Genomic DNA, 115,343 nt, shown 5'->3' with positions numbered 1-115,343 from the left:
CCTTTATTTAAGAATGAAAGTTCGCGCAGGCGGCCGGCAAGGGTATCGTATTTATACTCGGTTGTAAGGGTAAAAATGGTAGCATCGGGTTTAAATATAATGGTAGTACCTCTTTTATCCGTGTCGCCAATAGTTTTAACCTCAAACAAAGGTTTGCCCTCAGAGTATTCCTGTGTCCACACCTTACCTTCGCGATAAACTAAAGCGGTAAGGTGAATAGATAACGCGTTAACGCAACTAACACCCACACCGTGCAAACCGCCGGATACCTTGTAAGTATCCTTATCAAATTTACCACCGGCGTGTAACACGGTCATTACCACCTCTAAAGCCGATTTTTTCTCTTTAGTGTGCATAGCGGTTGGGATACCGCGACCATTATCTTCAACCCTTATCGAGTTATCTTTTAGTATAAAAACCTTAATTGTGTCGCAGTGGCCGGCAAGGGCTTCGTCGATAGAGTTATCAACAACCTCATATACCAAATGGTGCAAACCTTTAACGCCTGTATCACCAATGTACATGGACGGACGCTTACGTACCGCCTCTAAACCTTCTAATACCTGTATATTATCTGCTGAATAATTGGATTTGTCCTGATTTTCTTCGCTCATATTTATTTAGTACAACAACCTTCAAAAGTACGAAATTTTGATGGTAATGACGAATGAATGTGGATAAAAAAGGAGGTGTGGATAGATGTGCGGTTAATCTGTAATATTCCCCATCTGTGTTTAAAAACTATTGCAAGCCGTGCCCATATCAACCTTTAAATTATAACCGGATTGATTGATTTGCTGGGTTGTAGTATAGTTTTTGCCGCCATAGGTGAGTTGAAAATCGTAAGTTTTGCCCTTGGCAAGCGCTGTTGTCGTAATATCGCCTTTATCCATATACCCCAGGTATCGATAGTCGTCTCCCGATGCGTTTTCACGATAAAATACATACATGCTCGGCCTAATCTCCAGGTCTTGCTTGTTTGCGCAGGTTCCTGTAAAGGTCAGGCTGACAGCATCATAAACAGGCAGCGGTTTTATTGTTGGTGTGCCGGTAGCTGTACTGCCGGTTTTAACCAGGTATACATTTATTACCTGCTGTTTTTTATCTGCTGTAAAGGTGATGGTTTGCGCGGCGGCATTATAGCCGGGGGCGGTAACTTGTATTGTACAGCTTGCAGGTTTATCGGCAGTTGGCATAGCGGCCGGGCCGGGGCCTATTGTTATAATACCGTTGATAAGCTTAAACTGCTTTTTGCCCGATATTTCATATATATCGGCGGCGTTGGTGCCACCAATGGTTAAAGTTGCGTTGGCGGGTGTTGTTGAGCCGTTAACTGCATCGGTAACCTGTATCAGGGCGGTGTATTTAATAATATTGGTATCAACTACTATTTTTAAATTTTCGGTTGGTTTTTTACAGGCCGCAATTGCCATTATCAATATCAGGAATGTTATTTTTACGTTGTTCATAATCAATCAAATTAAAGTTTGAAATTGAAGTTTAGCTGTACTACCGGTAAAAATCTGTAGTTTTTTAAGTTTTCTTTTAACTGGGCAGATTGTGATGAGTTACCTTCTAATAAACCTGTGCCGGTAATTTTGGCATCTGGCCGCCTTAAATAATAGCTGCCAAGGTCAAGGTTGATATTAAAGGCGCGTTGGGGGAAAGCTTTTAGCAAACCAATACCTAAATAAGGCGCAAACCCTTTCCAGGTTACATTCATGTTCAGATTGCCGGCTTCGTCTTTATTCAGCACAATATCGCCGTATTTATAACCGTCGGCAGATTGTACCTGCATGTTGCCGTTGGCATTCATAAAATAAGCCGCGCCACCCACCAGCCTGAAACCGGTTGCTTTTTTAAATGGCGAATAGTCGGTTAGTAAATGAATGTTTGAAAACGAGGCCGAAAATTTTGAAGTGGAGTTAAACCCCGAGATACTGAACACATTGTTGGCCGATACCGGGATAACGTTTATGCCCAGCCGTAAGGCTGTTTTTTGAGAAATGCCGTAAGCAAATTCGGCACCAGCGCCTTGCGTGCCTGCGTTAATATGTATCGATTTTTGGTTTAAAATAGCCCCCTGCAACGGGGGGATTTGTGCCAGGGTGCTTGCAATAAATACAAACAATAGCAATGAGGAAAGAAGCAGTACTTTTTTCATGCAGCAAATTTTAAATTAATTAGAGGGATTATTACTTCGGGTAGAATTTGTGTTTTGAATGTCAACGGCATATATCAATAGCTAAAAGCTCGGTAACGGAAATTATTGATGAATGTTATTTATTCACAGGAAAATAATTAAATTAATAGATAATGATTGATTTTTACGAAACAGGGATAAAAAGGTTTCCACGATTTGTACATAAATGCATTTGCACCACTTTTAATTCGCAAAGGCATTCAAAAGGCCGTGCTGTTTATTGAATACTGGTTTGTTTCAGTACCACAATGCGGCTTAGTTTATCTTGGGCCGTTAATGGGCGTCCAAATTTTTACGGTCAATACGGAACCTCCGCGAAAAGCATCAGCATATACGGAATCAAAAACAGCGAAGCCCTCATCGAAGTTAATATACACATCCATTAGGATACTTGCAATGAAAGTTTATCTTTGTCAAACTTTTTTAAATTTTTACGTGAGATAATGAAAACTACTGTTTCAACTTTAACAAAATTCACCTTCGGGATATTAATTGCGGGCAGCATTGCTGCTTGTAACCAAAATAAAACTGGTGATAAACCAGTCACAGCCGCTACTACTGTAGGTGATAGCAAAGAAGCAATTGTTTATATCAATTCTGATACCTTATTAAGTAAATATGAGTATACAAAAGATATGAACAAACGCCTGGAAGAAAAAGGCAAAGCCTCGCAAGGCGATTTACAAAACAAAGGCCAGGCATTTCAGCGTGAAGTTGCCGAATATCAAAAAAGCCAGGCTACACTATCAGCCGACCAGCGCCAGGCTACCGAGCAACGCTTACAACGTAAACAACAAGAGTTACAAGGTTACCAGCAAAATGCTACTGCCGAGTTCCAAAACCTGCAGTCTACTGAAGCCACTAAGCAATACGATAAAATTGCAGACTTTGCTAAAGCTTACGCCAAAGAAAAAGGGTACAAACTGGTGTTGCTATACTCAAAAGCAAATCCAACTGTATTATATGGCGATCCATCGTTAGATGTAACCACCGACGTAGTAAAAAGACTTAACGACGCTTACGCGAAAGAGAAAAAATAAAATCGATTTGAAAATTCGAGAATTTGAAGATTTGAAAATGAAAAGCATCTTCAAATTTTTCAAATTGCAGAATTCTCAAATTTCAAATAAAACCTCAACTCCGGCTGAGGTTTTTTAATTTAGAGGACTATGGAAAATACGGCACACGAAAAATTCATGCGGATAGCAATTGAACTATCCGAGTATAATGTAAAGCAGGGGATGGGTGGCCCCTTTGGAGCCGTTATAACAAAGGATGGCATGATCCTGGCCCGTAGCGCCAACCGGGTTGTGCCTACCAATGATCCAACCGCACATGCCGAAGTATCGGTTATCCGCCTGGCCTGCCAGGAGTTGGGGACATATGACTTATCCGGGTGCGAAATTTATACCAGTTGCGAACCCTGCCCTATGTGTCTTGGCGCCATATACTGGGCCCGCATTGATAAAGTTTACTATGCCAATACCAAAGCCGATGCCGCAGCTATTGGTTTTGACGACCATGATATATATGATGAACTGGAAAGCCCCATGGCTGGCAGGAAATTGCCCTTCGTCCAATTACTCCGCGATGAAGCGATGGCTGTTTTTAAGCTGTGGGAAATAGAGGAGAATAAGACGAAATATTAATTTGAGAATTTGAAGATTTGAGAATTTGAAAATGCTTGTCTGGCCAGGCTCATTTGACTTATTTTTAGATTGGTTTTTTTAAATTCTCAAATTGTCTTTTTCATTTTCAAATTTTCAAATCATTCCTCCTCCTCCGTTTCAAAAAAATTATCTTTTAAATCGTCTATCTCGCGGCGATCAAGTTTAGTGGGACGGCCGGTGCCTCTATCACGTTTGAGGATAGGGGCGTGGAACATGGATTTAAAGGCCTGGGTTTGTTCAACCGGGGTTATATCCAGATAATAATCAACCGCTTTTTTTGCATCAACCCTGTTCTCCAGCAAGCCGGTTACCCGAATCACCTTCCGGTCGGGACCTTTTGCTACCTGGTAGGTATCTCCAATTTTTACCTCGTATGAAGGTTTTATGTTTTTGCCGTCAAGCTTTACGCGTCCGGCTTTACAGGCATCAGATGCCTGTGTACGGGTTTTAAAAACGCGGATAGCCCACAGGTATTTATCAATTCTTAGTTTTTCTTTTTCGGCCATTGTTTATTCAATTATGCAACTATCGTGTAATCGATAAATTGACGGATAGTCTTTAGCCAAAAGTCTTAAGTTCTAAGCCAAAAAAGAAAAAATTTAACTTTTAACTTACGACTTAGTACTGTTGACTTAATACTAAAATAGTTTAGCCAGCCTGGCTGCTAAATCGTCTATATCTTTTTCCCGGGCAAGTTTAAGCACCCAATCTTGGGGTATTGTTTCAAAACCATAGTATAGGGCCGCCAGCCCGCCGGTTACAGCACCGGTTGTATCGGTATCAAGGCCCAAATTTACAGCTTTAAGTACAGCTTCTTTATAGTTTGTTGTAGTTAAAAGGCACCAGATACTTGCCTCCAGCGTATGCAATACATAGCCACTGCTATTTATTTCACTTTCTGCCAATTCATAAATATTGCCGGCTAAAAGGCGGTCAAACATTTTTATCTCGTCTTTATTGATGCTTGTTGTATCCAGAAACGCTGTTACTTCTTGTTTTACTTCGTGATAGATAGTTTGCAAATCGTTACCTTTTAGCAGTTTGGCAGCAAATTCCAGGTAATAAAAACAGGCAATTGCCGACCGGATATGGCCGTGGGTAATGGAGGATACATCTTTGGTTATAGCAAAACGCTCTGCTATCGGTAAACCCTTAATGTAAATCAATAGTGGCAAAATCCGCATCAGTGAACCATTTCCGTTCGACCATGAATCAAATCCGCCGGCAAGGTTTGGTTGCACACCCCTTACTATTCTTTCAATAGCTTCATGGGTAGTAATACCAACATCAAAAACTTTGCCCCGGGCCGTCCAATAATTGTCGCAACGCCATCTTACAAAATTGTTGGCAATATCATGTATATCGTAACCATTGGTTAACGATTCGGCAAGGCAAAAAGTAAGTGAGCTATCGTCAGACCATGTGCCCGGCAATTGGTCATAAGTGCCAAACCCGACCATGTCGATAACCGGTTTTTTTGCAATTTCTTCTCGTGATTTAAACTCAACAGGAACGCCTATGGCATCGCCGACAGCAACGCCAAACAGTATATCTTTACAAAAATTGAGATGATGGGACATTAATTTACACTGGTCCGGTTATTATAGTTTTGGCCGGCACTTGCGCAAAATTAAGCAATCCAACTAATAATGCTACTGGTTGTTTTGCCAGGCCTCCAGGTCCTTTTTAATGAATTTGTGATACAGATATTCGGCATAACCAACGCTAATATAATCCGGGAATTTCCAGTTTGGATAATAAGTCTTTTTGATCCACTTTAAGAAGCTAAAAAATGCGATTCCGGCAATCATAAGGAAAGAGATTGTCAGCAAAGCGATGCAAAAGAAAGCCATAATGTTCATAATCAGGGGGGAGATTAGGTTGGTGTATTTGTGTTTTATAATGGCAATGATAAATTTAATTTATCATAATTATATAACTTATGTTATTAAAAATCAGTGCATTTAACTTTGGTTGTAATAGTTAATATATTTTTGCCTTAAGGTTTATTTTTTAATAATTGAAGATAGGTTTACTGGCCTGGTGCAAAAGCAATGGGATAACAAGTTATTGAAGCTAATCCTGTATTTTTCCCTAAAAATCCTTTAATTTGCCAAAAGTTAATTTTACCGATGCAAGATCTTAAAAAAATGATTGAAGATGCCTGGGAAGACAGGAATCTGCTGAATTATAACGAATATATCACAGCTATTGAAACCGTAGTTGAACGGTTAGATAAAGGCGAGATCCGCGTGGCCGAAATGATTGGTACCCGCTGGCATGTGAACGAGTGGATAAAAAAGGCTGTTATCCTTTATTTCCCTACCCGCAGCATGAAAGAAATTAAGGTTGGTCCTTTTGTTTTTCATGACAAAATGGATTTGAAAACCGATTATAAGGCAAACGGTGTTCGCGTAGTTCCGCACGGTATTGCCCGTTATGGCGCATACCTTGCAAAAGGTGTTATCATGATGCCATCGTACGTAAACATTGGCGCATACGTTGATGAAGGGACCATGGTTGATACCTGGGCTACAGTGGGCTCGTGCGCGCAAATTGGTAAGCATGTACACTTAAGTGGCGGCGTAGGTATTGGCGGCGTTTTGGAGCCTTTACAAGCTGCTCCTGTTATCATTGAAGACAACTGCTTCCTTGGCTCAAGGGCTATTGTTGTTGAGGGTGTACACGTGGAGCATGAAGCCGTGTTGGGCGCCAACGTTGTGTTAACCGCCTCAACCAAAATTATTGATGTAACCCAATCGACCCCGGTTGAATATAAAGGCCGTGTGCCTGCCCGTTCGGTAGTTATACCAGGTTCATATACCAAGAAATTTCCTGCCGGCGATTACCAGGTGCCTTGCGCACTTATCATCGGCACCCGCAAGGAGTCGACAGATAAAAAAACTTCTCTAAACGATGCGTTGAGAGAAAATAATGTAGCGGTTTAAAGATTAGATATGAGATGTTAGATATGAGATTTGAGATAGCTTCAAACGCGGCTGTTTTCATCTCATATCTCATATCTCACATCTCACATCTACAACATGAAAATAGGATACGATGCCAAGCGGGCTTTTTTTAATAACACGGGCCTGGGCAACTACAGCCGCTGGCTTATTAAAACGCTGGCATATTTCCATCCCGAAAACACCTATTTTTTATATACACCAAAAGCTAAACCAAATGTAAGACTTAAGTTTTTGGGTGATCATGGCAATGTTTTTACTTTAACGCCTGCCAGCAAATTTTTTACTTCCTGGTGGCGTAGCAAAGGTATTGTAAAGGATTTATTGCGCGATGGTATCCAATTGTATCATGGCCTTAGCCATGAGTTGCCTTCGGGTATTGCCGGTAGTGGCATACGGTCGGTTGTTACCATACATGATTTGATCTTTATGCGCTACCCTAAACAATTTGGCTGGTTTAATTACCGTATTTACCTGGCCAAAGTAAAATACGCCTGCAAGGTAGCTGATAAAATCATCGCCATAAGTGCGAAAACCAAGGCCGATTTGGTAGAGTTGCTTGATATCGATCCCCGGAAAATAGAAATAGTTTACCAAGGTTGCGACGTTATATTTGACGTTACAAAAACGCCCGATCAAAAAGCCGCAGTAAAGCTAAAATACAACCTGCCCGATAAGTTTTTGTTGAGCGTAGGCACTATAGAAGAACGCAAAAACCTGTTACTAACGGTAGTAGCTTTAAAAAACATTGAGGGCGAGATCCCTTTAGTGGTAATTGGTAAGCCAACAAAATACGCAGACGAAGTAAACGCCTACATTGCTGCCGGTAATTTAGCCAGCCGTGTGATTTTTTTAAGGGATATTCCGTTTGATGAACTGCCGGTCATTTATCAGTTAGCATCGGTATTTATTTATCCGTCGAGGTATGAAGGTTTTGGCATCCCGGTATTGGAAGCTTTAAACTCCGGTACCCCTGTTGTAGCTGCGACAGGCTCATGCCTGGAAGAGGCCGGCGGGCCGGGCAGCCGATATGTCGGTCCTGATGATGCGGTTGGCCTGGCTAAAGAGGTGAACCAGATACTTGGCGATGATATTTTAAGGCATACAATGATTAACCGTGGCATCGAGCATGCCGCCAACTTTAACGATGATAAACTGGCGCTGCAATTGCAGCAGCTGTACACTAATATATTGAACAATGCTTAGAGACGAAGTTGCCAACGCATTTAAAGTACTGCAGGAGGGAGGCATTATCCTGTACCCAACAGATACTATTTGGGGGATAGGTTGCGATGCCACCAATACCGAAGCCATCAAAAAAATTTTTCGCCTGAAACAACGCGATGAGGCCAAAAGTATGGTGATATTGGTTGATACCGAAAATAAGCTGGAAAGCTATGTACAGGAAGTTAACCCCTTGGCTTATGATCTGATTGAATATGCCGAAAATCCACTAACGCTGGTGATGCCCGGTGCAAAAAACTTATCGCCAGCGGTAATAGCTGCCGATGGGAGCGTAGCTATCCGGGTAAGCAATCATGAATTTTGCAAGCAACTCATACAGCGGCTGCGCAAGCCCCTGGTATCTACATCGGCCAACATCAGCGGTAAGCCATCGCCTCAATATTTTTCGCAGATTGACCAGGAAATCATCGATGGGGTAGACTACGTAGTTGACCTGGAACAACACAGTAAAGAAATCCGCAATCCATCAACCATCATGAAGCTGGCACCCGACGGGAGTTTTGAGTTTATACGCAGGTAGGGGGGATAGTATCAAGTAATCAGTATCAGGTATCAAGATTTTAGAAAAGACTTTTGAAAAATAATCAAACCAAAGATTCCCAAAAGTATTTCCCACTAATGACTAATGACTAATGACTAATGACTAATGACTAATGACTAATGACTAATTCCCCGCTCTTTCGCTGCTTTCGCTTAGGCGTTTAATCAGCTCGTCATTAAACTCCTGCTCGCTTTTGTAAAGCATGCTCACCTTTTCGGGGGGCAGAATTTTGGCAAAGGCATCTCTGTAACGTTTGCGGATAGCTACCAGTTGACTTTCGTAATAAATTTCCTTGTCTATCTGTTCGGTACCGTTTGATGCTGCTTTGGAGTTATTTAGGCGTTTTAAGATGCGTACAGCTGTCAATTCCTGCTGATACGAGCGGTATAGTGGCCAAAATTTTCGGCCTTCCTCGTCGCTTAAATCAAGCTGCCTGCTAATGTAGTTGTTACGGGCTGCCTCAAGCTTGGCACCTGTTCCTTTTTTAAGCTTTGTATTAGGGGTAACCCGTCCGCCCGGCACCAGTTGTGCCTGCGCATGCGATTGATAGCCCACCGCTATAAAAAAGAGTACTATAAAAATATGCCTGATCAATTTAACCATTAAAACTCCTTATTAATTAGCATCTATATAATCCGACAGATTTTCGTCCACGTTTGAACTGTTACTTTTTTGGTTGGCATCTATCAATGTGCGGGTGTCACTTGCGTCGCTGTGCAATTCCAGGTAGCTTTTTATTTCATCTACAGGCACAGAAGAAACCTGCTCATGTAAAAACGAGTGGTTATGATCTGGCACAGAATTGCCTTTAAGCAAAACAGTAATGCTTATTAAAACCGCGAAACAAGCAGCGGTAGCATACCTGAAAGTGCCCGATGCCAGCATCTTGCGCACAATACTGCGTTTGTCAACAGTTTGTTTAAAGCTGATAACATTGTCGGTTTCTTCAATCTCAACCGTTATAACCTCGTTAACTGTTTTATCTAAAATGTTTTGGCTTAGCTGCTCAAAATAATTTGCCGGCACGGTAAAGGTTTCGGCATCATTATTCATCAGCTCCTCTACCGCTATGCGGCTTTGGATGTTGCTGCTTAACTCGTCGAAATAATTTTCAGGTATAGCAAAACCTTCATCCTGGCCATCCATGTATTCTTCGATGGCCACCCTGCTTTGGATGTTATTATTCAATTCCTCGAAATAATTTTCGGGAACGCTAAAGCTTTCAGCTTCATTATTCACGTACTGCTCAATGGCAATTCTGCTTTGGATTTGGCCGGCTTGTTCGTCAAAAAAATTTTCGGGCGTAGTAAAACCGGTCTCTTCCGTACCTAAAGCTGCCTGGATATTAATGCGGCTTTGTATGTTGCTGTTTAATTGTTCAAAGTAATTTTCAGGAATAGTAAACCCTTCGGATGAGCTTTTAAGCTCTTCCAGCCTGATGCGTGATGTTATGTGCTGCGCTAATTCATCGAAATAGCCAGCAGGCACTAAAAACGGGTTGCTTGTATCAACCTGCTTTAGTGACTCAAAGTCATCCAGCCATTCCCTATTGTCCATATCGCTTTTCATACATAACTATAGATGAACAAAGTGCTAAAAGGTTTAACGTAATTCTGAATTAATTCTGAATTTAATCTTTCGAGATTAAATATGCTTCTATCTTCTTGACTGCCAGATGAAAAGAGGCTTTTAAAGCACCTACGCTTGTACCCAATACTGCCGAAATTTCTTCATACTTCATATCCTCATAATATTTCATATTGAATACAAGCTTCTGCTTTTCGGGCAGGGTAAGCAATGCCTCCTGCAATTTACGCTGTGCCGCATCTCCGTTAAAATAGGTTGAATCGGCCAGCGTATCGGCAAGTTCATAAGCAACATCATCCAACGAAACATTATTTTTAAGTTTTTTCTTATTCAAAAAAGTAATGCATTCGTTGGATGCTATGCGGTACATCCAGGTATACAGCTGAGCGTCATTTCTGAAGCCCAGCAGGTTTTTCCAAACTTTTACAAAAACATCCTGGGTAAGGTCGTCTGCATCGTCGTGGTCAATAACCATACGCCTTACGTGCCAGTAAATTTTTTGCTGGTATTTTTTAAGCAACAGGTTAAACGCTTCGTTACGCGTTTTTTCGTCCTGGAATTTGCTTAAAATCTCTGAATCTTCTACCTGCACCGACATTTTATAATTTTTATAGTTAAATGCTATTTAAGCATTTTTGTTTTTTCTTTCGATCACCTTTTTGGCCGCCAGCACAATATGTTCTGCATCTAAACCATATTTAGTCATCAATTGCGCAGGTGTGCCGCTTTCGCCAAAGCTATCGTTCACCGCTACAAATTCTTGTGGGGTAGGGTTGTTAACAGCCAGCAATTGCGCTATGCTATCGCCCAAACCACCAAGGCGGTTATGTTCTTCGGCAGTAACCACGCAGCCTGTTTTAGCTACCGATTTTAATACAGCTTCGGCATCCAAAGGCTTGATGGTGTGAATGTTAATAATCTCGGCATCAATACCCTCTTCTGCCAGTTTTTCGCCGGCTAAAATAGCTTCCCAAACCAGGTGACCGGTAGCAAATATAGTAACATCTGCGCCTTCGTTCACCATCCACGCTTTGCCAATCTCGAATTTTTGATCTGGATCGGTAAAAATAGGAACAACCGGACGGCCAAAACGCAGGTAAACCGGACCTTCATATTCGGCAATAGCCATGGTAGCCGCTTTGGTTTGGTTATAATCGCAAGGGTTAATTACGGTCATTCCAGGCAGCATTTTCATCATGCCTATGTCTTCCAGTATTTGGTGGGTGGCACCGTCTTCACCTAAAGTCAAGCCGGCGTGTGATGCGCAAATTTTAACGTTTTTGTTTGAGTAAGCTATCGACTGGCGAATTTGATCATAAACCCTGCCTGTTGAAAAATTGGCAAAAGTACCGGTAAAAGGTATTTTACCGCCAATGGTCATACCTGCGGCAATACACATCATGTTTGCTTCGGCAATACCAACCTGAACAAAACGCTCAGGGAATTCCTTTATAAAATCATTCATTTTTAACGATCCGATAAGGTCGGCACAAAGTGCAACCACCTGGTCGTTTTTTCTGCCGGCTTCCAGCAGCCCGGCGCCAAAGCCCGAGCGGGTATCTTTTTTATCTGTATAAGTATACTTTTTCATTTTAGTTGAGATAGGGTTTTACGTGGTACGTTTTACGTTCTGCGTGTTATTTTGAATGGTGTGCTTCTGATGTGCTTATTTCCTGGAAAACGTAGAACGTAAAACGTCCAACGTACAACCTAAAAAAGCATGCACGGCCTAATAGTCGCCCAAAGTTTCTTCCAATTGTGCTAAAGCTAATTTAAGCTGTTCATCATTTGGTGCGATACCGTGCCATTTGTGGCTGCCTGCCATAAAATCTACGCCGTAACCCATTTCGGTGTGCATCAATATCATAATAGGTTTACCCTGGCCTGTGCGACTTTTAGCCAATTCCAATGTTTTAACAACATCGGCCATATCGTTACCTTTCATTTCCAAAACGTCCCATCCAAAAGCTACCCATTTGGCATGCAGATCGCCTAACGACAACACTAAGTTGGTTGGCCCATCAATTTGCTGTCCGTTAACATCAATGGTCGAAATTAAATTATCAACCTTGTTGTGCGGCGCAAACATGGCTGCTTCCCAAATTTGTCCTTCCTGTAATTCGCCATCACCATGTAAGGTATATACAAGCGATTTATCTCCATTCAGTTTCTTGGCCAAGGCCGCGCCGATGGCAACAGATAAACCCTGGCCTAATGAACCCGATGCAATGCGTACTCCCGGTAAGTGCTCGTGGGTGGTAGGGTGGCCTTGTAAGCGTGTATTTAGCTTACGGAAAGTTGCCAGTTCTGCCTTACCATAATAACCGGCATGTGCCAGGGTGCTGTAAAACACCGGCGAAATATGGCCGTTTGATAAAAAGAAAAGATCTTCGCCAATACCATCCATGTTGAATTTAGGATCGTGGTTCATCGCCTCAAAGTATAGGGCGGTAAAAAAATCTGTGCAACCTAATGATCCACCAGGGTGGCCCGATTGACAACCATGTACCATACGTACAATGTCGCGCCTGATTTGCGACGCGGTTTTTTCTAAGTCTTGAATTGTTGATTTCATTATAAATTTAGGAAACTGAACGGCTAAAGTAAAAATAATTATTGTTCTTTTAACACTTATTTTACTAAGTCGAGTACTTGTTGTGATGAGTTCTTGGTGTCTACCTTGCTGATAACGTGGCTAATATTGCCATCGCTGTCAATAATGAAGGTAGTGCGGGCGGTGCCCATATATTGCTTGCCGTACATGTTCTTCTCTACCCAAACCCCGTAGGCTTCTACAATAGATTTTTCTTCATCGGCAATAAGGGTAAAGGGAAGGCTATACTTGGTTTCGAATTTTTTATGCGATTTTTCGTCGTCGGTGCTTACGCCAATCACTTCGTAACCCTTGCTAAGTAATGATTGGTAGTTATCCCTGAAATCGCATGATTCTGCCGTGCAGCCAGGGGTATCATCTTTAGGGTAGAAATATAGGATCACATTTTTGCCCTTATAATCAGATAACGATACGGTATTTCCGTTTTGATCTTTTGCTGTAAAATCCGGGGCTTTATCGCCTTCTTTTAATGTTGACATAAGTTTTTGAAGTGTTATCGGTAAAAATTCGCGGTAAAATCTGTAAAATTATTTTTGTTATCTACCAGCACCAATTTAAATGTATGCTTACCCGGTGCGATATCGCCGCCAAAGGTATAATTTAGAATTTTAGTTTTATAATCCAATTCCATTAAAACCCACTTATTATCAATGGTTCCGGTGTAAGTTTTGATGCCCGAAAGGTTATCACTCATCCTGAAGCTGATGGTACGGGCAGCTTTCATATTGCTGCCATCGCGGATGTTAAGCGGGTGGATAACCGGTGGCACGGTATCCAGTTTAATAAAATAATCGCCAAAGGTGCTGGTCTGGCTTTTTACCCAGCCGTCCTGGTAGTAACCGCCTACGCAGCCCATGGTAGTGCTTACAATAACGGCTTTATCAGCATACTTGCCCAGGTCGGCTTCTGGTTTTATCCACAACTCATAATTTTCATGAATAGGGGTAAGGCGGTTATGGATATGATGTAATGACGAGTAGGCGCCCATTGGCTTTGCCGAAATGGAGTAGATAAAATCAAGGTCGTCATACAAATTGCCGGGCATTACAATAACCTTTACCTTATCGGTACCAAATTCGCTTTTTGTATCATAGTGAAAAAGCGTCCCTGTTATTTTATTGGCAACTGCATTAAAAGGGCTTGCCTGTACTTTTAACTTTAAGGTTGATGTGTTGCCGGCAACATCTTTAACAATGTATTCAACCTCGTGCAGTGCATTATCATTGAAGGTGATGATGCCCCTGTTAACAGATTGCGGATAAAGCGAAATATGGCTGCCCGGCATTATGAAGCATTTTTGCATCCATCGTCGCTCCAGCGTATATGATGGATAATCGATATAAGCGTTAATGGCATGTGTTTGATCGAACGCGAAACGCTCGACCGCGAAGGTGTACACCGTTTGGCCATCCAGCTTTAATTCCAGTGAATAGATGCCGTTGTGGTTGGCCGATGTACTGTTCATGTCGGTTGCATTGATGCCAAAACCTACGTTGCCGCTTAAATGGAGCACTTGTGGTTTAGCCAGGTGGTAATTACCGGCAGCGCCACTTACCGCCATAAACTCGCGCGGTGTTTTTTCGCTGAACGGATTGCCATTTAAGTGATAAATGCCGATGGAGCTAATGGTAGGCGGTACCTGGTCTGGAATGGTCAATCCAAACAATTGTGGGTTGATAGTTTCTTCCGTTTGGGTATCCCTGATTTCGAAATGCACATGCGGGCCGGCAGATGCACCCGCGTTGCCTGAGATAGCCACTACATCATTTTTGCAAACTGTAACCTGGGCAGGGGGCAATTTAAAATCGGCCTCGTAAGTTTGATGCTCGTATTGATAGGCTTTAACCAGCGTCGCTACGGCAGGCGTAAAAGCTTGTAAGTGACCGTATACTGTTGTATACCCATTAGGGTGCGTAATGTAAATAGCCCGCCCGAAGCCGCCAAATTGAACCCGCACCCGCGAGATATACCCATCGTTTACAGCATATACCGGGTAGCCCGTACGCTGGTTGGTTTTAAAATCGAGCCCGGAGTGGAAGTGCGCCGGCCGTAATTCGCCAAAAGAACCAGCGGTAGTGTGCGGCAATAAATCGAGCGGGTAGCGGAAATAATTTTGAGGATAAGTTCTGCTTTGAATGGTGGCTGTTTGCGCCGGTAGCTGTGTGTATATGCCTAAAAATAATATCGAGAGGAGGACAATTGTTTTTTTTACCATGCTTGATAGCGGAATAATTTTAATTTGATAATGTTATTATTTCCTAACGTAGAGACGCATAATTGCGTCTCCCGGCAGACGAGCGGGTTTGCACGGCATTGTTAATTTGCGTGTGTGATTTGCATGCGGGAGACGCAATTATGCGTCTCTACAATAGCAACTTGCTTACTTCACCCAAAAATCCAGCATTTTTTCATCCCCGATATATCCTTCCAGCCTGTCGCCAACCTTTACCCGGCCTACGCCTGCAGGTGTACCGGTAAATATCAGGTCGCCCTTTTTTAGGGTGATGTAGCGGGACACAAAGGCGATGATGCTCTCGAAGCTGAAAAGCAGCATGTTGGTATTACCCTGCTGGCGGGTTTCGCCGTTGATATTCAGCTTGAAATTAATATTATAAATATCGGCAAATTTTGATTTGGGCACAAAGTTGCTGATAGGCGCCGAGCCATCAAAAGCCTTGGCCAGTTCCCATGGTAAGCCTTTTTCCTTATGGCGGGCCTGGATATCGCGGGCGGTAAAATCAACTCCCAGGCCTATCTCGTCATAATAACCGGCGGCAAATTTTTCGCCTATGTGCTTGCCTTCCTTGCTCACTTTAAGCACCAATTCAATCTCGTGGTGAATATCCTCCGAAAAATCGGGATGATAAAATGGCTTGTTATCTTTTAAAAGCGCGGTGTCGGGTTTCATGAAAATAACCGGGGTAGTTGGCACCGGGTTATTTAACTCTTTGGCATGTTCGGCATAGTTGCGGCCTATGGCAATAATTTTCATATATACGATATGCTTAAACGCCAAAGCTAAAAAAAAAGGTTGAGTTCGGTTGCTTCGCGTGTAGATGAGGGCGCCGGCACGCGGGTTTTAGCCACCCGGGCAATAAACGGTTTTACTCAAAAAACAAACTAAACATCACCGTATGTAACGACAACTTACTGATAGGCGCCGAAAACGGGTGATTTTCGGGCACCAGGATATTGCCAAAGGAGTTGGATACTTTGATTTGTGGCGACAGCTTAAAAAATTCGAAATAGATATCGCAGCCCAGGCCGGCTTCGTAGGAGCTAAAACCGCCAACATTTTTTACCATCTTATCTAAAGGGTCAAGATTGGTTTCATCCTTTTTGGTGCCGATGGCCTTGGTGTATTTTACTCCCCCCAAAATATAAGCGCGAAAATCGCCCAATCTGTCGGATTTTAGCTTGAAAGAAAGGGGCACTTCAACCGAAGTCGTTTGAATTTGCTTTACCTGGTTTTGGTCAGGATTGGAGTAAGTATAACTCAGGTTCCGGTCGGCAAAAACCAGTGATGGGGTTACACGTACTTCAAAATGTTCGGTTAAGGTGTAGCGGGTTAAAAAGCCGATGGCAAAGCCGGGCTGGCTTTTTGAGCCTATGCTGTTTACCGAGTCGGTAATGTTTTTGTTGGTGGCGGCGTCAAAAAAGGGTTTGCGCCAGTCGGGCTTTTTAACTATCCGCAGGTCGCTGCTTACATAACTAAAGCTAAAACCAAAGCTCAGGTCTTGCTGATCGGCCCCTCCGCCCCATGCCGGTACATATTGTGCCAGCGAAATTTTGCTGCAAAATAAAAGGCATAAAAGTAAGAGGTACCGGTTTTTGATCATTTAACGCCTGTGTATATCGAACAAATTCCAAACGCCAACGGCCTGTGTTTGGTATTTTTAAAACCTACTTTATCCATTAAAGCCACAAAATTTTTGCCATCGGGGAAAGCGGCAACCGACTCGGGCAGGTAGCTATACGCGCGGGAGTCTTTACTGAATAACTTGCCGATACCCGGCGTTATATAGTTAAAGTAAAAATTGTACAACTGTTTTATAGGGAATGCTTTAGGTTTTGAAAACTCCAACACCACAGCTTTGCCACCAGGTTTTAAAACCCGTTGAATATCGGCCAGGCCAACTTCCAGGTTCTCAAAATTGCGTACACCGTATGCCACCGTAACGGCGTCAAATTCATTATTGGCAAAAGGCAGCTTCTCCGAATCGCCAAGCTTTACTCCAAATTTATCGCCCAGGCCACGTTTAGCAATTTTTTGCTCAGCAATGTCAAGCATTCCCCGTGAAATATCTACACCAACAATTTTTTCGGGCTTCAGTATTTTCAAAGCTTCAAAGGCAAAATCGCCGGTGCCGGTAGCCACGTCGAGGATCAGTTTGGGCCGATCTTTTTTTAATTCGTTGATAGCTTTTTTGCGCCAGATGATATCGATGCCTAAAGACATGAAATGGTTCAAAAAATCGTATGTTTTTGATATATTATTGAACATATCGGCCACCTGTTCTTTCTTGGTGGCCTGCTCATTATTGTACGGAGTTATGGTTTTGCTCATTTTATAATGTGCGCAAAGATAATGATTGTATGTTGATTGATTTTATCTGGTTGGATTAAGTTGACAGGCTTGTGTAAATGTTAAGTCAATTCGCTAATTTTAAAAACCAATTTAAGGTTAAGCAAATGCAGCAAGGCTATCCTTTAAAAGGAGAACAATTTTTCAGGCTTTCTTTAAATTAAAATTATACATCAATTGATTGTCCCTTATCTATGAAAGAAAAACAAGAATCCTCGCGCCGGAGTTTTATTAGAAAATTAACCACAACCACTGCCGCCGTTGCGGTTGGCAACAGCCTGTTTGCATCGCAAAGTACCGTTAAACCCTTCGCCATATTAAAAAGGCAATTGGGTTATGAGCTTAACGATCAGATTAACATTGCCTTGATAGGTGCTGGTGGTATGGGCAACAGCGATACTGATACAGCGCTAAAAGTTCCCGGCGTAAAGCTGGTAGCTGTTTGCGATTTGTATGATGGCCGCCTTAAAGATGCCAAAGCCAAATATGGTGCCGATATTTTTACCACCAGGGTTTATAAAGAAATCCTGAACCGTAAAGACATTGATGCCGTAATAATTGCCACGCCCGATCATTGGCATCAGCAAATATCTGTTGATGCCATGCACGCGGGCAAACATGTGTACTGCGAAAAACCCATGGTACATGCCATTACCGAAGGCCCGGCAGTGATAAAAGCCCAACAGGAAACCGGGAAAATTTTCCAGGTGGGCAGCCAGGGCGTATCATCGTTAGGTAACGAGAAAGCGCATGAACTGTTAAAAAGCGGTGCTATCGGTCAGCTGAATTATGCAGAAGGATTTTGGGCGCGCCGCGAACCGCTGGAGGTTTGGCAATACCCCATCCCGGTAGATGCATCGCCCCAAACGCTGGATTGGGAAACCTACATCAGCAATACCAAAAAACGCCCCTTTGATGAAAAAAGGTTTTTCCGCTGGAGAAACTATACCGACTACGGCACCGGCATGGCCGGCGATTTATTTGTGCACCTGTTTTCGAGCCTGCACTTTATAACCGACTCGATGGGGCCGAATAAAATTTATGCATCGGGCGGGCTACGTTTCTGGAATGATGGCCGCGAAGTGCCCGATGTATTGTTGGGCACTTTTGATTACGGCAAAACCCAGGCGCACCCGGCATTCAACCTTTCGCTGAGGTGTAATTTTGTGGATGGCACCAGCGGCACTACCTATTTAAAACTTGTAGGCAGCGAAGGATCTATGGATATTACGTGGGATAAAGTCACCCTTAAACGCAACAAAACTTTTGCATCCGACGATCCCTTTTATTTAGATAAATTGAAGAAAGCCGGTGTTGGCTATGCCGAACGTAAAAAGATGTTGCCGCCTGAAGAAATTACGTATGATGCCGATAAGGGTTATATGGGCGGTCCTTATGATCACATGGTCAACTTTTTTACTGCCATCCGTAATAATGGCAAGGTAACCGAAGATGCCGTATTTGGTTATCGCGCTGCCGCACCTGCCCTGTTATGCAACGATAGCTATTATAATAATAGCCCTATGTTTTGGGATCCGGAGAAAATGCAGGTTTCGAAGAAGAGTTAAGAATTAAGAGTCAAGACAGAAGAAAATTCAATCAAATCTAATGAAACAACAATTGAAAAAACTGGGGTTGGTAATGGCTGCGGCGGCTTTGGTTTGTGTGCAAACATCGGCGGTTAGTGTAAAAGTACCGCCGCACGTAAAAAAAGCGGCTGTTAAAAGGGGCCCATGGGTAAACCTTTTTGATGGTAAAACTTTAAATGGCTGGCATAGCTTCAACAAAAAAGGCGAGGTTAAAAACTGGACCATTGTTAATGGTGCCCTGGTTTGCCTGGGCGCGGCCGAAGGCGATACCGGCGGCGACATTGTAACTGATAAAGCTTATACCAACTTTGAGTTGGAGTGGGAATGGAAAATTGATAAGGGCAGTAACAGCGGCGTACTATACCACGTAATTGAAGATCCGAAATACCATGCCACTTATAACACTGGCCCCGAATACCAGATCATAGACGATGAAGGCTGGCCCGACAAACTGGAAGAGTGGCAAAAAACGGGCTGCGATTATGCCATGCACCTGCCCAACACCCTTAAAAAGCTGGAGCCGGTTGGTAAATGGAACATCAGCAAAATAGTATTCAACAATGGGCATGTAGAACACTGGCTAAACGGATCGAAAATAATTGCTTTTGAGGCCTGGACCGACGAATGGAACAAGAAAAAAGCCGAAGGTAAATGGAAAGACTATCCCGACTACGGCACCGCTAAAACCGGTTTAATTGCCCTGCAGGACCACGGGCATAAGGCGTATTTCCGGAACATCAGGATAAAAGAGTTGTAAAACGTTTTAGCAATTTGCAATATTGATAGGATTTTTTCTGAACCTGGATTAAGCAGATTTTTCAGATTTTAACAAAAGACTTGATTGAAGATTTATTTAAAAATCCGCGTAATCTGAAAAATCTGCTTAATCCAGGTTCAGATAATTACTTAACTAAAGCCAAAAGCCCTTCAATATCCAGCCTCCTGGTAAACATGGTCAGATCGCCATTTTCATCAAGTGGCCAGTTTTCTTTTGGCCTGTCCCAGTAAAGTTCAACACCGTTTTGGTCGGGATCATTCAGGTAGATGGCTTCGGATACGCCATGATCTGATGCACCGGTGATAGGGTATTTGGCATCAATCAGCCGCTGCAAAATTGCAGCAAGATCCTTACGTTCGGGGTAAAGTATAGCAGTATGGTATAAACCGGGTGCATATTCCGGCGCGGGCGAAGCGCCTTTACTGTGCCAGGTATTTAAACCAATATGGTGGTGATACCCCCCGGCAGATATAAAAGCTGCCTGATCGCCGTAAAGCATCATTCTATCAAAACCAAGCAAACCGCAATAAAAATCAAGGGATTTTTGCAGGTCGCTTACCTTTAAATGTACATGGCCAATGCGGGTTTGGGCTGGTATTTTATAATTGCTCATTTTTTTACATGTTTAAACATCAAATTTAAGTATTATTGCATTTACATTTGTTTACCTATTGTAAACAAGCTAAGGCACATTGGTTCATCAAGCCTAAGGCTGCCACGTGCTTGCAGTTAAAAATAATTACCTTTGCAGCATGATTGTTAAAACGGCCGAATTTATTTGCAGCAATACCCAAATTTCGAAGCTACCGCCGCCCATTAAGGCCGAGTATGCTTTTATAGGGCGCTCAAACGTAGGCAAATCTTCGCTGATCAATATGCTCACGCAAAAAAAGGGATTAGCCAAAACATCGCAAACACCAGGCAAAACCCAGTTGATAAACCACTTTTTTATTAACGACAACTGGTATATTGTTGATTTACCCGGCTACGGATATGCCCGGGCTTCAAAAACAAATAAAGCCAACTGGAATAAATTTATCCATAACTACCTTGATAAGCGCGAAAGCCTGCAATGCGTTATGGTATTGATAGATAGCCGCCTGGAACCACAAAAAATAGATATCGAATTTTGTAACTGGCTGGGCGAAAAAGGCTTGTCGTTTGTACTGGTTTTCACCAAGGCAGACAAGCAATCGAGCGTAAAAACCGACCAAAACATAGCCAAATTTAAAAAAGCCCTGCTGGAAACTTTTGAAGAAGCCCCACAATACTTCATCACCTCGGCCGAGCTGCAATTGGGCCGGGACGAGATTTTGGATTTTATAGATAATATTAATAAGAGTTTTGTGGTACCACATTATGAACCGAGGGATTAAAATGTCGCTTTTTTAAATCCCCTCTCGAGAGGGGGCGTGAAAGAAAGTGCGGCTGCAGGGGTGTGTTGTACGCCATTAAAGCAAAGCGATACGTATTTATGCCACGCAAAATAATACCATACAACCCAAACCTGAAAGACTTAGCCCGCAAGCTAAGAAACGATAGTACCCTGGGCGAAGTATTGCTTTGGAATGAAATAAAGGGAAAAGGCTTTGGTTTTGATTTTCATAGGCAAAAACCGTTGTTAAATTATATTGTAGACTTTTATTGCAGTGAGTTAAATTTGGTGATTGAGGTTGACGGACATTATCATAATCACGAAGAAAAAGCTGAGGCAGATAATTTACGGGACCAGGAACTTGCAAAATATGATTTAACAGTAATTCGTTTTACCGAACAGGAAGTAAGAAAAGATATCGCTAATGTTTTAAGAACAATTGAGAGCTATGTTGCAGAACACACCCCTCCCCCCTCTCAAGAGGGGAATCGCACGGGGCCAGCGCTTTTTTGATCTGCTTTAATTTGTAAACGCAGTGTACATCTAAAATAAACATCGAAAATAACCCCATAAAAAGGGATACATATAACATGAAAAAATACCTTTCATTAGTAACATTTACCCACACCATCTTTGCCATGCCGTTTGCATTTATCGGCTTTTTTTTGGCGGTAACTACTACGCAGCATACGTTCGATTGGCGTAAGCTGGTGCTTATGGTGCTGTGCATGATCTTCGCCCGCAACTCGGCCATGGCTTTTAACCGCTATCTGGATAGGGACATCGATGCCCAAAACCCACGCACTAAACAACGGGATATCCCGGCGGGGCGTATCAGCGCGGCCTCGGCTTTAACCTTTACATTGATCAACTGCGGCCTGTTTATAGCAGCCACATTTTTTATCAACCCTTTGTGCTTTTACCTGTCGCCAGTTGCTTTATTTGTGGTAATGGGCTACAGTGCTACCAAGCGTTTTACAGCATTATGCCATTTGGTTTTAGGCCTGGGCTTATCCTTAGCTCCCATCGGCGCTTACCTGGTAGTGACGGGCGAATTTGCGTTAACACCCATATTTTTCTCACTTTCGGTTTTATGCTGGGTAAGCGGATTTGATATTATTTACGCCCTGCAGGATGAAGATTTCGACCGCAGCCAAAACCTGCATTCTATCCCCGCTTATCTGGGTAAAGTAAATGCATTACGGCTGTCAACGTTTTTGCATGTGTTGTCGGCTTTATTTATAATGATGCCGGTGTTATTTACCCATGTTGGTATCTTATATTACGTAGGCATAGCGTTTTTCTGCGCTATGTTAATTTACCAGCACCTGTTGGTAAAACCGAACGATTTGAGCCGGGTAAACTTTGCATTTATGACCACCAACGGCATTGCCAGTGTTGTATTTGCGGTGTTATTCCTGTTAGATAGAATATGGACGCGCTAACGGCCCTCAACAAATTCAGGGAGCATTTTCATTTATATGTAGTGCTTACTGATGACGAATGGAGTATACTTTCCAGGTACCTGGAAGTAGCCGCTCTGAAAAAGAAAAAAAACTTTGCCGAGCCGGGAAAAGTATGCAACCACATTGGTTTGGTTGTAAAGGGTGCAGTAAGGTATTTTCATGTTAAAGATGGCGAAGAAATAACCGGTTATTTTAGTTTCGAGGATGAGATGCTCAGCTCCTACAAAAGTTTCCTTACCCGCCAACCAGGTTTATTCTATATCCAGGCTTTGGAAGATTCGCAAATTGTTACCTTGAGCCACAATGCCCTACAGGAAGTTTGCGCCAACCAAATAATGAGTTTCAAAATGGAGCGCTTTGGCCGGCTAATGGCAGAACACTATCTTATTTGCTATGAAGACCGTGTAGCCTCTTTCATCACCCAAACACCCGAAGAACGCTACCATAAATTACTTGAAACTGGCGGCGAAGTAATGCAGCGCATCCCTCAACATTATATAGCCAATTTTTTAGGCATCACCCCGGTTTCGCTTTCGCGGATCAGGAGAAGGATTATGAAGATAAGCGCCTGATGAGCTTTAAAGCGGAAGGGTTAAGGCCAAAAGCTAAGTTCCGCAATTCAGCTAAATGCCTAAGTCATCCGAAACGGCGCAGCCCTCCACGCAGTTAATTTGAAATTTGCACATCAAATCCTGTCAATCCAGCATAATCCCGAGATCGTGTTTTTATTATCTTTTGTTAACGTTTTGATATTCATAGCCACCATATCTTTGGATAAACAAAAACGAAAAGATGATGCACACCATATTAGGAGCCGGCGGTACAGTAGCAAACGTACTCACCCGCGAATTGATTAACGCAAACCAAACCGTTCGTTTGGTTAGCCGCAAACCGGTAAATATTACAGGCAAAAATGTAACCTGGCAAAAGGCCGATCTGTTAAATTATGACGAAGTTTTGGCGGCTGCCCAGGGATCAACAGTTATTTACCTGGTGGCGGGCATTGTTTATGATGCAGTTATTTGGCAGGCGCAATGGCCTGTTATTATGCAAAATGTGATCAATGTTACCAAAGCCACCGGGGCACGATTAATATTTTTTGGTAACGTATACATGTATGGCCTGGTTGATGGCCCCATGACAGAGGATACCCCTTACAACCCCTGCAGCAAAAAAGGGCAGGTACGCGCAGGCATTGCCAATATGCTGATGGATGAAGTTAAGGCTGGCACTATCCGCGCTTCCATTGCCCGTGCCCCCGATTTTTATGGCACCGACTCGTTAAACAGCTTTGTGGATATGATGGTGATAACCAAGTATGCTGCTAAACAAACCGCCCAGTGGATTGGCAATCCAAACAAAAAACACAACTTTATTTACATTCCCGATGCCGGCAAAGCGATGTTCCTGCTTGGCCAAAACCCCGATAGTGATAACCAGGTATGGCACATGCCCACCCCGCCGGCTATAACCGGCAAAGAGTTTATGACTATTGCCGCCCGGGTTTATGGTGTAAAACCTAAATTCTTTACTTTACGCAAGTATATGTTGTGGCTGATAGGCCTGTTTCAAAAAGTGGTGATGGGCACTGTGGAGATGTACTACCAATACGATCATGACTATATTTTTGACAGCAGCAAATTTGAAAGGGTTTTTAATTTTAAACCTACAAGCTATGAACAGGGGTTAAAAGAATTGTCTGAAACGTTGTATAAGGCGAAGTAGAGAAAGGCCGGAAGCCGGAAAGTAAGTAAAGTCCGAAAGTAGCTTCTCTGGCTTTTTCGGACTCCCTGTCTTTCCGACTTTCCAACTCCAAGACTTTCGGACTTTCCGACTTCCGGTCTTTCCAACTAAATCCGCATATTTGCATATCTGTACATCTGAAAATTATGATCCACAAAAAAACAAGAAAATATATCCCGGCTACGCTTGACATTAAATGGGAAACGCTTGAACCGTTTTACAAAGAATTATTGGACCGCCCCATAAACTCGGTTCAGGAGCTGGAAAAATGGCTGCATGACAGGAGTGAACTGGAAGCCGCTTTAGAAGAAGATTCGGCCTGGCGCTATATTCGCATGACCTGCGATACCACCAGCGAAGAATTGCTACAAAGCTTCCAGTATTTTGCTACCGAAATTTCACCAAAAATCGCGCCTTATGATAACGGGTTGAACAAAAAGCTGGTTGCAAGTCCTTATGTCGATCAGTTGGATAGCGAAAAATATTTCGTGTTTTTACGGGCGATCAAAAAAAGCTTAGAGCTTTTCCGCGAAGAGAATATCCCGGTACAAACCGAAATCCAGGTGGAGCAGCAAAAATACCAGTCGATAACGGGCGCTATGTCGGTTCATATTGACGATAAGGAATATACCCTGGAGCAGGCATCGGTGTTTTTAAAAGGAACAGACCGCGCTAAGCGCCAGGAGGTTTGGGAAAAGATAACCAATCGCCGTTTGCAGGAAAAAGACACACTGGATACGCTTTTTGACCACTTGCGCAAATTGCGTCATAAAGTAGCGCTAAACACGGGCTTCGAAAACTTCAGGGATTACATGTTCCAGGCATTAGGCCGTTTTGATTATACCCCGCAGGATTGCTATGCATTCCACGAGGCCATTGAAAAGGAGATTGTTCCTATCCTGCGCGAGCAGGCCGAAAAACGGCAGAAAGCGCTTAATTTACCTGCTTTAAAACCATGGGATATGGATGTTGATGTATCGGGCAAACCGGCGTTAAAACCATTTCAAAATGGTAATGACCTGATCGAAAAATCAATCCAGTGTTTCAGTAACATCAACCGTTACCTGGGCGAGCGTTTAGAGATCATGAAAGATAATAACCTGTTTGATGTGGAAAGCCGCAAAGGCAAAGCACCGGGCGGTTACAACTACCCGCTATCAGAAACCGGCGCGCCTTTCATTTTCATGAATTCGGCCAATACCTTCCGCGATTTAACCACCATGGTACACGAGGGCGGGCACGCGGTACATACCTTCCTTACTGCCGACCTGGAGTTAAACGATTTTAAACATTGCCCATCCGAAGTTGCCGAGCTGGCTTCTATGTCGATGGAGCTGATCTCGATGGATAACTGGAATGTGTTTTTTGATAACGAAGAAGACCTGAAACGTGCCAAACGCGATCAATTGTTCGACGTATTGAAAACCTTGCCGTGGGTGGCCGTGGTCGATCAGTTTCAGCACTGGATTTATACCAACCCCGACCATACCGATGCCGACCGACGTGCCGCCTGGATGGAAATTTACGAACCATTTGGTGCCGGTTTTGTTGACTGGAGCGAACATCCCGATGCTGAAGCAAACCTATGGCAAAAGCAATTGCACATTTTTGAAGTGCCATTTTACTATATTGAGTATGGCATGGCCCAGTTAGGCGCAATTGCCGTATGGAAAAACTATAAAGAAAACCCCGAGAAAGGCCTACAACAATACATGGATGCCCTGAAGCTTGGCTACACCAAAACCATCAAAGAAATTTACGAAACCGCCGGAATTAAGTTTGATTTCAGCGCCGGATATGTAAAGGAACTGGCGGAGTTTGTAAAGGGCGAAATGGATAAGATTGGGTAAAAGAGTTCTTATTAAAACCGTCGTTGCGAGTATCCATTAGGCAAAGCTGAAAAAAACGTTATGACGTGCAACGAATATAGTTAAACGAATGTTCTAAACTACCGTCATTGCGAGGTACGAAGCAATCCCGAACTATATGGGACTTAGCATGTCGGGGATTGCTTCGTACCTCGCAATGACGGATATTTTATACTGACAGTCAATAACTTACAAATGTATCATTGCGAGGTATTGATGGTCAAATTTATCTCTCCCAAGGTAGAAATCGCATAATTGCGTCTCCTTCGTACAAATCATACAACGTTTGCGCTATACTATTGCAGCAATACAACCGGGCAAGATTAACGCGCCTGAAGCGCAACAGCATCTAAATACCTCTTTGTAAAGCAAGCAGCTTGCTTAATGCGCTAAACATGTCTTATTTTTATGGCAACCAATTACTAAACACTTGAAATCAGCTAACTCATTTTGGGGTAGGTTAATCACGCTATTCCTGCTTATCGGCACTTTCCAAAGTACCGCCCCATTGTATGCACAATCATTGCCCGTTTGGAATACCGCAACCAGGCAGGATGAACCGGCAGATTGGCTGGTTAAGCCTGCACTTGAAAAAGCTGCCATATACCAAAGTGCCGATGGCAAAAACATTATTTTATACAATGGCTTGCTAAAGCGAAGTTTCCGCATTACGCCCAATGTTGCCTGTTACGATTTTATTAACCTGCAAAACCATCAGCAGCTATTACGTTCGGTAAAACCCGAAGCGCGCATCCAGGTAAATGGTAAAAGCTATAACGTTGGCGGCTTGTATGGTCAAAAGGAAAATGCCTACCTGGTTCCCGGACAGTTAGACGAGCTTAAAGCCAATGATAGCGATTTCAAATTCAGCCATTACCAGGTAGGCCCTATAAAAACTATTATCAACTGGAAAAGTGACGGCTGGTGGGCCACTAATAAAAAACAGGCTGCCGGCAAAACAATTACTTTTGTTTACCAATCGGCACTTCATGATTTAAAAGGTATTGTTGTAAGCGTACATTACAATATTTATGATGGCCTGCCGCTTGTCAGTAAATGGGTTAGCGTTCAAAACCAGTCAACAGGCAGCATTACACTTGGGCAGGTGGCTAACGAAATACTGGGCATGGTAGAAGAAGAAACCGCCGTAGTTGGCAGCACAACCCAAATGCAGCCGCCGCGCGGTATCTATTTTGAAAGCAATTACGCGTTTAACAACGCCATGCGCTACATCCTTAGCGACCAAACCACGCACTGGAAGGCCGACCCAGCCTACACATCGCAGGTTAACTATGATTATCAAACACCTTGCCTGCTTGAGGTATACCCTGAAAGGGTATTGGGCGTACAGCTAAGGCCCGGCGAAGATTTTACGTCGATTCAAACCTATGAATTGCTGATGGATAGTTATGACCGCGAGCGCCGCGGCCTTGCTATACGCAAAATGTACCGTACCATTGCACCCTGGGTAACCGCCAATCCCATTTTTATGCACCTGGTAAGCAAAAGCGACGATGAGGTACGCGGTGCTATTGATCAATGCGCTGCCACCGGGTACGAAGCTTTGATAATGAGTTTTGGCAGTCAGGTAAACCAGGAAGATACCACCATGCAAAATTTAAACCGGTGGAAAGTGCTGGCTGATTATGCGCATGGTAAAAATGTTAAAATTGGCGGCTATTCGTTATTCAGCTCCCGGCGCATCAGCGATTCGGATGATGTTATTGACCCTAAAACCGGCAAACCGGGCGGTGCGCTTTTTGGGAACGCACCTTGCTATGGCAGCAAATGGGGATTGGGCTACCGCGATAAAATTAAAAAGTTTTATGCCACAACCGGCTTTGATATTTGGGAAAACGATGGTCCATACCCCGGCGATGTTTGTGCATCAACCACTCATCCGGGGCATAAAGGTTTAGAAGATAGCCAATGGCAGCAAATGGCTATTCAGAAAGAACTGTACCACTGGCTAAACAACCGGGGTGTTTACATTAACGCCCCTGACTGGTATTTTTTGGATGGCACCAACAAAATTGCCATTGGCTACCGCGAAGTGAATTTTTCGCTTTCGCGCGGGCAGCAGGTGATATTGAACAGGCAAAACATTTTTGATGGCCTTTGGACCGAAATTCCATCAATGGTATGGGGTTTTGTGCCGCTTACCAAATACCAGGGCGGCGGGCCGGAGGCTGTACTTGAACCGCTAAAAGATCATTTGAAGGATTATAAAGCCTTAATGATGCAATATTATGGCGTCGGTGTACAGGCTTGCTACCGCGGCCCGCGTTTGTACGATAGCCCGGCAACAAAGCAAACAGTAACCGGGGTAATTAACTGGTATAAAAAGTACCGCGATATTCTTAACTCAGATATCATTCATTTAAGGCGCGCCGATGGGCGTGATTGGGACGGCATCATGCATGTTAACCCGCAGTTACCCGTTAAAGGGCTTGTTATGCTGTATAATCCGCTGAAACAAAAAATAACGCGGACTATCAAAGTACCGCTTTATTACACGGGGCTTACGCAATCAGCAACATTTTTGGAGCAGGGAAAATCGAAAATCAACGTAAAACTTAACCGCGATTATACCGCCAAATTAACCTTTACAATAGATGCAGAAAGCTATACCTGGTTTTTGGTGGAGTAGCCATGCTGTTAGCACAAAGCAACAGGAAAATCGATAATATATCTGGCCATGTACAATTAAAAACACAATACAATAACAGGCAATTATCGTTATAGCTTTATTGAATAGTTACTCAAGCAATTATCAACCTGTTAAAAAACAAGCAATTACCATTCTTTTATAATCAGCAAAAGACTCTCTTTCGATTCTTTTTTAAAACCGTTTGCTCTTTTTAGAGTTAAACAATCTATGAAAAAGACAATTTTAAGTTTAAGCTTCATCCTGTTTGCAACTTTAGGCTTTAGTCAGGTACTTAAGCCAGTCAAGATTGATAGTTTGGTTACGGTCTCTTTACCTGCAAACTTTACTAAGAAAGATACATTGGGCCAGCAAATTTACCAGGGTACGGCCTCCCTTGGGTTTATAAGTGTAATCCGCGCCCAAAACGCAGCTAACAATAAGCCGCTAAATAAAGAAAAAGACCTGAAAAAGGTATTTAATACTTTTGCCGATGGCATCAGGAAGCAATCGCGCAACGGCAGTATTATGAACCCGCGCGATACAACTATTGGCAACCTTGAAGCACGGGTGTTTACCCTGCGGGTCGATAATAGCGGATCGACCGGCGAAGCGGCGCAGTTACGAAAGTTTATTTTGATATATACGCAGGATGTTACTTATACGCTTGAATATTATTACCCGGAAGCCAGGGCCGAACTTGCCAAGGCCGAGCTAAACGAGTTTTCCAGTTCTATTAAATTGGCGCCTGATTTGAAACGTAACGATCAGTATATTTCAAACGCAAAAGGCTTATCAACCCCGGTTAAAGTGGGGTTATACGGGGGGCTGCCACTCATTATCATTATTGTGCTGGTAACCATCCGTCGTAAAAAACGGTTGGCTGCCGAAGGCTAATTATTTAAAGACTGTTTTAATTAACCCGGTACGCCATTTTTCGGAATGGATAAACTGCTTGTTTTCTAACCAGGTAACCCACAAAACAGTAACTATAACGCCGATAGCCGAACCTCCTATAACATCTTCAAAAAAGTGTTCGGTAAGGTACATTCTTGAATAGCCAATTAATATGGCCATAAGTAAGGCTGGGATACCCCAGCCTTTTTTTGTTGCAAGGTAAGCCAGCACCACCGCTGCCGAAAAGGCACTGGTAGTGTGTCCCGAAGGGAAACTATTATATGTTAGAATTTCTACTCCTTTAACTGTATGTACCGGTGCCCACTGGTCTTTAAAATACAAACTGGGCCTCGGTGCATCGGCAAAATATTTAATTACCTGGGCCACAAACCCGGTTAAAAGATAGCTTGATGCCAGCAACAGGAATTTACGATAGCTAAATAACAGAAAAACCAATGAAAGTGTAACCGCGGTAAGGCCGTCGCCAAGGTCGGTCATGTAGGGTTCAATATAATCGGCCCAGGGACTGTTCCACCCATTTACCGCAAAAAAAATCTGCTCGCGGGTATATAGCAGTTTGATAACCAAACAGGTGCACAAAACAATAAGGTAAAGTAAAAAAAATGGCCTTATCCTGTATAAAACATCTTGTACCCCTATCTTCATGATGCAAAGTAAGCATATACTTATCTAATGCAAAAAAATGATTATGTTTGGGAATAGGTTGCACTTATTATTTAAATTAAATGTCGAAAAGCATATTTCGTAAAAAATCAGTCTCGAAAATATTACATGATGTTGAATGCGGTTTCAGCGATAGTGAACATCCCGGCACAGTAAACTCCCAACTAAAAAAAGAATTAAACGTAAAAGATTTAACCCTGATGGGGATAGCCGCCGTAGTTGGGGCGGGCATTTTCAGCACCATCGGCGAAGCCTCGTTTCACGGCGGACCGGCCGTTTCTCTGTTATTTATTGTTACGGCCGTTACCTGCGGTTTTTCGGCACTATGCTATGCCGAATTTGCATCGCGCATACCGGTGGCAGGCAGCGCCTATACTTACGCATACGCTTCTTTTGGCGAACTGATAGCCTGGATAATTGGCTGGGATTTATTAATGGAATATGCTATTGGCAACATCGCTGTAGCTATATCATGGAGCGAATATTTTGTAAACCTGCTTGAAGGCTTTAATATTCATTTACCTAAATACCTTACCATGGATTACGTTTCGGCACTAAGGGGGCACGAAGCTGTAACCAAACATGGGGCAGTACTTGCAGATATTGCCGACAGGCTAAAAGCAGGGGCAGTTGCCTGGGATAATGCGCCCGGCGTAGGTAATTTTAAGCTGATAGCCAATTTGCCGGCCCTGGGTATTGTTTTTATTATTACGTACCTGGTTTATATTGGTATCCGCGAAACAAAAAAGGCCACCAATGCCATGGTTATCCTAAAGGTACTGATTGTTATTGCCGTTATTGTAGTGGGCTTTTTTTATGTTACCCCGGCCAACTGGCACCCTTTTATGCCTAATGGCTTTGGCGGTGTCATGAAGGGCGTTTCGGGTGTGTTTTTTGCTTATATCGGGTTTGATGCTATTTCGACCACGGCCGAAGAATGTGAAAAACCGCAGCGCGACTTACCCCGCGGTATGATATATTCCCTTATTATTTGTACGGTTCTATATATCCTGATAGCACTGGTACTTACCGGGATGGTAAGTTATAAAGACTTACAGGTAGGCGATCCGCTGGCTTTTGTATTTGCCAAAGTTGGCTTGCATAAGGTAAGCTACGTAATATCCATAAGCGCGGTAATTGCAACGGCAAGTGTATTATTAATATTCCAGTTAGGGCAGCCCCGTATCTGGATGAGCATGAGCCGCGATGGTTTATTACCAAAAGCGTTTTCCCGCATTCACCCCAAATATCATACACCAGCCTTTGCAACAGTAATTACAGGTTTTGTGGTGGCAATACCAGCCTTATTCATGAACCTTACCGAGGTGACTGATTTAACAAGCATAGGCACCTTGTTTGCCTTTGTACTGGTTTGCGGCGGTGTTTTATTGCTTCCGCGCGAAGAGGCGGTTAAAGGCAAATTTCATTTGCCATACGCCAATGGCAAATACATAGTGCCATTGATAACTATCATTATCCTGGGCTCGATAGTTTACTTTAAACCTGCCCCCCAGGTTGAAATGATGCAGTTTAAAAAACTGAGAGAAAAACCTGTCATAATTGACGCCCTTAACGCAGGCGAAATAAAGGCCATATATGCTTCTGTAGTTAAACTCAACACCGGGACACCCGCCTTGGCTGACACTGCTTCGCAAAAAAAATATTTTAAAGATCTGGAAGAAGATAAATTTAACAGCGCCTTACGGATAACACCAATCAGTGAGCTTAAAAAATACCATCTTGGTTTTGATGGCTTCCTGTACAATTTTCCTAATTACCTGTTCTTTATCCTCATTATTATAATTGCTATATATAGTTTCCTCAAAAACTTTTCGCTGATACCCGTTTTAGGGCTCATGAGCTGCTTTTACCTCATGACCGAGCTTGGTTATACCAATTGGCTCCGGTTTCTGATATGGCTGGTAATAGGTCTGGTTATCTACTTTACCTACAGCTACAAAAACAGTGTATTAGGCAGGGAGGTTAAAACGGCCTAACTAATAACTTTATGTGGATATGCCCCATTTGCAGCCGCGAATTTACAAATACCAACCAGGTACACTCCTGTCGCGAACGCAACCTGGGCGATTTTTTGAATGGTAAATCTGCCCAAACGGTTGAGTTGTTTGATTACCTGGTAGAAGAGTTTTTAGCCATGGCGCCCATCAAAGTTTATCCTACTAAAAGTATGATAGCACTTGGTCTGCATACCAATTTTGCCTACGTAACCCAATTAGGCAAAAACTTTATTGATGTGGTTTTTCCGTTTAATGAAATACATGCCGATAACCTCTGTTTCAGCAAAATAAAAACCGTACCCGGTACTAACCAGCACAACCATTACTTCAGGATGTATTTTAAGGAGGATATTAATGAAGAGCTGAGAAAGTATATACTCCTTGCAATAGCAAATGGGAGATAGCACTTGTCGCCTAAGATGTGTTATTATTATGTAACCTATAGATTGCCGTTACGAAATGTAAAACCCAATTGCCTCTGAAAATGAGAATGCCCTACTAACAGTGCTGTCATGCTGAGCGGTAAAATTTCACGAAATTCTGAAGGGTAATGACATTCAGAAATAAAAGACTGTTATGCTGAGGTACGAAGTATCTATTCGCAAACTTTTCTATCTATCATACATAGCTAATAGATCCTTCGCACCTCAGGATGACAGGAAAATTGGACATGTTATGGGTAGCTTACCGAAGTATCTTAGGCAAGGCCTTCCCCGCGAGTCTTCGACAAGCTCAGACTAACAGGCGTTACGCATCAGAGTTTATTATAAATAGTGAGTCGGAACGAAGCGATGACGCGTTTCATTATGGCTCCTAATGAACCATTTCCTTAGGCTTTTTCCCCACAATCCATTTCTGCAGCTTCCAGGTAAGGTATGCTGAGCCGGCGCCAACTATTGCCCCGCCCAAAACATCACTGGGGTAGTGCACACCCAGGTACATTCGTGAATAGCCTACCGCGCCGGCAAATGCAAACGATGGCGCTATAACGTACCATTTAGGAATAGCCAAACTTAACGATGTGGCCGTTGAAAATGCAAAAGCAGTATGTCCTGATGGGAATGACGGGTCTGTTGGATATTCTTTGGCATATATTACGTCGGGATGGGTAACAAAAGGCCGTTCGCGGTTAAATACCTTTTTAGCTACGAAGGTTGCACCACCGGCAACAATAAATGACGCGGCTGTTTGTAAACCGCTTATTTTGAGGTTGTCATCGTGGTTAATATAGCCGGCAACAACTAAACTTATAGGGGCCGCCACGTTTACTATGACAGCTTTATCGCTCATAAACTTCCATTTACTATCGGCACCGTTTGGTGGCCCGTTAATACTTTTAAGCAGGTTAAGATCGGCCCCCTGGGCAAATAAACCCGTGGCAAAAAGCAGGGATAACAGGGTTAATTGTAATTTTTTTTTCACAGGATATTACTTCAGCGTTGTAAATATGTGAAAACAATCTGTAGTAATACTGAATTTATTTGCCTCGCTATGCCCGCTCTAAAGGAGGCCGTTGAAAAAATGTGCGCCAGGCATCCTCGCGATAATAATACTTTGCAAATCAGTTTAAAAGGTGTAAAACAATAAAGCCCCAGTAGGAGGGGCCTTATTTTAATTTCCACTTACGTAAAAATATCTTATATCAGGCCCCTTCTACTTTGGAAAGGGCGGGGTGAAAGCTAATTTACCCTATGAATTTCAATAGCATCAGGTATTGATAACATCAACGGTACTTTTTCAACCGTAACAAAGCTTAAATCAAGACCAAAGCCACGTTCTTCCGAAAGGCTTAAATGTTTCAGGTAAACATAAAAATCCATGATAAAACGCTCATAAAATGATAAGCTATGCGAACGGGAGAAAATTTTCTCGATCACCACAAACCTAAAGTCACCAACAATTTTATGCTTATTCAATGATTTGTAATGACTGGTGATATCAACTTCGCCTTTTTTCACCAGGTCTTCAACCACTCTACGGAATAACAGGTTAATTTGCTGCTCAACTCTAAAACCGAGTTTGAAATCGATACGGATCAGTTTATTAGGTATCAAAAAGTCTACTTCGTATTCGCGTTTGTAAGGTTCGTCCACTACATCAACGTGAACCAGCCAGTATACATCGGCCCGTTTGGGTTGCTTTTGTAAAATTGAGTAAACAATTTTTGATTCAATTTCAGAATTGAAGTTGGCGCTGGTTAAATACACCAGTTGTGATGCATATTTGGGCACGCTTTCATCGGCGCTCAACTCGTTAATGATGTTGTAATAATCATCAATTCCAACAAATTTAACATACCGGTTCCTTATCTTACGGGCAGTATGCCATGTCCACATCACCGTGAACAATAAAAAGCCTATCGAAAGTGTAAACCAGCCGCCATGCAAAAACTTAACCAGGTTACCTGTAAGGAAAGTGCCTTCAATAACCAGGTAAATTGCCAAAAATGTATTGATAATGTAGTTTGGCACTTTTTTACGTTTCAGGAATTTTGATACCAGTATAGTGGTCATTAACATGGCCACGGTGATACTTAAACCATAAGCCGCCTCCATTTTATCCGAATGGCGGAATATTAGCACCACACCTAAACAGCCGGCCCACAGCAGCCAGTTAACGCTGGGCACATATAATTGCCCCTTTTGCTCAGATGGATAATTGATTTTTACTTTTGGCCACAGGTTAAGCCTAACCGCCTCGGCAATTAGTGTGAACGACCCGGATATTAAAGCCTGGCTGGCAATAATAGCGGCTACGGTAGCGATACCGATACCGAATATCAAAAACCACTCCGGCATTATTTTATAAAAGGGGTTGTTCACGTTAAGGTCCATTACCGATCCGTTACTTTGCAGTAACCAAACCGCCTGGCCAAGGTAGTTTAAGATTAAACATGCCTTAACATAAATCCAGCTGATGCGAATGTTTGATTTTCCGCAGTGTCCCAGGTCTGAATATAACGCCTCGGCCCCGGTAGTACACAAAAATACGGCGCCTAATATGATAAAAGCGTTGTGGCTGCCGGTTGAGCTTAATAATTCATAAGCATAATAGGGATTAAGCGCCCTGATTATACCAGGCGAATGCACTATATAGGAGATACCAAGTACGCCCATCATAGTAAACCAGATAAACATTATTGGCCCAAATGCCTTACCAACCAACGATGTGCCAAACTGTTGTATAATAAACAGCGCTGTAATAATGGCTATAACAATTTTTACGGTTGGCAAATTGGGGTAATACGTTTGTAAACCCTCAATAGCCGATGAAATAGTAATGGGTGGGGTAATAATACCATCGGCAAGCAGTGCGCAGCCGCCTATCACCGCAGGCACTATCAGCCATTTGGCTTTACGACGTACTAATGAAAACAGCGAGAAAATGCCACCTTCGCCCTTGTTATCTGCACGTAACGTTATTACCACATATTTCAGGGTGGTTTGAAGCGTTAAAGTCCAAAAAATAAGGGAAACACCTCCCAGTATTAATGTTTCTGAAATGTGGTTGGTACCAACAATGGCCTTGAATACGTATAATGGCGAGGTACCAATATCACCGTAAATTATTCCTAAACTGATGAGCAGGCCGGCTGCCGACAGTTTTTGCAGATCTTTATGATTTGACACTATGTGTTAGTTTGAGACGGCAAAAATATTAATTTTTTACATTTCAAAGTCAAATTATTAAGAGTTCATGAAGAATTAGGAAGTTTTTTATAAATAATGCAAATTTCATGGGCGTTTAATAAACAATAATGAAGTAATTGAAACCCAATGCTGTATAATGATATAAATGTTAAAAAATAAACCGCAAAAAGCATTCTTTTTGATTAAGTTTAATAAATGTATAAAAAACACTATTTCATTCAAACTTAAATAAATATTAAACGTATAAGGCTTTAGTCAGTCTATACTATAAAACAGTCCTCATTGTTAAATTTTGTTAAAAATATTAACAAAAACGTCAATTACTTAGGCCGTGAGGGCATTATTTATACTTTTGTACGGAAACTTAAAAATGAGGCGAAAAATTACTTACCCTTTTACTTACACTTATGCGTGGTCCATATTAATTGCGATGGCAATTTTTATGAATTTTGCATTTGCCAAAGGGATTGCGTCTCCTCAAAAAGCCGATGCTAATAAATTTAAAAGTGATACCGTATACCACGTAACCAAAACTAAGGGCGGTAAACCTTCCTATTTAAAAAACGGGCTTCACCTGGCGCTGCCGCCGTTGAAGCCTGCGGTTACATCAACAATAAAAGTAAATGTATCCCGGCCCGATGATAAATTGTTAAATGATGTGCAATTATATCCCAACCCGGTAACTGATCAGCTTAACCTTAAATACACAATTAGCCGTAACACCAATGTTACCGTTAAAATAATGGATGTTTTGGGCAACGATATTACCACCGTATTTAACCAGCGTGTTGAGGGCGGCGACCATAATATTAACTATCAGATTAACAACAAGCTTACCCGCGGCTTTTACTTTGTACGTGTAGTAGCCGGTACTGAATCGGTTATCAAGCGGATTTCTGTTTTATAATCATTGCTGATAAGCGGGAATTAACCACACCTTTTATTGTTTTATTTTTCTGCGAAGCGAAGAGTCCGCAGCCTCGTCGGGTGCGTTTTTGCAACTTTCCCTCCCAAAACTATCCTTACCCACACACGACAATAATCCAAAGTAAAAAACATAATTTCGCACCCATAGTTATACTTCTATTATGAGTAAAATTGCATTAATCACAGGCGCAACATCGGGCATAGGCGAGGCATGCGCACACGTATTTGCCCGCGAAGGATATAACCTGGTACTTACCGGCCGCAGACTGGAAAGGCTGGAGAAACTGGCCGGTCATTTAAACAAAAAATATGATACGGAGATAGCCATATCGTCATTTGATGTGAGCGACCGTGCTCAGGTGCAGGAAAACCTTGATGGCATACCCGCCCAATGGAAAAATGTTGATGTATTGATTAATAATGCCGGGCTAAGCCAGGGACTCGATCCGATACAAAACGGTAATGTTGATGACTGGGAAACCATGATTGATACCAACGTAAAGGGTTTATTATATGTAAGCCGCATCGTATCCAACTGGATGATTGAAAACGGCAAAGGCCATATCATAAACTTAGGCTCGATAGCCGGCAAGGAGGTTTACCTTAATGGAAACGTGTATTGCGCTACCAAATATGCCGTTGATGCCCTAAATAAAGGCATGCGTATTGATTTGCTGCCTCATGGTATAAAAGTAACGGCCATACATCCCGGTGCCGTAGAAACCGAGTTTTCGGAGGTGCGCTTTAAAGGGGATAAGGAAAGGGCCAAAAAAGTATATGATGGCTTTGAACCCCTGGTAGCACAGGATATTGCCGAAACCATTTGGTTTGTAGCATCGCGCCCGCCCCATGTAAACATCAACGACCTGGTAATTATGCCAACAGCACAAGCCACGGCCGGGAATATATTCCGGAAATAATGTGCAGATATGCAGATTTCAGATGTGCAGATGATTAATTGATTTGAAAATTTGAGGATTTGAAGATTTGAAAATGTTCAGGTACGGTCATCGAATTAATCGTCTCCCCATCTAAATTATTAATCTGCACATTTGCATATCTGAAATCTGCACATCAAAAATCACTAATTCACTAACTCAATAATTCACTAATTAAATAATGTCACTAATCACACAAATAGACCAGGATATAAAGCTGGCTATGCTGGCCAAACAGCCAGATCGTTTAAGGGGGCTGCGGGCCATAAAATCGGCCTTGTTATTAGCCAAAACAGAAAAAGGAGCCGCCGAGGAACTTACCGAGGAGGCTGAAATTAAAGTGCTGCAAAAACTGATTAAACAGCGTAAAGAATCGGCAGATATTTACCGTACGCAAAACCGCGAAGATCTGTACGAGATTGAGATGGAAGAAATGCGCGTAATTGAACCTTATTTACCGCAGCAAATGACCCGTTTTGAAATTGAAGGCTACTTAGAGGAATTGATAGGCCGTATAGGTGCCACATCAACAAAAGATTTAGGCCGTGTTATGGGTATGGCCAATAAGGAGCTTGCGGGCCAGGCCGATGGCAAAACTATATCAGAAGTTGTACGCCAATTATTAGGATAGTAACGGTTAATCAATATAACGTTAACATATACATTAATAAATTATTGCTATAATTGTTGCAACTCGTTCGCAGTAAACTAATTTTACAGCGGATTAACACATTTTATATACTAAAACGGGTTTTGGTATAGTTAATTGAAAATTAATACTAATTATTTATATGGATTTCGTGCTTAAAGAGGAACACGGTTTTAGTTACATCGATGAGGGCGAAGGCGAGGTGCTGTTACTACTGCACGGTTTAATGGGTTCGTTGAGCAATTGGGATGGCGTGGTTAATCAATTTAAATCAAAATACCGCGTATTAATACCTATATTGCCTATTTATGATATGCCGCTTATTACTACAGGTGTTAAAAGCCTGTCGAAATTTGTGCATAAGTTTATCAAGTTTAAAAAACTAAGCAATATTACTGTGCTTGGTAACTCGCTTGGCGGGCACGTGGCTTTGGTATATGTTTTGGCTCATCCCGAAAATATAAAGGCCATGGTGCTAACCGGCAGCTCAGGTTTATATGAAAACGCCTTTGGGGGGTCGTTCCCTCGGCGCGAGAGTATTGATTTTGTAAGAGAAAAGGTACAATATACATTTTATGACCCTGCTATTGCAACAGATGAGCTGGTTAATGACGTATACAAGTTAGTAAACGACAGGCATAGCGTTATAAGGTTACTGGCTATGGCAAAATCGGCTATCAGGCATAATATGAAAAAAGACCTTCATAAAATGCAAATGCCGGTTTGTTTAATATGGGGCAAGGACGATAAAATAACTCCGCCCGAGGTAGCGGTGGAATTTAACGAATTATTACCCAATGCCGAGTTGCACTGGCTTGATAAATGTGGCCATGCCCCTATGATGGAGCGGCCGGAAGAGTTTAACGTGTTGCTGGGCGCATTTTTAGAGAAAATAAAGGATAAGTAAACATGGTTGCAATTGAGTTGATGGCTAACGCGATACCACCGGTACACACTTCTGACCCGATACAGAAGGTTTATGACCGTATGGTGGAGTTTCGTGTGCGCCATTTGCCAATTGTAAACGAAGAGCAGTTTCTGGGCCTTATATCCGAGGACGATATGGTTAACGAAAGTGATAACCAGGTGCCTGTTGGCGCATTGGCATTATCGTTGGTTAATCCTTATGTGCTGGAAGATCAGCATATTTATGATGTTATCCGCCTGTTTTATGAACGCCAGCTTACCATAGTGCCCGTGCTTGATGCCAAGCATAATTATCTGGGCATGATATCGATAAATGCCATTACCGAATATTTTGCTAAAATCACAGCGGTATCGCAGCCAGGTGGTATTATCGTACTCGAAATCAATAATAAAAATAATTCCCTGGCACACATGTCGCAAATTGTCGAATCGGATAATGCCCAGGTGCTAAGTTCATATGTACAAACCTTCCCCGATTCAACCCGGATGGAGGTAACGTTAAAAATAAACAAGCAGGATATATCAACCATTGTAGCCACATTCCTCCGTTATGAGTATGATATTAAAGCAACCTTTAACCATACCGACAACAACGATAACGCCCGCGACCGGTACGATTCGCTCATGAATTATCTCAATCTTTGATCGTTCATTGGTTCACGGGTTCATGGATCATTATAAAAAGTTCATAATTCATGGTTCATAGTTCATAGCAGAAAGTTATTGGTATAACATGATATCATTTGAAAACCGGCCATGAACCATGATCTATGAACCATGAACAAATTCACCACCCAAAATGTAAAGCATGAAAATAGCAGTTTACGGCAGGCCATTTAATGAACCTTCGGTTATCCCTTATATACAGCAGGTATTTGATAACCTGGCGCTGCACAATGTAGATATTTACGTACACTATCAGCTTCATGAGTATCTGCAGGATAAAATAAACGGGGTAAAATATAACATCCTGCAAGCCACCGACTCATTAAAGGGTTTTATAGATATTTTTATAACCCTTGGCGGTGATGGCACCTTGCTGGATATGGTAACCGTTATCCGCGATTCGGGCATCCCCGTTATCGGTATCAATTTTGGCAGGCTGGGCTTTTTGGCAAGTGTAAATAAAAGCGACATTAACGCGGCTATACACGCCGTGGTAAACAGGGAGTTTACGCTGGATTGCCGCGAACTGCTCAGCATCGATTCAAAAACCAATGTGTTTGGCAATGATAACTTCGCGCTTAACGATGTAACCATTCATAAACGTGATGATGCGGCCATGATTATCACCCATGTGTTTTTAAACGACGAGTTTTTAAACTCCTATTGGGGCGATGGTCTTATCATATCAACTTCAACCGGTTCAACCGCTTATTCGCTAAGCTGCGGCGGCCCAATTATATTCCCGCAATCAAACAGTATTGTGGTTACCCCGGTATCGCCGCATAACCTGAATGTGCGTCCAATTATATTGCCCGATAACAGTAAGCTGTGTTTCGAGGTGGAAACCCGCAGCTCCAAATACCTGGTATCGTGCGATTCGCGGATGGCTGTTATGGACGAAACCATGAAATTCCTGGTGCAAAAAGCAAACTTCCAGCTAAATTTAATCAGGTTAAATAATGAAAGTTACTTAACCACGTTAAGAAACAAACTATTATGGGGATTGGATGCCCGTAATTATTAATTTTGCTTGATGCCCAAATTTGTACTTTTTGCATTCCTCTTCCTATTTTCTTATCATGTACAGGCCCAAACCTGGGAGGTAGGCGGCTCTGTTGGCGGGGCAGGTTATATTGGCGATTTAAACCCCGATAATCCGGTTAAAGTAAGCGGGGCATCTGCAGGCTTATATGTTAAACGCAATTTTGATGGTTACTTTTCGGCAAAACTAAACTTTAGCTATGCAAAATTTGGCGCGGCCGACAGTACATCCTCCAGCCAGCAATTTCGCGACCGTAACCTGAGTTTTACCGATGGGGTGATGGAGCTTGCCGTTATCGGCGAGTTTAATTTACTGAAATATATACCCGATGCCGGTCCTAATAAATTTACTCCTTTTATATACGCAGGTGTAGGCATCACTGCTTATGACCCGCGTACGGTTTATAACGGCAGTGCCGGATCGCTCAGGCAACTGACAACCGAGGGGCAGAAGACCCAGTATGGTGATAATACGATAGTAATTCCGTACGGGATAGGCATAAAATACAATATCGGCGGAAAGTTTAGCCTGGCGGCAGATATGGGCTACCGCTACACCTTTACCGACTACCTTGATGATGTAAGCGGTATGTATGCCGATAAAAGTAAATTAACAGGTGTCGCCCGGGCATTATCTGATCGGTCGGGCGAGAAAACCGGCATCTACATTGGCTCGGCCGGTACCCAGCGCGGCGACCTTAAACCACGCGACAGTTATTTTATAGTTGGGCTTACCATCTCGTATACCTTTGTTACCAAGCGCTGTTATTTTCAAAATTAAATTTTAATTTAACAGAATTTAACAAATTAAATTTTGTTATTATCGCAATAAATGATCTTATAGTTCGTTTTGATATTAAAATCAGTATTTAATACTGCTTTTAAATTTTAACCTTAATCTATAATGTCATGGCCGAATTAACTGCTTCTCCCCAAAAATCAGGCGCAGCCCGCGGGCGCAAAAAACAAAACCTCAGGGTTGATCTTACCGCAATGGTCGACCTGGCTTTCCTGCTCATTACCTTTTTTATTATGACCACAACACTGGCCAAGCCAAAGGCGATGGATTTAGCCATGCCAGTAGACAGCAAGGAACAGCCTGTGCCTGCAAGCCGAAGCCTTACCATTTGCCTTGGAAAAAATGATAAGGTTGTGTATTACCTGGGCGAACTTAAGAATCCTGTAATTGCGCCTACTGTGGTCGGCTTTGGGCATGATGGCTTGCGAAAAGCGCTTATCGAAACCAATAAAATGATCCATGATAAATATGGTAAAGACATGATTGTTTTAGTTAAACCCAGTAACCATTCTGTTTACAGCAGTTTGGTGAGTACGTTGGACGAACTTACCATCACCAAAACAGACAGATATTCTATTGTTGATATTGCCACACCCGATATAGATGCCTTAAAGCAAAAAGGTATTTATTAAAATGATATTCAAGTAATTCCACCTAACCTTACACATATACTTTTGACGGGCATCACGACCATTTAACTGATCGTTGATGCCCTTTTTTGCGTTTTGTTGATTTATAAATGAAAATAAACAGCGGTATAAAATGCCATTTATGTGTTTTTTATGACATTTATTAACATTATTTACAATAACATTTTCTTTTATTGCGGCATACTAAAAAAATACAAAGTAAGTTTTACCTTTGTACCCTGAAAAAACCGGCAACGTGGCATTTAACTATTGCTGTTGACGGCTGATTTAGTAAAAGCGGATTAGTCTAAAAAACAAATATTTATTAGACATAGCATTGACGACATTTAAAACAAGCATGTCTTTTTTATAGCCATAATACCGGCTTTTGATAATGAGCAATATGGAATATTTGGATCAGATTGATTTGTTGAAACTACCTAAGCACGTAGCTATCATTATGGATGGCAATGGACGCTGGGCCAAAGAAAAAGGCAAATTACGCGTATTTGGTCATCACAATGGTGTAATATCTGTAAGGGATGTTGTTGAAGGATGCGATAAACTGGGTGTAAAATATATCACACTATATACCTTCTCATCTGAAAACTGGAACCGCCCTAAGTTTGAGGTAATGGCCATTATGGAGTTGATGGTAAGCACCATCCATAAAGAGATAGCCGGCTTTATGAAAAACAACATTAAGCTTAATGCCATTGGCGATCTGGATCTGCTGCCCTCCAAATGTTTAAAAGAACTTAACAACGCCATGGAAACCACAAAGGATAACACCGGAGTGATTCTTACACTGGCTTTAAGCTACGGCTCGAGGCGCGAAATTTTACATGCTGCCAAAAATATAGCAGCGCAGGTAAAAAGCGGCGAACTGGAGATTGAAGATATTGACGAAGCTGTTTTTGAACGCAACTTATTTACCAATGATATGCCCGACCCCGAACTATTGATACGTACCGGCGGCGAGTATAGGATAAGCAACTATTTATTATGGCAAATTGCCTATGCCGAATTGTATTTTACAACCAAGCTGTGGCCCGATTTCAGGAAGGAAGATTTGTACGAAGCTATACTTGATTATCAAAAACGCGAACGCCGTTTTGGTAAGACCAGTGAGCAGGTTAACTAAATTTTTTCTTTTAACAAATTTTAACAACTGTATAAATTAATTTTAGCCCACTAAAATATTCGAATGTATAAATTTCTTTTTGCTATTCTTTTCACTGTTTTTGGTACTGCTGCACTGGCCCAGGTTTCAAATGCGCCAAGGCCACAGCTCACCAAACAGATACCGGCCGATAGTTTAAGTTACCTCAATCCGCGCGATTATATTATTGGTGGTATTAGTGTAAGTGGCGTAAAATACCTTGATAAAGACAACCTGATATTGTTATCTAAACTAACCAAAGGTGATCGTATTAACCTGCCGGGCGAGCGTAATGCCGAGGTAATAAAGAAATTATACGAGCAGGGTTTATTTGACGATGTACAGTTAAATATCACCAAAATTAACATGGATACCGTTTACCTGGAGATTGTTGTTGTAGAGCGGCCACGTTTGTCGCGCCTGCATATTACTGGTATCCGTAAAGGCGAAATAGAAGACGTTCAGAAAAAGCTGACCGATAAAACCGGTAAAATAGTAAACGAAAATTTACTGAGCACAACATCGGCCATTATCAAAAAACATTTTAACGAAAAAGGATTTTTAAATACCACCGTAACCATGACCCAGCGTAAAGACCCGGGAGATGCTAACAGTGTGATATTGGATGTTAAAATTGATAAAAAAACCAAAGTTAAAATTAACGACGTTACTTTTGAGGGGAACAAAGCCTTTTCGCAAGGTGATTTGCGTGGTTATTTAAGCAAAACCCGCAGAAGACATTGGTATAATCTTTTTGGATCGAAGAAATTTAAACAGGATAAATACGAAGAGGATAAGTTAAACCTTATCGAAAAAATGCAGGCCAAGGGTTATCGCGACGCTGAATTGGTAAGCGATTCTGTTTGGAAACACGACGACCAAACAGTTAATGTAAAGATAAAAGTTTACGAAGGCCCTAAATACTATTTTGGTAAAGTACAGTGGAGTGGTAATGCCAAGTATCCGGCCGATATATTGGAAAGGATCCTGCACATTAAAAAAGGCGATGTGTTTAGCGAAGATGAGTTAAACAAACGCTTAAGCGGCCCAACACCAAGTAATGACGACGTTTCATCTCTTTACCTGAATGACGGTTATTTAACCTTCAACGCCGACCCGGTACAAACAAGGGTTTATAATGATACTGTTGATCTGGATATTCGTATTTACGAAGGCCCGCAGTACACCATTAACCGTGTAAGCCTTAAAGGTAATGATGTAACCAACGATAAGGTTGTGTTGCGCGAAATCCAAACTAAGCCAGGCCAAAAATTCAATAAAGAGTTGCTGATTCGCAGTGCGCGTGAAATTGGCCAGCTGGGTAATTTTGACGAGCAGAAGACTGAGCCTAAGCCAACCAATATCAATCCGCAGGATGGTACGGTAGATATTGTTTATAACGTAGTTGAAAAACCTTCAGACCAGATCGAACTTTCGGGCGGTTTTGGCGGCGGGCAGTTGGTGGGCACATTGGGGCTTACTTTCAACAACTTCTCGTTACGTAATATCTTTAATCTTAAAGCCTACAAGCCGCTGCCAAAAGGCGATGGACAAAAGCTAAGCTTAAGAGGCCAGTCAAGCGGTCGTACCTATCAAAACTTCTCGTTCACATTCAGTGAGCCATGGTTGGGCGGTAAAAAGCCAATTTACTTTGCTTTATCGGCCTATACACAAGGTAGTTCAACAGGCCAGTATTATGCAAAAACAAGCCCTTACTACAATAACCTGCGTATTAACGGTGTTGGTATTACTTTGGGTAAACGTTTAAAATGGCCGGATAACTATTTCCAGCTTAACTACTCATTAAACTTTGACCACTATAACCTGGACAACTATACCGGTTACCTGTTTAGCAATGGTACTTCGTTCAACATCAAATTAACACAGGAATTAACACGTAACTCTATTGATGCGCCTATATTCCCTACACAGGGTTCAAACATTAAGTTTACCGTACAGGCTACGCCTCCGTATTCCATGTTTAACAACGTGAACTATAAAGTAGCTACCCCGCAGGAGCGTTACCACTTTGTAGAGTACTATAAATTCAAATACGACGCGCAATGGTTCAATAAAATTGTGGGTAAATTTGTGCTGATGAGCCAGGTAAGGTTTGGTTTCCTGGGTATGTATAATAAAGAAGTGGGCCCTTCACCGTTTGAGCGCTTTAAATTAGGCGGCGATGGTATGCAGAGCTACCAGTTTTTACAGGGTAGCGAGATCATCGGCTTAAGGGGTTACCAAAACTTCTCAATTGTGCCAGAAGGATCAAATGAAAATCAAAACACTAATACAGGTAGTACCATCTATAATAAGTACACCATGGAGCTGCGCCATCCGGTTATCGCCAGTCAATCAGCAACTATATTTTTGTTAGCATTTGCCGAAGGCGGAAACGTTTGGAACAATTTTAGCCAGTTCAATCCGTTTAACGTACGTCGCTCTGTAGGTGTGGGTGCAAGAATATTTTTACCTATATTTGGCTTGCTTGGATTAGATTATGGTTACGGATTTGATAAAATACCGGGTGCGCCTGATGCAAACAGGGGGCAGTTCCATTTTACAATTTCTCAGAGTTTATCCGGCGGATTTAATTAATTTGCACCGCGATATATGAAAAAGATAATTTTAGTAGCCTTTTTAACGTTAACTGCATTTGCAGGGGCATATGCGCAACGTGTTGCATATGTAGATTCGGATTATATATTGAAACATATGCCCGAATACGCGTCATCGCAAAAACAACTGGCCGCTTTGTCTGATCAATGGCAAAAAGAGGTTGATGGCCGTTTCCAGGAAATTGACCGTTTATATAAAGCCTACCAGGCCGACCAGGTGTTGATGACAGCTGATATGAAGAAACGCCGCGAGGCCGAAATTGTAGATAAGGAAAAAGCAGCCAAGGATTTTCAGCGTCAAAAATTCGGACCTGATGGCGAGCTTTCACAAAAAAGTACCTCATTGGTTAAACCAATTCAGGATAGAGTATCTAAAGCTGTACAGGCAGTAGCCGAAAGCAATGATTTAGATATCATTTTTGATAAAAATAGCGAGGTAATTATGCTGTACGCAAACCCAAGGTTTGATAAAAGTGCAGAGGTGATAACCAAATTAGGGCTTAAGCCCGGCGTATTAGCCAAATAAATTTAAAAGTAAAATAAACAGAACAAAACTATTATTAAAACAGGACAAGAAAAAAATGAAAAAACTATTTAAAGTTGCTTTAGTTGCAGTAGGAATGATATTTGCCGGCAACTTTGCCAATGCGCAGACCAAAATTGGCCATATTAATTTTAATGCGGTTATTGATGCTATGCCCGAAACCAAAACCGTTTCGGCCCAAATCCAGGCTTACCAGAAAACCTTTATTGATGTACTTACCAACATGAACAATGAGTACACTACAAAAGGCACTGATTTTCAAAAAAACCAGGCCACTATGACCGATGCTATACGTAGCCAAAAAGGTGCAGAGTTACAGGATATGCAAAAACGTATGTCTGATTATCAAACAGACGCTCAGCAAAAAGTTGAAGCTAAAAAGAATGAATTGGGCAAACCGCTTTTTGACAAAGCTACTGCCGCAGTACAAGCTGTTGCCAAAGAAAAAGGTTACGCTTATGTATTGGATTCATCACAAGTTAGCCTGTTGGTATCGCCAGATGCTGACGATTTGATGGCAGCTGTAAAATTAAAATTAGGTTTAAAATAATATCAACCTTTAGTCATTTATAAAAAAGCGCTCCGTACTACGGGGCGCTTTTTTTATGTTTGTATATGCACAATCAACCTATAGGTATTTTTGATTCGGGCTTTGGGGGCCTTACGGTTTTTAAATCAATCATCGGCCAGCTGCCGGGTTACGATTATCTTTACCTGGGCGATAACGCGCGCGCGCCTTATGGCAACCGCTCTTTTAAAACCATTCATGAGTATACCTGGGAGTGTGTGCAATGGATGTTTGCACAGGGTTGCCCGCTGGTAGTGCTGGCCTGCAATACAGCATCAGCTAAAGCGCTGCGTACAATTCAGCAGCAGGATTTAAAAAACGCCGACCCTACAAAACGCGTATTAGGCGTTATAAGGCCTACTGCCGAAATTATTGGTAATTACACCAAAAGTAAGGAAATAGGAGTGCTGGGCACCAAAGGAACGGTACAGTCGGGCTCATACCTTATCGAGATCCAAAATTTTTTTCCGGATGTAAAAGTTTACCAGCAGGCCTGCCCGCTCTGGGTACCGCTGATAGAGAATGGCGAGTATGATCAGCCTGGTGCCGATTATTTTGTAAAGCTATATCTTGATGAAGTGATGGCACAGTCGCCGGCAATTGATACCATTTTATTAGCCTGTACGCACTATCCCATTATTCAGGATAAAATTGAGGCCCTGTTGCCTGCCCATGTTAAAGTGATAGCCCAGGGCGATATTGTAGCCAGAAGCCTGGTCGATTACCTGCAACGCCACCCCGAAATGGAGGCCAGGCTCAGTAAAAACGGCACCAACCAGTTTTTTACTACTACAGATGATACCGCCGATTTTGATCATCACGCCTCGCTGTTTTTCTCGCAGCCGGTAAAGTCGACTTTTATTTCGGCCAATGATTTGGTTACGTGTAAGTGAGCGGTTGATTGGGTTGATTAGGTGAGTGGTTGGTGAGCCAAAATCGTAAAATACGATCGTCATTGCGAGGTACGAAGCAATCCCCGAATGCTAAACGCGATATGCAAAGTTTGATAATTGTCCTAAAGAGATTGCTTCCTGCCTCGCAATGACATATGGGCGAATCAACCCAATCAACCACTAACCAATTTAATATACCAAACTTGTCGTCTAAAATAACTCAACATTTAGTAAGTTTGCAGCTTCATCAAAAAAGCGCTTGAATTATTATATCACATATTTTATTGTTGCTATAGGGTTGTTCAGTTTTTCGGCCTTTTTTGCGTTGTTTGGTGTTTATGCTGAGCGGAAGATCTCGGCATTTATACAAGACAGGCTTGGCCCTACCGAAACGGGAAAATTCGGTTCGCTGCAAACCCTGGCCGATATTGTAAAGATGATCCAAAAAGAACTCATCATACCGGCAGCCGCAGATAAATGGCTGTTTATGCTGGCGCCCGCTGTAATATTTATAGCGGTATACATGGGCTTTGCCGCCCTGCCCTGGGGGCCTGGGCTTATTCCATCAAAGATTAATTTAGGCATCTACTATATCTTCGCCATTATCTCTATCGAAACATTGGGTATCCTGATGGCCGGATGGGGATCAAATAACAAGTATTCAATATTAGGCGCCATGCGCTCCGCCGCGCAAATCATATCTTACGAAATTCCTGCCGGATTTGCCATTATATCCGTAGTGATGATCGCTCAAACATTGGATCTGCAGGCTGTGGCCATGCAGCAAGGTGTGTTATCGCCAGAGAAAATAAAATTTGCCGGCTTTTGGGATGTAACCGCGACAGGCGGCTTCTTGAGCTGGAATATATTCCGTGCTCCGCATCTCATCATCGCTTTTGTAATTTACTTTATAGCCTCATTGGCCGAAAGTAACCGCGCGCCCTTTGATATTCCCGAAGCGGAATCAGAGCTGGTGGCGGGTTTTCATACCGAGTTTACAGGCATCCGGTTCGCGCTGGTTTTTTTGGCCGAGTATTCGATGATGTTTTTGGTGAGCATGATAGGGGTGATCCTTTTTTTAGGCGCCTGGAATACACCGTTGCCAAATATGGGCCCGGTGCATTTGGCAACATGGACAACCGGTATGTGGTGGGGCATTTTATGGGTAAGCCTAAAAACGTTAGGGTTGGTAGCCATCCAAATGTGGATCAGGTGGACACTGCCCCGTTTCCGGGTAGATCAACTGATGAACCTTTGCTGGAAAGTACTCACCCCGCTGGCATTTTTATGTGTGCTGATATCGGGTGTATGGAGAGTGTGGCTGATGTAATTTGGGGTGAAAGGTTAAAGGCGAAAGGTAAAAGGAACAAAGCAATTTCGGACATCGAAAAGTCAAAATCGGGTAAATCCCTTAATCTGATAAATCCCGGTTCAGACGATTTTTTTTAGAATTTAGAGTTTAGAATTTCAACAGTATTAGAATTTGTTAACTAAGTTAATCAACGGTTTTACAACGGCATGGAAAGGTTTAAGCCTTACCGTGAAGCACTTGTTTGCCAATAATTCTGCGCGGAGGATTACAACAGTAAGTGACAGTAACTACTTTAAACAGTTGGAAAAAGGCACCAACACCATCCAGTACCCCAAGCAGCAATTGCCGGTGCCCGAAATTGGCCGGTACCAGCTGGATGTGGAGATGGACGATTGCATTGTGTGCGATTTATGCGCCAAAGTATGCCCCGTAGATTGTATTGATATTGAAGCCATAAAAGCTACGGAAGCCATTGGCCAAACATCTGATGGCACCACCAAACGGCTTTACGCAGCTAAGTTTGATATTGATATGGCCAAATGCATGTACTGCGGCCTGTGCACCATCGTGTGCCCAACCGAGTGCATTGTAATGACCAACCAATATGATAAAACCGTTTTTGAACTGAGTGACCTGGTTTACGAATTCTCGGATATGCCACCCGAAGTTGCTGCCGAAAAACGTGCCTTGTTTGATAAGCAACAGGCCGAAAAGCAAGCCGCCAAACTGGCCGCCATGCAAAAAAAGGAGGGCGGGGCATGAGCTTAGTCCGTGTGCTGTTTTATTTCATGAGTTTTATCGCCGTGGCTTCGGCGCTGTACGCGGCATCAACCACTAATTTGGTGCGCAGCATATTTGTATTTTTTGTCACCCTGTTTGCCCTGGCCGGCCTGTACGTTTTGGCCCTGGCCGATTTTGTGGCTGTTACGCAGGTGGTGATCTATGTAGGCGGAATATTGGTACTTATATTATTTGCTTTTATGCTATCCGGTAAAGAAACGTTGGATGTTTTGCAGCAACAAAAAGGTAAATTCTTCAGCATAGGCAAATTGCCCGCAATACTACTTGCTGCCTTGTTTTTTATCGTGATGATTAACGTAGCCTTAAAGGCTGATGTAGATAACCTGGGCTGGGTAAAGGATTCTATCGCCAATAATAATACCATTACCCCAAACGCGGTGATGATTGATAACATAGGCGTTAACTTAATGACGCGCTACCTGCTGCCCTTTGAGGCCATATCTGTTTTATTGCTGATGGCGTTAGTTGGCGCGGCCCACCTTTCACGTAAGGAGGCCGAGGCATGATTACCTTAACCGACTTTTTGATTGTGAGTGTAATGCTGTTTTGCGTTGGCCTGTACATGATCGTATCCAAACGCAACGCTATCCAGATATTGATCGGCATCGAACTGATATTAAATGCCGCCATATTAAACCTTGTTGTTTTTGGCAAACACGACGCAGCCAACAACAGCGGGCAAATTTTCGCGCTGTTTGCCATTGTCTTGGCAGCCGCCACAACCGCCGTAGCGCTGGCTATTATTTTGAACGTGTATAGGAAGTATAAAACTATTGATCCGGGTAAGATTAATAATTTGAGGGATTGATGATGAGAAAGTATTTAGCGGCTGTCAACGTAGAGACTTACGAAGTTTTTAAAACTTCGTAAGTCTGGATTTTAACATAAACAATAAAGAGATCGTCATTGCGAGGTACGAAGCAATCTCTTTAGGACAAGTCGCCACTTTGCAGGCGGAACTGCAAGTTGGGGATTGCTTCGTACCTCGCAATGACGCTTAAAAAACTATTAAAATATACGCCTAAGGCAACGACAGTTTGAACAACGAAATATCCCATACCGACACCACCCTCATCGCCTGCACCCTTGCAGCTGTAGCATCGCCGCTGCTTGCTGCTTTGGTAAACTTTTGCCTGCCGGTAAAAAGTAAGGTTGCGGGTTGGGCATCTGCCGTGGCTATTTTGTTAAGTTGTGTTTTGGCAGCCAAAGTATTTGCCGGGGTATGGAATAATCCGCAGATTCACGTAAAACAGGTTTGGTTTACTATTGGCGATACCAAAGTTTATGCGGGCCTTCTGCTCAATAACCTATCGGCATTGATGCTGTTGCTGGTGTCGGTTATTGCATTGCCGGTGCATATTTACTCTACGGCGTATATGAATCATGATGACAGGTATAGCCGCTACTTTACCTACCTCAGCTTCTTCTGTTTCAGCATGCTGGCTTTGGTAGTGGTGGATAACCTGGTGCTGTTTTACGCTTTCTGGGAACTGGTGGGCTTTTCATCGTACCTTTTAATCGGTTTTTGGTTTACAAAAGATAAAGCGGTACAGGCCAATAAAAAAGCCTTTATCATGAATAGGATAGGTGATATTGGCTTGCTAAGCGCAATAATTATCCTGTTTGTCATGTATGGCACTTTTGATATCAATGCGTTATTTGGGCATGAGGGGATGCTCAGTATTTCTGCCATAAGGGATGGGCAATGGGCTATACAGCCCGATTTGCTGCCAACGTCTTACGGGTCAATATGGCTATCCGGTGGGGCTTCTGGCTCACTACCCGCCATCTGGCAATACATCGCCGTCGCAGGTATCGTTTTAGCAGTTGCTGCTAAATCGGCACAGTTCCCGTTACATACCTGGCTGCCCGACGCTATGGAAGGGCCAACATCGGTATCTGCGTTAATACACGCTGCTACTATGGTGGCCGCCGGGGTGTTCCTGTTAGGCAGGGTTTACCCAATATTTACCCAAACAGAGCTTACCATACTCGCCTGCATTGGCTGTTTTACTGCTTTTATGGCGGCCACTATCGCGCTTACGCAAAATGATTTAAAACGGGTGCTTGCATATTCTACCATATCGCAATTAGGTTTTATGGTTTTGGGTATGGGGGTAGGTGCTTACTCATCGTCGCTGTTTCATTTGGCTACGCATGCGTTTTTTAAGTGTTTACTTTTCCTGGTGGCCGGTATCGTGATCCATGAAATGCAGCATGTTAAGGATGATAACAACCTCGATATTGATCCGCAGGATATTTCGTTAATGGGTGGCCTGCGTAAAAAATTGACGCTAACTTTCGTCGTCGCCCTTATTGGTGGTTTGGCGTTGATAGGTTTGCCGCTTACATCGGGCTATCTATCTAAAGATGGTATCCTGATCCAGGCTTTTGAATGGAGCGATGGTAAAGCTGCCTGGTTTAAGATAATCCCTGTCATGGCGTTATTAACCAGCTGGCTTACGGCTTTCTATGTGGCCCGGCTGATCTTCAAAGTTTTCTTTGGCGAATTCAGGCTGAACAAAATCTACCCGAACTTAAAGTTTCATATGGCAGATGGTGGCTGGCAATACAAACTGCCTTTGGTATTATTGGCGCTTTGCTGCTTCTTTCCGTTGTTTTCGTTTACCCCGTTTTCTTACCAACAAAGCTGGTTATTTCAAGGAACCAATATTTCGCCGATCAGCAAAATCGAAAGCATTTATCACCTTATCATCCCGGCGTTGGTAAATATTTTCAGCCTACTGGTCATTTACGCTGCTTATGCCATCTATGTAAAACAAAGCAGTTTTTCATTCCCGCAAACCGGGTTTTTATACAGTTTATCCTACAACCAATGGTACTTCGATAAAATATACAAGCGCCTATTTGTAAAACCCGTATTAGGGCTGGGCAAGCTCATGTACTGGTTTGATAAAAATATTATTGATGGATTTATCCATCTGCTTGCCACTATGAGCAGATGCGTTGCCGGTTTTGCCGCCTGGGCTGATAAATATATCGTCGATGGATTTTTGCACCTGATGGCGGCCATTGTCCAAAGTATTGGCAATTTTGCACGTAAATTCCAGGGGGGTAAAGTGCAATATTATTTGTTTAGTATGCTGGCCATTGTGCTGCTGATGTTTATTTTAAAAATACTGATATAAACCTGATGAATATATTAACGCTACTCATATTTATACCTGTACTGTTCGGCATTATTATTATGCTGCTGCCGTCAAGCATGCGCAACAGCTTTAAATATATTACCCTTGGCGCTACTTTGATGCAACTGGGCATCAGCATCTGGATGTATATCAATTTTAAAACCGGGGCAAACTACGGAGGCATTAACCACGAAGAGCAATTTCAGTTTGTGCAAAAACTGCCATGGATAAGCCTTAACCTGGGAAGCCTGGGCAAAATGCAGATTGATTATTTCGTAGGGATAGATGGCATTTCCATCACCTTACTGGTGATGACGTCGCTGGTATTGGTAATAGCCACCCTGGCCTGCTGGGAAATCAAGAGCAACCTTAAAGGTTTTTTCCTGTTGTTTTTATTGCTGGATATGGCCGTTATCGGCGTGTTTTGCGCGCTGGATTTCTTCCTGTTTTATATGTTTTATGAGTTGATGCTGTTGCCGCTGTACTTCCTGATCGGGATGTGGGGTGGTGCAAGGCGCGAGTATGCTTCCATCAAGTTCTTTTTGTACACCCTTTTTGGTTCGGTATTTATGTTATTGGTGATGGTGGGTTTGTACCTCTCGGTTACCGATCCGGCCACCGGTAATCATACTTTTAACATGGTGCAGATGATGAACCCGGCCAACTTCAATGCCGGGTCGGTGTTTTCCCTGGCAGGCCACCAAACCATATTAGGCATGCCTGCGCGTACCGTGGGTTTTGTGGTATTATTTATCGCCTTTGCTATTAAAGTGCCTGTAGTGCCCTTGCATACATGGCTACCCGACGCGCACGTAGAGGCACCTACACCGGTATCTATTATCCTTGCCGGTATCCTGTTAAAAATTGGCGGCTACGGTATTATCCGCATCTGTATAGGCATCTTCCCCGAAGTAGCTACCGCGCATGCCTTTTGGTTGGGCCTGTTAGGAGTTATCTCCATTTTATACGGCGCCTTCAACGCGCTTGCACAACGCGATCTGAAACGGATGATCGCTTATTCCTCAGTATCGCATATGGGTTTTGTACTGCTGGGCATTGCATCGCAGACTGCCGAGGGCGTAAGCGGAGCAGTAATGCAGATGGTGAGCCACGGCTTTTTATCAACCATGCTGTTTTTCCTGGTAGGGGTTATCTACAATCGGGTGCACGACAGGGATATTTACCATTTCCGTGGCCTGGCTACCCTGATGCCAAAATATACGGCCTTTGTCATGATCGCCTTTTTTGCCTCGTTGGGCTTGCCGGGCTTTTCGGCATTTGTGGCCGAGGCGTTTACATTAGCCGGTGTATTTAAATCGCATACAGAAAATGGTTTGTTACCCTATTGGATGGCCGTTTTTGGAACGCTGGGCATACTGTTTGGCGCGGCCTACTTTTTATGGACACTGCAGCGCATGTTCTTCGGTAAAGAATCATTAAAAGGTGGTGCCGTTTGGAAAATAGCGCTGACAGATTTAAACATGCGCGAGAAACTTACCCTTGCGCCACTGGCCATCATCGCCCTGGCATTGGGTATAATGCCATCATTGGTTTTTGATAAGATCAACGATTCGGTATTAGCTTTTATACAATTTTTACACACCAAATAATTGATAGTGTACCAGCATAAATTCTTTTATGGAAAAATGCATACCGCTGCATCTTTAGTTTACCCAACGCCCTTTGAGGCTGATGGGGGAAAACTAAAAGCAAGTATCCATTTAACCGAAGACGTTATGTTCAAAAAACTATCAACCGCTATTTTTTTATTTATAGCTATTGCCTCCAAAGCCGACGAAGGGCAAAAAATTGCCTCGAAAGTTCAAAAAGTTACCGTGTTTTTAAGCGGTGCGCAGGTAAGCCGTACCGCGCAGGTAAATATTAGCGCGGGCACATCTACCCTGGTATTCAATAACCTATCGGCAGATATGGATGTGCAAAGCCTGCAGGTGAGCGCCGGGGGCAATTTTACTATCCTATCGGTTAAGCACGAACTTGATTTTTTAAACGAAGAACTAAAGCAAAAACAAATTACCGACCTGCAGGCCCAGCAAAAACTTATCAGGGATAAAATATCCCTACAAAACAGCCTGCTCCCTATTTACCAGGAAGAGGCCGATATGCTATCAAAAAACCAGGTTGGCAGCGGAGAAAAAAATGGGCTCGACATTATAAAACTCAAACAGGCGCTTGATTTTCAAACAGCCCGCCTAACCGAGATCAAACAAAAACAACAAGCCGTGGCCGACCAGGTTGCACTGCTAAACCTCGAGCTTCAAAAATATGATAAGCAAATTGTAGATATTGTTAAAGGCCGCCGCAGCACTACCAGTAATGTGTTGGTTACGGTATCGTCTAAAACCGATCTGCAGTCTGCATTTACCATCAACTATGTGGTGCATACCGCCAGCTGGTACCCGGTTTATGATATCAGGGCCAAAAATGTAAACAGCCCCATCAGCATTACCTACAAAGCTAATGTATCGCAGCAAAGCGGCGAGGAATGGAAGAACATAAAAATCACCCTGTCAACAGGCAACCCAACCGTAAGCGGCAGTAAGCCCGAGCTTACCCCGGATTATTTAAATTTTGGCATGTATTATTCAGGAGCTGCCGGCAGCATCACCAAAGTTACGGGCAAAGTTGTTGCACAGGAGGACGGGCAGCCCTTGTCTGGCGTATCTATCAGGATAAAAGGTTCTTCCATAGGCACTGTAAGCGATAAGGATGGTAATTACGATATCCAGGTACCCGGAGGTAACCCAACCATAACTTATAGCTACATTGGTTATGAAACGATGGAGCGGCAGGCTAATGCTGCAGTAATAAGTGTAGCGCTCAAGCCATCAGCTCGGGCTTTAAATGAGGTTGTTGTGGTGGGTTACAGCAGTACATCAGACGCTCTTGAAGGTCGGGTTTCCGGAGCGAGTGTTATACCCGGATCAAGTGATAAAATAAAGATCAGGGGAATTTCAAGTTTAGGCTACTCCACTACACCGATAGAAGTTCAAAAAATCGAAAACCAAACCAACGTAGAGTTTGCCATTGCCAACCCCTACACCGTACCAACCGACGGCAAGCAGTATATGGTAGAGATTGGCCAGTTTGACCTGGAAGCCAGCTACCAGTATTACGTAGCGCCCAAAATAAGCACAGATGTGTTTTTAACCGCCCAGCTTGCCAACTGGAACAAATACAATTTCCTATCCGGTGAAGCCAGTTTGTTTTTTGAGGGAACGTTTATCGGCAAGTCGCTGATTAATACACAGGCCACTACCGATACGTTGAATTTATCCTTAGGGAACGATAAAAATATAGTGGTTACCCGTACCCTGCAAAAAGAATTGGCAGGCAGGCAGGTATTTGGATCTAACAAAAAAGAGACCCGCAACTGGCTCATTGAAGCTAAAAACCGCAAAAGCCAGCCGGTTAGTTTATTGGTAGAAGACCAGGTGCCCGTTTCGCAAAATACCGATATACAGGTAGATGTGCAGGAAATATCGGGTGCAAAATTGGATGCCCATACGGGCAAACTTTCATGGAATTTCGTGTTAAATTCGCAGGATGATAAAAAGGTGCTGTTAAAGTACCAGGTTAAATATCCCAAGGATCAATCAGTAATAGTTCAATAATATAAATGCATCAACTGCTCATCAACATATCCGAACAGCTAACCCAGGTAATTGCCAGCCTGCACTATTTTATGCCCGAAGCATACCTGGGTTTGCTGTTTGTGTTTGTGATGATAACCGATTTGCTGTTTGGTAAAGCATCTGCCATTTATTGCCGCATGGTAGCTGTAATAGGTTTGCTGCTGATTGTATTTGCCGATTTAAAGCAATTTGGGTTGATATTGGACGGGCCACACCTGTTGTTTAGCCAAATGATGCTCCTTAGCCGGAGCGGACTGTGGTTTAAAGTAATCATCGATTTGCTTGCCTTTATCCTGCTGTTGTATTTTACGTGGGACGAGAAACTGAAACGCCACCAAAAAGGCTTATCAGATTTATATACCATCACCATCGCTTCCATATTCGGCCTGCATTTAATGGTAATGGCGGTAAACCTGCTGTCTATTTACCTGGCTATCGAGATGGTTTCTATCGCATCGTATCTGATGGTAGCTTACCGGAGCGAGAACGCCTTTAGTACCGAGGCGGGCTTAAAGTATGTATTGTTTGGGGCAGCATCATCGGCCATTATGCTTTATGGTATGTCGTTGTTGTATGCGTTCAGTGGCTCGCTGGATATTTTGCAGCACAATACCGTTATGGAACTTTTAAAGGTTAATCACCTCAGCTCGGCCTTTGCTATTGTGCTGGTGTTGGTGGGCCTCGGGTTTAAGCTGTCATTTGTTCCCGTTCATTTTTGGGTGCCCGATGTGTACCAGGGCGCGGCAACGCCGGTTACAGCATACCTGTCAACTTTACCCAAAATTGCCGCGTTTGCTTTATTGGTCAACCTTTTACCTCCTTTTATGCTATTGGGTACCAATACTGGGTTCGATCTGGTTATTGTGCTGTCAGCGGCGGGTATTATCAGCATGATAGCGGGGAACTTTGCCGCGGTATTGCAAAGCAATATTAAACGGATGCTGGCTTACTCCAGCATTGGCCATACCGGTTTCGCGCTGATGGCAGTGGTGGTGCTTAACCAGCAAGGAATATCGGCTTTAACTTATTACCTGTTGGTTTATGGATTGGCCAATATTGGCGCATTGGTGCTGGCAACTTATTTTACCAATGTAATGGGCGCCGAAAACCTGGACGACTATAAAGGCCTTGGTTTAAAGTACCCTGTTGCCGGTGTTTGTTTCACTATTATATTAATATCGCTTACAGGTTTGCCGGTGAGTGCCGGTTTTACAGGTAAGGTGTTTGTGTTTTCGGCAGTGTACGGGCTATATCAGCAAAATCATAGCATCTGGCTGATGCTGATGATGGCTACCGGGGCTTTAACAACAGTAGTAAGCTTGTTTTACTACATTAAAATTCCACTTAATTTATTCCTTAAAAGGTCAGAAAATCAGGATATTGAATATAAAAAATCTTATAATCTGCTCATTTTAGTTGTAATTATAAGTTTTGTGTTGGTTTTGCTGGGAGTTTTCCCGGATTTTGTTTTAAAATACCTGTAAAAGTAATTTTTTATTACCTATTTAATATAAAGTTAACATAATCTTCTTTTTATCGATAGAAAAGTATTAATTTAGGCTGTTTTTTAACAAGTTTAAAATTAAATGAAGCGGTATATTCCTTTTCTAATTATACTTATAATTCTTACGCTTACTTTTTTGTTTCCATCAGTCGAGTTCAAAAACTCCGGCAATCCCAATTTTAATACCGGGGATATTGCCTGGATGCTGATGTCGACCGCCCTTGTTTTGATCATGACGCCCGGCCTGGCTTTCTTTTACGGGGGGATGGTCAACAAAAAAAACGTGATCTCTACCATGCTGCAAAGCATTGTTTGTATGGTTATCATCACGGTACTTTGGGGCATTTTTGGTTTTAGCCTGGCCTTTGGCGAAAGTTTTCATGGTATTATAGGCAACCCTGCTACCTATTTTATGATGAAGGGGATGCTGGGTAACGCCACCTGGAAGGCTGCACCAACCATACCTTTGTTATTGTTTGCCATGTACCAGTTAAAATTCGCCATTATTACCCCGGCGCTGATTACCGGTGCATTTGCCGAGCGGATCCGTTTTAACTCGTACATTATTTTTTTGGTATTGTTCTCCATCTTAATATTCTCGCCGCTGGCGCATTGCACCTGGCATCCCGATGGAATACTGGCCAAACTGGGCGTGCTTGACTTTGCTGGCGGTACGGTAGTCCACATGTCGGCCGGATGGGCCGCCCTGGCTTCTGCATTATATTTAAAACGCCGCAATGAGGCCAATCATTCGCCTGCCCGTATTACTTATGTAATGATAGGCACCGGGCTTTTATGGTTTGGCTGGTTTGGTTTTAATGCCGGTTCGGCCTTTGGTGCCAATGCTTTGGCAGTAACCGCTTTAGCAACCAGCACAACAGCTTCGGCTGCGGGTGGTATTACCTGGATATTTTTTGATATGCTGCTTGGCCGCAAGCCATCTGCTATGGGTACCTGTATAGGAGCGGTAGTAGGCCTTGTGGCCATTACACCGGCTGCAGGTTATGTAACTGTTCCCCATTCGCTGGCTATCGGTATTATATCGGCCGTAATCAGTAACCTGGTTGTGGAGTGGCGTACACGCACTACCATTGATGATACACTTGATGTATTCCCTTGCCATGGGGTAGGTGGTATGGTGGGTATGCTGCTAACCGGTGTTTTTGCCAATCAGCACGTAAATGCTGCAAATACTACCGGCAACGGCCTTTTCTTTGGCGAAACGCACTTGTTTTTGGTGCAGCTTTTAGCACTGGTAGGCGTATCTGTCTTCGCGTTTTTCGGATCGTTGTTATTACTTAAAATAACAGATATGATCTCGCCTCTCCGGGTATCTGCCGAGGATGAAATTGTGGGGCTGGATATCAGCCAGCACGGCGAAAAACTTTAATCTTGAATTTCAAACCAAATCTATAAACCCGAAAGTCCGGCTGAGAAGCCGGATTTTTTTTATTTAGTGGCGGCGAGGGAGTCAAGAGTCAAGACACAGGGGGCGATGATTGCCGCGTAGTCATAAAAATATTATGTTATTAAACGTATTGACAATACACTTGTCTATAAGGTGGTGTTAATACGTGTTTTTGTCTTAACTCTTGATTCTTAGCTCTTGACTCAATTTTAAAAATATGTTTTCAGATAATCAATTAGGAATGTTTACAACGGCTCATCAAAATATGCTACCTTTTGATGGTGAGGTTTATCTGTATCCCAATTTTTATGAAGAGGAGGGTAGTCTCGATATCTTTGAACAGCTAAAACACAGCATCCTTTGGAAGCAGGACAAGATGAAGATCTATGGTAAAATGGTCAACTTCCCGCGGCTTACTTCCTGGTATGCCGATGGCGACCAGGAATACACCTACTCCGGCGTAGTAAATACACCCATTCCATTTACGCCATTGTTAAGGCAGATAAAGGAGGCTGCTGAGCAACAATGCGGTAAACAATTTAACTCGGCCCTGCTTAACTACTACCGCCATGGCGGCGACAGTATGGGCTGGCACAGCGACGATGAAGAAGAATTGAGCGGCAATCCTGTTATAGCCTCGGCATCGTTTGGTGCTACCCGCACTTTCCAATTTAAACACAAGCAACAAAAGAGCGCTAAAGTTTCTATCGCCCTTAATAATGGCAGCTTGCTTATAATGCAGGGCGCTACGCAGCATAACTGGCTGCACCAGGTACCCAAAACCGCCAAACAGCCGGGGCCCAGGATCAATATAACTTTCAGGGATATTAAGTATTAGATGTGCAGATTACAGATGTTGTATGAACTCGAATTAAACGAATTTTTAGAATTTCTGGAATTTGCTGTTAGAATTCTGTTAATCCATTAATTCGATGAATTCAGAAAATAATTGGCAGGCAAAAAGCATCTGCACATCTGAAATCTGTAATCTGCACATCTGTATTGCTTTTCAATCATTGCAACATCAGGGATTAAGTAATAACTTAGTTTATCTGAATCCACCTGCCATATGAAAAAAATTATTGTGTTTATCCCGCTTTTAGCGCTGGCTTTTAATGTAAAGGCTCAAACTGTTTTACTAACTGATAGCGGGACTTTCTTCCTGCATAAATTTGCGCAGCATATTGGTAAAGAAACTTATTGGGTAACTAAATATAAGGACTCCATTAAGTATGCCGTCGATTTTAAGTTTGTCGACCGGGGTTCCCCTGTGCCGTTGAAAGCCAGTTTAAAGTTAACTGCTACAGGTAACCCGCTCGAACTGGTTGTAAAAGGGAAAACATCCAGGTTTTCGACAATTGACGATTCGGTAAGGGTTTTAAATGACGGTGTTGTATTTAAGGTTGATGAAAAACTTACCAGCTATAAAACGCATCAGCGCCTTAGCTTTCCTGTGGCAGGTTACTCACCTACATTGGTACAACAAGCAATGCTGCAATACTGGAAAAAGAATAAGCAGCCGGAAACTATGAAAACCCTGCCCTTTGGCTCGGTACAAATAAAGAAAGACGGTACAGATCAATTGACTTTTAACGGTAAGCAATTGCTGCTTGAGAGATATACCGTAAGCGGCCTGGTTTGGGGCAACGAACTGATTTGGGCGGATGCCGGCGGTAAACTCATTTGCCTCATCACCAATGATGCCGAAGGCGACAAACTGGAGTCGGTGCGTAAAGAATATGAGAGCCTGTTGCCCGAACTGATTAGCAAAGCGGCGGTTTACGGTATGCAGATCTTCGCTAAGGCAGCAGCGCCTACGGGGGGGGTTAATAAGGTGATTGCCATTACCGGGGGGAACCTGGTTGATGTAAATACCGGCACCAGTATGCCCAACGCAGTAGTATTGATAGAAGATGGCCTGATAAAAATGACAGGTAAAGCGGGCAGTGTTAAAATACCTGCCGGCGCCAAAGTAATAAACGCCAACGGTAAAAGTATTTTACCTGGCTTATGGGATATGCATTCGCATTTTGAACAGGCAGAGTGGGGCCCGGCCTACCTGGCAGCCGGTGTAACAACGGTTAGGGACTGCGGCAACGAATTTGAATATATTAATGCTATAAAAAGTGCCATAGATGGCGGCAAAGGTGTTGGGCCAAATATCCTGAAAGCAGGTATTATTGACGGCAAGGGTCCAATGTCGCTGGGTATTATACAGGCAGATACAAAGGAAGAAGCCATAAAAGCGGTTGACCGTTATAAAGAAAATGGATTTGCGCAGATAAAAATTTACAGCTCGGTAAAACCTTCAATAGTAAAGGCTATTTGCGATGAAGCCCATAAAGTGGGCTTAACAGTAACCGGCCACATCCCTAACGGAATGACCTTGCAGCAGGGGGTAGACTCGGGGATGAACATGGTAAACCACGAGCAATATGTTTACGCCATTTTAAAAAGAAATAAAGACAGATCTGTAGATTTTGATGATTCGGTAAGCGTGGCGGCAATCAAATTTATTAAAGACCATCATGTGGTGATAGACCCCACTTTGGGTGTTTTTGAACTTGCCTTTCGAAATGTAAAAGATAGCATCACAAACCTGGAGCCGGCATACAACACATTACCGCCCCCATTGCAAACGCTGTTTAAAAACATGGGGATGGAGCCGGCCAATGCGACAAAATTTCGGCCTGTGATGCAAGGCATGGTTACATCTGTAAAAAAACTGTATGATGCAGGCGTTATCATTGTGGCGGGTACCGATATGGGTTTCCCTGGTTATAGTTTGGACAGGGAACTGGAGCTGTATGTATCGGCAGGTTTAACACCCGCCCAGGCCATCAAAACGGCTACCCTTACACCGGCTCAGGCCATGGGCATTGATAAACAAACAGGCTCAATTGAAGCGGGCAAACAGGCAGATATTATACTGGTAGATGGCGATCCTTTAAAAAATATCAGCGATATCCGCAAAGTATCGGTTGTGATTAAAGCCGGCAGGGTTTATGACCCGGTGGCTTTACATAGGATGGTAGGTTTTTCGAGGTAGGGGTTCAGATGTGCAGATTTCAGATATGCAGATTTCAGATGTTGTCTGAACCGGAATTTGTGGAATGACCAGAATTTGAAGCTCACTCTGTTAATTCCGGTTTGAAAATATTTGATAGGAAAAAGCATCTGCACATCTGAAATTTGAAATCTGCACATCTATAATCTGCACATCAAAAAAACAGACATTTTTCCTATTTTTACCTTGTGCAAAAAGAAGAACTTACAACATTATGGCGGCCGGTTGGGCCAAGGGAATTAAAGCTGATAGAAGAGTCGGGTTTTAAACGCTTCCCTAAACGATTGGCGCAACAACCCATCTTTTACCCGGTGCTGAATGAAGCTTACGCTATTCAGATAGCAAGGGATTGGAATGTGCCTGCGTCAGGTTCGGGTTTTGTAACTAAGTTTAGTTTACCTGCCGCATTCCTGGCAAAATATAATGTTGAAAATGTTGGAGGCCCAATCCATAACGAATTATGGGTGCCGGCCGAAGAGCTGGAAGAATTTAACGATCATATTGTAGGGTTGATTGAGGTCACGCAATCATTTTACCCTGCTGAAAAAGAGTGATTCTGACGAATAATCAGCCAAAAACACCTGCACATCTGTAATCTAAAATCTGCACATCTAAAAAGATGTTTAAACTACTATTTAATGACAAATGATTTTATAAAGAGTCCATTATAAATGATACCTTTGCAGCCTCATTCCGAATCATGAGCGATCAGATTAAACATGAATGCGGTGTGGCATTTATCCGCTTATTAAAGCCACTATCTTTTTATCAGAAAAAGTACGGAACTGCGCTGTACGGACTGAACAAGCTTTACCTTTTAATGGAGAAACAACATAACCGCGGCCAGGATGGCGCAGGTGTTGCTACCATTAAATTAGATATTGCCCCGGGCAAGCGGTACATCAGTCGTCACCGGTCAATGGCTTCAAACGCCGTTGCTGATATTTTTGAATACATCCAGAAGAAATTCGCGGAGATTCAGAAAGAAACCCCCGAAAAAATGTTGGATGCCGAATGGCTCAAAGAACATGTAAGCTTTACCGGCGAGGTTTTATTAGGGCACCTGCGTTATGGTACCCATGGTAAAAACTCTATCGAAAGCTGCCATCCGTTCCTGCGCCAAAACAACTGGCAAACCAGGAACCTGGTTATTGCAGGCAACTTTAACATGACCAATGTTGATGAGCTTTTGCAGCAACTTTACGACCTGGGGCAGCATCCAAAGGAACAAGCCGATACCATTACAGTGCTCGAAAAAATGGGCCACTTTATTGATACCGAAAACCAGGGCTTGTTTGACCAATACAAACGCGAAGGATTAGACGATAACGTGGAGATTAGCAAACTGATTGCTAATGACATGGACGTTGCCAAAATTTTAACAAAATCGGCCAAAAACTGGGATGGTGGTTATACCATAGCCGGTATACTAGGCCATGGCGATGCCTTTGTAATGCGCGACCCGGTTGGCATTCGCCCGGCATTTTATTACTACAACGATGAAATTGTTGTAGCAGCATCAGAACGCCCTGCTATCCAAACCGCATTTAACGTGCCTATGGAGGAGATCAGGGAGATTAAACCTGGCCACGCGCTTATTGTTAAAAAGAACGGGAAGATAACCGAGACTATGTTTAGTGAGCCTAAAGAGAAGAAATCCTGCTCGTTTGAGCGTATTTACTTTTCGCGTGGCAGCGATGCATCTATCTACCGTGAGCGTAAACAATTAGGCAGGCTGCTTTGCCCGCAAATATTGGACGCTGTTAACAATGATATCAAAAATACCGTGTTCTCCTACATCCCCAATACTGCCGAAGTTGCCTTTTATGGCATGGTTGAGGGCGTGCACAAATACGTAAAAAAATACCAGCGCGACAAGCTACTGAGCCGCGAGGATAAAATTAGCGACGAAGAGCTTACCGAAATACTGGCAATGGCCCCAAGGGTTGAAAAAATTGCTATTAAAGATGTTAAGCTGCGCACCTTTATTACCCAGGATGCCGACCGCAGCGAAATGGTTGCCCACGTTTATGACACCACTTATGGTTTAATAAAACGTAACACCGATACCCTTGTTGTTCTGGACGACTCGATTGTTCGCGGTACTACACTTAAACAAAGTATCCTGAAGATATTGGACAGGCTTGGCCCAACCAAGGTTGTAGTGGTATCATCGGCGCCGCAAATCCGTTACCCGGATTGTTATGGTATAGATATGTCGCGCATGGGCGAGTTTGTTGCTTTTGAAGCAGCCATCAGCCTGTTAAAGGAAATGGACAGGGAAGATGTGATCCTTGACGTTTACCAGAAATGTAAAGACAGCATTAAGTTGCCGAAAGAAAAAGTACAGAACCACGTAAAGGCGATATACGAACTATTTACCGATCAGCAGGTATCTGACCGTATAGCGCAGATCATTACTCCTAAAGAAATAAAATGCGAAGTGAAAGTTATCTATCAAACTTTAGATAACCTGCATATTGCCTGCCCCGACCATACCGGCGACTGGTACTTTAGCGGCGATTATCCAACCCCAGGCGGCAATAAAGTTGTTAACCGCGCCTTTGTTAACTGGATGGAAGGTAAAAACCAAAGGGCTTATATGTAAGAGCAGCCCCCGGCCCCCTGAAGGGGGAGGAAAAATATAATAGAGGCGATAAGTTTATACTTGTCGCCTTTTTTTGTGTTTTTTTGAAGGTTTTTGTGCTTTTTTGTATCAAAAGTGAAACGCGGTTATCCTGAATTGTAGAATTTCGCGGAATTATGGTAGGGGGAATGAGAAACCGGCGAAAGACTTGCGAAGTTTTTAAAACTTGGCAAGTCTGGGGTTTTACTGTGACATTTTTTTCAGAACCCGGAAAATTTGGATATTGGCTAAGGTGCTGAAAATGAGAGTTTATAGTGTTCCGCTCCCGCTTTTGCTAAAGTCGTAAGTCATTGATTATCAGCGATAAATTGTTCCGGGGCGTTCCGGGTGTACCAGGCGTTCCAACGGAACGCTTTGCAAATCAAAAAACTCCCCCTTTAGGGGGCTGGGGGGGGGCTTCACGACCCTGGCGGTGCCGCGAAAACAAAGTGGGTAACCAACTTATCAATCAATACCAGCGAGGCTATTATAAGCGCTATGCCGGCCACTTCGTTGAGGCGGTGGATGAGTTTAACCGATATTTTATCGCGCAGCTTATCTGCGTAAAAGGCTTTAGTGGTATCCATGCCAAACTGCACAATAAGGATAGTTAAAAACATAACGGCTATGTGGAATGAGCGGTGGGGGGTGCCAACCAGGAAAGTAGTACTGGCGGCGCCGATAACAACTGTCCAGTGGAATAATAGGGTGGGGTTAAAGATGCACATCAAAAAGCCCTTTAAAAAGTAGCCTGCGCGGTTGATGCCGGTTGGTACTTTATTGTCGTAGTTTACTTCGGCCTTTTTAAACAAATAGTATAAACCAAGGGTAAACAATATTACGGCGCCAACAACGCCTGCAATCAGTTTAGTATGATCAGATACATCTATATATTGCGAACCGAAAAGTAAGGCGCCAACAAATACTACATCGCTGGTAACAACACCGAGGGCAAGGGCTACACCCGCATGAAAACCTTTTTCGATGCTGGTTTTAATAAGAGCAAAAAAGACCGGGCCAGTAATAACCGTCAACACCAATCCAAACCCAATTCCCGAAATAATGGCTTTTATCATTAAGTTAGGCTTTGTTCATTTTTGAACAATGCGAATATGCAATTTTATCTCATAAACAACGAAACTTAAAATTGTGATTTATTTTAATTTAAAATAGTATGACCAGTTTTACAAAAAATCAATTATGTTTAACGATTCAAAATCTATTCTGTATAACCTAATTTAAAAATGGAACAAAACAATGCTAAAAGTTACAGTTCGGCTCTTTATACGCTTATAACTGTATTTTTCTTTTGGGGCTTTTTAGCTGCCTCCAACGGTGTATTCATACCTTTTTGTAAAGAACACTTTCATTTAACCCAATTTGAATCGCAGTTGATTGATTTTACATTTTATGGTGGTTACTTCATAGGTTCGTTGATCCTGTACTTTGCTTCATCTTTCAGCAAAGTTGATATCATGAATAAAATGGGGTATAAAAATGGTATCATATTAGGCCTGGTAATTTCTGCGATTGGCGCAATCGGCATGATTCCGGCTATTGCATCGGGATCATTTGGTTTAATATTAACGGTGTTTTTTATTATAGCGGTTGGTTTTTCGTTACAGCAAACTGCTGCCAATCCTTTTGTAGTTGCTTTGGGGCCGCCCGAAACAGGTTCAAACCGGTTAAATTTTGCAGGTAGTATTAATAACATTGGTGGTTTATTAGGCCCCGTAGTAGTGGGTATTATTTTATTTGGCTCGGCAGCGGCCAAAATAGAGGCAAAGAATGTACAAATTTCTTCTGTGAACAACCTTTACTACATGCTTGCCGGTTTATTTATTGCTGTAGCTATCTTCTTTTGGTTTTCAAATTTGCCAAAGGTTACCAGCGATGAAAAAATTGAGGCAAGCCCCAAGGCAAATACACCGCTTTTAATTATGTTTTTGGCATTCTGTTTAATTTTAGCCGCCGATCCGTTGAGTGCCTATCTTAATAAGCTGCTATCTTCAGATTATATAAAAAGCCAGTATTTTGTGTATGCTTCATTGGCTATTATTGTATTGACGTTGGTGGGGACTATTTTTGCCGCTAAACAAAGTAAAGAGGGCTGGGGCGCTATGCAGTATCCGCAATTGATTTTGGGTATGCTGGCTATATTTACTTATGTAGGTACCGAGGTTACTATTCAAAGCAATATGGGATCGTTATTAAAAACGCCTGAGTTTGGATCGTTCAAAGAATCGGACATCGCGCCTTATATTTCATTGTACTGGGGTAGCTTAATGATCGGCCGTTTCGCCGGCGCGATAGGCGCGTTTAACCTTTCTAAAACGGTTAAATATGTGTTAACAGTTCTTATTCCTTTTATAGCATTTGGTATAGTACTATTAGTAAATGCCGCCACTGGTGTAAATGTGAGCAACCTGTATGGTTATGCGGCTTGTGTAGCCATCTTGATTGTTGCCTTCTTTATCGGTCAGCAAAAACCTACACGTACTCTGTCTGTATTAGGTTTATTAGGCGTTGCATTTATGCTGGTTGGGTTATTTACAACGGGTAAAGTTGCAACATTCTCTTTCATCAGCGGTGGGTTGTGCTGCTCTATCATGTGGCCTTCCATATTCTCTTTAGCTATTACCGGCTTAGGAAAATACACCAGTCAGGGATCTGCATTCCTGATCATGATGATTTTAGGTGGCTCTATTATCCCTCCGCTACAAGGCAAAGTAGCTGATGGCGCAGGTAACGTTATACCGGGCATGAGCGGTATTCACTTCTCCTATATTGTTCCTGTGTTGGGCTTTGCTTACCTTGCTTATTTTGCCTGGAAAGTGAGCCGCGAACTGCGTAGCCAGGGTATCGACCTTGACCATGTTGAGGTTGCAGCAGGCCACTAATTTTTAACCCGTCATTTTTTCATTGGGTCATTAAGTCATTTTCACTGATTTAATGACCCAATGGCGTTAATGACAAAATGATTTAATTTATGAAACCAAGTTTCGATTCGATATTCATGAACCTGGCAACCGATCTGGCTAAGCGTTCACACTGCGTTAAAGCCCACGTGGGCGCTGTTTTAACCCGTGATACCCGTATTATATCCATAGGCTACAATGGCCCGCCTGCGGGTACGCATAACTGCGACGAGGAATGGCCGGAACAAGGCTGTGCACGCGATTCAAAAGGAAGTTGCTCATTGGCGTTGCATGCCGAAGAAAATGCGATTTTATATGCCGTTAAAAGCGGCGCAAAGCTGGAAGGGGCAACGTTGTATACCACACTATCGCCATGTATTGCTTGTGCGCGACTTATTTATTCGGCGGGCATAACTAAGGTTTATTTTGATAAATCGTACGCCGAATATAAAGGCATTGGCAGCGACGAGGGGGTTGATTTTTTAAACCGTTTTGGGGTACCAACGGTGAGGTTTACAGAAGATTAGCATTGCCCGGCCAATTTTTGTTCCGGACAATGCTAATGTCAATATTTAATCGGCCAGGAAAGGCTCAATATGGCTCAGGGCAAACAGTAGTTGTTCGTCTGGGCTCAGGTCTGTATTATCCAAAATAATAGCATCTTCGGCACGTGTCAGCGGGCTTTCCTTGCGGGTGGTGTCCTGGTAATCGCGGTGGGCCAGGTTATCAAAAATTTCTTCTAAGGTTATTTCGGGGTTGGTAGGCAACAGTTCTTTATACCGGCGCTCGGCGCGAATCTTTGGGTCGGCAGTCATAAACAGCTTTACCTGCGCATTCGGGAACACAACGGTGCCAATATCGCGGCCATCCATAATGATGTTTTTTGATTTGCCCATGCGCTGCTGTTGTTTTACCATAGCAACGCGCACTTCATGTATTGCCGCTATGGTGCTTACCTTGTCGGCCACATGCATCTGGCGTATCTCGTCAGATACTTCTTCATCGTTAAGGGTGATATGTGTTTTGTAATCCCTTGAATGAAAGTTAAGGTGGATGTTGTTCAGCGCTTCGGCAATCTGTTCATGATTGGTCAGGTCGATGTTATTACGCAGAAAATACAAAGCCACGGCACGGTACATTGCACCGCTATCTACATAAATAAAATGAAGTTTTTTTGCTAAAGCCTTTGCTAAAGTGCTTTTACCACATGATGAATAACCATCAATTGCTACTACGATATTGTTGTTCATAAGAGCTGCTAAAATAACGATTTTTGTTGATTGTTGGTTATTGAATGGTTGATTAAGTGAGTAGTTGATTAACTTGGTTAGTGGGTTAAGTTAAAAACATCTGCACATCTGTAATCTGCACACCTGCACATCAATTTACCTAATCAACCTAAAAAAGCTACATTTGAAAAATGAACCTGAATAAAGCCGATTTACAAAAAGAAATAAACTACAAAACGTCACGCAGCGGGGGTAAGGGGGGCCAAAACGTTAACAAAGTATCAAGCAAGGTTGAGCTTTTGTTTGATGTTGCCGGTTCCGGCTTATTTACTGATGATGAGAAATCATTGCTTACGGGCAAACTGCAAAATCGCTTAAATAAAGATGGCCTGGTACAAGTAATTTGCGATGAAGAGCGCAGCCAATACCTTAATAAAGAAAAAGCGGTTGAAAGGCTGATTGCTCTTTTAGGTCGTGCCCTGCAGGTACAAAAAGCGCGTAAACCCACCAAAGTAAGCAAGGCCGCCAAAGCCGCCCGCCTTGACAACAAAAAGAGGCAATCGGCAAAAAAGGAAAACAGGGGAAAAAATTATGAAGAATAATTTTTTTGATGTGCAGATATGCAAATTTCAGGTGTGCAGATGTTTTTTTGTTTAGGAAATTAAGAATGCCGAAAATGTGTGTTATTAGTACGCTTTCGTTATCCAAACGCTTATTTTTTGCAGTTTAAATAATCCCCATTCTGTTAGAATCGAACTTAATGAGCACGAAAAGCAGGATGGTAAAGCTTAATAACGACGACCCCCCGTAACTTATAAATGGCAGCGGGATCCCGATAACCGGCACTATCCCTATCGTCATACCAATATTGATCACCACGTGGAAAAAGAGTACAGATGCTACCCCATAACCATAGATGCGTGAAAAGGGGGATCGCTGTCGCTCGGCGATAAAGATAACCCGGAGAATGAGGAAAATATAAAGGCCTAATAATACAAGCGAGCCTGCAAAGCCCCATTCCTCGCCTATAGTGCAAAAAATAAAATCGGTACTTTGCTCGGGCACAAACGAGTATTTGGTTTGGGTGCCATGTAAATAACCCTTGCCCCACATTTTACCCGAGCCTATTGCAATTTTTGATTGGTTTACATTATATCCTTTGCCCCTTAAATCGGTAGTGATGCCCAAAATGATATTGATACGGTCTGTTTGGTGGGGTTTTAAAACATTGGTGTAAATAAACTTTACGCTAAATACAAACGTGATGGAGATAGCAAGCCCTATTAGCATGGTACTGATGAGTTTGCGGTTACGCCTGAATAAAAAGATAACCAGGGCAGTAAATGCCACCAATGCAATGATGATATGCAAGGGATTAAACAGTAGGGCCACCACAAAAAGTGTGATCAGCAAACCGGTTACGATGAGGAAGTACGGTGATAAACCTTCCCGGTAGAGTACAAAGATAAGCGAACAAAATACCAGTGTTGAGCCAGTATCCGGCTGCAGCATAATCAATATCATCGGCAAGCCAATGATAGCCCCCGCCGCCATAAAAGATTTCGGATCGGTAACGCGGATATTCGGCCCGCTCAGGTACCGGGCCAATAATAGGCAGGTAGCAAACTTGGCAAACTCCGACGGCTGCAGCCTGAAACCACCGCCAAGGTTTATCCAGGCCTGGTTACCGCCAACATTGCGGCCAATAACCAGTACAACCATTAACAAAAGCACGGTTACAACGTAGAAAGCCGGAGACAGGGCACTGAAGAAGCGGCTTTCTAACAGCAGGATGATCATGCCAATTACTACAGCCACAATGATGTATATAAATTGCTTACCATAATTGGTGGCGCCATCTATTATACTTGGATGTCTTTCATCGTAAACAGCAGCATGAATGTTGAACCAGCCAATAGTACACAGGATAAGGTATAGGAACACCGTTACCCAATCAACATTAAAAAAGAAGCTGCGCTGATTATTATTGTTGTTGTTCATGCTATTTGCCAGCCCCCCTGCCTGCTAATAAACTGCCCCAGCTATTAGGTTTGTTATTGTTTGCCGTTTTTAAGCGCGCTGCCTTTTTTATGGAATCGGCTTTGAATTTTTTTATCGAGTCGGCCTTCACCGCGCGGATACTATCGCGCATGCGTTCCTTTTTCAAATCCAGGGCGTAAAGCGTTAAATCGGGCATGCGGTTAGCATTGGCAAAATAATCAACCGTAATGCCCGATTCGCGTGGTGTTATCTTACCCCTTAAATATTTTTCGACAATAAAGCTGGCAATAGGAGCGGCCCAATGCGCGCCCTCGCCCGAGTTTTCAACTACTACGGCTATAGCAATTTTGGGGTTATCGCGCGGGGCAAAAGCCACAAAAACCGAGTTGTCTTCGCCCCGTGGGTTTTGCGCTGTACCTGTTTTACCGCACATGATAATGCCTGGTATCTTTGATCGGCGGGCGGTTCCGTCCTCTACCACAGCCTGCATCCCATTTATAACCGGCTCAAAATATTGCGAATCTATACCAACGTAATTTCTTTTGGTATACTCTGCTTTAATCACATTTTCGGTACCTATGGCTTTAATTAAATGGGGCTTGTAAAAAAAACCTTTGTTGGCTATGGTACACTCCAGGTTGGCCATTTGTAATGGGGTTGCCAATAGCTCGCCCTGGCCAATGGCTAAAGAAATGATGGTGCTGGCGCGCCAGCCGCCCTTTTTATAAACGTTGTCGTAATGTAAGGGCGTTGGTACGTTTCCGCGGCTTTCGGCAGGCATATCCAGGTCCAGCCGGGCGCCTAAACCAAATTTCATTACGTTGGCACGCCAGTTGGTAAATGCAGCTTCGGTATACTTTGCCCCGCTACGTTCCAATATGCGTTGAAACACCATCGAAAAATAGCCATTACATGATTCGGCTACAGCCCTGCTCATGTTTACTGACCCGTGGGCCTCGCCATGGTTACAAGGTACCAGCCGGTTGCCAGCCCTGTAATGCCCCGTGCAATAGTATGTTTCTGAAGGGGAGATGATGTTTTCCTGCAAAGCTATCAAAGCGCTTAACGGCTTAAATGATGAGCCTGGCGGATACTGCGCCTGTATAGGCCTGATGAAAAATGGCTTATACGGATTGTTATACATTTTAGCAGCGTTGTTACCGCGCTCACGGCCAACCATCAGGTTAGGGTCGTAACTGGGGCTGCTTACATAAGCCAGGATCTCGCCGCTTGATGGTTCAATGGCTACAATACTGCCCAGCTTATTTTGCATCAGCTGTTCGCCCAGCTTTTGTAATTCTATATCTAACGAGGAGGTAAGCCGTTCGCCGGTACGGGCTACCGTATCAAAAGCACCATTTGCGAAAGAGCCTTTTTGTATGCCGCGCGAATCAACCATCATGTTTTTAACACCGCGCTGCCCGCGTAAAACATTTTCGTAAGCTTTCTCCACACCGGTTATACCAATATAATCGCCCAGCCGGTAATAGCCGTTGGAACGCTTGATATCGCGGTCCTGTGCTTCACCAATATAACCTAAAAATTGCGCCGCAACCGAATCGGGATAGGTACGTACTGTACGGGGTAACGCATAAAAGCCAACAAAATCGTTTATTTTTTCCTGTATCGAAGCAAAGCGTTCGGCCGAAATTTGTTTTTCAAAAGGGGAGTCTTTATTAGGCGAGTATTTGATGGCTTTTATCCAGCGCTTGTTAAAGCCGTCCTTATCAATGCCCAACAGGTTACAAAATGCAACGGTATCAAAGGGTTTTACATCTTTGGGCGTTACCATGATATCATAAATGGGCACATTTTGCACCAGTATTTTGCCATTTCTATCCAAAATGGGGCCGCGGGCAGGATAAACAATAAAACTGCGTATTACGTTTTTGGTTGCGTAAATAGCGTAGCGGTCGTCAACTATCTGGATATAGTAAAGCCTGGCCAGCAGCGTTAAAATTATAGCGACAAAAATACCGGTGATAACGTAGCGACGCTCGAAAAAATTATTCATTTACGTTCTTTCCTTTTGAAAAATAGCAGGCCCGAAACAAGTATCAAAAATACCGTAAATATTGAACTTAAAACAACACGGCTTAGTGTGTATTGTATTTCAGAAAACCGGAATACTTCCAGGGTTAGCAGGAAAAAATGATGAGCAAACGTAAGTATCACCGCATAAGTGAAAAACCACCTGAACCCCATAATGCTCAGGGTTGGTTCGGGCTCGTTGTCAAACCCTTCTTTTTGCACGGTTATATTGATGAAAAGGATGCGCACCAGGGCGAGCACCACACAAGCGGCGGCGTGCAAACCGGGAGTATCGTAAAATGCATCTACTGTAAGGCCTAACAGGAATGATAATACAAACAGCAACACATTCGGTGTCTCGAACGGAAGCAGCAATATAAACAGGATATAAAAGTAAGGAGTAGACAGGTTGTAAAAAGTGATGTTTTTGAGCAGGAATGCCTGCATAAACACCAATAACAAAAAGCGGATTACATTGATGATGATAGTGCGCCCCATTATTTGACTTCTGCGGCCTCCAATCCGGCTTGTTCCTGTGCGTATTTGTTAACTACTACGTATATGTATTGCAGTTTGCTAAAATCAACCGAAAGGCCAACCTCTACATTAAGCAGCAAGCCGCCTTCTTTGGCATGCAGGTTGGTTACCTTGCCAAAAGGGATCCCGGTTGGGAAAAGCGAATAACCTGATGTTACTACCATTTCGCCCAGGGTGGGTTTGGCATCATTTTGCAGGCTTAGTAAACCCTTACGCGGATTAAGATCGTTTCCCCATATAAATGAGCCAACAGATTTATCTTTTACCAGCATAGCGCTAAACTGGCTTTTTGAATGCAGCAATGATTTTACAATAGCGTAATGGTCTGTTACGTCGGCTATCATACCCACCACACCGGCACCACAAATTACACCCATATCTTTGGCTATGCCATCCCTGCTGCCCTTGTTTATGGTGATGTAATTATTGGATTGATTGGTTGAATTATTGATAACACGGGCTACCAGGTAAGTATATTGCTGCTTGTAAACAGTATCAACAACTTTATGCTTTTCGGTAGTATCAACATAAAATGATGTTTTAAGCATTCCCCGTAACCTTGCGTTTTCTCGTGCAAGACTGTCGTTTACGTCCTTTAGAGATAAATATCCCTTAAACTCGCTTACCTGCCCAAATAAACTGCCGGTAACCTGGTTTTGCGAACTGATAAAAGTAGCCTTTTGAAAAGAGTTGTATTTGATATAGATAAGCAACGCGCTCACCTCAAAAATCAGGAATAAAAAAAACGCGTTATACTTAGTGATAAATATCAAGAGGTTACGCATCGCTTTATAATTAGTGAATTAGTGAATAACTGAATTATTGAATTGAAAAAGCAATTAAAAATCACTAATTCACTAACTCAATAATTCAGTCATTGATCAACTATTGCATTAAAAATTTAAAATTACCTATGTTTTTAAGGGCGGTTCCTGTGCCACGTACTACGGCCCGTAGGGGGTCTTCGGCTACGTGAACGGGCAGTTTGGTTTTGGCTGCCACACGTTTATCAAGGCCGCGCAATAGGGCACCACCACCGGTTAGGTAAATACCAGTCTGGTAAATATCTGCCGAAAGCTCGGGCGGGGTAATTTCCAGCGCTTTTAATATCGCTTCTTCTATTTTGGAGATAGATTTATCAAGGCAATGTGCAATCTCTGTATACGATACCATGATTTGTTTTGGCACGCCGGTCATCAAATCGCGGCCTTGTACTGCAAAATCAGCCGGTGGATCTGCCAGCTCGGGCAGTGCTGCACCAACTTCAATTTTAATTTTCTCGGCAGTACGGTCGCCAATCATGATATTGTGCTGGCGGCGGATGTATTGTACAATATCCGAGTCGAAGTTATCACCCGCTACGCGGATAGACTGATCGCACACGATACCCGATAACGCGATAACCGCAATCTCGGTAGTACCACCACCAATATCGATGATCATATTACCCATAGGCTCTTCCACATCAATGCCTATACCTACCGCGGCAGCCATTGGCTCATGTATCAGGTAAACCTCTTTGGCGCCTGCAATCTCGGCCGAGTCGCGCACCGCGCGTTTCTCAACCTCGGTAATACCCGATGGGATACAGATAACCATACGCAACGATGGGAAGAACCATCCTTTACCCTGGTTTATCATTTTGATCATACCGCGTATCATGTGTTCGGCAGCGTTAAAGTCGGCAATTACACCATCTTTAAGCGGGCGAACCGTACGGATATTATCATGTGTTTTACCCTCCATTTGCATGGCCTGGCGCCCAATGGCAATAACCTTGTTGGTAGTCCTGTCGAACGCCACGATAGACGGTTCGTCAACAACAACTTTATCATTATGTATAATGAGGGTATTGGCAGTACCCAAATCAATAGCAATTTCCTGTGTAAAAAAGTTAAATAAACCCATCTAATGTTTCCCTTGAAATAATCTGCAAAGTTTATAAAAATACGCTTAATAAAATTACATACTTGCAATTAAAAGCGTTAAAAATTAATATTTATTGTTTGCGCGGGTTGATTAAGTTGGATTGGGTTGATTAGGTTGATTGAGTTGTTATACTCGCTCTTGTTTTTTTAAACCACTCACTTAATCCAACTCAATCAACCTAATCAACTCAAACATTAATGCTTAAAATGACGCACTCCTGTAGTTACCATCGAGATGTTTTTTTCATCGCACATGGCTACAGATAGTTTATCGTTTATTGATCCGCCTGGTTGTAATACAGCGGTAACACCGGCTTCGGCAGCCAGTTCCACACAATCAGGGAACGGGAAAAAAGCGTCAGAGGCCATTACTGCACCATGCAGGTCGAAGCCGAAGCTGTTGGCTTTAATAACAGCCTGTTTCAATGAATCAACCCTTGAGGTTTGCCCCACGCCACTTGACATCAGCTGGCCGTTTTTGGCAAATATGATGGTGTTTGATTTGGTGTGTTTTACCACTTTATTGGCAAAAAACAAATCTTTCAGCTCCTGCTCAGTTGGTTTGCGGTTGGTAACCGGGGTCATTTGTGCCGGGCCTTCAATAACTGCGTCTTTATCCTGCTCAATAACACCGTTAAGCAAAGTTTTAAACTGCTTAGCCGGCAATTCAACCGGTTGGCGAACTAAAATAATGCGGTTCTTTTTAGCCTGCAATATTTGCACTGCTTCGTCGGTATAGGCAGGTGCAATCAGCACTTCGTAAAATATTTTGTCAATCTCGGTGGCGGTAGCGGCGTCTATCTCATCGTTAGCGATAATTACACCACCAAAAGCCGAAACCGGGTCGCAAGCCAATGCGTCTATCCAGGCTTCTTTAATGAACGAGCGGGAAGCAATACCGCAGGCATTGGTATGTTTTAATATGGCGATGGTTGGTTCGCCGGTAAACTCGTCAATCAATGCAACAGCGGCGTCAACATCTACCAGGTTGTTGTATGAAAGCTCTTTACCGTTCAGTTTGTTAAACATGGCATCCAGGTTACCATAAAAAGTGCCTTTCTGGTGCGGGTTTTCGCCGTAACGCAAGGTTTGGCTGGTAAGGATGCTTTGCTTAAATACAGGTAGCGGCTCTTCCTGGTTAAAATACTGGAAAATGTGCGTATCGTAGTTTGAAGTAATGTTGAATGCCTTTTGCGCAAATGATTTACGCTGATCGATAGTGGTAACGCCATCCTGTGTTTTCAGGATGTCTTCCAGTATGCCGTAGTCGTCTTTTGAAGCAACGATGGTAACATCTTTAAAGTTTTTTGCGCCAGCGCGGATCAGGGAAATACCACCGATATCAATTTTTTCGATCACATCTTCGGCACCTGCGCCAGATTGTACAGTTTCTTCAAACGGGTAAAGATCTACAATCACCAAATCCAATTCTGGGATTTCGTATTCGGCCAGTTGTTTCTCGTCGCTATCAAAGCTGCGGCGGGCCAAAATGCCACCAAATACCTTAGGGTGCAGGGTTTTAACACGACCGCCTAATATAGACGGGTACGAGGTAAGGTCTTCAACAGGCATTACATTTACCCCTAAATTGCGGATAAAAGTTTCGGTACCACCGGTAGAATATATATTAACACCAAGGCGGTTTAACTCGAGAATTATTGGCTCTAAATTGTCTTTGTAGTAAACAGAAATTAAAGCATTTTTTATTTGAACAGACTGGCTCATTTACAGTGATTTTTTGAGCCGCAAAGGTAGTGATATTTAGTTAATTGATTTGTTTTTTTGCAAACGAAAAGTTTGCAGTTCATGGATCATGGTTAATAGGTCATAGTAACTTAGGTTGGGGCGAAAATAAATTGGTTAGATCATCTAAAGTAGTTGCAACCGCTAAACACCACAACAGGTTAAAATGATTAACAAGGCAGGTTAACAGGAGATTTAAACGACTTATTCATACATTTATCCATCAGAAGTTTAAGCCAACAATGACGATTAATAAAGCCAAAACGCTAATTACATCTATTGATAATAATTTAGATGGGCGAATGAAATATACTTATGATTTAATTAAACCGGATAGCTTTAGAATGAAGATGCAGGATTGCGTTAGTGGAACAATACGCTATCTGAGTTTTGAACTTAAAATGGCTCCGGGTAAATTCATCAATGTAGAATTTGCCTGCGATGGATTCAGTTTCAATTTTCCACTGAAAAAGAATGTTAGTGCGATGATATTTAACCTAAATGATTTCACGTTGCTATTAACATACGGGATAAAGGTTAACGAAAACTCATCGAATCCTGAATTAGATTTAGATGTAGAGTTTTGAGCTTTTTGGGAAACATTAACTATGCCACTTACTGTTTTTCCAACTTTAGTACTTATTAATTCCATCGACCGAAATAATACATAAATGAAATCGGGAACTGCTAAATCTATGAAAATCAGCAAAGTTCTAAAGTTTTATATTATTCACAAATGAGTTAAGTTTGATGGGTAACCTAATGGGATAATAAAAAATGAAAAAGCGTTGTTTGATAATATTTATTACTCTTTTGCCAGTTATTTTATCATTAAAATCGATAGCGCAAACCAAAAGCCCGTTATATGGTAAATGGAGATTTTCAGCATACAATGTTGATCCTGGCGATGGCAGCGGAAGATGGCAAAAAACAGCAGATAGTATAAAACAATTTGTGCTGTTTTTTAAAAATGGACGTATAAAAGGCAATTATTTTGGAGGAGCCAAAACATATAGAATTGAAAAATACAAAAGATTTTCTATCACCTCATTTGATCACAAAGTACAAACTTATACTTACGAGGTTAAGCAAGATACTTTGCAAATAAGCCCGATCTACCCTTATTTCTGTTTTGAGGGTTGTGCCTATCAATTTACAAAGCTAAAGGCAAACTAATGCAGCAAACTGCCAACCAAACTCTGTTTTTCCAACTTTCGTACTTATTAACTAACTTCACCGCCCGAAATAGTACATAAATGAAATTATTAGAAGGAAAAACCGCACTTATCACCGGTGCATCAAAAGGAATAGGCCGTAAAATAGCCGAAAAATTTGCCGAGCACGGCGCTAATGTAGCTTTTACTTACCTGTCGTCTGTTGAAAAAGGGCAGGCTTTAGAGCAGGAATTGCAAAGCTTTGGCACACAGGTTAAAGGTTATCGCTCCGATGCCTCAAAATACGACGAAGCCGAAAAATTGATAGCTGATATCATTGCCGATTTTGGCACCCTTCATATTGTGGTTAACAACGCCGGTATCACAAAAGACGGTTTACTGATGCGCATGACCGAAGAAGCCTGGGACGAAGTGATGAACGTTAACCTGAAATCTATCTTTAACGTAACCAAAGCCGCTTCAAAAATCATGATGAAAAACCGTAACGGTGTTTTCATTAACATGAGCTCGGTTGTAGGTGTTCAGGGTAATGCCGGGCAGGGTAACTATGCCGCTTCAAAAGCAGGTATCATTGGTTTCTCCAAATCAATGGCTAAAGAATTAGGCTCGCGTAACATCCGTACCAACGTGGTGGCCCCAGGTTTTATCAAAACAGAAATGACCGAAGTGTTAGACCCTAAGGTGGTTGAAGGCTGGGCGGCAGCAATCCCGCTTAAACGCGCCGGCGCTACTGAAGACGTAGCCAATGCCTGCGTTTTCCTGGCATCAGATATGGCAACCTATATTACCGGGCAGGTTATTCCGGTTGATGGAGGGATGCTATAATTGTAAGTAAAAATTCAAAAGTAAAAAGTCAAAAAAAGCTTTTGCGTTGGAACCAAACGACGGGAGACTTAGGAAGTTTTTAAAACTTCGTAAGTCTGGAATTCGACGATAGCAAAGGGACTAATGACAACTCATATTTAATAAGGCAGGCATTTAGCTTGCCTTATTTGTTTTATGCCACCCTCATGCAATTTGGTGATAAAAAGTAGTTAACTTTAAATATCGCCAACCATGCTTTAAACCGTGAAGATATTCCTGCTTACTTTAGTCACATGTTTTGCCTTTGCAAGCAGCCATGCCCAAAGTAAAAAGGTGGTGGCGCATAAGAAGGTAGTTCTTCCAATACCACAACGACACATTTACGAGTCTGTAGAGGAAATGCCAAGGCCAAAGGGTGGAGTAGAAAACCTTGTCGGTACTATTGCCAGAAAGCTGCATTATCCCGATAGCTGTGAATTACCCGGCGGAAGGATAATTATTGCCTTTGTTGTAGAGGCAGACGGAACAATTGATAATGAAACCGTTGTAAGAGATCCCTGCGGTAACGATCATTTACTTTCGAACAGACTGTTTGATATAGTCAAAAAAACAAAGTGGACACCTGGCAAGATGAACGGCAAACCGGTAGCTACCCGGTATTCTCTTCCGCTTACAATCTGCCTGGGAAGTGATGATTAATTCCCTGCAATTCGGCATATTTTCTGATATTGCACCATAACGTAACACGTACAACGTAATACGTATCACTTACAATATGCTATTTCTATTTTCACTTACATGGGGTTCGGTTTCGGGATGGTGGGTGCCCACCTGTTTGCTGTTAGGAATTGTATATGCCTGGCTGCTTTACCGGCAACCGGTAAACCTTGGTAAATATTTCAGGTACGGGCTTTCGGTTACCCGCGCGGTGGTGGTGTTTTTTATCGCGATGCTGTTGGTATCTCCATTGGTAAAATCCGTCAAATACGATCCTCAGAAACCATTGGTGTTGATAGCACAGGATAATTCATCATCCGTAAATACATTTAAAGCTCCGGGTTTTAATGCTGATAAGCTGGTAAGTGATCTTTCGAAACTTAAGGAACAGCTGGGCGATAAATACGATGTGCAGGAGTTTAATTTTGATAAAGACCTCAACAATGCTCTGTCCAATAAATTCAACGGTAAGCAAACCGATTTAGCAAATGCCTTACACCAGCTAAACAATAAATTTGTTAACCAAAACATTGGCGCACTGGTTTTAGCCACCGATGGTTTATACAACCAGGGGAACGACCCGCAATATGAGGCTAAAAACATCAAGACGAGTATTTATACCATTGCCCTTGGTGACACGGTGGCCAAACGCGACCTGTTGATTGGCAATGTAAACTATAACAAAACCGCCTTTTTAGGTAACGATTTTGAGGTGGAGGTTTTAACCGCCGCTTACCAAAGTAAAGGCGAAAACATTCATCTATCTGTCGCCGAAGATGGCAGGCAAGTATTCTCGCAAACTATCCCGGTAACCGGTGCCGATTTTAAAAAGCTTGTGCCTGTTAAGTTAACGGCCGATAAAAAAGGCGTTCGTAAATTCACCATCAACATAGCCCCGGTTAAAAACGAACTATCAACCCAAAATAACACCGAAGTTATTTATGTAGATGTTTTGGATGCCCGCCAAAAGGTATTGGTGCTTTATCAAAGTGCGCACCCCGATATCACGGTCATCAAACAAGCCATCGAGACAAATAAAAATTATGAGGTAAAAACAGCGCTACTGGCCGACATGACCGGCATAAAACTGCCCGATTACAGCCTTATCATATTATATCAAATTAGTGCAGGCACCTTTGCACCCGGGAAAAAATTCATCGCCCAAAGCAAAATCCCGGTTTGGTACATCTTAGGTTCGCAAAGCGACTTGCCGGCATTTAATACCGAGCAAGGCGTTGTAAAAATAAGTGCCGGCCGCAGCGAAACGCAGGAAGTTTATGCCTTACCCGAAGCTGGTTTTGCCGCTTTTACCCTGTCCGACTCGTCGCGTAAAAAAATCAGCAATTTGCCTCCATTACTGGCGCCGTTTGGTAGCTACGGAACGGCGGCAGGCACCTCCATTTTATTAAAGCAAAAAATTGGCGCTATTGGCACAAGCTACCCCTTACTGGCTTTTGGTGATGAAGGTGGCCACCGCACCGCTGTTTTAACCGGCGAAGGCATCTGGCGGTGGCAGCTATCCGAGTTTCAAAACTTCGGCAACCGAAATGCTACGGATGAGTTGTTGAGCCAAACGGTACAGTATTTAACGGCCAACACCAACAGGCAGCGCTTCCGCGTTTACCCGGCCCGCAACGTATTTGACGAGGGCGAAAACGTGATACTGAACGCCGAGTTATACAATGATGCCCTTGAATTGATTAACACGCCCGATGTGAAAATCGACCTGAAAAGCAGCACTGGAAAAAACTACAGTTTCCTTTTCAGTCGCAGCGGACCAAGTTACCAATTAGATGCCGGAGCCTTACCTGTTGGCGAGTATAGCTATACTGCATCAACCCAAAACGGGAAAAGCCAGTTTAAGGCATCCGGCCAGCTTACCGTTAAAGCCCTGAACCTGGAAACCCGCCAAAGCGCAGCCAATCACCAGTTGTTAAAAGCACTTGCCCAACAAAGCGGCGGGCAAATGCTGTATCCATCGCAAATCGGCCAGCTTGCAGATTTGATCCGCAAGAACGACAATATTAAGACTGTGGTTTATGAAGATAAGCGCTACAGCGATGTCATTGATGTAAAATGGGTGTTTGTGCTAATATTGCTATTGCTTAGTGCTGAGTGGTTTTTGAGGAAACGCGAGGGGGAAGTATAGAGTCAAGAGGGCATAAAATGTGGAGCCAAAAACAGGGGGCTGTGCGATTCCCTCCCAACGGGAGGGTGCAGGGAGGGGTTTATTAAAGCGACAAAATGGCGAATAGAAAGATCATTCCATACAACCCGGCGCTAAAAGCCTTAGCCCGAAAGCTCAGGAAAACCATGACCGATGGCGAGTTGCTGCTTTGGAATGAATTGAAACATGATAAACTACTGGGATTCGACTTTGACAGACAGCGTTTTATAGACGAATATATCGTTGATTTTTATTGTCGAGATTTAATGCTGACCATTGAAATTGATGGCATGTCGAATAACAACGAGGTGGCCTTTGTCAAAGACCAAATACGTCAGCAAAAATTGGAGAACTTCGGGATAACGTTTTTGAGATTTACTGAGGCCGAAATGAAAAATGATATGTTTAACGTGCTCAGAACAATAGAAACTACTGTAATTGAGATTATCAAAAATGATAGTACTATTAAATTGCCGAAGGATTTTGATCTGGAGTTACTAACTACATAGTGCTTTATTAGTGTGAAGCAACCCCTCCCTGCACCCTCCCGTTGGGAGGGAATCGCACGAGTCCACAGTTTTTGCTGCAAAAAAATAGCGATGAACAATTCACCGCTATCAAATATCTTGCCTCTATTTTTCCTTTTTCTCCGGGACGATCAAGTAAACATCCTCGTTGTCCTTCTTCATCAGGTATTTTTCGCGGGCAAATTTTTCTAATTGTTGCCGGTTGGATGTTAGTTCGTTTAGCTCTTTGGTAACCTGGTCTGTTTGGGCTTTATAAAAATCGCGTTCTTTTTTAAGTTTGTTTACCTGGGTACGGTATTCGTATTGCGAAAACAGGTCGTTTTTATCGAAAAAAATCATCCACACTACAAAAGCCAGCGTAACCAAAAAGAATTTATTCTTAAAAAGGCTAATGAGGCGTTTCATCTATATGGGTTCTTTGAATTTCATTTAAAGCTATTTATTTTTCTTGAAGGTTGCAAATATTTTTGGTGAGTGGTTTATTGGGTTGATTAAGTGAGTGGTTGACGTTTAACTAAATCAACCACTCACCCAATCAACCACTCACTTAATCAACTATCTCCTGCCCGATGAACGGCTGGCTCCGCTCATGCCGCTGCCGCCGCCGGTTGATTTGTTGCCTCCCGAGCGACCGCCACCTGATCTGCCGCCGCCGGATGGTTTGCGGCCACTACCGCCACGGCCGCCTTCGCGTTTAAAGCTGCCCGATCCTTTTTTGGATTGGCCTGCCACTAAGTTTGCTGCCATAGCCACGGGGCTCATTGGGTAAGGGTGACCTTCCTCAACAGGGATTTCTTTCCCTATCAGTTTATGGATGTCGCGTAAAAACAGTATCTCTTCCGAATCGCAGAACGACATGGCTATGCCGTCGGCACCGGCCCTGCCTGTACGACCGATACGGTGTACATAAGTTTCGGGGATGTTAGGCAATTCGTAATTTACAACGTGTGTAAGCTCATCAATATCAATACCACGGGCAGCAATATCTGTAGCTATCAGCACGCGGGTGGTACGGTTTTTAAAGTTGGTTAAAGCCCGCTGGCGCGCATTTTGTGATTTATTGCCGTGAATGGCCTCGGCAGTGATGCCAACCTTGTTCAGGTCTTTAACCACTTTATCGGCGCCATGTTTGGTACGGGTAAATACCAGCGCGGTTTTAATTCCTTTATCTTTAAGTATGTGGATCAGCAATGATTTTTTATCATTTTTTTCTACATAATACAAGGCCTGTTGTATAGTATCGGCTGTAGATGATACCGGGGTTACTTCTATCCGTTCGGGATTGGTTAAGATGGTATTGGCTAATGATGTTATTTCGGCAGGCATGGTAGCCGAGAAAAACAGCGTTTGCCTTTTTGATGGTACTTTGGCGATGATCTTTTTTACATCGTTTACAAAGCCCATATCCAGCATGCGGTCGGCTTCGTCCAGTATCAGCATTCTAACCTGGTCAAGGTGTACAAAGCGCTGGTTCATTAAATCCAGTAAGCGGCCCGGGGTTGCAATTAAAATATCAACGCCACGGCGTAAGGCATCAACCTGTGGGTTTTGCGATACACCACCAAATATAACCAGGTTTTTTAAGCCGGTATGTTTGCCATAAGCTGTAAAGCTTTCGGCAATCTGTATGGCCAACTCGCGGGTAGGGGTAAGCACTAAGGCCTTAATAGCTTTTTGCTCTTTGTGGGCCATCCTGTCCTGGAACAGCAGCTGCAAAGTAGGCAATGCGAAGGCTGCGGTTTTGCCCGTACCTGTTTGTGCGCAACCCAATAAGTCGCGGTGATTTAATACAATAGGGATGGCTTGCGCCTGGATAGGAGTAGGGGTTGTATATCCCTCGGTTTTTAAGGCCTTGAGGAGAGGCTCAATTAATTTTAAATTTTCGAATGACATGTTTGTTTGAATGTGCAGATGTGCAAATTTCAGATGTGCAGATATGCTTGTAATATTATAGACTGCTATGCCTATGTTTTTAACGAGGCATAATTTTCTGCAAAGATACGCTTTTTAAATTAGACGGCGTAGATGTGCAGATTACAGATTTCAGATGTGCAGATGATTGATTTGAGAATGTGAGGAGGATTTGAAAATTATTACGGTGACTGCTGTGGATGGGTGTGATAACATACTTGAGGAAACATTGTGTACTCGTCGATAAAATGTTCCTCTCCGGGGGCGTAGCCCCGATTCATTTTGTAGCAACGGGTTTCAACCCGTTGGGGGGTAAACAAACAATTTTTGAGAGCTGTAGGTTCGGCACATATTAAAGCCTAAATTTGTCGTTTGGGGCACTATAACTAGTAAAAATGGCAATACACCGGAATACTACTGTCAAGTCACTCATAAATTGAGGCTCAGTCTTTCGACTTAAGACTTGATACTACCTATAAACTGCCCCTCTATACATTTGCTTTAAACTCGTTAAGCCGTAACCGCTTTCCCGGCGGCCGCTTGCCTTTTCTGTTCACGCTCGCGCATAAAGGCGTTCAATAGCAGCATGCCTACACCAACCATAATAGCTACATCGGCTATGTTGAATATGCCGGTTTCAAAAATGCCAAAGTTCATGTGTACAAAATCGGTTACGCTGCCATAAACAGCCCTATCATACAGGTTACCTATGCCACCTGCCAGTATTACAATAATGCCGGCCTGGTTAAGCAGTGTTAAACCACGTTTTAATAGCACGTATAATAAACCCCAGGCCAATGCCGCGGCTGGTAAAACCGAAAGCAGGATAAAATGCCATGGATTGGCCAGCTTATCGCCGATACTTAAAAATGCACCTGTATTTTCTACCCTGGTAATGGTCAAAAAGTTTTTCACAACCGTAATAACAATGGCAAAATGAATATGATCACGTACATATATCTTGCTGATCCTGTCGGCCCCAATAACTAATGCTAAAAGCAATAACAACCAAAATCCCCTCGAAACCCTTTTCTTATCCATCAAAATTTAGTACTGGTATTTGTTTATAACGTAACAGGCGTTACTTAAGTTGTCGGCCCCATAAAATGCGGGCCCAAATGTTGGTCATTTTATAAAAAAGAGCCATCCGTTTTGTTTACAGATGGCTCTTAGTATCGGTCGAAATTATTTTTTGTAGAATTTAAAATCTTTACCAATGAATTTTGCGTTTGCGCCTAATTCTTCTTCAATACGAAGCAATTGGTTGTATTTAGCGATCCTGTCTGAACGTGAAGCCGAACCGGTTTTGATTTGACCGCAATTTAATGCTACAGCTAAATCGGCAATGGTAGCATCTTCAGTTTCGCCAGAGCGGTGGCTCATTACTGATGTATAACCGTTGGTTTGCGCTAAAGTTACCGCGTTGATGGTTTCTGTTAACGAACCAATCTGGTTTACTTTTACCAGGATTGAGTTTGCAGTATCCTCGTTAATACCACGTTGTAAACGTTTGGTGTTGGTTACAAATAAATCATCACCCACCAGCTGTACAGTTTTGCCCAGTTTCTCGGTTAATAATTTCCAGCCATCCCAATCATCCTCGGCCATACCGTCTTCAATCGAAATAACAGGGTATTTGGCAACAAGTTCGGCAAGGTATTCAACCTGCTCGGCGCTGGTGCGGATAGCACCTTTTTCGCCTTCAAATTTGGTGTAGTCGTATTTGCCGTCTTTGTAAAATTCAGATGCAGCACAGTCAAAAGCGATAAAGATATCTTCGCCTGGTTTGTAGCCTGCTTTTTCAATGGCTTTTAAAATGGTTTCAACACCATCTTCGGTACCTTCAAAAGTAGGAGCAAAACCACCTTCGTCGCCTACAGCTGTTGATAAGCCACGGTCGTGCAGAATTTTTTTCAGGTTATGAAATACTTCGGTACCCCAACGCAATGCCTCAGAGAAAGAAGGGGCGCCAACCGGCATAATCATAAATTCCTGGAAAGCGATAGGTGCATCAGAGTGCGAACCACCGTTGATGATGTTCATCATCGGGATAGGTAAAGTATTGGCATTTACACCGCCAATGTAACGGTATAAAGGCTGGCGGCTTTCCTGTGCTGCTGCTTTTGCAACGGCCAATGAAACACCTAATATAGCGTTGGCGCCAATTTTGCCTTTATTTTCGGTACCATCAATTTCAATCATCAGGGCGTCGATGCTGTTTTGATCAAATACATCAATGCCTTTTAATTCGGGAGCTAAAATGTCATTTACGTTGGCAACAGCTTTTAACACGCCTTTACCCATATATTTTGTTTTATCGTCATCGCGAAGTTCAACAGCCTCGTGTACACCGGTTGATGCACCAGAAGGTACCGCAGCGCGACCGAACGCACCATTTTCAGTTAATACTTCTACTTCGATAGTAGGGTTACCGCGCGAATCTAAAATCTGGCGGGCGTGTACGTCAATTATTAAGCTCATTTTTTTATTGTCAGATATTTGTAAATTGTAAACGGCGGCTAAGTTAACAGCAAAATCAAGAAATCACAATCGAAATTTTGTATTTGTTATCATTATTAATCAATAATGCCAAAGGGTAACAGCAATTTAACATGAAATTAAAATGTTTTTATGCTGATTTTGTCTTTAAAAGGAAAAATTCCGGCCTTAATCGGTCGTGGTAGGCACATGTTCACGCTGCACAGCGTTTTTGCGGTTAATACGATACATCAACATGAGCATAATATTGTGTTTGGCGCTGCTTTGTATGGTTGTATAATTACGTTGGTTTATCCAGCCGGCTTGTACTATCCAGCTTTTATCCACCTGGTAACCCAAAGCAGCAGAAATGCGGTTGCGCTCGAAATTGGGTACCCTGTTATTAAAAAACACCTCGTCGAAAACTGAGATAAACCAGGTGTTGGCAATAATTTTTTTGTGATTTAACGGGATAAACATGTTTAGGCGATATCTGAAGCGGTTGCGATAATCGCCATTTACCCAGCGCTGCTCTATACGGTAACGATGTTCGAATTTAAAGCGGTCTAAAAACTGGTTAACCGTCATTTGCTCCCAAAACCTGAATTCATTGGTTGTCGGGCCTTTATCAAGATCGGTATAATCATAAGTATGGTAAGTTCCGGTACCAAGCAGGGCGGTAAAATTTTTATCCAGATCGTAACTTACGCCCGCTTTTGCCTCGTAGTACTGAAACTGTGTAAACGCGCCGTTTGTTCGGGTTTGAATTTCGGAGTATCCGCCCCATTTATGAGCACTATCGCCCGGTAATACCACGGTGGCTATGCCCCATGTACCAACTTTGGTATCCTGGGCTTTAACGGCGAATGAACATACTGTTAACAAAATAAAAACTAAAACGGCACCAATGTTGATTTTGAACATAACTTAGGGGTTTAATTGTGCAAATGTATTTCCTTAATGTTACGTTAGTGTTAAGTTACAACGCCTTAATGTTAAGTTAATGTTAAATTTTATCAATGAGTGGGCCGATGGAAAAGAAAAGTTTATTTTGTTAATGTAGTGAGATTTAAAATTTGTCGATTTAGGGCGATGCCTGCGGCCCGGGCTCACCGCTCATACGCGCACATGGCATTAGGCGCGGGCCGGTATCCGCTTTTATCCCTATCGCGAATTGTCTGAATCAGCATTTTCACCTTTTGTTTGTTTTTAAGAGGTGTTCAAGAAGGCTACGCTGTTTGCAGATTTAGAGAATGAGCAGAAGATATCAGTTTAGTGTTAACCTTGAGAAAAAATAAAATACTGATTGTTAGGTATTTATAAGAAAATAATCTAAAATGTGTTAAGTTATGTTAACCCACCTAAGATGCGTTTGCTCTGGGGGCAATCAATCTTACTACTTGCTACTAACTACTTGCTACTAAAAAACTATTCCCATTTAAAAGTTTTGATAGCCACAGCATAAACAATCACAAACCAAATTAAAAGGATCAGGAGTTGATGCGTTACATCTGCCAGGCCCGCACCTTCAAAAGCCACCTTGCGCATAGCATTGTTTAAATGTGTTAAAGGCAAAGCGTTACTGATGGCCTGCAGCCATTTAGGGAAAGCTGTTACTGAAAAGAAAGTGCCCGACAGTAAAAACTGCGGCATGGTAATAATGTTAGACAGGGGAGGTACCGTACCCTCGTTTTTGGCAATGCCCGAAATGATGAATCCAAAGCCCATAAATATAATGAGACCGAAAGCCGAGAGTACCAGCATATTTACAACTGTGATAACCCCGTGAATTAGTGTAAAGCCAAACAGGTAATGGCCAACTAAAATGATGAACAACGCACCCAGTAACGAGAAGGTTATCCTGGCCAAAGCCTCACCCAAAACAATGCTTGATCGTTTTACCGGTGTAGCAAAAAAACGCTTGATAACCAACGTTAAACGTAAACTCAGGAAAACAAAGGCAGTACCAAAAACGCCGCTGCTTAAAATGGAAAAACCTAACTGCCCGGGTAAAATAAAATCGATGTATTTATAAGCGCGGCCTGATACGGTAGTTTCCTCCAGGTGCACAGCCTCGGGTATTTTAAAGCCCGATACCGATTGTATTTTGGCTAACTCGGCCAGTTGCGCGTTATAAGAAGCATTGTTCAGTATCGATCGTAAAATGCCTCCTTTGTTTGAAGCCTTGCTGTATTGCACCTTTATATTCAAGGGTTGCATGGGCACCAGCGGTTTAATATCTATAATAGCATCTATTTGCCCTTTTGCCAGGTTCTTATTCATTTCATCAGCCGACTGATCGGTAATAAAATTTATCAACTGCTTTTGTTTAAGTTGCTGATAAAGTTTTCCGGTAGTATCGCAGCCTTTGGCAACACCAACATCAACAGAAGGGGCCCCGCCGCCAATATTGGCAAAAACAATAATAAATATTAAAGGGAATGCCAAGGTAAACACCACCGCCGAGGGGCTGCGCAGTATGGCCCTGAAACTTGCCTTGGCAATAGCCAGGGTTGCTTTTGTATTGCTATATTTCTTTTGGTTCATTTTGGTTCATTGGTTCACTTGTTCATTAGTTCATTGGTCTTTTCCGGCGGGATCATTGGTCGTTGAGTTATTTGCCTGCGGCGTCATTAAGTCATTTTTTTGAATGCCAACTGCCAACTCAAAACTGCCAACTTACTCCCCCTTCAGGGGGCCGGGGGGCTAACCTTCCCGCCATTCCTTACCCGTCAGGTTAATAAAAACATCCTCCAGGTTGGCCAGTTTAACTTGCTTTTTACGTTCGAAACCGGTTTCTACCAGCTGATCAATAAAATGATCGGGGGTATCTATGCCAATGATGTGGCCGCCATCAACAAAGGCAACACGGTCGCATAACACCTCGGCCTCGTCCATGTAATGAGTGGTTATCACAACGGTTGTGCCCTGGTCGCGTATTTCGCGGATCAGGTCCCAAAGGTTACGGCGGGCCTGCGGGTCAAGGCCGGTTGTGGGCTCATCCAAAAAAATGATCCTTGGGTTATTAATAAGCGTGGTGGCGATAGAGAACCGCTGCTTTTGCCCTCCTGAAAGATCTTTATATTTTGCCTTGGCCTTATCAACAAGTGCAACTTTCTCCAGCATTTCGGTGGGTGTTTTGTCAACCCCGTATAATCCGGTAAACAGTTCTATCAATTCCGATAGGTTAAGGTTAGGATAATAGCCGGCTGCCTGTAGCTGCACACCTATGCGTTGCTTAATGCTGTCTTTATCGGTATCAATATTAAAGCCGTCAACAGTGATTTCGCCCGATGTTTTTTCGCGCAGGGTTTCAATAACTTCAAGCGTAGTAGTTTTCCCGGCGCCATTGGGGCCAAGTAAGCCGAAGATCTCGCCCTCGTAAACTTCAAAGCTGATGCCTTTTACGGCTGCAAAATCGCCGTAGTTTTTTACCAGGTTTTTTACAGTGATAATGGGTGGTTTTGCCATAGGGTAAAAATGCAACAGAATAATGAAATAACCATGAATTATTTAAATGCGCCCGGCCCCCTCTAAACGGCGCAGCCATCATGAACACCCCTTAAATAAAAACAATGTAAATAATCTCCCCCGGAAGGGGAGGCTTTTTTAAGCTCTCCCTTCCGGGGGGGCTGCTCTTTATGTTTTTGGTTACGGGCTCATCGTGCTTTTAACCGTTTTATCTTCGGCTGCCGATTTTGCCCAGTTCCCGTTTGTTTTATCTCCCTTTTTGCATGGCGTTGCCGTTTATTAATAGCATTATGGGAGTAACGTTGATATATATAGAACCTGACAATTAAAAGCTCCCCTCAAGGGGGCTGGGGGGCTTATTTTATCAGGTGACCGATGGAATTAATGATAGCTTCGGCGTGTTCGGCAGCTTTAACTATCAGGTGGATGATTTGTATAGCAAGTAAAGTTTTCATGGTGATTGCGATTTGTTGATTCAAAAATGCAAACAGAATGGCCTTTTAACTATGGTTATTAGGCGAAGCAAAGCAAACTTCCGGTAAACGGCGGAAAATTACCGATGAATGATAGACGAAAATGAAGAACTGCCGGTAAACATCAGGAAATAATTTGGATGGAAGGCTTTACCAATATTAGTGTTGGTGCCGGGTTTATTTCAAAACAATTTGTAGTTGTTCTGAAACCTATTTTTACCTATTTTTAATCGCCAGTTATTAAAACCAAATGAAAAGACCTTTTTCACTACTCCTGTTAGTTTTACTTTGTGCTACAGTTAAAGCCCAGTTCAAACCTATTGCCGAAGGACCTGTTTTTAAGGAACCCGAAGATGGTTTTGCCAAAATCCTGGAAATGAAGACTGGGGGAACCTTGTTTTTTCGCATTACCAATAAAGATGGTATCGATATCCGCGTTTATGATCCAAGCCATAAAGAAACAGTGGTAACCAATGTGAAGCCATCATACGGCAAATTGAAGCAAGGTTATATTGAGGGTGTTTTTGAAATTAACGGCGATGCTGTTTTACTGATAAGCGAAGTGGATTCCCGTACCCCTGTTTTATACAGGCTGATAATTGATGCTAAAACCGGCACATTAAAAGACGATAAAAAGATAAGCGAACTGAGCCGAGTAGGTTTTATGCAAGGCTATGCCATGGCCTTTGGCGATGTGCCGATGCCCGAGTTTTATGTGCGCAAAGATCCCAACAGTGATAACTATGCTGTGGTAAAGTTTAACTCCTTTGAATCGGAAAGGAGCAAACGCATCGAAATCGTAACTTATGGGGCCGATAATAAAGAAACGGGCAGGGCTTTTTATGCCTCGCCCGAAGAAAAATACAAATACCTGCGCTATGTAGATATGGCCGTTATTGGCAGCGATAAAGTGTGCGTGCTGGCCTACGGTTTTAATACCAAAAATAGCGGCGGCAAAGAGAGCGAACTGATTATGGCCAACCTGGATAAAGGCGCAACCTCTGTTAACTTTACCGAACTTGGTTTTTCAAAAGACCTGATAGTTGATAATGGCATTGCCCGTTACATTCCCGCTACCAAATCATTAGTATTAATTGCTTTAGCCAGAGAAAAACAAAGCAGCAATAGCTATATTCCGCTGCTTGCTTTTGTAAATCCTTTTGAGCGCAAGATAAATCGGGTAGACCCAATATCACCCTCCGAAAAGCTGGGAGGTTATAATGGTTTGCCGCAAAACCTTTTTGTTAATGCCGATGGCACCTTTACTGTGGTATCTGAAAAGATGACTATAGACACGCACACCGGTGGTTCGTATGGTGGCAGTATTACCGAAACCATTTTGGGCGATATGGCGGTGGTTAACTACAGCAAAACCGGCGAGATGGTAAGCGAGTACCTGATCCGCAAAAATCATGTGCTTAATCAAACATATTTGCGGCCGTTTTATCACTCTGTAAGGGAGGGGACGGCGCAAACGCTGGTTAAAGGCAACCAGTTTAAATCATTTGCCTACCTGGATGGCAAAAGCAAAAGTTTTATTTTGTTTAATGATACCGAACGCAACAACGATAAACAGGAAAGCGGAAAACTGGTTGGCATCAAGGGCGTGAGCGATTGTGATGGCTTCTACTATCCCCTCGCCGGCGCCGCCGTTACCCCAAAAAGAGACTATGTTTTTGGTAACCCTGCCAGCAAACGCGATCACGATCTTGGCCTTTTCTCGATATCTGATTACGATCGTAAAAACGATTTGTATATCACCCTTGAGCTATCAAAAGAAAGCGGCAAAAAAGGTGTAAAAGTTGTTTGGCTGCAGCCATAAAAGCAAACCGCCCAGGAACATGATATTGCCGGGCGATTTCTTTAAGCTTATTCTGCTATTGCAAGTAAACGCTTCCACTCGGGATGGCGTTTTAAATAAGCAATGATATATGCGCAAAGCGGCACAATTTTCAGGTGGCGTTCTTCAATATAATTAAAGGCCTTTTCAACAAGCGCGGCAGCAACACCATTGCCCTCCATTTCTACGGGTACTTCTGTATGTATCAGGTAAATTTTATCGCCCTTTAACTTGTAATCAATAAAGGCCCTGTTGCCATCTACAATAAGTTCAAAATTGTGCATGGCTTCGTTATTAATAAGTGGGATGTCCTGGTATTTCATGTTTTTTTTAAATTTGTGCCGAAACTAAATTAGTAACAAAATTTATAAAGCTATTTTGTTGCAGTATTTTTGGTTGATTTTTTATCCGGCTAAATAAAAAGAGGAAAGTGGTATAAGATGCCATTTAACTAATGCAAATAGCTGATATTAACTTAGTTGTTTGTGTTTTTAAATTATAATTAATTTTGATTTGTGGTTCTATTTTTATAGAATTACATAAAGAAACAGCCCTGGTTTCGCGTTAATGAAAACTATTGTGAAGCAGCTTAAATGTATTTTACTTCAGGCTATACTATTGCTATGCATTACAGATGTTTTTGCACAGGCAAAGCGTCCGTTATATTTGGCCGCACACAGGAAAAAGTCCCTGCCTGCTGTAACGGTTAAGCCGGTTAAGGGTAGCACGGAATTTCGCGAGTTTTCAAAAATTTTGGCCAATGCCAATGTTACTTTTACCTTCCCAAAAGGTTTCAGAGAGATTCCGGCCGTAAATAACGAGAATTTTTCGTTTGACTATGCTATGGAAATTCCGGGGCGTGAGTTTGAGATATGGTTCCAGGTAAAATCCTTAAAACAAAACTGGCTGAGTTTGGAGCGCAACCATGAACAGCAAAATCCCGATTCGTCATACCTGGAGGTTGGTAAAGCACAGGCAACTAATTTTTCTGGCGAACAGGACAATTTTGTAAGGCCCATTCCGGCCAATGTGCTGGCGCGTTATAATGCCGATGCCGGTAAATCGTACCTGCTAACCCTGATGGACATGCCCGAAACCAAAAGCTACAAATACGCCTTACTCATTATTTTGCAGCGTAACCATACCGGTACAATTATGGCGGTTTGCTTTACCAACGAAAAAGATCCCGAATTTTTCCGGAACGCCGATAGGGCCAGCAATTGCCTTAAGTTTAAGATTCATTAACATTATGTTAGTAAGTTAACAGTTTTGGATACTCAATTCATTACCGAAACTTTATTTTTGCAAATAGGTGCATAGTAACACCTGCTTTAAAATTCTACTTTATAAATGGCAGAACCAGTTAATTACAGTGAAGATAGTATCCGCTCGCTCGATTGGAAGGAGCACATCCGTTTACGCCCAGGTATGTATATTGGTAAACTGGGCGATGGCTCGGCTTATGATGATGGGGTATACGTATTGCTTAAAGAGATTGTTGATAACTCGATAGATGAGTTTGTAATGGGCAGCGGCCGCACCATTGAGGTAAATATGAGCGATCATAAAGTATCGGTGCGCGATTATGGCCGCGGTATCCCGTTGGGTAAGGTTATTGATTGCGTAAGTAAAATAAATACCGGCGGTAAATATGATAGCAAGGCCTTCCAAAAATCGGTAGGGTTAAATGGTGTGGGTACCAAGGCGGTAAACGCGCTGTCGAACAATTTCATTGTACAATCATACCGCGACGGCCGTACCAAATTGGCCGAATTTGCCAAAGGCGAGTTGATTCGGGACGAACCCGAAAAGGAAACCACGCAACGCAACGGTACGGCTATTAACTTTATACCCGACGATACCATTTTCAGGCATTACCGTTTTATCCCGGAGTTTGTTGAGAGTATGATCTGGAACTATGTGTTCCTCAACTCGGGCCTTACCATTAACTTTAACGGTCAAAAATATTTTTCGGAACGTGGGCTGTATGATTTGCTTACGCGTAATACCGATGTAGAAACGCTGCGCTATCCTATCATCCACCTTAAAGGCGAGGATATTGAAATAGCCATGACCCACGGGCAGCAATATGGCGAGGAATATTACTCGTTTGTAAACGGCCAGAACACTACACAGGGCGGTACCCACCAGGCTGCTTTCCGCGAAGCAGTTGTTAAAACCATCCGCGAGTTTTATAAAAAGGAATTTGATGCTGCCGATATCCGCGCATCTATAGTTGCGGCTATAGCCATTAAGGTACAGGAGCCGGTTTTTGAATCGCAAACTAAAACCAAACTTGGCTCGCAAAATATTGGCCCCGAAGGGCCATCGGTGCGTGGTTTCATCAACGATTTCCTGAAAAAGGAACTGGATAATTACCTGCATAAAAATCCGGCTGCTGCCGATGCATTATTAAAACGCATTCTGCAATCAGAGCGGGAGCGTAAAGACATTGCCGGCATCAAAAAGCTGGCCAATGAGCGCGCCAAAAAAGCATCATTACATAACCGTAAGCTGCGCGATTGTAAACTGCATTTTGAAGATACCCACGAGCGTCGCCAGGATACTACACTGTTTATTACCGAGGGTGATTCGGCCAGCGGAAGCATCACCAAATCGCGCGATGTAATGACCCAGGCCGTTTTTAGCTTAAAAGGTAAACCGCTTAACTGTTTCGGTCTAACCAAAAAGGTAGTTTACGAAAACGAAGAGTTTAACCTGCTACAGCACGCCCTTAATATTGAAGATGGTCTGGATGCCCTGCGGTACAACAACATCGTAATAGCTACTGATGCCGACGTGGATGGCATGCACATCCGCCTGCTGCTGATGACTTTCTTTTTGCAGTTTTTCCCCGACCTGGTAAAGGCTGGCCACGTGTTTATCCTGCAAACACCGCTATTTAGGGTCCGTAATAAAAAAGAAACCATTTATTGCTACAGCGATGAGGAACGCCGTAACGCCATAGCCAAATTAGGCAACAAGCCCGAGATTACCCGCTTTAAAGGATTGGGTGAGATTTCGCCCGATGAATTTGGCTTGTTTATAGGTAAAGATATTCGCCTTGATCCCGTGATCCTGAAAGACGCCAATATTAAAGGCCTGCTGGAATATTTTATGGGCAAAAACACGCCAACCCGCCAGATGCACATTGTAAACAACCTGCGGGTTGAAAAAGATGATGAAAGCATTAACCCGCTGGTTGCCGAAGAGGCCGATGGGGTGGCATTGCCAGTTGCAGTTTAACCCGATTTGTTATCATAATACATAATGCACGCCCCATTGCGGGTAATGTCGTCAGGCCGAAAAATGGTAATGACCTAATTGCGAACGGAATTTTTGCGGAGGTTTATGTGATGTGCCTCTGCTGAAAAACGAATTGGTATGGAACCTCTGATACTATCAAAACCACAGGCCCGAAAAATCATCCTTCACGCTGCCGGGTTAGCCAGGCAGGAGCAGTTTGGGACGGGGATTGAGGCGGTTTACCGGCTTATTGATCACCTGGGTTTTGTGCAGCTGGATACCAACTACGTGGTGGAAAGGGCGCATCACCACGTGATGGCCGCACGCGTACCCGATTATGAGCCGGAATGGCTGGGCGAGCTGACAGCAGACGGCCGGATATTTGAATATTTTACTTCCGACGCGGGGTATATCCCGATGAGGGATTTTCGTTTTTCGTTGCCCGTTAAGGAAGGTTTTTCGGTAAACCGGAAGCCCCTGACACCGGCAGAGACCCGCCTCATGAAACAGGTGCTTGACCGGGTGGAACGCGAAGGTCCCCTGATGGTTGGTGATTTTGAGAACGACCGGCTGGAGGCCAGCTCGGGCTGGTGGGATTGGCGCCCGGCCAAAGTGGCGCTCGAACGGTTGTACCTGGATGGCAAACTGACCATCACCCGCACTAAAAGTTTTCATAAAGTATATGATGTGCCGATAAATTTAATTCCGCCGGATACGGATTTAACCATGCCCACGGCAGAGGAATTTGCCCGCTTCGTGATCAGGCGAACGCTGGGTGCATTGGGGATAGCCTACGTTAAAGAAATGGCCTGGCGCGCCCGTTATGTAAAGGGCAACCTGGTTAAAAAAGAACTGGAGAAAATGGTAGCCACAGGCGAAGTGCGCATCGTACAGGTAGAAGGGTTAAAAAGCGCCCCGCTTTATATGTTGCCTGGCCAGCAAACCGAGGTTGAACTGGCGGGTGATGCTTTTATCCTTTCGCCCTTTGATATCCTGAATGTATTCAGGCACCGCTTGAGGGACTTTTTTGACTTTGACTATCAGATTGAATGCTTTGTGCCCGCGCCCAAACGCAAGTACGGCTATTTCTGTTTACCGGTACTGGTAGGCGACACCTTTGTAGCCCGCATGGATGCCAAAGCCGACAGAAAACAAAAAGTACTAATTGTGCATAACCTGCATTTTGAGGAGGTAGAGCTTGACGAGGCCATGATAGGGAAGATAACAGCGGCGCTAAAAGCCTTTATTCTATTTAATAACTGCCGGGATATTGTTTTTAAAAAGTCAAATAGGGTTGATTATCTGGAGGTTATTGGGACTGCTTTTTGATGGGGGAGGGGTAAAACTAAAAAAATGTCATTTCTCCTCACCCCCGCGCACAAAGCCTACGCCGGTTCGTTCGAAATGACATTTTGTTTTAAATGATGCTTGTGGATAACGTGATGCGTGAATTGCATGGGGGAGCCCATGTAATGCGGTCCTACAAAAAAACAAAAGGCGATGAGTTTATACCCATCGCCTCTTCCAATATATTATAATCGGCTTTAACTACAACATAATCTGCTTTAACTACAAAGCCAATACTTCTTTTACTCTTTCGGCAGCTTCTTTAAGCAAAATGGCCGAGTATACTTTTAACCCTGAGTTATCTATCAATTCTTTTGCTTCGGCGGCGTTTGTGCCTTGTAAACGAACAATGATAGGTACAGGGATGTTGCCAATTTCTTTGTAGGCGTCAATAACACCCTGTGCAACACGGTCGCAACGAACGATACCGCCAAAGATGTTGATCAGGATGGCTTTAACGTTCGGATCGCTCAGGATGATGTTGAAACCTGCTTTTACGGTTTCGGCATTGGCAGTACCACCAACGTCAAGGAAGTTGGCAGGCTCGCCGCCGGCAATTTTAATAATATCCATGGTGGCCATAGCTAAGCCGGCACCATTAACCATGCAGCCTACGTTGCCATCAAGCTTTACATAGTTAAGGTTTGATTTGCTGGCTTCAACTTCAGTAGGGTCTTCCTCGTCGGTATCGCGCATAGCAGCGTAATCCGGGTGACGGTATAGGGCGTTATCATCAATGTTAACTTTGGCATCAACAGCTAAAATTTTGTTATCAGATGTTTTTAATACCGGGTTAATTTCAAACTGCGATGAATCGGTTGCATCGTAAGCTTTGTACAATGCCGCGATGAATTTGGTCATATCCTTAAAAGCCTCGCCCGATAAGCCTAAGTTGAAAGCGATTTTGCGGGTTTGGAAAGCCTGCAGGCCAACTTTAGGATCAATTTCTTCTTTAAATATCAGTTCGGGGGTTGAGTGTGCAACTTCTTCGATATCCATACCGCCTTCGGTGCTGTACATGATAATGTTACGGCCTTTAGCCCTATCAAGCAGTACACTCATATAAAACTCTTTAGTTTCGCTTTCGCCAGGATAGTAAACATCCTGGGCAACTAAAACTTTTTTTACTTTTTTACCTTCGGGGCCGGTTTGTGGGGTAACCAGTTGCATGCCAATAATATTGCCTGCAATTTCTTTAACCTGATCGTGATTTTTGGCCAGCTTTACGCCACCGCCTTTACCACGGCCACCGGCATGGATCTGGGCTTTTATAACCACCCAGCTTGATCCCAGGTCTTCTTTCAATTTTTGGGCAGCTGCAACAGCCTCTTCGGGTGTATCAGCAACAATGCCTTCCTGTACTCGTACGCCAAAGCTTTTTAATATCGCTTTGCCCTGATATTCGTGGATATTCATGTTTTTTGAAGAATTTGCGGTAAATCTACAATTTTTGTTTAAAGTAGGGGAGGATTGTAGCGTTTATTTGACAGCACTTATTTTATCATCGCCTTTAAGCCAGAAAGAAATTTTACTTCCTTTACCCAATTGGCTTTGGATGGTTAGTTTACCCCCATTTTTTTCGATAAAATCCTGGCAAAGCGAGAGCCCCAGCCCCGAGCCCTTTTCGCCCGAAGTGCCATCTTTATGAAAATTTTCCCTGCGGAATATTTTGGCAATATCCTCGGCAGACATTCCGCCGCCGGTATCTTCTACATACACTTCAACAAAGCCGGGTTTAGTACTGTATCCCAGGGTTATTTTGCCGTTAACAGGTGTGAATTTAGTGGCATTGCCAATCAGATTGCGCAATACCAGCTTTATCATATCCCTGTCGCCGTAAACAGCAATGCTTTTATTGATGTTGTTAACCAGTTCAATATGTTTGTTATCGGTGTTCAGTTTAAACAGGTGATAATTTTCGTCGGCAATTTCCATTATATCAAACAAAACCCGGTGTACCTGGATGCCGTCCATCTGGCTTTTTGCCCAGTAAAGCAGGTTATCCGTAAGGCTAAATGCCGATCCAATATTTTCATCGAGATGGGGGATAAGCTCACCTAATTCAGCGAGCGATATCGAACCGGATTTTACCATGTCGAGGGTTTGCTTGAGCTGCCCTATTGGGCCCCTTAAATCGTGCGAGATGATTGAAAAAAGTTTGTCTTTGGTTAAGTTTGATTCCTGTAGCGCCCTGCTTTGGGTCAAAATTTCGTCGTTTTTATCACTTAATTCCTTGGTTTTTTCGTTAACCTTTCGTTCCAATACCACCTTTTGTCTTTTAATGCGGCTGTTATTAAATATGCTGAACAAGTAAAAAAACAATGACCCTGTAAGTATATAAAATAAATACGCCCACCAGGTTTTAAACCAGGGGGCGTTAACATGAAACGAATAAGCATCTGTACTGCTTATTTGCCCGTAAATGTTTTTGGCCCGTACAAAAAAGGTGTAATCGCCATCGGCAAGGTTGGTAAATGAAACTTCGCGGTCATGGCTCCAGCCCGACCATTTATCTTCAAATCCGTTTAATTGGTATTGGTATTGCATTTTGTCGGCATCCTCAAAAAACGGGCTTGTGAAAATAAATTTCAACCTGTTTTTTGAAAACGGAATATCGTTTTGCGGTAACCCGGCCCCGGTAGTAAAAATGGTTGAATCAGCCGCCTTTACGGTTTTGATATATACAGGCAACGGTTTATGGTAATAAGTTTGCTGATTGGGGTTGTAATTTACAACCTGCTTTAAATTTCCAATCCAAACCTGGCTGTTGCCGGCCGCAAGTACCGGTGCATCTACATCAACAGGCAGCAGGCCATGTGTTGTCAACGCGATTTTTTTAAATGGAGTAAACAACAACCTGAACGAACCATCAGCTTGTTTTATAAAGACGCCAGCATTTTGCACTTTTTTTGATGGGGCTCCCCAAAAGTAAATATCGCCCCCGGTAGTTTGTGTAGCGGTGTAAATGCAAACGCCCCGGCTCACCTTACCAAGTATGGCATCGGGTTCAAACCTGTTTTTTATTTTGTTGTAGCTATAAAAACCGTTGGTGGTGGTGGCTACAATGCGGTTGTTTAACCGGTAAATACGGTTGTTGAGGGTTGATGGTAATCCGTTTTTTGTATCATAAAAGGCCGTGCTGATTACTGAATCCATTTGCGCGTTTAGCCTTAGTTTATAAATACCTTTATTGTAGTGGCTTATCCATACGTTACCTTCATCATCTTGTTGTATATAGCGGGTTTCCTGTTCAAAGCCCCTGATCTTTTTTTCGTGCCAGGTATTGCCTTCTTTTGATAAAAGCCAGATGCCCGTGTTATAGGTGCCCATGATCATACAATCGGGCTTGTTTTTTATCTCGCCAAGGGTTTGGATAAACCAATGATGAATGAGCGGAATAGCTTTTTTGCCTTGTATTTCAAAAACCCCTTTACGATGAGCTAAATATAGTTTGCTGCCAAAATTAAACATATTCCAGTTTTCGCTTTCGGTTCCGGGGATGGCAGAAAAAGTTGAATTACCATTTTTATAAAAAAGCGCTTTGTCGGTACCCACATATAAATCGTTGCCTTTTTTACCAAGGGATAGTATGGTACCGTCCAGGCCATTATTGTGGTCATAAATAGATAAGGGCGAACTTGAAACCAACTGCGTAATATAGGTATCGGCACCAAGCCAAATGTTTTGGGCCTTATCCAGGAAACAAAAACCGGTGTTGAGGTTAAGCCCCAGCATATCTTTTGAGTTAAAATTTACCGTTTCGCCATTTTTGTTTAAAAGATAAACGCCTTCTTCGGCAACCAGGGCTATTTTTCCCATATCCAGGTAAAGCAGGCTTCGTACAGGAACGTTTTTGGTGGTTGTAACCGGATTTTTGGTGAGGAGTAACATTTTTTTAGTGCTATCTGCCTCCAGCGGGTTTAATGCCCATATCCGGTTGTTATCGTCGAGCAAAAGGTATTTGTCATCTTCGTAGTCGGCAATTCGTTTCAAATGTAGCCCGGCCATTTGTTTGCCAAAACCGGCATCTGCAAATTGGCCGTTTTTATATACTAACAAGCCGTTACTACCTAACGAAAACAATTGTTTTTTTTGCCGAAATAGCCAGTTATCGGCAATATTGAGTATTTTAAGTGTGCCCTGGCTGTACCGGAAAATGTTTTTGTTGTTATTGAAAAACACCTCGTCATTAAAAACTATTGTTTGACGTATATCATTCAGGTTTTTGTACGTTTTGGGAAGCAGGGGCAATAAAGTATGATACTTATAATTTGCTGCGCTATCTTTCCTGAAGTAACCAAGTTCGTTATAGGAGCCTACAAAAATTTCATTTTTTGAATTAATGCCTAATGAAAATACGTAGTTTTGATTGGCAATGGGCATTAAATCCCATGTAAGGCCATCGTATTTAACAACACCATCGTTATTGGCAATATATAGTACCCCCTGGTTATCCTGTGCCATGGTCCAGCTTTGTATGCCGGCGCCGTAAACGTTCATTGGGTATTTTTCAACAAATAGCTGCTGGGCATTAATAAACGGTACATTGATAAGTAAAATGCAGCAAACTATCAGAAGGCGCATATTTTATATTTAGGTGATTGCAATAATATTACTCCTTAAGGTTTTATTTCACAGGGGTGTATACGGCATATTAGCTGTTTTGTTATACTATTTTAACATTATACGCTTTAAATTTAGTCATATTCTGCAGGTTTGTTGCGCCCCGATAAAATCAACCAAAATATTAACTTTGCGTTATGCTTAAAGCTAAATCCATTTATAAATCATACGGGCAGTTACAGATATTAAAGGGTGTTGACCTGGAGGTTAAACGAGGCGAAATTGTAACCATCGTTGGCGCATCGGGGGCCGGCAAAAGTAGCCTGCTTAATATTTTAGGCACGTTAGACAGGCCGGATTCGGGGGAGTTATATATTAACGATATTGAGTTAAGCAAGCTTAATAATAAAAACTTAAGTGATTTTCGGAACCGTAAAATTGGCTTTATCTTCCAGTTTCATCATTTGCTGGCCGAGTTTACGGCGCTGGAAAATGTATGTATACCGGCGTTTATTGCAGGTGTATCAAAGTCAAATGCCGAAAAAAAAGCCAAAGAGTTACTTGATTTGCTGGGATTAAGCGATAGGCTGAGCCATAAACCCAACCAACTTTCGGGCGGCGAACAACAACGGGTAGCCGTTGCCCGTGCCCTTATCAACAATCCGGCGTTAATATTTGCCGACGAACCATCGGGCAACCTCGATTCAGTAAACGCGCTGGAGTTGCATGAACTTTTCATTAAGTTGCGTAATGATTTTAATCAAACTTTTGTTATTGTTACTCATAATGAAGAACTTGCCGACCTATCTGACCGTACGGTTATTATGAAAGACGGTTTAATTGTACCATAAGCTTAGCTATTAAATTGAAGATACTGATAACAGCAGCAAATGCTGCACAAGCTTATAAGCAAAAAAATAAATTAAACGGCGCCGATATTATTATGGGCGATTATATGGAATTGCCGGATTTTATGTTGAAGCCCGGCCAACTCATTCGCCTGCCTAATCCTGCATCGCCCAGTTACACGCATGAAATGTTGGCTTTATGCCTTGACTTGGAGGTAGACAAAGTTTATCTTTTCCGCGAACAGGAAACCGGCCTGTTAAAACAATCGGAGGTGTTATTTAACGAATATAATATAACAATCATTGCCGGCAACGATGAAGTATAAGGATATTGATAAGCGCAAAACTGCGTTTGTACTGGAGCTGGATGATGTGTTATACCCGGCCAAAGATTATATATACCAGGTTTACTACCTGTTTGCAAACATGCTGGAGTATGTTGAACTGGTTGATGCCAAACAAGTAATTAGCTTGATGACAGATACCTATGTTGCCGAAGGGCCTGACTTTGTATTTGATAAGCTTGAAAAGGAATTTCCTGTCGCGGCGCAGTACCGGGACAAGTTTTACAACCTTTTTGATACCGCGAAGCTGCCCCTGAAATTGCTTTTGTACCAGAATATGCTTACCTTACTTCAGGAAATTGTTGTCGACCGCAAAAAGCTATTCATTGTAACCAACGGGAAAGTTACGCAGCAGGTAAATAAGATAAGGCAGGTAGAGTGGCATAAACTTGAACCATACCTAATTTGCTACCTGGCCGATGAAACCGCCCCAAAACCCGAGCCAGATGTAATACACCTGTTAATGCAGGAGCATAACCTGCAACGAAGGGATATTTTGATGATAGGCAATTCGGAGGTAGATAGCTTATGCGCCGAAACTGTTGGAATTGACTATTTAAGCGTAGACAAATTTTTGTAACACCTGTTGTAACATACTTATTTTTATTTCGTTAACACATTATATTTGTTGTACATGAAAAAAATATTATACTTGATCATCATCCTTGCCGCCGGTTTGTTATCAGCTTGCCATAAGGACAAAAAAATAATCGTGAACGGTACCGATTCTACCGCAATCAAATTAGAAATATCTAACCTGATCAAGGATTCGGTTTACCTGTATACTAAAGAAACCTATTTATGGTATGATGCTATTCCGGATTATAAAACATTTGCTCCTCGTTCGTTCACGGGAACTAACGAAATAGCCGCACTTACCAGCGAGGTAGATAAACTATCGCAATATAAAATTAACCCGGCAACAAGCCTTCCATATGAATACTATGCGGCCGATCCTGGCTCGGCTAAATACTCGTTTATTGATGATGGGTCTGTTTCTTCAGAACTGGGCGGTGTAAGCGGCGATTTTGGATTCTCGGTGTTGTATCAGGAAACCAACGATCTGCGCGTAAAATATGTATATCCTGGTTCGCCTGCTGATAGTGCAGGTATAAAAAGGGGCGATCAGATAGTGAAACTTAATAACCGCACCAGTTTGGATTATGATAACGGCACCAATGTAAACTTTGTAGTAAATGCGATTTTTGGCACCAGCCCAATTACTATGACACTTAAAAAGGCCAACAATACTACAGCTGACGTGTCGTTAAGTGTGGCCGATTATACCATTAACCCGGTTTTAAAATACAAGGTTTTTACTATGGGTGATAAAAAAATAGGGTATGTTGTTTTTAATACTTTTACAGTAATAGCTAACGCCCGCCCCCAATTGTTAAAAGCCTTTAATGCCTTTAGCGCTGCAGGCGTTACCGACCTGGTTGTTGACCTGCGCTATAATGGCGGTGGAAGTGTTGAAACAGCCGAATACCTGGATAACCTGATTGTACCTGCTGCAAAAAGCGGCACCCAGATGTTTACTTATTATTATAATAATAAGCTACAAGCCGATAACCACCCATTGCTAAGCGCTATATATGACATTAATAAAGGCGATTTTTTACCGGCTAACAACCGGGTTAATTTCGCCAAAAGTGGTTCGCTGAATGTAAGTAAAGTGTTTTTTATAGTAACCGGCTCAACTGCATCGGCAAGTGAATTAACTATTAATAATCTGCGCCCCGAAATGGAAGTTAAACTTATAGGTCGCACCAGTTACGGTAAACCGGTAGGTTTTTTTGCTATCGATATCAATAAATATCAACTATATGTGCCGCAGTTTGAAACCAAAAACTCGGCCAACCAGGGTGGGTATTATTCGGGGATGACGCCAGGTTCAACAGATTACCCGGGTAAGCTTGATTATGATGATGTTACCAAGGATTTTGGCGATAGTACTGAAGTATTATTGCAACATGCCTTAAACTATATTACTACGGGCGTTTATGATGTGTCGGGCCCGAAAGTTCAAAGCTTGTCAAAAACTAAAACTATGTCGGCACAGCAGGTTTCAGACATGACACTAAAACTGGACGAACGTAAATTTAAAGGAATGGTAGGAGGAAAGAAAGAACTTCGCCATAGATAAGTGGAAAGCATTGAATCTAATTAAAAAGGGGGCAGGGATATTTATCTTTTGCCCTTTTTTAATTTATTACAGTTGTAAGATCTGCTTTTACAAAATTTTCGGCATTGATGTTTAGTGCCCGCCTGTCATTTCCCTTGAGAGGGTGTCCTGTGCGGCGTAAGGGTGGGAAATCTTGCACGCTATGCCAACTGTGGACATCGCTCGTATAGGATTTCTCCTCGCCTGGTCAATGACCCGCCCTCGCTCGTCGAAATGACAACTATTTCTTATTTAATTTAATGTATCCAAACGTGTAAATAGGATTGAGGGGGATAATATGATAAGGGCTGCTATGTGTTTGTAGAAAGCCAACTGCGCCAGATCTTTGGTGTAGAGACTACCTGCTTCGCGCGAAAGCATTTAATCAGCCAATTCCCGCAAATCAACAGCTACCACGCGCGATATTCCCTGTTCAACCATAGTTACACCATAAATAACATCGGTACTGGCAATGGTGCGTTTATTGTGCGATACAATGATGAATTGCGAATCTTTGGAAAAGGTGCGGATGATGTTATTAAATTTATCAATATTGGTATCATCCAGTGGTGCATCCACCTCGTCAAAAATACAAAAAGGGGCGGGCTTTAACAGGTAAAGGGAAAAAAGTATGGCCGTGGCTGTAAGGGTTTTTTCTCCCCCGGATAGTTGGTTGATGGATAACGGGCGTTTCCCTTTTGGCTTCGCGATGATGTCAATGTCCGATTCAAGCGGGTGGCTTGGGTCGGTCAGGATCAAATCGCATGAATCCTCATCATTAAACAACGAGCGGAACACTTTGATGAAGTTTTCGCGCACCATGACAAAAGCATGCATGAACTTTTCTTTGGCGGTATCATCAATCTCCTGGATGGTGGCCAGCAGCGATGCCTTAGCTTCGCTCAGGTCCTTCTTTTGTGCCTGGATGAAGGTGTAACGCTCATTCATCTCATTGTATGCCTCAACCGCCATAGGGTTGATGGCACCAAAATCGTCCAGTTGTTTTTTTAATTTTTCGGCCTTTTCGCGTAGCTCCTGTTCGCTTTCAGTAGGTACTTCCGTTTCGGGCAGGTCTTCAATATCTATGTTAAACTCAACAGAGAGGCGTTCTTTTAGCGCGTTTAGTTCCAGCTTCAGGTTATTACGCTCATCGCGAAGCTCATTTTCAATTACCTCGTGGTTATCTTTTTTACGGCGAAGCGCGGTTATCTCGTTTTCGTTTTCGGTAATGATGCCACGCCATTGATAGTATTCCTGCTCGGCCTGTTGGGTGGCTTTTTCCAGGTTCTCCTTCTGCTCGTACATCTCCAGCAGGTCATCGTCGGAGTTGTCAGATTGCTTCAGGTTATCCTGGATGGCAATTTTTACTTTTTCCAGTTCGGCGCTGTTTTGTTTTATGCGGGCCTCCAGGTTTTCCTGCTGATTATCGCGGTATTCCAGGTCTTTTACCAGGCCCGACACCTTATTTTGCTGTTGGTGAAAACGGATATTTTCCTGGTTAAAGGCGTTTGATTGCACCGATACATATTCGTTCAGCTCATTAAATTCGGCTTGTTTATCAACCAGTAATTCGCTTTGAATTTGCTTTTGGGCTTTTAAATCGGCCAGTTGTGGGTGCAGGGCTTCCATTTCGGCTTTAATGCCCTCAATTTTGCGCGCTATATCATCCTTACGGTTAAGGCTGTTTTCAATAAATGTCTGGTACTGCTCCTGCCTGGTTTTAACGGTAATCAGTTCGGTATTCAGCCGGTTAATGATCATTTGCTGCTCGTTAATCTCGGCGCTTTTGGTTGATGATCTTAAAGCAGATAACTTACTCTGTAATTCGTCGGATTTACTTTTCTGCGTGTTAACCAGGCTTTCGATGCCTTTAATTTCTTTAGCCAGGTTTTCCAGATTTTTGGCGCGCCCAATCCTTTTCCCCTCAAACAAACCTACCGATCCGCCGGCCATGGTATGCCTGGATTTGTTGAATTTGCCGCTTTTGCCTATCAGTACAACGCCGTCGGGCAGGGCAGCGTTGTTAATTTGCTGGTCTTTATCGTCATCAACCAGGTATACATCCTTCAACAGATGGTTGCACAGGTTAATGTAGCGTTTATCAACCTCGATAACCTTAAGGGCCGATACCGCACCCGCATTTTCAAAAGCAGGGTTAGTTGGATTTATCTCGTTATAATTTTCAAGGATAAAGAAATGCGCGCGGCCACGCGACGAATTGCTCAATAGCTGGATAGCCTTTATAGCTTCGTCATAATTTTCAACTACATAGTAATTCATCAGCGGCTCCAGGTAGTTTTCAATAGCTACGCGGTATTCCTCTTTACAAAACAGTACATCGCTAAACAGGGGGGCATTTTTGGCCCAGTCGGTATTTTTCTTTAAAAAGCGAATAGACTCGGGGAAACCCTCCAGGTTATCAACCATGCTTTTGGTAAGGTTGTACTCGTTTTGTTTGGCATCCAGCTTGCGGCTTTCTTTAATGATGGTATCTTTTACCAAACTCAGTTCGGCATCCGTTTCGGCTATCTGCTCCTTTAACTTGTTTTCAAAATCAAGGGCCTGCTGGTAATCAAAATCCAGCGTTTCCTTCCTGTTTTGCAGCTCGGCAACCACCTGGTTAAAGTGCGAAAGTTCCACCTCCTTATTGGTGGTGTCTTCCATGTTGCGCTGGCTTTCCTGCTCCAGCGCCTGCTGCTGAATTTGCAGGATATCGATATCCTTTTCTGCCTTATAGGCCTGGTTTTGCAGGCGGGTGTTGATGCCGGTTATTTCGGTCAGCTCGTTGCGGGCCGATGTTTGCTGCAGGCGTAACTCGTCAACCGCTTCTTTCAAATCGGCCAGGCGGGTTTTAATAGTTTGCAGGGTTTCATCTTCAAGCGCCTTTTCTTCCGACAGGCGTTTGATGTTGTAAAAAACGTGGTTTAACTGGTTTTTATCTTTGTCAAGTTCCTCTGTCAACCGCGCTTCTTTGTCCTGCTGGAATTTCAGCTGCTCATTTTTTATCTTTTTCTCGCTTTCATAAGCGCGAATCTTCGATACAAATTCGTTGGTGGTTTTTTGCTGTACCGATAGGTTTTTCTCCTTGGTTATACTATCCAGCTTTTGTTGCTGCAGGGCTGCCTCCAAAGTATCTATCTGGGCAACAATACCACCTTTATCGGCTTTTTGCTTTTGCTCCTGGTCCTGAATTTTTGCCAACGATTCGCTGAAGGACACGATGCGGAACGAGGCCAGCATAATACTCAACGATTTATACTGATCCTTTATCCGGTAATAGCGCTCGGTTTTTTTGGCCTGGTTCTCCAGCGTTTTCAGGTTCTTTTCAATCTCGAAAAGCAGGTCTTCAACACGTTCCAAATCGGCCTCGGTATCCTTAAGCTTGTTAAAAGTTTGCTTTTTGCGCAGTTTGTATTTGGAGATGCCCGATGCTTCCTCGAATAAATTGCGGCGAGAGCCTTCCTTGTTGGTGATGATCTCATCAATCATCCGTAGCTCGATGATGGAGTACGAATCTGAGCCGATACCCGTGTCCAGGAAAAGATCGGTAATGTCTTTTAAGCGGCATTGCACATCATTCAACCGGTACTCGCTTTCGCCGGTGCGGTAAAGCTTGCGGGTAAGGGTAACCTGCGAGTAATCAGTGGGCAGTACGTTTTTGGTATTATCAAAAGTAAGGGAAACTTCGGCAAGGTTGGCTGCTTTACGGGTTTTGGTACCGTTAAATATCACGTTATCCATCTTCTCCGACCGGAGCATCTTGGTGCTTTGTTCGCCCAGTACCCAGCGGATAGAGTCGACGACGTTTGATTTACCGCAGCCATTGGGCCCAACAATAGCAGTTACACCCTCATTAAAATTAATGGTGATCTTATCTCCAAAACTCTTAAAGCCCTTGATTTCTAAGCGGGTAAGCTGCATTTAATTTGTTGTATCCCTTGCAAAAATTTAACCTTCAAAGTAATCATAAAAAATTGAGTTTATTAAACTTTTTTTGGGAAAGGGGGAGGAGGTTAAAGGCGAAAGGTTAAAGGTGAAAGGTTGGCGTTTTGTTTGGTTATTCGGAGGCTTGAATTCTAAGTCTTGAATAACGCATCAGAAAGTACAAAATCGACTTAAGACTTAGAACTTAAGACTATTGACTTGAATAAAGCTTAACCTAAACTTAAAACAAATAATGCCATAGTTTTTATAATACTGCGTAACTTTATATCAGCATTAACCAATAAAACCAATTGAGATGAACACACAGGATGTAGCTGAAAAATTAGTTGAGTTTTGCCGCGAAGGCAAAAATTTAGATGCCATAAGTGAGCTGTATGCTGATGATGTGGTAAGCCACGAACCAAAAGGTTCGCACATGGAGCTTTCAGAGGGTAAGGAAGCCGCGATAGCCAAAAACCAGCAATGGTATGATATGGTTGAAGAGGTTCACAGCGGCCAGGTATCTGACCCGATTGTAAGCGGTAACTTTTTTGCAGTAACCATGGATATGGATGTAACCTATAAAGGCCAGGGCCGCAGCATGATGAGCGAAGTTTGCGTTTACGAAGTTAAAGACGGTAAAATTGTAACCGAAACATTTTTTTATAACCTTCCGCAATAAACCTAAACGTTAAAGCCCTCCGGATGTACTATCGGGAGGGCTTTTTTAATTATGGACGCGGCGGCAAATGTGGACGCGGCGGCGTTGGTAAATGCAATGGATTTGGCGGTGCAGGTGGACGCGGAGGCAATTTGATATGCACCCTGCGGTGGTGCCTGCGTACGCGCCTGTGATGCCTCCTGAACGGATTTGGCGGCGCTGGCGGACGTGGTGGCGGTGGCGGAAGCTTGATTTGCAAAACAGATGTTGCCGCAACAGCAGGTAATGCTTCGGCTGTGGCATCAAAAGCCTCAAAGCTCATTAACGCTATGGTTGCAATCGTGATAATTTTTGTGACTCTCATGTACTTGTAATTAATTGGATCAAAGCAAATTCAACATTATAACTACAAAAAACAACAATTGTTTACTCCGGTTTCTTAAATAATATTTCGTAGTAAAAATCGGCGGCAAATTGCGCCGCCTCAAGCCATCTTTTTTGCGTGGGCTTACCGGCATCAAACAAAGGGTTGAAATGCCGTTGCAATTCGTGACCGAACCCTTCAAATACCTTTACGCTATTTTTAATATGCAGGTCATCCGCGCGGTGGTGGATGGTAATACTGCCATACATCCCTGTATCGGCCTGTATGGCGTTTAAAATGCGGTCATGCGAGCCGTAGACACTTACAATAGGTACCCGCGCATTTTTTAACCAGCGGATGTCAAGAATGCCTCCCCAAAAGTTAATGATGCCGACAATTTTAGCCCTATCGGCGGGCCTAAGTAAGACTGTTGAGTCAACTACTCCTGTACGCCGGGAAAGTTCGGCATTGCTGCTGTAAGCGGCTTGCAAGGCTATAATGCCGCCCGCAGAACTGCCTGCAAGAATTATTTTGTTGGTGTCGATATGGTATTCTGCCCGGTGTTTTTTAAAGTAAGCTATAGCCGTTTTTACATCCTGTACGGCGTAATAGCAGCTTTTTTGCAATTCATCAAAATGGAATACCGGGTTATTTTTGCTTAGCCGGTAGTTAATAGCCGCGCATACATAGCCACGCTCAGCAAAATCATTACTCCATATTTTGATGCCCTTGTCGGCTTTTGAGCCATATTTAAAACCACCGCCATGCATCCAGATAATAAGCGGCCTGGTTGCGGCATGATCACCTTTGGGCTGATATAGATCGAAGAGGTATGAAATAGCGTCGGCAGGCTTTGCAGCGGGATTATAAGTTAAGTTTTCTGTTATATCGATATTAGGGAAAACATGATCTTTATATTGATAGATAGGTTGGTTTTGCGCCCGCAGGTTGCAGGCGGTAGCTATAGTTATGAATATAGATAGGGCGTATTTATACATCTGCTTGTTTAACGTATATACGTTACAACCAATATCATCAGATGTTTGCAAGCACGCTTGTTATAACCTGGGGTTGTGAAGGAAATGATTTGAGTTTTTGCGAAGTGCCCAGAACGAGATTCGAACTCGTACATCCTTACGAATGCCACCCCCTCAAGATGGTGCGTCTACCAATTTCGCCACCTGGGCATTTTAAGTTTAAAGTCTTAAGTTCTAAGCCTTAAGTATTTCACTTTAGACTGTAGACTTAAGACTTTCAACTTCATTTCCGGCGTGCCCGAAGAGAGACTCGAACTCTCAAGAGACAATTCTCAACGGCTTCTGAGACCGCAACGTTTACCAATTTCGCCATCCGGGCCTGTTGTTTTATTAACAAGCGTGCAAATATAAACGTTTCTGTCAAAAAGCCTTATAATAAATTAAAAAATTGGCGGGCAGTTGTTACTTGCCCGGTTTAGGCTTAATTTAGGCTTCATGAAACGTTTTTACCAGCTAATAATTACAGTTTTACTGTTTACGCCATTTATTTCGGCAGCGCAAACCATCACCATTTTACAGCAGGATAAGCCAACCAGCATTCGCGGTTTATCGGTTGTTGATGATAAAACCGCGTGGATAAGCGGTAGTAAAGGCCACATAGCTATTACTACCGATGGCGGCATAACCTGGGCCTGGCAGCAGGTTGCCGGCTATGAAAAAGCCGATTTTAGGGATATTGAAGCATTTAACGCCAAAGAGGCCATAATCATGAGCTCGGGCAGCCCGGCGCTGGTGTTAAAAACTACCGATGGCGGCAAAACCTGGCAGGAAAAATGCCGCAAAACCGATAGCATATACTTTTTTGATGCGATGGATTTTGCCGACGCCAAACACGGCTATATTTTAGGCGACCCTATCAAAAATAAATTCCTGCTGATGGAAACCAACGATGGCGGCGAAACCTGGGCCGAAATGCAAAACACGCCCGATGCCTTACCTGGCGAAGCGGCCTTTGCAGCAAGCGGTACTTGTTTAAGGGTGAATAAAGATTTTGGCGTGGTTATAGCAAGCGGCGGCATGGCTGCCCGTTTTTTACAATTGTGTAATTGCGATAAGCCACAATGGCAAATAAAAAGTTTACCGCTGGCACAAAATGCAAACAGTAAAGGCTCTTTTTCGATATCTGATGATTTGCTGGTGGCAGTAGGGGGAAACTATTCAAAGGACAAAGCAACGGATTCTGTAATTTGTAAGTACGACAAAAAAAGCAACGCCTACAAAGTTTTGCCGGCAGGTGTTACAGGGTTTCAGTCATGTGTGGAGCGCATACAAGGGCGGATATATTTATCTACCGGGACATCCGGCACCAGCTTATCGGCAGCCTACGGAGAGTCCTGGAAAAAAATTGATAGAACCAGTTTTAATGTTTGCCGGAGGGCTAAACACGGAAAACTGGTTTTATTGGCTGGCGACAAGGGTAAAATAGCTATATTTAAAATGTAGTTTATTGGCAATTAATAGCTTAACAAATACTTTACAATTAATTGTAAATACCACTTGCATCATATAATTAATCGCCCTATATTTGCACCACTTTAAACGGAAACGGTAGCAGTACCGGGAAAGTTGAAAAGTAATGATTCCGTAGCTCAGCTGGTAGAGCATAACACTTTTAATGTTGGGGTCCTGGGTTCGAATCCCAGCGGGATCACGAAAAGCCTTTGAAAGAAGGCTTTTCTTATTTTAAACCATAATTGAATCTCTTTAAACAGAAACGGTAGCAGTACCGGGAAAGTTAAAAAGTACGATTCCGTAGCTCAGCTGGTAGAGCATAACACTTTTAATGTTGGGGTCCTGGGTTCGAATCCCAGCGGGATCACTGGATGGGACAATTGAGAAGAAAAATCGGTTGTTCCGTTTTTTTTTGCATTGTAATTTCCTGCTAATCAGCTGAATTGCTTTAGTTTCCTTTCCGGCGGGGACGGTTTTGATCCGGTCTTAATCCCATATAACGGTAATGCTTTTGTCGCTATCCGCCCCTCAAAATGTCATTTTTACACAGCCCAAAATCCTGAAATGCCTTCTATCTTTGTTTTATCACTAAAATCAATAATTTAAATAACGCATCATGAAAAGAGTATCTAAAGGATATAATGTCCTAAACCTGGTGTTCATAATTGCTATGCTTTTTTTTACGGTATTTCAATCTAAGGGCCAACAGCTTAAACCTGCCGAAAGTGGCTATGCGCCTGTTAATGGCATTAAAGTTTACTATGAGGTATATGGTGAGGGTAAGCCCCTTGTTTTACTGCATGGTGCATTTTATACCATTGAGATGAATTGGGGGCAATTAATACCCGAATTGTCAAAAACAAGAAAGGTAATTGCTGTTGAATTGCAAGGACATGGGCACACCCCGTTTTCGGACAGGAAATTAGACATTGCTACCCTTGCAAGTGATGTGGAAGGGGTAATGGATTTTTTAAAACTTGATAGCGCCGATGTGGCAGGATATAGTATGGGCGGCTCTATAGCTTACCAGTTGGCGGCGAAAAGCCCTAAACGGGTACGAAAATTAGTGATCATATCTTCCACCTACAAAACCAACGGCTGGCTGCCGGTTATCAATAGTGGGTTTAAAGATTTTAAACCTGATTTTTTTGACAATACGCCTATAAAAACCGCATATGATGCAGTAGCGCCCGACAAAACAAAATGGAGAAAGTTTATTGAACAAATGATTGCTTTTGCCGCCGTTCCATTTGACGTGGGGGAAGCCAATATTAAAAAAATCACATCGCCGGTATTGCTTATCTCGGGCGACAATGATGGCCTGGACAAGGTAGAGTTGATGAAAACGTACCAATTACTGGGAGGTGGCGTATCTGCCGATTTGGGGCCGATGCCAAAATCACATTTAGCCATTGTGCCTGCGCAGAGTCACGTGA

At 42.9% G+C, this 115,343-nt stretch carries 103 protein-coding genes, 4 tRNA genes and 1 pseudogene (2 of these 108 only partly in view); 65 read left to right on the top strand and 43 right to left on the bottom strand.

Annotated features, from left to right (window positions below; all coding sequences use genetic code 11):
* The 3 genes from gyrB to BMX56_RS19285 all read right to left on the bottom strand — a co-directional run.
* A protein-coding gene (gene gyrB / locus BMX56_RS19295; RefSeq protein WP_090651310.1) for a DNA topoisomerase (ATP-hydrolyzing) subunit B crosses the window boundary here: on the bottom strand, positions 1-614 show its 5' end (the start). Its footprint begins 1,345 nt before the window's first position; the window shows 614 of its 1,959 coding nt (coding positions 1-614); it begins with the start codon at positions 612-614; its stop codon lies beyond the left edge, outside the window.
* A 120-nt stretch (positions 615-734) separates the two neighbouring features.
* A complete protein-coding gene (locus BMX56_RS19290) occupies positions 735-1,469 on the bottom strand; it encodes a hypothetical protein (protein ID WP_090651309.1) in 735 nt (244 codons plus the stop codon).
* A gap of 11 nt (positions 1,470-1,480) precedes the next feature.
* Positions 1,481-2,164: a hypothetical protein gene (locus BMX56_RS19285; protein ID WP_255369874.1), complete on the bottom strand. Its 684-nt coding sequence runs from the start codon at positions 2,162-2,164 to the stop codon at positions 1,481-1,483.
* 482 nt (positions 2,165-2,646) lie between these two features.
* Between BMX56_RS19285 and BMX56_RS19280 the strand changes: the two genes are divergently transcribed.
* Together BMX56_RS19280 and BMX56_RS19275 are read left to right on the top strand one after the other, a co-directional pair.
* Entirely contained in the window at positions 2,647-3,243 is a 597-nt protein-coding gene (locus BMX56_RS19280; protein WP_090651308.1) for an OmpH/Skp family outer membrane protein, read from the top strand.
* Between the two features lie 129 nt (positions 3,244-3,372).
* Positions 3,373-3,852 (top strand): nucleoside deaminase, encoded by a 480-nt coding sequence (locus BMX56_RS19275; protein ID WP_090651307.1) that lies wholly within the window; start codon positions 3,373-3,375, stop codon positions 3,850-3,852.
* 119 nt (positions 3,853-3,971) lie between these two features.
* Here the strand turns inward: BMX56_RS19275 and BMX56_RS19270 are convergent, their stop codons facing one another.
* The 3 genes from BMX56_RS19270 to BMX56_RS30235 form a co-directional block, all read right to left on the bottom strand.
* Positions 3,972-4,379, bottom strand: coding sequence for an RNA-binding S4 domain-containing protein (locus tag BMX56_RS19270; RefSeq protein WP_090651306.1), 408 nt, complete (start codon positions 4,377-4,379; stop codon positions 3,972-3,974).
* Positions 4,380-4,511: 132 nt separating this feature from the next.
* Positions 4,512-5,453 carry an ADP-ribosylglycohydrolase family protein gene (locus BMX56_RS19265; protein ID WP_090651305.1) on the bottom strand — a complete coding sequence of 314 codons (942 nt, stop codon included), beginning with the start codon at positions 5,451-5,453 and terminating at the stop codon, positions 4,512-4,514.
* Positions 5,454-5,525: 72 nt separating this feature from the next.
* Positions 5,526-5,684 carry a hypothetical protein gene (locus BMX56_RS30235; RefSeq protein WP_177183863.1) on the bottom strand — a complete coding sequence of 53 codons (159 nt, stop codon included), beginning with the start codon at positions 5,682-5,684 and terminating at the stop codon, positions 5,526-5,528.
* Positions 5,685-6,005: 321 nt separating this feature from the next.
* Here BMX56_RS30235 and BMX56_RS19260 point away from each other — a divergent pair, with 321 nt between their 5' ends.
* From BMX56_RS19260 to BMX56_RS19250, 3 genes are all read left to right on the top strand, one after another.
* Positions 6,006-6,821: a 2,3,4,5-tetrahydropyridine-2,6-dicarboxylate N-succinyltransferase gene (locus BMX56_RS19260; RefSeq protein WP_090651304.1), complete on the top strand. Its 816-nt coding sequence runs from the start codon at positions 6,006-6,008 to the stop codon at positions 6,819-6,821.
* 96 nt (positions 6,822-6,917) lie between these two features.
* Complete coding sequence (locus tag BMX56_RS19255) at positions 6,918-8,045, top strand: glycosyltransferase family 4 protein (RefSeq protein WP_090651303.1); 1,128 nt, start codon at positions 6,918-6,920, stop codon at positions 8,043-8,045.
* On the top strand, positions 8,038-8,604 hold the full coding sequence (locus tag BMX56_RS19250) for an L-threonylcarbamoyladenylate synthase (RefSeq protein WP_090651302.1): 567 nt from the start codon (positions 8,038-8,040) through the stop codon (positions 8,602-8,604). Before BMX56_RS19255 ends, BMX56_RS19250 begins: the two co-directional genes overlap by 8 nt.
* 144 nt (positions 8,605-8,748) lie before the next feature.
* Here BMX56_RS19250 and BMX56_RS19245 read toward each other — a convergent pair whose 3' ends face one another.
* The 10 genes from BMX56_RS19245 to ubiE form a co-directional block, all read right to left on the bottom strand.
* A complete protein-coding gene (locus tag BMX56_RS19245) occupies positions 8,749-9,228 on the bottom strand; it encodes a hypothetical protein (RefSeq protein WP_090651301.1) in 480 nt (159 codons plus the stop codon).
* A gap of 12 nt (positions 9,229-9,240) precedes the next feature.
* Positions 9,241-10,194 (bottom strand): hypothetical protein, encoded by a 954-nt coding sequence (locus BMX56_RS19240; RefSeq protein ID WP_090651300.1) that lies wholly within the window; start codon positions 10,192-10,194, stop codon positions 9,241-9,243.
* A gap of 61 nt (positions 10,195-10,255) precedes the next feature.
* Complete coding sequence (locus BMX56_RS19235) at positions 10,256-10,810, bottom strand: RNA polymerase sigma factor (protein WP_090651299.1); 555 nt, start codon at positions 10,808-10,810, stop codon at positions 10,256-10,258.
* A gap of 27 nt (positions 10,811-10,837) precedes the next feature.
* Positions 10,838-11,803, bottom strand: a complete 966-nt coding sequence (locus BMX56_RS19230; protein ID WP_090651298.1) for a transketolase family protein — start codon at positions 11,801-11,803, stop codon at positions 10,838-10,840.
* Between the two features lie 138 nt (positions 11,804-11,941).
* On the bottom strand, positions 11,942-12,787 hold the full coding sequence (locus tag BMX56_RS19225; RefSeq protein WP_090651297.1) for a transketolase: 846 nt from the start codon (positions 12,785-12,787) through the stop codon (positions 11,942-11,944).
* A gap of 56 nt (positions 12,788-12,843) precedes the next feature.
* Positions 12,844-13,305 (bottom strand): thioredoxin-dependent thiol peroxidase, encoded by a 462-nt coding sequence (gene bcp / locus BMX56_RS19220; RefSeq protein ID WP_090651296.1) that lies wholly within the window; start codon positions 13,303-13,305, stop codon positions 12,844-12,846.
* Positions 13,306-13,319: 14 nt separating this feature from the next.
* A complete protein-coding gene (locus BMX56_RS19215; RefSeq protein WP_090651295.1) occupies positions 13,320-15,041 on the bottom strand; it encodes a M23 family metallopeptidase in 1,722 nt (573 codons plus the stop codon).
* A 165-nt stretch (positions 15,042-15,206) separates the two neighbouring features.
* Entirely contained in the window at positions 15,207-15,818 is a 612-nt protein-coding gene (locus BMX56_RS19210) for a fumarylacetoacetate hydrolase family protein (protein WP_090651294.1), read from the bottom strand.
* Between the two features lie 112 nt (positions 15,819-15,930).
* A complete protein-coding gene (locus BMX56_RS19205; RefSeq protein WP_090651293.1) occupies positions 15,931-16,665 on the bottom strand; it encodes a type IX secretion/gliding motility protein PorT/SprT in 735 nt (244 codons plus the stop codon).
* Positions 16,662-17,393, bottom strand: coding sequence for a bifunctional demethylmenaquinone methyltransferase/2-methoxy-6-polyprenyl-1,4-benzoquinol methylase UbiE (gene ubiE / locus BMX56_RS19200; protein WP_090651292.1), 732 nt, complete (start codon positions 17,391-17,393; stop codon positions 16,662-16,664). The genes BMX56_RS19205 and ubiE overlap by 4 nt, the downstream gene beginning before the upstream one ends.
* Positions 17,394-17,605: 212 nt before the next feature.
* On the opposite strand from ubiE, the gene BMX56_RS19195 reads away from it, so the two are divergent.
* A complete protein-coding gene (locus BMX56_RS19195) occupies positions 17,606-18,979 on the top strand; it encodes a Gfo/Idh/MocA family protein (protein ID WP_090651291.1) in 1,374 nt (457 codons plus the stop codon).
* 40 nt (positions 18,980-19,019) lie between these two features.
* The gene (locus BMX56_RS19190) at positions 19,020-19,757 is read left to right on the top strand and encodes a 3-keto-disaccharide hydrolase (RefSeq protein WP_090651290.1); all 738 of its coding nucleotides are present in this window, start codon (positions 19,020-19,022) and stop codon (positions 19,755-19,757) included.
* Between the two features lie 145 nt (positions 19,758-19,902).
* Here the strand turns inward: BMX56_RS19190 and BMX56_RS19185 are convergent, their stop codons facing one another.
* A complete protein-coding gene (locus BMX56_RS19185) occupies positions 19,903-20,391 on the bottom strand; it encodes a VOC family protein (RefSeq protein WP_090651289.1) in 489 nt (162 codons plus the stop codon).
* A 139-nt stretch (positions 20,392-20,530) separates the two neighbouring features.
* Between BMX56_RS19185 and yihA the strand changes: the two genes are divergently transcribed.
* From yihA to BMX56_RS19145, 8 genes are all read left to right on the top strand, one after another.
* Positions 20,531-21,154, top strand: coding sequence for a ribosome biogenesis GTP-binding protein YihA/YsxC (yihA, locus tag BMX56_RS19180; protein ID WP_090651288.1), 624 nt, complete (start codon positions 20,531-20,533; stop codon positions 21,152-21,154).
* Positions 21,155-21,252: 98 nt separating this feature from the next.
* A complete protein-coding gene (locus BMX56_RS19175) occupies positions 21,253-21,666 on the top strand; it encodes an endonuclease domain-containing protein (protein ID WP_090651287.1) in 414 nt (137 codons plus the stop codon).
* A 77-nt stretch (positions 21,667-21,743) separates the two neighbouring features.
* On the top strand, positions 21,744-22,598 hold the full coding sequence (locus BMX56_RS19170; RefSeq protein WP_090651286.1) for a UbiA-like polyprenyltransferase: 855 nt from the start codon (positions 21,744-21,746) through the stop codon (positions 22,596-22,598).
* Positions 22,586-23,191 (top strand): Crp/Fnr family transcriptional regulator, encoded by a 606-nt coding sequence (locus tag BMX56_RS19165; RefSeq protein ID WP_090651285.1) that lies wholly within the window; start codon positions 22,586-22,588, stop codon positions 23,189-23,191. The genes BMX56_RS19170 and BMX56_RS19165 overlap by 13 nt, the downstream gene beginning before the upstream one ends.
* Before the next feature lie 220 nt (positions 23,192-23,411).
* A complete protein-coding gene (locus BMX56_RS19160) occupies positions 23,412-24,344 on the top strand; it encodes an NAD-dependent epimerase/dehydratase family protein (RefSeq protein WP_090651284.1) in 933 nt (310 codons plus the stop codon).
* A gap of 164 nt (positions 24,345-24,508) precedes the next feature.
* Positions 24,509-26,212 (top strand): M3 family oligoendopeptidase, encoded by a 1,704-nt coding sequence (locus tag BMX56_RS19155; protein WP_090651283.1) that lies wholly within the window; start codon positions 24,509-24,511, stop codon positions 26,210-26,212.
* A gap of 448 nt (positions 26,213-26,660) precedes the next feature.
* Positions 26,661-28,880 carry an alpha-galactosidase gene (locus BMX56_RS19150; protein ID WP_218152453.1) on the top strand — a complete coding sequence of 740 codons (2,220 nt, stop codon included), beginning with the start codon at positions 26,661-26,663 and terminating at the stop codon, positions 28,878-28,880.
* Positions 28,881-29,108: 228 nt separating this feature from the next.
* Complete coding sequence (locus BMX56_RS19145) at positions 29,109-29,774, top strand: hypothetical protein (RefSeq protein WP_090651282.1); 666 nt, start codon at positions 29,109-29,111, stop codon at positions 29,772-29,774.
* On the opposite strand, the gene BMX56_RS19140 is transcribed toward BMX56_RS19145, so the two are convergent.
* Positions 29,775-30,440, bottom strand: a complete 666-nt coding sequence (locus BMX56_RS19140) for a phosphatase PAP2 family protein (RefSeq protein ID WP_090651281.1) — start codon at positions 30,438-30,440, stop codon at positions 29,775-29,777.
* Positions 30,441-30,520: 80 nt separating this feature from the next.
* Here BMX56_RS19140 and BMX56_RS19135 point away from each other — a divergent pair, with 80 nt between their 5' ends.
* Complete coding sequence (locus BMX56_RS19135; RefSeq protein WP_090651280.1) at positions 30,521-32,455, top strand: amino acid permease; 1,935 nt, start codon at positions 30,521-30,523, stop codon at positions 32,453-32,455.
* Positions 32,456-32,466: 11 nt separating this feature from the next.
* On the top strand, positions 32,467-32,880 hold the full coding sequence (locus tag BMX56_RS19130; protein ID WP_255369873.1) for a DUF5655 domain-containing protein: 414 nt from the start codon (positions 32,467-32,469) through the stop codon (positions 32,878-32,880).
* A 409-nt stretch (positions 32,881-33,289) separates the two neighbouring features.
* Here BMX56_RS19130 and BMX56_RS19125 read toward each other — a convergent pair whose 3' ends face one another.
* Together BMX56_RS19125 and BMX56_RS19120 are read right to left on the bottom strand one after the other, a co-directional pair.
* Positions 33,290-33,898 carry a phosphatase PAP2 family protein gene (locus tag BMX56_RS19125; RefSeq protein ID WP_255369872.1) on the bottom strand — a complete coding sequence of 203 codons (609 nt, stop codon included), beginning with the start codon at positions 33,896-33,898 and terminating at the stop codon, positions 33,290-33,292.
* Between the two features lie 257 nt (positions 33,899-34,155).
* The gene (locus BMX56_RS19120; protein WP_090651279.1) at positions 34,156-36,105 is read right to left on the bottom strand and encodes a KUP/HAK/KT family potassium transporter; all 1,950 of its coding nucleotides are present in this window, start codon (positions 36,103-36,105) and stop codon (positions 34,156-34,158) included.
* A gap of 463 nt (positions 36,106-36,568) precedes the next feature.
* On the opposite strand from BMX56_RS19120, the gene BMX56_RS19115 reads away from it, so the two are divergent.
* The 26 genes from BMX56_RS19115 (at position 36,569) to BMX56_RS18990 (ending at position 65,989) form a co-directional block, all read left to right on the top strand.
* A complete protein-coding gene (locus BMX56_RS19115) occupies positions 36,569-37,033 on the top strand; it encodes a T9SS type A sorting domain-containing protein (RefSeq protein ID WP_177183862.1) in 465 nt (154 codons plus the stop codon).
* A 181-nt stretch (positions 37,034-37,214) separates the two neighbouring features.
* Positions 37,215-37,973: an SDR family oxidoreductase gene (locus BMX56_RS19110; RefSeq protein ID WP_090651277.1), complete on the top strand. Its 759-nt coding sequence runs from the start codon at positions 37,215-37,217 to the stop codon at positions 37,971-37,973.
* A 199-nt stretch (positions 37,974-38,172) separates the two neighbouring features.
* The gene (locus BMX56_RS19105; RefSeq protein WP_090651276.1) at positions 38,173-38,622 is read left to right on the top strand and encodes a GatB/YqeY domain-containing protein; all 450 of its coding nucleotides are present in this window, start codon (positions 38,173-38,175) and stop codon (positions 38,620-38,622) included.
* A gap of 160 nt (positions 38,623-38,782) precedes the next feature.
* Positions 38,783-39,547 carry an alpha/beta fold hydrolase gene (locus tag BMX56_RS19100; RefSeq protein ID WP_090651275.1) on the top strand — a complete coding sequence of 255 codons (765 nt, stop codon included), beginning with the start codon at positions 38,783-38,785 and terminating at the stop codon, positions 39,545-39,547.
* Between the two features lie 2 nt (positions 39,548-39,549).
* Positions 39,550-40,212: a CBS domain-containing protein gene (locus BMX56_RS19095; RefSeq protein WP_090651274.1), complete on the top strand. Its 663-nt coding sequence runs from the start codon at positions 39,550-39,552 to the stop codon at positions 40,210-40,212.
* 163 nt (positions 40,213-40,375) lie between these two features.
* The gene (locus BMX56_RS19090; protein WP_090651273.1) at positions 40,376-41,257 is read left to right on the top strand and encodes an NAD kinase; all 882 of its coding nucleotides are present in this window, start codon (positions 40,376-40,378) and stop codon (positions 41,255-41,257) included.
* Between the two features lie 9 nt (positions 41,258-41,266).
* Positions 41,267-42,055 carry a type IX secretion system protein PorG gene (locus BMX56_RS19085; RefSeq protein ID WP_090651272.1) on the top strand — a complete coding sequence of 263 codons (789 nt, stop codon included), beginning with the start codon at positions 41,267-41,269 and terminating at the stop codon, positions 42,053-42,055.
* A 128-nt stretch (positions 42,056-42,183) separates the two neighbouring features.
* The gene (locus BMX56_RS19080; RefSeq protein WP_090651271.1) at positions 42,184-42,705 is read left to right on the top strand and encodes an ExbD/TolR family protein; all 522 of its coding nucleotides are present in this window, start codon (positions 42,184-42,186) and stop codon (positions 42,703-42,705) included.
* A 400-nt stretch (positions 42,706-43,105) separates the two neighbouring features.
* Complete coding sequence (locus BMX56_RS19075; protein WP_090651369.1) at positions 43,106-43,846, top strand: isoprenyl transferase; 741 nt, start codon at positions 43,106-43,108, stop codon at positions 43,844-43,846.
* A 63-nt stretch (positions 43,847-43,909) separates the two neighbouring features.
* The gene (gene bamA / locus BMX56_RS19070; protein ID WP_090651270.1) at positions 43,910-46,462 is read left to right on the top strand and encodes an outer membrane protein assembly factor BamA; all 2,553 of its coding nucleotides are present in this window, start codon (positions 43,910-43,912) and stop codon (positions 46,460-46,462) included.
* Between the two features lie 15 nt (positions 46,463-46,477).
* The gene (locus BMX56_RS19065) at positions 46,478-47,008 is read left to right on the top strand and encodes an OmpH/Skp family outer membrane protein (protein WP_090651269.1); all 531 of its coding nucleotides are present in this window, start codon (positions 46,478-46,480) and stop codon (positions 47,006-47,008) included.
* 55 nt (positions 47,009-47,063) lie between these two features.
* Complete coding sequence (locus tag BMX56_RS19060; RefSeq protein ID WP_090651268.1) at positions 47,064-47,576, top strand: OmpH/Skp family outer membrane protein; 513 nt, start codon at positions 47,064-47,066, stop codon at positions 47,574-47,576.
* 65 nt (positions 47,577-47,641) lie between these two features.
* The gene (murI, locus tag BMX56_RS19055; protein WP_090651267.1) at positions 47,642-48,487 is read left to right on the top strand and encodes a glutamate racemase; all 846 of its coding nucleotides are present in this window, start codon (positions 47,642-47,644) and stop codon (positions 48,485-48,487) included.
* Between the two features lie 259 nt (positions 48,488-48,746).
* Positions 48,747-49,817, top strand: a complete 1,071-nt coding sequence (locus BMX56_RS19050; RefSeq protein ID WP_090651266.1) for a complex I subunit 1/NuoH family protein — start codon at positions 48,747-48,749, stop codon at positions 49,815-49,817.
* A 153-nt stretch (positions 49,818-49,970) separates the two neighbouring features.
* Positions 49,971-50,561, top strand: a complete 591-nt coding sequence (locus BMX56_RS19045; RefSeq protein WP_090651265.1) for a 4Fe-4S binding protein — start codon at positions 49,971-49,973, stop codon at positions 50,559-50,561.
* Positions 50,558-51,106 (top strand): NADH-quinone oxidoreductase subunit J family protein, encoded by a 549-nt coding sequence (locus BMX56_RS19040; RefSeq protein WP_090651264.1) that lies wholly within the window; start codon positions 50,558-50,560, stop codon positions 51,104-51,106. The genes BMX56_RS19045 and BMX56_RS19040 overlap by 4 nt, the downstream gene beginning before the upstream one ends.
* On the top strand, positions 51,103-51,408 hold the full coding sequence (gene nuoK, locus BMX56_RS19035; protein ID WP_090651263.1) for an NADH-quinone oxidoreductase subunit NuoK: 306 nt from the start codon (positions 51,103-51,105) through the stop codon (positions 51,406-51,408). The genes BMX56_RS19040 and nuoK overlap by 4 nt, the downstream gene beginning before the upstream one ends.
* A gap of 229 nt (positions 51,409-51,637) precedes the next feature.
* Positions 51,638-53,749 (top strand): NADH-quinone oxidoreductase subunit 5 family protein, encoded by a 2,112-nt coding sequence (locus BMX56_RS19030; RefSeq protein ID WP_255369871.1) that lies wholly within the window; start codon positions 51,638-51,640, stop codon positions 53,747-53,749.
* A 5-nt stretch (positions 53,750-53,754) separates the two neighbouring features.
* Positions 53,755-55,359 (top strand): complex I subunit 4 family protein, encoded by a 1,605-nt coding sequence (locus tag BMX56_RS19025; RefSeq protein WP_090651262.1) that lies wholly within the window; start codon positions 53,755-53,757, stop codon positions 55,357-55,359.
* Positions 55,360-55,365: 6 nt separating this feature from the next.
* A complete protein-coding gene (locus BMX56_RS19020) occupies positions 55,366-57,381 on the top strand; it encodes a DUF4139 domain-containing protein (RefSeq protein WP_143065477.1) in 2,016 nt (671 codons plus the stop codon).
* A gap of 5 nt (positions 57,382-57,386) precedes the next feature.
* The gene (locus BMX56_RS19015) at positions 57,387-58,886 is read left to right on the top strand and encodes an NADH-quinone oxidoreductase subunit N (RefSeq protein ID WP_090651260.1); all 1,500 of its coding nucleotides are present in this window, start codon (positions 57,387-57,389) and stop codon (positions 58,884-58,886) included.
* Positions 58,887-58,988: 102 nt separating this feature from the next.
* Positions 58,989-60,296: an ammonium transporter gene (locus BMX56_RS19010; RefSeq protein WP_090651259.1), complete on the top strand. Its 1,308-nt coding sequence runs from the start codon at positions 58,989-58,991 to the stop codon at positions 60,294-60,296.
* A 235-nt stretch (positions 60,297-60,531) separates the two neighbouring features.
* Positions 60,532-61,152 (top strand): alpha-ketoglutarate-dependent dioxygenase AlkB family protein, encoded by a 621-nt coding sequence (locus tag BMX56_RS19005; RefSeq protein ID WP_090651258.1) that lies wholly within the window; start codon positions 60,532-60,534, stop codon positions 61,150-61,152.
* Positions 61,153-61,383: 231 nt separating this feature from the next.
* Positions 61,384-63,363, top strand: a complete 1,980-nt coding sequence (locus tag BMX56_RS19000) for an amidohydrolase family protein (protein ID WP_090651257.1) — start codon at positions 61,384-61,386, stop codon at positions 63,361-63,363.
* Between the two features lie 206 nt (positions 63,364-63,569).
* Positions 63,570-63,935 carry a hypothetical protein gene (locus BMX56_RS18995; RefSeq protein WP_090651256.1) on the top strand — a complete coding sequence of 122 codons (366 nt, stop codon included), beginning with the start codon at positions 63,570-63,572 and terminating at the stop codon, positions 63,933-63,935.
* Positions 63,936-64,081: 146 nt separating this feature from the next.
* Positions 64,082-65,989: an amidophosphoribosyltransferase gene (locus BMX56_RS18990; RefSeq protein ID WP_090651255.1), complete on the top strand. Its 1,908-nt coding sequence runs from the start codon at positions 64,082-64,084 to the stop codon at positions 65,987-65,989.
* A 437-nt stretch (positions 65,990-66,426) separates the two neighbouring features.
* On the opposite strand, the gene BMX56_RS18985 is transcribed toward BMX56_RS18990, so the two are convergent.
* Positions 66,427-67,083, bottom strand: coding sequence for a LysE family translocator (locus tag BMX56_RS18985; protein ID WP_090651254.1), 657 nt, complete (start codon positions 67,081-67,083; stop codon positions 66,427-66,429).
* A 168-nt stretch (positions 67,084-67,251) separates the two neighbouring features.
* On the opposite strand from BMX56_RS18985, the gene BMX56_RS18980 reads away from it, so the two are divergent.
* Together BMX56_RS18980 and BMX56_RS18975 are read left to right on the top strand one after the other, a co-directional pair.
* Positions 67,252-68,907, top strand: coding sequence for an MFS transporter (locus BMX56_RS18980; RefSeq protein WP_090651253.1), 1,656 nt, complete (start codon positions 67,252-67,254; stop codon positions 68,905-68,907).
* 89 nt (positions 68,908-68,996) lie between these two features.
* Positions 68,997-69,452, top strand: coding sequence for a deoxycytidylate deaminase (locus BMX56_RS18975; RefSeq protein WP_177183861.1), 456 nt, complete (start codon positions 68,997-68,999; stop codon positions 69,450-69,452).
* A 45-nt stretch (positions 69,453-69,497) separates the two neighbouring features.
* Here the strand turns inward: BMX56_RS18975 and cmk are convergent, their stop codons facing one another.
* Positions 69,498-70,175: a (d)CMP kinase gene (gene cmk / locus BMX56_RS18970; RefSeq protein WP_090651251.1), complete on the bottom strand. Its 678-nt coding sequence runs from the start codon at positions 70,173-70,175 to the stop codon at positions 69,498-69,500.
* 170 nt (positions 70,176-70,345) lie between these two features.
* Here cmk and arfB point away from each other — a divergent pair, with 170 nt between their 5' ends.
* The gene (gene arfB, locus BMX56_RS18965) at positions 70,346-70,756 is read left to right on the top strand and encodes an alternative ribosome rescue aminoacyl-tRNA hydrolase ArfB (RefSeq protein WP_090651250.1); all 411 of its coding nucleotides are present in this window, start codon (positions 70,346-70,348) and stop codon (positions 70,754-70,756) included.
* A gap of 124 nt (positions 70,757-70,880) precedes the next feature.
* Here arfB and rodA read toward each other — a convergent pair whose 3' ends face one another.
* From rodA to purH, 6 genes are all read right to left on the bottom strand, one after another.
* A complete protein-coding gene (rodA, locus tag BMX56_RS18960) occupies positions 70,881-72,155 on the bottom strand; it encodes a rod shape-determining protein RodA (RefSeq protein WP_090651249.1) in 1,275 nt (424 codons plus the stop codon).
* 1 nt (position 72,156) lies between these two features.
* Positions 72,157-74,169 (bottom strand): penicillin-binding protein 2, encoded by a 2,013-nt coding sequence (gene mrdA, locus BMX56_RS18955; protein ID WP_090651248.1) that lies wholly within the window; start codon positions 74,167-74,169, stop codon positions 72,157-72,159.
* The gene (locus BMX56_RS18950) at positions 74,166-74,684 is read right to left on the bottom strand and encodes a rod shape-determining protein MreD (RefSeq protein WP_090651247.1); all 519 of its coding nucleotides are present in this window, start codon (positions 74,682-74,684) and stop codon (positions 74,166-74,168) included. Before BMX56_RS18950 ends, mrdA begins: the two co-directional genes overlap by 4 nt.
* On the bottom strand, positions 74,684-75,508 hold the full coding sequence (mreC, locus tag BMX56_RS18945) for a rod shape-determining protein MreC (RefSeq protein ID WP_090651246.1): 825 nt from the start codon (positions 75,506-75,508) through the stop codon (positions 74,684-74,686). The genes BMX56_RS18950 and mreC overlap by 1 nt, the downstream gene beginning before the upstream one ends.
* 100 nt (positions 75,509-75,608) lie before the next feature.
* Positions 75,609-76,631 carry a rod shape-determining protein gene (locus BMX56_RS18940; RefSeq protein WP_090651245.1) on the bottom strand — a complete coding sequence of 341 codons (1,023 nt, stop codon included), beginning with the start codon at positions 76,629-76,631 and terminating at the stop codon, positions 75,609-75,611.
* A gap of 215 nt (positions 76,632-76,846) precedes the next feature.
* Positions 76,847-78,376 (bottom strand): bifunctional phosphoribosylaminoimidazolecarboxamide formyltransferase/IMP cyclohydrolase, encoded by a 1,530-nt coding sequence (gene purH / locus BMX56_RS18935; RefSeq protein ID WP_090651244.1) that lies wholly within the window; start codon positions 78,374-78,376, stop codon positions 76,847-76,849.
* A gap of 260 nt (positions 78,377-78,636) precedes the next feature.
* On the opposite strand from purH, the gene BMX56_RS18930 reads away from it, so the two are divergent.
* From BMX56_RS18930 to BMX56_RS18905, 6 genes are all read left to right on the top strand, one after another.
* Positions 78,637-78,981 carry a hypothetical protein gene (locus tag BMX56_RS18930; protein WP_090651243.1) on the top strand — a complete coding sequence of 115 codons (345 nt, stop codon included), beginning with the start codon at positions 78,637-78,639 and terminating at the stop codon, positions 78,979-78,981.
* Between the two features lie 190 nt (positions 78,982-79,171).
* Positions 79,172-79,570 carry a hypothetical protein gene (locus tag BMX56_RS18925; protein ID WP_090651242.1) on the top strand — a complete coding sequence of 133 codons (399 nt, stop codon included), beginning with the start codon at positions 79,172-79,174 and terminating at the stop codon, positions 79,568-79,570.
* An 80-nt stretch (positions 79,571-79,650) separates the two neighbouring features.
* A complete protein-coding gene (gene fabG, locus BMX56_RS18920; RefSeq protein ID WP_090651241.1) occupies positions 79,651-80,394 on the top strand; it encodes a 3-oxoacyl-[acyl-carrier-protein] reductase in 744 nt (247 codons plus the stop codon).
* A 243-nt stretch (positions 80,395-80,637) separates the two neighbouring features.
* The gene (locus tag BMX56_RS18915) at positions 80,638-81,072 is read left to right on the top strand and encodes an energy transducer TonB (RefSeq protein ID WP_090651240.1); all 435 of its coding nucleotides are present in this window, start codon (positions 80,638-80,640) and stop codon (positions 81,070-81,072) included.
* A 76-nt stretch (positions 81,073-81,148) separates the two neighbouring features.
* On the top strand, positions 81,149-83,239 hold the full coding sequence (locus BMX56_RS18910) for a hypothetical protein (RefSeq protein ID WP_090651239.1): 2,091 nt from the start codon (positions 81,149-81,151) through the stop codon (positions 83,237-83,239).
* Positions 83,240-83,334: 95 nt separating this feature from the next.
* Positions 83,335-83,766, top strand: coding sequence for an endonuclease domain-containing protein (locus tag BMX56_RS18905; protein ID WP_090651238.1), 432 nt, complete (start codon positions 83,335-83,337; stop codon positions 83,764-83,766).
* A gap of 123 nt (positions 83,767-83,889) precedes the next feature.
* Here the strand turns inward: BMX56_RS18905 and BMX56_RS18900 are convergent, their stop codons facing one another.
* The 7 genes from BMX56_RS18900 to BMX56_RS18870 all read right to left on the bottom strand — a co-directional run bounded on the left by BMX56_RS18900 (position 83,890) and on the right by BMX56_RS18870 (position 91,644).
* A complete protein-coding gene (locus tag BMX56_RS18900; RefSeq protein ID WP_090651237.1) occupies positions 83,890-84,189 on the bottom strand; it encodes an FtsB family cell division protein in 300 nt (99 codons plus the stop codon).
* A 150-nt stretch (positions 84,190-84,339) separates the two neighbouring features.
* Positions 84,340-85,677, bottom strand: a complete 1,338-nt coding sequence (locus BMX56_RS18895) for a DEAD/DEAH box helicase (protein ID WP_090651236.1) — start codon at positions 85,675-85,677, stop codon at positions 84,340-84,342.
* A 528-nt stretch (positions 85,678-86,205) separates the two neighbouring features.
* Positions 86,206-86,736 carry a signal peptidase II gene (gene lspA / locus BMX56_RS18890; RefSeq protein ID WP_090651235.1) on the bottom strand — a complete coding sequence of 177 codons (531 nt, stop codon included), beginning with the start codon at positions 86,734-86,736 and terminating at the stop codon, positions 86,206-86,208.
* A 144-nt stretch (positions 86,737-86,880) separates the two neighbouring features.
* Entirely contained in the window at positions 86,881-88,176 is a 1,296-nt protein-coding gene (gene eno / locus BMX56_RS18885) for a phosphopyruvate hydratase (protein WP_090651234.1), read from the bottom strand.
* Between the two features lie 186 nt (positions 88,177-88,362).
* The gene (locus BMX56_RS18880) at positions 88,363-89,097 is read right to left on the bottom strand and encodes a DUF2490 domain-containing protein (protein ID WP_090651233.1); all 735 of its coding nucleotides are present in this window, start codon (positions 89,095-89,097) and stop codon (positions 88,363-88,365) included.
* A gap of 504 nt (positions 89,098-89,601) precedes the next feature.
* A complete protein-coding gene (locus tag BMX56_RS18875) occupies positions 89,602-90,720 on the bottom strand; it encodes an ABC transporter permease (protein WP_090651232.1) in 1,119 nt (372 codons plus the stop codon).
* A gap of 159 nt (positions 90,721-90,879) precedes the next feature.
* Entirely contained in the window at positions 90,880-91,644 is a 765-nt protein-coding gene (locus BMX56_RS18870; RefSeq protein ID WP_090651231.1) for an ABC transporter ATP-binding protein, read from the bottom strand.
* 723 nt (positions 91,645-92,367) lie between these two features.
* On the opposite strand from BMX56_RS18870, the gene BMX56_RS18865 reads away from it, so the two are divergent.
* Positions 92,368-93,939: a hypothetical protein gene (locus BMX56_RS18865; protein ID WP_090651230.1), complete on the top strand. Its 1,572-nt coding sequence runs from the start codon at positions 92,368-92,370 to the stop codon at positions 93,937-93,939.
* A 47-nt stretch (positions 93,940-93,986) separates the two neighbouring features.
* On the opposite strand, the gene BMX56_RS18860 is transcribed toward BMX56_RS18865, so the two are convergent.
* Entirely contained in the window at positions 93,987-94,280 is a 294-nt protein-coding gene (locus BMX56_RS18860) for a GNAT family N-acetyltransferase (protein ID WP_090651229.1), read from the bottom strand.
* 256 nt (positions 94,281-94,536) lie between these two features.
* Here BMX56_RS18860 and BMX56_RS18855 point away from each other — a divergent pair, with 256 nt between their 5' ends.
* The 3 genes from BMX56_RS18855 (at position 94,537) to BMX56_RS18845 (ending at position 98,532) form a co-directional block, all read left to right on the top strand.
* Positions 94,537-95,202, top strand: a complete 666-nt coding sequence (locus BMX56_RS18855; RefSeq protein WP_143065476.1) for a hypothetical protein — start codon at positions 94,537-94,539, stop codon at positions 95,200-95,202.
* Positions 95,203-95,307: 105 nt separating this feature from the next.
* Positions 95,308-97,203: a DNA topoisomerase IV subunit B gene (locus BMX56_RS18850; RefSeq protein ID WP_090651227.1), complete on the top strand. Its 1,896-nt coding sequence runs from the start codon at positions 95,308-95,310 to the stop codon at positions 97,201-97,203.
* Positions 97,204-97,341: 138 nt separating this feature from the next.
* Positions 97,342-98,532: a winged helix-turn-helix domain-containing protein gene (locus tag BMX56_RS18845; RefSeq protein ID WP_090651226.1), complete on the top strand. Its 1,191-nt coding sequence runs from the start codon at positions 97,342-97,344 to the stop codon at positions 98,530-98,532.
* 240 nt (positions 98,533-98,772) lie between these two features.
* Here the strand turns inward: BMX56_RS18845 and sucC are convergent.
* Positions 98,773-99,969: pseudogene (gene sucC / locus BMX56_RS18840) on the bottom strand (ADP-forming succinate--CoA ligase subunit beta); the annotation flags it as partial.
* Positions 99,970-100,029: 60 nt separating this feature from the next.
* A complete protein-coding gene (locus BMX56_RS18835) occupies positions 100,030-103,134 on the bottom strand; it encodes a sensor histidine kinase (protein WP_090651224.1) in 3,105 nt (1,034 codons plus the stop codon).
* A 176-nt stretch (positions 103,135-103,310) separates the two neighbouring features.
* Between BMX56_RS18835 and BMX56_RS18830 the strand changes: the two genes are divergently transcribed.
* Genes BMX56_RS18830 through BMX56_RS18815 form a run of 4 tightly spaced genes read left to right on the top strand, consistent with a single transcriptional unit; the run spans position 103,311 to position 106,451 of the window.
* Positions 103,311-103,964: an ABC transporter ATP-binding protein gene (locus BMX56_RS18830; protein ID WP_090651223.1), complete on the top strand. Its 654-nt coding sequence runs from the start codon at positions 103,311-103,313 to the stop codon at positions 103,962-103,964.
* Positions 103,965-103,978: 14 nt separating this feature from the next.
* Positions 103,979-104,287 carry a hypothetical protein gene (locus BMX56_RS18825; protein ID WP_090651222.1) on the top strand — a complete coding sequence of 103 codons (309 nt, stop codon included), beginning with the start codon at positions 103,979-103,981 and terminating at the stop codon, positions 104,285-104,287.
* The gene (locus BMX56_RS18820) at positions 104,277-104,885 is read left to right on the top strand and encodes an HAD family hydrolase (RefSeq protein ID WP_090651221.1); all 609 of its coding nucleotides are present in this window, start codon (positions 104,277-104,279) and stop codon (positions 104,883-104,885) included. The genes BMX56_RS18825 and BMX56_RS18820 overlap by 11 nt, the downstream gene beginning before the upstream one ends.
* Before the next feature lie 54 nt (positions 104,886-104,939).
* Positions 104,940-106,451 (top strand): S41 family peptidase, encoded by a 1,512-nt coding sequence (locus BMX56_RS18815; protein WP_090651220.1) that lies wholly within the window; start codon positions 104,940-104,942, stop codon positions 106,449-106,451.
* A 399-nt stretch (positions 106,452-106,850) separates the two neighbouring features.
* Here BMX56_RS18815 and smc read toward each other — a convergent pair whose 3' ends face one another.
* Complete coding sequence (smc, locus tag BMX56_RS18810; protein ID WP_090651219.1) at positions 106,851-110,390, bottom strand: chromosome segregation protein SMC; 3,540 nt, start codon at positions 110,388-110,390, stop codon at positions 106,851-106,853.
* Positions 110,391-110,709: 319 nt separating this feature from the next.
* Here smc and BMX56_RS18805 point away from each other — a divergent pair, with 319 nt between their 5' ends.
* Positions 110,710-111,075, top strand: coding sequence for a nuclear transport factor 2 family protein (locus tag BMX56_RS18805; protein ID WP_090651218.1), 366 nt, complete (start codon positions 110,710-110,712; stop codon positions 111,073-111,075).
* Positions 111,076-111,124: 49 nt separating this feature from the next.
* Here the strand turns inward: BMX56_RS18805 and BMX56_RS29895 are convergent, their stop codons facing one another.
* The 4 genes from BMX56_RS29895 to BMX56_RS18790 form a co-directional block, all read right to left on the bottom strand.
* Entirely contained in the window at positions 111,125-111,418 is a 294-nt protein-coding gene (locus tag BMX56_RS29895; RefSeq protein ID WP_143065475.1) for a hypothetical protein, read from the bottom strand.
* 62 nt (positions 111,419-111,480) lie between these two features.
* Complete coding sequence (locus tag BMX56_RS18800; RefSeq protein WP_090651217.1) at positions 111,481-112,416, bottom strand: alpha/beta hydrolase; 936 nt, start codon at positions 112,414-112,416, stop codon at positions 111,481-111,483.
* A gap of 105 nt (positions 112,417-112,521) precedes the next feature.
* Positions 112,522-112,605, bottom strand: a tRNA-Leu gene (locus BMX56_RS18795).
* 85 nt (positions 112,606-112,690) lie between these two features.
* Positions 112,691-112,774 (bottom strand) — tRNA-Leu (locus BMX56_RS18790).
* A gap of 116 nt (positions 112,775-112,890) precedes the next feature.
* Here BMX56_RS18790 and BMX56_RS18785 point away from each other — a divergent pair.
* From BMX56_RS18785 to BMX56_RS18770, 4 genes are all read left to right on the top strand, one after another.
* The gene (locus tag BMX56_RS18785; protein ID WP_090651216.1) at positions 112,891-113,898 is read left to right on the top strand and encodes a WD40/YVTN/BNR-like repeat-containing protein; all 1,008 of its coding nucleotides are present in this window, start codon (positions 112,891-112,893) and stop codon (positions 113,896-113,898) included.
* Between the two features lie 135 nt (positions 113,899-114,033).
* Positions 114,034-114,106, top strand: a tRNA-Lys gene (locus BMX56_RS18780).
* Positions 114,107-114,201: 95 nt separating this feature from the next.
* Positions 114,202-114,274: transfer RNA gene (locus BMX56_RS18775), tRNA-Lys, on the top strand.
* A 249-nt stretch (positions 114,275-114,523) separates the two neighbouring features.
* Positions 114,524-115,343 carry the 5' portion of an alpha/beta fold hydrolase gene (locus tag BMX56_RS18770; RefSeq protein ID WP_090651215.1) on the top strand. It continues 56 nt past the right edge of the window, so only the first 820 of its 876 coding nucleotides appear in the window; it begins with the start codon at positions 114,524-114,526; the stop codon falls past the right edge of the window.

Source organism: Mucilaginibacter sp. OK283 (assembly GCF_900110415.1).
Lineage (GTDB): Bacteria > Bacteroidota > Bacteroidia > Sphingobacteriales > Sphingobacteriaceae > Mucilaginibacter.
Note: the sequence above shows the minus strand (reverse complement) of the source record. Positions and strands in the feature narration are given on the sequence as shown.

Bases quoted from the DNA above. Each gene is read 5' to 3' on its own strand.
- BMX56_RS19290 (WP_090651309.1), bottom strand. From the start codon at position 1,469: ATGAACAACGTAAAAATAACATTCCTGATATTGATAATGGCAATTGCG.
- BMX56_RS19285 (WP_255369874.1), bottom strand. From the start codon at position 2,164: ATGAAAAAAGTACTGCTTCTTTCCTCATTGCTATTGTTTGTATTTATT.
- BMX56_RS19280 (WP_090651308.1), top strand. From the start codon at position 2,647: ATGAAAACTACTGTTTCAACTTTAACAAAATTCACCTTCGGGATATTA.
- BMX56_RS19275 (WP_090651307.1), top strand. From the start codon at position 3,373: ATGGAAAATACGGCACACGAAAAATTCATGCGGATAGCAATTGAACTA.
- BMX56_RS19270 (WP_090651306.1), bottom strand. From the start codon at position 4,379: ATGGCCGAAAAAGAAAAACTAAGAATTGATAAATACCTGTGGGCTATC.
- BMX56_RS19265 (WP_090651305.1), bottom strand. From the start codon at position 5,453: ATGTCCCATCATCTCAATTTTTGTAAAGATATACTGTTTGGCGTTGCT.
- BMX56_RS30235 (WP_177183863.1), bottom strand. From the start codon at position 5,684: ATGATTGCCGGAATCGCATTTTTTAGCTTCTTAAAGTGGATCAAAAAG.
- BMX56_RS19260 (WP_090651304.1), top strand. From the start codon at position 6,006: ATGCAAGATCTTAAAAAAATGATTGAAGATGCCTGGGAAGACAGGAAT.
- BMX56_RS19255 (WP_090651303.1), top strand. From the start codon at position 6,918: ATGAAAATAGGATACGATGCCAAGCGGGCTTTTTTTAATAACACGGGC.
- BMX56_RS19250 (WP_090651302.1), top strand. From the start codon at position 8,038: ATGCTTAGAGACGAAGTTGCCAACGCATTTAAAGTACTGCAGGAGGGA.
- BMX56_RS19245 (WP_090651301.1), bottom strand. From the start codon at position 9,228: ATGGTTAAATTGATCAGGCATATTTTTATAGTACTCTTTTTTATAGCG.
- BMX56_RS19240 (WP_090651300.1), bottom strand. From the start codon at position 10,194: ATGAAAAGCGATATGGACAATAGGGAATGGCTGGATGACTTTGAGTCA.
- BMX56_RS19235 (WP_090651299.1), bottom strand. From the start codon at position 10,810: ATGTCGGTGCAGGTAGAAGATTCAGAGATTTTAAGCAAATTCCAGGAC.
- BMX56_RS19230 (WP_090651298.1), bottom strand. From the start codon at position 11,803: ATGAAAAAGTATACTTATACAGATAAAAAAGATACCCGCTCGGGCTTT.
- BMX56_RS19225 (WP_090651297.1), bottom strand. From the start codon at position 12,787: ATGAAATCAACAATTCAAGACTTAGAAAAAACCGCGTCGCAAATCAGG.
- bcp (WP_090651296.1), bottom strand. From the start codon at position 13,305: ATGTCAACATTAAAAGAAGGCGATAAAGCCCCGGATTTTACAGCAAAA.
- BMX56_RS19215 (WP_090651295.1), bottom strand. From the start codon at position 15,041: ATGGTAAAAAAAACAATTGTCCTCCTCTCGATATTATTTTTAGGCATA.
- BMX56_RS19210 (WP_090651294.1), bottom strand. From the start codon at position 15,818: ATGAAAATTATTGCCATAGGCCGCAACTATGCCGAACATGCCAAAGAG.
- BMX56_RS19205 (WP_090651293.1), bottom strand. From the start codon at position 16,665: ATGATCAAAAACCGGTACCTCTTACTTTTATGCCTTTTATTTTGCAGC.
- ubiE (WP_090651292.1), bottom strand. From the start codon at position 17,393: ATGAGCAAAACCATAACTCCGTACAATAATGAGCAGGCCACCAAGAAA.
- BMX56_RS19195 (WP_090651291.1), top strand. From the start codon at position 17,606: ATGAAAGAAAAACAAGAATCCTCGCGCCGGAGTTTTATTAGAAAATTA.
- BMX56_RS19190 (WP_090651290.1), top strand. From the start codon at position 19,020: ATGAAACAACAATTGAAAAAACTGGGGTTGGTAATGGCTGCGGCGGCT.
- BMX56_RS19185 (WP_090651289.1), bottom strand. From the start codon at position 20,391: ATGAGCAATTATAAAATACCAGCCCAAACCCGCATTGGCCATGTACAT.
- yihA (WP_090651288.1), top strand. From the start codon at position 20,531: ATGATTGTTAAAACGGCCGAATTTATTTGCAGCAATACCCAAATTTCG.
- BMX56_RS19175 (WP_090651287.1), top strand. From the start codon at position 21,253: ATGCCACGCAAAATAATACCATACAACCCAAACCTGAAAGACTTAGCC.
- BMX56_RS19170 (WP_090651286.1), top strand. From the start codon at position 21,744: ATGAAAAAATACCTTTCATTAGTAACATTTACCCACACCATCTTTGCC.
- BMX56_RS19165 (WP_090651285.1), top strand. From the start codon at position 22,586: ATGGACGCGCTAACGGCCCTCAACAAATTCAGGGAGCATTTTCATTTA.
- BMX56_RS19160 (WP_090651284.1), top strand. From the start codon at position 23,412: ATGATGCACACCATATTAGGAGCCGGCGGTACAGTAGCAAACGTACTC.
- BMX56_RS19155 (WP_090651283.1), top strand. From the start codon at position 24,509: ATGATCCACAAAAAAACAAGAAAATATATCCCGGCTACGCTTGACATT.
- BMX56_RS19145 (WP_090651282.1), top strand. From the start codon at position 29,109: ATGAAAAAGACAATTTTAAGTTTAAGCTTCATCCTGTTTGCAACTTTA.
- BMX56_RS19140 (WP_090651281.1), bottom strand. From the start codon at position 30,440: ATGAAGATAGGGGTACAAGATGTTTTATACAGGATAAGGCCATTTTTT.
- BMX56_RS19135 (WP_090651280.1), top strand. From the start codon at position 30,521: ATGTCGAAAAGCATATTTCGTAAAAAATCAGTCTCGAAAATATTACAT.
- BMX56_RS19130 (WP_255369873.1), top strand. From the start codon at position 32,467: ATGTGGATATGCCCCATTTGCAGCCGCGAATTTACAAATACCAACCAG.
- BMX56_RS19115 (WP_177183862.1), top strand. From the start codon at position 36,569: ATGAATTTTGCATTTGCCAAAGGGATTGCGTCTCCTCAAAAAGCCGAT.
- BMX56_RS19110 (WP_090651277.1), top strand. From the start codon at position 37,215: ATGAGTAAAATTGCATTAATCACAGGCGCAACATCGGGCATAGGCGAG.
- BMX56_RS19105 (WP_090651276.1), top strand. From the start codon at position 38,173: ATGTCACTAATCACACAAATAGACCAGGATATAAAGCTGGCTATGCTG.
- BMX56_RS19100 (WP_090651275.1), top strand. From the start codon at position 38,783: ATGGATTTCGTGCTTAAAGAGGAACACGGTTTTAGTTACATCGATGAG.
- BMX56_RS19095 (WP_090651274.1), top strand. From the start codon at position 39,550: ATGGTTGCAATTGAGTTGATGGCTAACGCGATACCACCGGTACACACT.
- BMX56_RS19090 (WP_090651273.1), top strand. From the start codon at position 40,376: ATGAAAATAGCAGTTTACGGCAGGCCATTTAATGAACCTTCGGTTATC.
- BMX56_RS19085 (WP_090651272.1), top strand. From the start codon at position 41,267: ATGCCCAAATTTGTACTTTTTGCATTCCTCTTCCTATTTTCTTATCAT.
- BMX56_RS19080 (WP_090651271.1), top strand. From the start codon at position 42,184: ATGGCCGAATTAACTGCTTCTCCCCAAAAATCAGGCGCAGCCCGCGGG.
- BMX56_RS19075 (WP_090651369.1), top strand. From the start codon at position 43,106: ATGGAATATTTGGATCAGATTGATTTGTTGAAACTACCTAAGCACGTA.
- bamA (WP_090651270.1), top strand. From the start codon at position 43,910: ATGTATAAATTTCTTTTTGCTATTCTTTTCACTGTTTTTGGTACTGCT.
- BMX56_RS19065 (WP_090651269.1), top strand. From the start codon at position 46,478: ATGAAAAAGATAATTTTAGTAGCCTTTTTAACGTTAACTGCATTTGCA.
- BMX56_RS19060 (WP_090651268.1), top strand. From the start codon at position 47,064: ATGAAAAAACTATTTAAAGTTGCTTTAGTTGCAGTAGGAATGATATTT.
- murI (WP_090651267.1), top strand. From the start codon at position 47,642: ATGCACAATCAACCTATAGGTATTTTTGATTCGGGCTTTGGGGGCCTT.
- BMX56_RS19040 (WP_090651264.1), top strand. From the start codon at position 50,558: ATGAGCTTAGTCCGTGTGCTGTTTTATTTCATGAGTTTTATCGCCGTG.
- nuoK (WP_090651263.1), top strand. From the start codon at position 51,103: ATGATTACCTTAACCGACTTTTTGATTGTGAGTGTAATGCTGTTTTGC.
- BMX56_RS19025 (WP_090651262.1), top strand. From the start codon at position 53,755: ATGAATATATTAACGCTACTCATATTTATACCTGTACTGTTCGGCATT.
- BMX56_RS19015 (WP_090651260.1), top strand. From the start codon at position 57,387: ATGCATCAACTGCTCATCAACATATCCGAACAGCTAACCCAGGTAATT.
- BMX56_RS19010 (WP_090651259.1), top strand. From the start codon at position 58,989: ATGAAGCGGTATATTCCTTTTCTAATTATACTTATAATTCTTACGCTT.
- BMX56_RS19005 (WP_090651258.1), top strand. From the start codon at position 60,532: ATGTTTTCAGATAATCAATTAGGAATGTTTACAACGGCTCATCAAAAT.
- BMX56_RS19000 (WP_090651257.1), top strand. From the start codon at position 61,384: ATGAAAAAAATTATTGTGTTTATCCCGCTTTTAGCGCTGGCTTTTAAT.
- BMX56_RS18990 (WP_090651255.1), top strand. From the start codon at position 64,082: ATGAGCGATCAGATTAAACATGAATGCGGTGTGGCATTTATCCGCTTA.
- BMX56_RS18985 (WP_090651254.1), bottom strand. From the start codon at position 67,083: ATGATAAAAGCCATTATTTCGGGAATTGGGTTTGGATTGGTGTTGACG.
- BMX56_RS18980 (WP_090651253.1), top strand. From the start codon at position 67,252: ATGGAACAAAACAATGCTAAAAGTTACAGTTCGGCTCTTTATACGCTT.
- BMX56_RS18975 (WP_177183861.1), top strand. From the start codon at position 68,997: ATGAAACCAAGTTTCGATTCGATATTCATGAACCTGGCAACCGATCTG.
- cmk (WP_090651251.1), bottom strand. From the start codon at position 70,175: ATGAACAACAATATCGTAGTAGCAATTGATGGTTATTCATCATGTGGT.
- arfB (WP_090651250.1), top strand. From the start codon at position 70,346: ATGAACCTGAATAAAGCCGATTTACAAAAAGAAATAAACTACAAAACG.
- rodA (WP_090651249.1), bottom strand. From the start codon at position 72,155: ATGAACAACAACAATAATAATCAGCGCAGCTTCTTTTTTAATGTTGAT.
- mrdA (WP_090651248.1), bottom strand. From the start codon at position 74,169: ATGAATAATTTTTTCGAGCGTCGCTACGTTATCACCGGTATTTTTGTC.
- BMX56_RS18950 (WP_090651247.1), bottom strand. From the start codon at position 74,684: ATGGGGCGCACTATCATCATCAATGTAATCCGCTTTTTGTTATTGGTG.
- mreC (WP_090651246.1), bottom strand. From the start codon at position 75,508: ATGCGTAACCTCTTGATATTTATCACTAAGTATAACGCGTTTTTTTTA.
- BMX56_RS18940 (WP_090651245.1), bottom strand. From the start codon at position 76,631: ATGGGTTTATTTAACTTTTTTACACAGGAAATTGCTATTGATTTGGGT.
- purH (WP_090651244.1), bottom strand. From the start codon at position 78,376: ATGAGCCAGTCTGTTCAAATAAAAAATGCTTTAATTTCTGTTTACTAC.
- BMX56_RS18930 (WP_090651243.1), top strand. From the start codon at position 78,637: ATGACGATTAATAAAGCCAAAACGCTAATTACATCTATTGATAATAAT.
- BMX56_RS18925 (WP_090651242.1), top strand. From the start codon at position 79,172: ATGAAAAAGCGTTGTTTGATAATATTTATTACTCTTTTGCCAGTTATT.
- fabG (WP_090651241.1), top strand. From the start codon at position 79,651: ATGAAATTATTAGAAGGAAAAACCGCACTTATCACCGGTGCATCAAAA.
- BMX56_RS18910 (WP_090651239.1), top strand. From the start codon at position 81,149: ATGCTATTTCTATTTTCACTTACATGGGGTTCGGTTTCGGGATGGTGG.
- BMX56_RS18905 (WP_090651238.1), top strand. From the start codon at position 83,335: ATGGCGAATAGAAAGATCATTCCATACAACCCGGCGCTAAAAGCCTTA.
- BMX56_RS18900 (WP_090651237.1), bottom strand. From the start codon at position 84,189: ATGAAACGCCTCATTAGCCTTTTTAAGAATAAATTCTTTTTGGTTACG.
- BMX56_RS18895 (WP_090651236.1), bottom strand. From the start codon at position 85,677: ATGTCATTCGAAAATTTAAAATTAATTGAGCCTCTCCTCAAGGCCTTA.
- lspA (WP_090651235.1), bottom strand. From the start codon at position 86,736: ATGGATAAGAAAAGGGTTTCGAGGGGATTTTGGTTGTTATTGCTTTTA.
- eno (WP_090651234.1), bottom strand. From the start codon at position 88,176: ATGAGCTTAATAATTGACGTACACGCCCGCCAGATTTTAGATTCGCGC.
- BMX56_RS18880 (WP_090651233.1), bottom strand. From the start codon at position 89,097: ATGTTCAAAATCAACATTGGTGCCGTTTTAGTTTTTATTTTGTTAACA.
- BMX56_RS18875 (WP_090651232.1), bottom strand. From the start codon at position 90,720: ATGAACCAAAAGAAATATAGCAATACAAAAGCAACCCTGGCTATTGCC.
- BMX56_RS18870 (WP_090651231.1), bottom strand. From the start codon at position 91,644: ATGGCAAAACCACCCATTATCACTGTAAAAAACCTGGTAAAAAACTAC.
- BMX56_RS18865 (WP_090651230.1), top strand. From the start codon at position 92,368: ATGAAAAGACCTTTTTCACTACTCCTGTTAGTTTTACTTTGTGCTACA.
- BMX56_RS18860 (WP_090651229.1), bottom strand. From the start codon at position 94,280: ATGAAATACCAGGACATCCCACTTATTAATAACGAAGCCATGCACAAT.
- BMX56_RS18850 (WP_090651227.1), top strand. From the start codon at position 95,308: ATGGCAGAACCAGTTAATTACAGTGAAGATAGTATCCGCTCGCTCGAT.
- BMX56_RS18845 (WP_090651226.1), top strand. From the start codon at position 97,342: ATGGAACCTCTGATACTATCAAAACCACAGGCCCGAAAAATCATCCTT.
- BMX56_RS18835 (WP_090651224.1), bottom strand. From the start codon at position 103,134: ATGCGCCTTCTGATAGTTTGCTGCATTTTACTTATCAATGTACCGTTT.
- BMX56_RS18830 (WP_090651223.1), top strand. From the start codon at position 103,311: ATGCTTAAAGCTAAATCCATTTATAAATCATACGGGCAGTTACAGATA.
- BMX56_RS18820 (WP_090651221.1), top strand. From the start codon at position 104,277: ATGAAGTATAAGGATATTGATAAGCGCAAAACTGCGTTTGTACTGGAG.
- BMX56_RS18815 (WP_090651220.1), top strand. From the start codon at position 104,940: ATGAAAAAAATATTATACTTGATCATCATCCTTGCCGCCGGTTTGTTA.
- smc (WP_090651219.1), bottom strand. From the start codon at position 110,390: ATGCAGCTTACCCGCTTAGAAATCAAGGGCTTTAAGAGTTTTGGAGAT.
- BMX56_RS18805 (WP_090651218.1), top strand. From the start codon at position 110,710: ATGAACACACAGGATGTAGCTGAAAAATTAGTTGAGTTTTGCCGCGAA.
- BMX56_RS29895 (WP_143065475.1), bottom strand. From the start codon at position 111,418: ATGAGAGTCACAAAAATTATCACGATTGCAACCATAGCGTTAATGAGC.
- BMX56_RS18800 (WP_090651217.1), bottom strand. From the start codon at position 112,416: ATGTATAAATACGCCCTATCTATATTCATAACTATAGCTACCGCCTGC.
- BMX56_RS18785 (WP_090651216.1), top strand. From the start codon at position 112,891: ATGAAACGTTTTTACCAGCTAATAATTACAGTTTTACTGTTTACGCCA.